Annotated in this window: 105 protein-coding genes, 1 tRNA gene, 3 pseudogenes and 1 riboswitch (2 of these 110 only partly in view); of the genes and pseudogenes, 56 read left to right on the top strand and 53 right to left on the bottom strand. The window is 70.9% G+C overall.

The annotated features are described in order from the left end of the window. A protein-coding gene (locus ABZ893_RS15875; RefSeq protein ID WP_361402916.1) for a DUF3027 domain-containing protein crosses the window boundary here: on the bottom strand, positions 1-254 show its beginning. Its footprint begins 670 nt before the window's first position; only the first 254 of its 924 coding nucleotides appear in the window; its start codon is at positions 252-254; its stop codon lies off the left edge, out of view. A 347-nt stretch (positions 255-601) separates the two neighbouring features. Between ABZ893_RS15875 and ABZ893_RS15870 the strand changes: the two genes are divergently transcribed. The 4 genes from ABZ893_RS15870 (at position 602) to ABZ893_RS15855 (ending at position 4162) form a co-directional block, all read left to right on the top strand. After that, complete coding sequence (locus ABZ893_RS15870; RefSeq protein WP_361402913.1) at positions 602-2056, top strand: MFS transporter; 1455 nt, start codon at positions 602-604, stop codon at positions 2054-2056. A 92-nt stretch (positions 2057-2148) separates the two neighbouring features. Then, entirely contained in the window at positions 2149-2631 is a 483-nt protein-coding gene (locus ABZ893_RS15865) for a DUF2771 domain-containing protein (RefSeq protein ID WP_361402911.1), read from the top strand. Further along, on the top strand, positions 2598-3308 hold the full coding sequence (locus ABZ893_RS15860; RefSeq protein WP_361402908.1) for a futalosine hydrolase: 711 nt from the start codon (positions 2598-2600) through the stop codon (positions 3306-3308). Before ABZ893_RS15865 ends, ABZ893_RS15860 begins: the two co-directional genes overlap by 34 nt. Next, positions 3305-4162, top strand: coding sequence for a 1,4-dihydroxy-6-naphthoate synthase (locus ABZ893_RS15855; protein ID WP_361402905.1), 858 nt, complete (start codon positions 3305-3307; stop codon positions 4160-4162). The genes ABZ893_RS15860 and ABZ893_RS15855 overlap by 4 nt, the downstream gene beginning before the upstream one ends. Positions 4163-4202: 40 nt before the next feature. Here the strand turns inward: ABZ893_RS15855 and ABZ893_RS15850 are convergent, their stop codons facing one another. Continuing rightward, positions 4203-4586, bottom strand: coding sequence for a cold-shock protein (locus ABZ893_RS15850; RefSeq protein WP_361402902.1), 384 nt, complete (start codon positions 4584-4586; stop codon positions 4203-4205). 195 nt (positions 4587-4781) lie between these two features. On the opposite strand from ABZ893_RS15850, the gene ABZ893_RS15845 reads away from it, so the two are divergent. Next, a complete protein-coding gene (locus ABZ893_RS15845; protein WP_361402899.1) occupies positions 4782-5030 on the top strand; it encodes a hypothetical protein in 249 nt (82 codons plus the stop codon). 156 nt (positions 5031-5186) lie between these two features. Here ABZ893_RS15845 and ABZ893_RS15840 read toward each other — a convergent pair whose 3' ends face one another. Beyond that, positions 5187-5852 (bottom strand): haloacid dehalogenase-like hydrolase, encoded by a 666-nt coding sequence (locus tag ABZ893_RS15840; protein WP_361403549.1) that lies wholly within the window; start codon positions 5850-5852, stop codon positions 5187-5189. Between the two features lie 99 nt (positions 5853-5951). Here ABZ893_RS15840 and ABZ893_RS15835 point away from each other — a divergent pair, with 99 nt between their 5' ends. From ABZ893_RS15835 to ABZ893_RS15820, 4 genes are all read left to right on the top strand, one after another. Beyond that, positions 5952-6947 carry an iron ABC transporter permease gene (locus tag ABZ893_RS15835; protein ID WP_361402896.1) on the top strand — a complete coding sequence of 332 codons (996 nt, stop codon included), beginning with the start codon at positions 5952-5954 and terminating at the stop codon, positions 6945-6947. Between the two features lie 361 nt (positions 6948-7308). Then, positions 7309-8415, top strand: a complete 1107-nt coding sequence (locus tag ABZ893_RS15830; protein ID WP_361402893.1) for an iron chelate uptake ABC transporter family permease subunit — start codon at positions 7309-7311, stop codon at positions 8413-8415. After that, entirely contained in the window at positions 8412-9263 is an 852-nt protein-coding gene (locus tag ABZ893_RS15825) for an ABC transporter ATP-binding protein (protein WP_361402891.1), read from the top strand. The genes ABZ893_RS15830 and ABZ893_RS15825 overlap by 4 nt, the downstream gene beginning before the upstream one ends. Beyond that, positions 9260-10228 carry an iron-siderophore ABC transporter substrate-binding protein gene (locus tag ABZ893_RS15820; protein ID WP_361402888.1) on the top strand — a complete coding sequence of 323 codons (969 nt, stop codon included), beginning with the start codon at positions 9260-9262 and terminating at the stop codon, positions 10226-10228. Before ABZ893_RS15825 ends, ABZ893_RS15820 begins: the two co-directional genes overlap by 4 nt. A 72-nt stretch (positions 10229-10300) precedes the next feature. Here the strand turns inward: ABZ893_RS15820 and ABZ893_RS15815 are convergent, their stop codons facing one another. Beyond that, positions 10301-11293, bottom strand: a complete 993-nt coding sequence (locus ABZ893_RS15815; RefSeq protein WP_361402885.1) for a hypothetical protein — start codon at positions 11291-11293, stop codon at positions 10301-10303. A gap of 188 nt (positions 11294-11481) precedes the next feature. On the opposite strand from ABZ893_RS15815, the gene ABZ893_RS15810 reads away from it, so the two are divergent. Both ABZ893_RS15810 and ABZ893_RS15805 read left to right on the top strand, forming a co-directional pair. Beyond that, positions 11482-14010 carry a helicase-associated domain-containing protein gene (locus ABZ893_RS15810; RefSeq protein WP_361402882.1) on the top strand — a complete coding sequence of 843 codons (2529 nt, stop codon included), beginning with the start codon at positions 11482-11484 and terminating at the stop codon, positions 14008-14010. Positions 14011-14117: 107 nt separating this feature from the next. Next, positions 14118-15767: a DNA repair helicase XPB gene (locus ABZ893_RS15805; protein ID WP_361402879.1), complete on the top strand. Its 1650-nt coding sequence runs from the start codon at positions 14118-14120 to the stop codon at positions 15765-15767. A gap of 53 nt (positions 15768-15820) precedes the next feature. Here ABZ893_RS15805 and ABZ893_RS15800 read toward each other — a convergent pair whose 3' ends face one another. After that, positions 15821-18091 (bottom strand): heavy metal translocating P-type ATPase, encoded by a 2271-nt coding sequence (locus ABZ893_RS15800; RefSeq protein WP_361402876.1) that lies wholly within the window; start codon positions 18089-18091, stop codon positions 15821-15823. Positions 18092-18216: 125 nt separating this feature from the next. Between ABZ893_RS15800 and ABZ893_RS15795 the strand changes: the two genes are divergently transcribed. Beyond that, the gene (locus tag ABZ893_RS15795) at positions 18217-19125 is read left to right on the top strand and encodes a hypothetical protein (RefSeq protein WP_361402873.1); all 909 of its coding nucleotides are present in this window, start codon (positions 18217-18219) and stop codon (positions 19123-19125) included. Positions 19126-19233: 108 nt separating this feature from the next. Next, the gene (locus tag ABZ893_RS15790; protein ID WP_361402870.1) at positions 19234-19923 is read left to right on the top strand and encodes a copper homeostasis protein CutC; all 690 of its coding nucleotides are present in this window, start codon (positions 19234-19236) and stop codon (positions 19921-19923) included. 33 nt (positions 19924-19956) lie between these two features. Here ABZ893_RS15790 and ABZ893_RS15785 read toward each other — a convergent pair whose 3' ends face one another. Beyond that, positions 19957-22005, bottom strand: coding sequence for an ATP-binding domain-containing protein (locus ABZ893_RS15785; RefSeq protein WP_361402867.1), 2049 nt, complete (start codon positions 22003-22005; stop codon positions 19957-19959). Positions 22006-22332: 327 nt separating this feature from the next. On the opposite strand from ABZ893_RS15785, the gene ABZ893_RS15780 reads away from it, so the two are divergent. From ABZ893_RS15780 to ABZ893_RS15770, 3 genes are read left to right on the top strand one after another with little or no spacing between them, the layout of a single operon-like run. After that, positions 22333-22575 (top strand): hypothetical protein, encoded by a 243-nt coding sequence (locus ABZ893_RS15780; RefSeq protein ID WP_361403613.1) that lies wholly within the window; start codon positions 22333-22335, stop codon positions 22573-22575. Between the two features lie 9 nt (positions 22576-22584). Beyond that, on the top strand, positions 22585-23250 hold the full coding sequence (locus ABZ893_RS15775; protein ID WP_361402864.1) for a hypothetical protein: 666 nt from the start codon (positions 22585-22587) through the stop codon (positions 23248-23250). 4 nt (positions 23251-23254) lie between these two features. Next, complete coding sequence (locus ABZ893_RS15770; protein ID WP_361402862.1) at positions 23255-23791, top strand: GNAT family N-acetyltransferase; 537 nt, start codon at positions 23255-23257, stop codon at positions 23789-23791. A 65-nt stretch (positions 23792-23856) separates the two neighbouring features. Here ABZ893_RS15770 and ABZ893_RS15765 read toward each other — a convergent pair whose 3' ends face one another. Both ABZ893_RS15765 and ABZ893_RS15760 read right to left on the bottom strand, forming a co-directional pair. Beyond that, positions 23857-24129, bottom strand: coding sequence for a DUF4031 domain-containing protein (locus ABZ893_RS15765; protein WP_361402859.1), 273 nt, complete (start codon positions 24127-24129; stop codon positions 23857-23859). Continuing rightward, a complete protein-coding gene (locus ABZ893_RS15760; protein ID WP_361402857.1) occupies positions 24126-24494 on the bottom strand; it encodes a hypothetical protein in 369 nt (122 codons plus the stop codon). Before ABZ893_RS15760 ends, ABZ893_RS15765 begins: the two co-directional genes overlap by 4 nt. Before the next feature lie 70 nt (positions 24495-24564). Between ABZ893_RS15760 and ABZ893_RS15755 the strand changes: the two genes are divergently transcribed. Both ABZ893_RS15755 and murQ read left to right on the top strand, forming a co-directional pair. Next, entirely contained in the window at positions 24565-25473 is a 909-nt protein-coding gene (locus ABZ893_RS15755) for a MurR/RpiR family transcriptional regulator (RefSeq protein WP_361402854.1), read from the top strand. Between the two features lie 534 nt (positions 25474-26007). Continuing rightward, positions 26008-26940: an N-acetylmuramic acid 6-phosphate etherase gene (gene murQ / locus ABZ893_RS15750; protein WP_361402851.1), complete on the top strand. Its 933-nt coding sequence runs from the start codon at positions 26008-26010 to the stop codon at positions 26938-26940. Between the two features lie 227 nt (positions 26941-27167). Here murQ and ABZ893_RS15745 read toward each other — a convergent pair whose 3' ends face one another. Continuing rightward, a complete protein-coding gene (locus ABZ893_RS15745; protein ID WP_361402848.1) occupies positions 27168-27386 on the bottom strand; it encodes a hypothetical protein in 219 nt (72 codons plus the stop codon). Here ABZ893_RS15745 and ABZ893_RS15740 point away from each other — a divergent pair. The 6 genes from ABZ893_RS15740 to ABZ893_RS15715 all read left to right on the top strand — a co-directional run bounded on the left by ABZ893_RS15740 (position 27385) and on the right by ABZ893_RS15715 (position 31910). After that, the gene (locus tag ABZ893_RS15740; protein ID WP_361402846.1) at positions 27385-28353 is read left to right on the top strand and encodes a helix-turn-helix transcriptional regulator; all 969 of its coding nucleotides are present in this window, start codon (positions 27385-27387) and stop codon (positions 28351-28353) included. The two genes, ABZ893_RS15745 and ABZ893_RS15740, sit on opposite strands and share 2 nt — an antisense overlap. Further along, positions 28328-28537 (top strand): DUF397 domain-containing protein, encoded by a 210-nt coding sequence (locus ABZ893_RS15735; protein ID WP_361402844.1) that lies wholly within the window; start codon positions 28328-28330, stop codon positions 28535-28537. Before ABZ893_RS15740 ends, ABZ893_RS15735 begins: the two co-directional genes overlap by 26 nt. A gap of 223 nt (positions 28538-28760) precedes the next feature. Further along, positions 28761-29606, top strand: coding sequence for a hypothetical protein (locus tag ABZ893_RS15730; RefSeq protein ID WP_361402842.1), 846 nt, complete (start codon positions 28761-28763; stop codon positions 29604-29606). Beyond that, positions 29603-31081, top strand: a complete 1479-nt coding sequence (locus ABZ893_RS15725; protein WP_361402839.1) for an AAA family ATPase — start codon at positions 29603-29605, stop codon at positions 31079-31081. Before ABZ893_RS15730 ends, ABZ893_RS15725 begins: the two co-directional genes overlap by 4 nt. Further along, on the top strand, positions 31078-31593 hold the full coding sequence (locus ABZ893_RS15720) for a hypothetical protein (RefSeq protein WP_361402837.1): 516 nt from the start codon (positions 31078-31080) through the stop codon (positions 31591-31593). The genes ABZ893_RS15725 and ABZ893_RS15720 overlap by 4 nt, the downstream gene beginning before the upstream one ends. Before the next feature lie 26 nt (positions 31594-31619). Then, a complete protein-coding gene (locus ABZ893_RS15715; protein ID WP_361402834.1) occupies positions 31620-31910 on the top strand; it encodes a hypothetical protein in 291 nt (96 codons plus the stop codon). A 212-nt stretch (positions 31911-32122) separates the two neighbouring features. On the opposite strand, the gene groL is transcribed toward ABZ893_RS15715, so the two are convergent. The 4 genes from groL to thrC all read right to left on the bottom strand — a co-directional run bounded on the left by groL (position 32123) and on the right by thrC (position 36370). Then, entirely contained in the window at positions 32123-33745 is a 1623-nt protein-coding gene (gene groL / locus ABZ893_RS15710; protein ID WP_361402832.1) for a chaperonin GroEL, read from the bottom strand. A gap of 336 nt (positions 33746-34081) precedes the next feature. Then, entirely contained in the window at positions 34082-34288 is a 207-nt protein-coding gene (locus ABZ893_RS15705; protein WP_003967346.1) for a cold-shock protein, read from the bottom strand. Between the two features lie 415 nt (positions 34289-34703). After that, on the bottom strand, positions 34704-34979 hold the full coding sequence (locus tag ABZ893_RS15700; protein ID WP_361402829.1) for a MoaD/ThiS family protein: 276 nt from the start codon (positions 34977-34979) through the stop codon (positions 34704-34706). Between the two features lie 95 nt (positions 34980-35074). Further along, positions 35075-36370 (bottom strand): threonine synthase, encoded by a 1296-nt coding sequence (gene thrC, locus ABZ893_RS15695; protein ID WP_361402826.1) that lies wholly within the window; start codon positions 36368-36370, stop codon positions 35075-35077. 17 nt (positions 36371-36387) lie between these two features. Then, a riboswitch (SAM riboswitch) is annotated at positions 36388-36518 on the bottom strand. Between the two features lie 159 nt (positions 36519-36677). Between thrC and ABZ893_RS15690 the strand changes: the two genes are divergently transcribed. Both ABZ893_RS15690 and ABZ893_RS15685 read left to right on the top strand, forming a co-directional pair. Beyond that, positions 36678-37625 (top strand): glucosyl-3-phosphoglycerate synthase, encoded by a 948-nt coding sequence (locus tag ABZ893_RS15690; RefSeq protein WP_361402823.1) that lies wholly within the window; start codon positions 36678-36680, stop codon positions 37623-37625. 326 nt (positions 37626-37951) lie between these two features. Then, positions 37952-39349: a trehalose-6-phosphate synthase gene (locus ABZ893_RS15685; RefSeq protein WP_361402820.1), complete on the top strand. Its 1398-nt coding sequence runs from the start codon at positions 37952-37954 to the stop codon at positions 39347-39349. Between the two features lie 22 nt (positions 39350-39371). Here the strand turns inward: ABZ893_RS15685 and otsB are convergent, their stop codons facing one another. The 3 genes from otsB to ABZ893_RS15670 are packed head-to-tail and all read right to left on the bottom strand — an operon-like array spanning position 39372 to position 41862. Next, a complete protein-coding gene (gene otsB, locus ABZ893_RS15680; protein WP_361402817.1) occupies positions 39372-40229 on the bottom strand; it encodes a trehalose-phosphatase in 858 nt (285 codons plus the stop codon). Positions 40230-40262: 33 nt separating this feature from the next. Beyond that, positions 40263-40577, bottom strand: a complete 315-nt coding sequence (locus tag ABZ893_RS15675; RefSeq protein WP_361403546.1) for a DUF3263 domain-containing protein — start codon at positions 40575-40577, stop codon at positions 40263-40265. Positions 40578-40611: 34 nt separating this feature from the next. Continuing rightward, complete coding sequence (locus ABZ893_RS15670; RefSeq protein WP_361402815.1) at positions 40612-41862, bottom strand: extracellular solute-binding protein; 1251 nt, start codon at positions 41860-41862, stop codon at positions 40612-40614. A gap of 205 nt (positions 41863-42067) precedes the next feature. On the opposite strand from ABZ893_RS15670, the gene ABZ893_RS15665 reads away from it, so the two are divergent. The 3 genes from ABZ893_RS15665 to ABZ893_RS15655 all read left to right on the top strand — a co-directional run bounded on the left by ABZ893_RS15665 (position 42068) and on the right by ABZ893_RS15655 (position 45237). Further along, a complete protein-coding gene (locus ABZ893_RS15665; protein ID WP_361402812.1) occupies positions 42068-43075 on the top strand; it encodes an ROK family protein in 1008 nt (335 codons plus the stop codon). Further along, entirely contained in the window at positions 43075-44220 is a 1146-nt protein-coding gene (gene nagA / locus ABZ893_RS15660) for an N-acetylglucosamine-6-phosphate deacetylase (RefSeq protein WP_361402809.1), read from the top strand. The genes ABZ893_RS15665 and nagA overlap by 1 nt, the downstream gene beginning before the upstream one ends. An 84-nt stretch (positions 44221-44304) precedes the next feature. Continuing rightward, on the top strand, positions 44305-45237 hold the full coding sequence (locus tag ABZ893_RS15655; protein WP_361402806.1) for a 1-phosphofructokinase family hexose kinase: 933 nt from the start codon (positions 44305-44307) through the stop codon (positions 45235-45237). Between the two features lie 41 nt (positions 45238-45278). On the opposite strand, the gene ABZ893_RS15650 is transcribed toward ABZ893_RS15655, so the two are convergent. Together ABZ893_RS15650 and cdgB are read right to left on the bottom strand one after the other, a co-directional pair. After that, positions 45279-46265 (bottom strand): carbohydrate-binding protein, encoded by a 987-nt coding sequence (locus ABZ893_RS15650; RefSeq protein WP_361402804.1) that lies wholly within the window; start codon positions 46263-46265, stop codon positions 45279-45281. A gap of 99 nt (positions 46266-46364) precedes the next feature. Beyond that, the gene (gene cdgB / locus ABZ893_RS15645) at positions 46365-48047 is read right to left on the bottom strand and encodes a diguanylate cyclase CdgB (RefSeq protein ID WP_361402801.1); all 1683 of its coding nucleotides are present in this window, start codon (positions 48045-48047) and stop codon (positions 46365-46367) included. A 366-nt stretch (positions 48048-48413) separates the two neighbouring features. On the opposite strand from cdgB, the gene ABZ893_RS15640 reads away from it, so the two are divergent. Further along, positions 48414-48968, top strand: coding sequence for a flavin reductase family protein (locus tag ABZ893_RS15640; RefSeq protein ID WP_361403543.1), 555 nt, complete (start codon positions 48414-48416; stop codon positions 48966-48968). An 88-nt stretch (positions 48969-49056) separates the two neighbouring features. On the opposite strand, the gene arfB is transcribed toward ABZ893_RS15640, so the two are convergent. Next, entirely contained in the window at positions 49057-49494 is a 438-nt protein-coding gene (arfB, locus tag ABZ893_RS15635) for an alternative ribosome rescue aminoacyl-tRNA hydrolase ArfB (protein WP_361402799.1), read from the bottom strand. Positions 49495-49660: 166 nt separating this feature from the next. Between arfB and ABZ893_RS15630 the strand changes: the two genes are divergently transcribed. After that, positions 49661-50236, top strand: a complete 576-nt coding sequence (locus tag ABZ893_RS15630) for a TerD family protein (RefSeq protein WP_361402796.1) — start codon at positions 49661-49663, stop codon at positions 50234-50236. A gap of 355 nt (positions 50237-50591) precedes the next feature. Then, positions 50592-52148, top strand: coding sequence for a M4 family metallopeptidase (locus tag ABZ893_RS15625; protein ID WP_361403541.1), 1557 nt, complete (start codon positions 50592-50594; stop codon positions 52146-52148). 40 nt (positions 52149-52188) lie between these two features. On the opposite strand, the gene ABZ893_RS15620 is transcribed toward ABZ893_RS15625, so the two are convergent. From ABZ893_RS15620 to ABZ893_RS15605, 4 genes are all read right to left on the bottom strand, one after another. Beyond that, positions 52189-53568 (bottom strand): M1 family metallopeptidase, encoded by a 1380-nt coding sequence (locus tag ABZ893_RS15620; protein ID WP_361402793.1) that lies wholly within the window; start codon positions 53566-53568, stop codon positions 52189-52191. 158 nt (positions 53569-53726) lie between these two features. Further along, positions 53727-54278 (bottom strand): heme-binding protein, encoded by a 552-nt coding sequence (locus ABZ893_RS15615; RefSeq protein WP_361402790.1) that lies wholly within the window; start codon positions 54276-54278, stop codon positions 53727-53729. A gap of 373 nt (positions 54279-54651) precedes the next feature. Next, positions 54652-55248 (bottom strand): ankyrin repeat domain-containing protein, encoded by a 597-nt coding sequence (locus ABZ893_RS15610; RefSeq protein WP_361402788.1) that lies wholly within the window; start codon positions 55246-55248, stop codon positions 54652-54654. Between the two features lie 287 nt (positions 55249-55535). Then, entirely contained in the window at positions 55536-56087 is a 552-nt protein-coding gene (locus tag ABZ893_RS15605) for a heme-binding protein (RefSeq protein ID WP_361402785.1), read from the bottom strand. A 508-nt stretch (positions 56088-56595) separates the two neighbouring features. On the opposite strand from ABZ893_RS15605, the gene ABZ893_RS15600 reads away from it, so the two are divergent. The 3 genes from ABZ893_RS15600 to ABZ893_RS15590 all read left to right on the top strand — a co-directional run bounded on the left by ABZ893_RS15600 (position 56596) and on the right by ABZ893_RS15590 (position 59168). Beyond that, positions 56596-57777 (top strand): sensor histidine kinase, encoded by a 1182-nt coding sequence (locus ABZ893_RS15600; protein WP_361403538.1) that lies wholly within the window; start codon positions 56596-56598, stop codon positions 57775-57777. Further along, complete coding sequence (locus tag ABZ893_RS15595) at positions 57774-58418, top strand: response regulator transcription factor (RefSeq protein WP_361402782.1); 645 nt, start codon at positions 57774-57776, stop codon at positions 58416-58418. The genes ABZ893_RS15600 and ABZ893_RS15595 overlap by 4 nt, the downstream gene beginning before the upstream one ends. A gap of 240 nt (positions 58419-58658) precedes the next feature. Then, positions 58659-59168, top strand: coding sequence for a hypothetical protein (locus ABZ893_RS15590; RefSeq protein ID WP_361402779.1), 510 nt, complete (start codon positions 58659-58661; stop codon positions 59166-59168). A gap of 136 nt (positions 59169-59304) precedes the next feature. On the opposite strand, the gene ABZ893_RS15585 is transcribed toward ABZ893_RS15590, so the two are convergent. Then, on the bottom strand, positions 59305-60000 hold the full coding sequence (locus ABZ893_RS15585) for a pentapeptide repeat-containing protein (protein ID WP_361402776.1): 696 nt from the start codon (positions 59998-60000) through the stop codon (positions 59305-59307). 112 nt (positions 60001-60112) lie between these two features. Here ABZ893_RS15585 and ABZ893_RS15580 point away from each other — a divergent pair, with 112 nt between their 5' ends. Then, complete coding sequence (locus ABZ893_RS15580) at positions 60113-61288, top strand: NAD(P)-binding protein (protein WP_361402773.1); 1176 nt, start codon at positions 60113-60115, stop codon at positions 61286-61288. An 85-nt stretch (positions 61289-61373) separates the two neighbouring features. Then, positions 61374-61484: pseudogene (locus ABZ893_RS15575) on the top strand (oxidoreductase); the annotation flags it as partial. A 19-nt stretch (positions 61485-61503) separates the two neighbouring features. Here ABZ893_RS15575 and ABZ893_RS15570 read toward each other — a convergent pair. Then, the gene (locus ABZ893_RS15570; RefSeq protein ID WP_361402770.1) at positions 61504-61995 is read right to left on the bottom strand and encodes a GNAT family N-acetyltransferase; all 492 of its coding nucleotides are present in this window, start codon (positions 61993-61995) and stop codon (positions 61504-61506) included. Between the two features lie 182 nt (positions 61996-62177). On the opposite strand from ABZ893_RS15570, the gene ABZ893_RS15565 reads away from it, so the two are divergent. Continuing rightward, the gene (locus ABZ893_RS15565; RefSeq protein WP_361402767.1) at positions 62178-62864 is read left to right on the top strand and encodes a rhomboid-like protein; all 687 of its coding nucleotides are present in this window, start codon (positions 62178-62180) and stop codon (positions 62862-62864) included. Between the two features lie 11 nt (positions 62865-62875). Then, positions 62876-64297, top strand: a complete 1422-nt coding sequence (locus tag ABZ893_RS15560) for an FAD-dependent oxidoreductase (RefSeq protein WP_361402764.1) — start codon at positions 62876-62878, stop codon at positions 64295-64297. A gap of 117 nt (positions 64298-64414) precedes the next feature. Here ABZ893_RS15560 and ABZ893_RS15555 read toward each other — a convergent pair whose 3' ends face one another. Both ABZ893_RS15555 and ABZ893_RS15550 read right to left on the bottom strand, forming a co-directional pair. Next, the gene (locus ABZ893_RS15555) at positions 64415-65941 is read right to left on the bottom strand and encodes an FAD-binding oxidoreductase (protein ID WP_361402761.1); all 1527 of its coding nucleotides are present in this window, start codon (positions 65939-65941) and stop codon (positions 64415-64417) included. Positions 65942-66263: 322 nt separating this feature from the next. Next, positions 66264-66443: pseudogene (locus tag ABZ893_RS15550) on the bottom strand (GNAT family N-acetyltransferase); the annotation flags it as partial. 504 nt (positions 66444-66947) lie between these two features. Here ABZ893_RS15550 and ABZ893_RS15545 point away from each other — a divergent pair. From ABZ893_RS15545 to ABZ893_RS15535, 3 genes are read left to right on the top strand one after another with little or no spacing between them, the layout of a single operon-like run. Then, positions 66948-67175, top strand: coding sequence for a ferredoxin (locus ABZ893_RS15545; protein WP_361402758.1), 228 nt, complete (start codon positions 66948-66950; stop codon positions 67173-67175). Further along, entirely contained in the window at positions 67172-68566 is a 1395-nt protein-coding gene (locus ABZ893_RS15540; RefSeq protein ID WP_361402755.1) for an FAD/NAD(P)-binding oxidoreductase, read from the top strand. Before ABZ893_RS15545 ends, ABZ893_RS15540 begins: the two co-directional genes overlap by 4 nt. An 8-nt stretch (positions 68567-68574) precedes the next feature. Beyond that, positions 68575-69795: a cytochrome P450 gene (locus tag ABZ893_RS15535; protein WP_361402752.1), complete on the top strand. Its 1221-nt coding sequence runs from the start codon at positions 68575-68577 to the stop codon at positions 69793-69795. A gap of 300 nt (positions 69796-70095) precedes the next feature. Here the strand turns inward: ABZ893_RS15535 and ABZ893_RS15530 are convergent. Further along, positions 70096-70173, bottom strand: a tRNA-Thr gene (locus ABZ893_RS15530). A gap of 219 nt (positions 70174-70392) precedes the next feature. Here ABZ893_RS15530 and ugpC point away from each other — a divergent pair. From ugpC to ABZ893_RS15515, 3 genes are all read left to right on the top strand, one after another. Beyond that, complete coding sequence (gene ugpC / locus ABZ893_RS15525) at positions 70393-71532, top strand: sn-glycerol-3-phosphate ABC transporter ATP-binding protein UgpC (protein WP_361402750.1); 1140 nt, start codon at positions 70393-70395, stop codon at positions 71530-71532. 244 nt (positions 71533-71776) lie between these two features. Continuing rightward, positions 71777-72232, top strand: coding sequence for a hypothetical protein (locus tag ABZ893_RS15520; RefSeq protein WP_361402747.1), 456 nt, complete (start codon positions 71777-71779; stop codon positions 72230-72232). 55 nt (positions 72233-72287) lie between these two features. Beyond that, a complete protein-coding gene (locus tag ABZ893_RS15515; protein WP_361402744.1) occupies positions 72288-73052 on the top strand; it encodes a nucleotidyltransferase family protein in 765 nt (254 codons plus the stop codon). A gap of 64 nt (positions 73053-73116) precedes the next feature. Here ABZ893_RS15515 and ABZ893_RS15510 read toward each other — a convergent pair whose 3' ends face one another. From ABZ893_RS15510 to ABZ893_RS15485, 6 genes are all read right to left on the bottom strand, one after another. After that, on the bottom strand, positions 73117-74745 hold the full coding sequence (locus ABZ893_RS15510; protein ID WP_361403535.1) for a DoxX family membrane protein: 1629 nt from the start codon (positions 74743-74745) through the stop codon (positions 73117-73119). Between the two features lie 92 nt (positions 74746-74837). Further along, positions 74838-75782 (bottom strand): 23S rRNA (guanosine(2251)-2'-O)-methyltransferase RlmB, encoded by a 945-nt coding sequence (gene rlmB, locus ABZ893_RS15505; RefSeq protein WP_361402741.1) that lies wholly within the window; start codon positions 75780-75782, stop codon positions 74838-74840. An 86-nt stretch (positions 75783-75868) separates the two neighbouring features. Beyond that, the gene (cysS, locus tag ABZ893_RS15500) at positions 75869-77269 is read right to left on the bottom strand and encodes a cysteine--tRNA ligase (protein WP_361402739.1); all 1401 of its coding nucleotides are present in this window, start codon (positions 77267-77269) and stop codon (positions 75869-75871) included. Positions 77270-77429: 160 nt separating this feature from the next. Further along, positions 77430-77927: a 2-C-methyl-D-erythritol 2,4-cyclodiphosphate synthase gene (ispF, locus tag ABZ893_RS15495; RefSeq protein ID WP_361402736.1), complete on the bottom strand. Its 498-nt coding sequence runs from the start codon at positions 77925-77927 to the stop codon at positions 77430-77432. Further along, the gene (gene ispD / locus ABZ893_RS15490) at positions 77917-78660 is read right to left on the bottom strand and encodes a 2-C-methyl-D-erythritol 4-phosphate cytidylyltransferase (RefSeq protein ID WP_361402733.1); all 744 of its coding nucleotides are present in this window, start codon (positions 78658-78660) and stop codon (positions 77917-77919) included. Before ispD ends, ispF begins: the two co-directional genes overlap by 11 nt. A 281-nt stretch (positions 78661-78941) precedes the next feature. Next, the gene (locus tag ABZ893_RS15485; RefSeq protein ID WP_003953493.1) at positions 78942-79424 is read right to left on the bottom strand and encodes a CarD family transcriptional regulator; all 483 of its coding nucleotides are present in this window, start codon (positions 79422-79424) and stop codon (positions 78942-78944) included. Positions 79425-80078: 654 nt separating this feature from the next. Between ABZ893_RS15485 and ABZ893_RS15480 the strand changes: the two genes are divergently transcribed. Then, complete coding sequence (locus ABZ893_RS15480; RefSeq protein WP_361402730.1) at positions 80079-80729, top strand: DUF461 domain-containing protein; 651 nt, start codon at positions 80079-80081, stop codon at positions 80727-80729. A gap of 99 nt (positions 80730-80828) precedes the next feature. Here the strand turns inward: ABZ893_RS15480 and ABZ893_RS15475 are convergent. From ABZ893_RS15475 to ABZ893_RS15465, 3 genes and pseudogenes are all read right to left on the bottom strand, one after another. Then, a pseudogene (locus ABZ893_RS15475) lies at positions 80829-80900 on the bottom strand (DNA-binding response regulator); the annotation flags it as partial. A 105-nt stretch (positions 80901-81005) separates the two neighbouring features. Beyond that, positions 81006-81686 (bottom strand): response regulator transcription factor, encoded by a 681-nt coding sequence (locus ABZ893_RS15470; protein ID WP_111665435.1) that lies wholly within the window; start codon positions 81684-81686, stop codon positions 81006-81008. Then, a complete protein-coding gene (locus tag ABZ893_RS15465) occupies positions 81683-82960 on the bottom strand; it encodes an ATP-binding protein (protein ID WP_361402727.1) in 1278 nt (425 codons plus the stop codon). Before ABZ893_RS15465 ends, ABZ893_RS15470 begins: the two co-directional genes overlap by 4 nt. Before the next feature lie 188 nt (positions 82961-83148). Between ABZ893_RS15465 and phoU the strand changes: the two genes are divergently transcribed. Further along, a complete protein-coding gene (phoU, locus tag ABZ893_RS15460; protein ID WP_361402724.1) occupies positions 83149-83832 on the top strand; it encodes a phosphate signaling complex protein PhoU in 684 nt (227 codons plus the stop codon). A gap of 90 nt (positions 83833-83922) precedes the next feature. On the opposite strand, the gene ABZ893_RS15455 is transcribed toward phoU, so the two are convergent. The 5 genes from ABZ893_RS15455 to ABZ893_RS15435 form a co-directional block, all read right to left on the bottom strand. After that, positions 83923-84081: a hypothetical protein gene (locus ABZ893_RS15455; protein ID WP_361402721.1), complete on the bottom strand. Its 159-nt coding sequence runs from the start codon at positions 84079-84081 to the stop codon at positions 83923-83925. Between the two features lie 63 nt (positions 84082-84144). Continuing rightward, the gene (locus ABZ893_RS15450) at positions 84145-85683 is read right to left on the bottom strand and encodes an APC family permease (protein WP_361402718.1); all 1539 of its coding nucleotides are present in this window, start codon (positions 85681-85683) and stop codon (positions 84145-84147) included. Between the two features lie 169 nt (positions 85684-85852). Beyond that, complete coding sequence (locus ABZ893_RS15445) at positions 85853-87202, bottom strand: aspartate aminotransferase family protein (protein WP_361402715.1); 1350 nt, start codon at positions 87200-87202, stop codon at positions 85853-85855. Between the two features lie 13 nt (positions 87203-87215). Continuing rightward, entirely contained in the window at positions 87216-88574 is a 1359-nt protein-coding gene (locus ABZ893_RS15440; protein ID WP_361402713.1) for an ArgE/DapE family deacylase, read from the bottom strand. After that, a complete protein-coding gene (locus ABZ893_RS15435) occupies positions 88571-90034 on the bottom strand; it encodes an aldehyde dehydrogenase (RefSeq protein ID WP_361402710.1) in 1464 nt (487 codons plus the stop codon). Before ABZ893_RS15435 ends, ABZ893_RS15440 begins: the two co-directional genes overlap by 4 nt. A 200-nt stretch (positions 90035-90234) precedes the next feature. Here ABZ893_RS15435 and ABZ893_RS15430 point away from each other — a divergent pair, with 200 nt between their 5' ends. After that, positions 90235-90849 carry a TetR family transcriptional regulator gene (locus ABZ893_RS15430; RefSeq protein ID WP_361402707.1) on the top strand — a complete coding sequence of 205 codons (615 nt, stop codon included), beginning with the start codon at positions 90235-90237 and terminating at the stop codon, positions 90847-90849. 256 nt (positions 90850-91105) lie between these two features. Here ABZ893_RS15430 and ABZ893_RS15425 read toward each other — a convergent pair whose 3' ends face one another. Next, positions 91106-92014, bottom strand: coding sequence for a LysR family transcriptional regulator (locus ABZ893_RS15425; protein WP_361402704.1), 909 nt, complete (start codon positions 92012-92014; stop codon positions 91106-91108). A 278-nt stretch (positions 92015-92292) separates the two neighbouring features. Here ABZ893_RS15425 and ABZ893_RS15420 point away from each other — a divergent pair, with 278 nt between their 5' ends. The 4 genes from ABZ893_RS15420 (at position 92293) to ABZ893_RS15405 (ending at position 96666) form a co-directional block, all read left to right on the top strand. Then, positions 92293-93732, top strand: a complete 1440-nt coding sequence (locus tag ABZ893_RS15420; protein WP_361402701.1) for a cytosine permease — start codon at positions 92293-92295, stop codon at positions 93730-93732. 228 nt (positions 93733-93960) lie between these two features. After that, entirely contained in the window at positions 93961-95220 is a 1260-nt protein-coding gene (locus tag ABZ893_RS15415; protein WP_361402698.1) for a serine hydrolase domain-containing protein, read from the top strand. A 135-nt stretch (positions 95221-95355) separates the two neighbouring features. Beyond that, a complete protein-coding gene (locus ABZ893_RS15410; RefSeq protein WP_361403532.1) occupies positions 95356-95565 on the top strand; it encodes a hypothetical protein in 210 nt (69 codons plus the stop codon). Positions 95566-95811: 246 nt separating this feature from the next. Beyond that, positions 95812-96666, top strand: coding sequence for a hypothetical protein (locus ABZ893_RS15405; protein WP_361402695.1), 855 nt, complete (start codon positions 95812-95814; stop codon positions 96664-96666). A gap of 98 nt (positions 96667-96764) precedes the next feature. On the opposite strand, the gene ABZ893_RS15400 is transcribed toward ABZ893_RS15405, so the two are convergent. Beyond that, entirely contained in the window at positions 96765-97526 is a 762-nt protein-coding gene (locus ABZ893_RS15400; RefSeq protein ID WP_361402692.1) for a phosphoglyceromutase, read from the bottom strand. A gap of 271 nt (positions 97527-97797) precedes the next feature. Between ABZ893_RS15400 and ABZ893_RS15395 the strand changes: the two genes are divergently transcribed. Further along, complete coding sequence (locus ABZ893_RS15395; RefSeq protein ID WP_361402689.1) at positions 97798-99090, top strand: MFS transporter; 1293 nt, start codon at positions 97798-97800, stop codon at positions 99088-99090. 12 nt (positions 99091-99102) lie between these two features. Here the strand turns inward: ABZ893_RS15395 and ABZ893_RS15390 are convergent, their stop codons facing one another. Both ABZ893_RS15390 and mshA read right to left on the bottom strand, forming a co-directional pair. Beyond that, complete coding sequence (locus ABZ893_RS15390; RefSeq protein ID WP_361403529.1) at positions 99103-99597, bottom strand: YbjN domain-containing protein; 495 nt, start codon at positions 99595-99597, stop codon at positions 99103-99105. Positions 99598-99604: 7 nt separating this feature from the next. Continuing rightward, positions 99605-100954, bottom strand: coding sequence for a D-inositol-3-phosphate glycosyltransferase (mshA, locus tag ABZ893_RS15385; RefSeq protein ID WP_361402686.1), 1350 nt, complete (start codon positions 100952-100954; stop codon positions 99605-99607). Positions 100955-101186: 232 nt separating this feature from the next. On the opposite strand from mshA, the gene ABZ893_RS15380 reads away from it, so the two are divergent. The 3 genes from ABZ893_RS15380 (at position 101187) to ABZ893_RS15370 (ending at position 105000) form a co-directional block, all read left to right on the top strand. After that, positions 101187-101981, top strand: coding sequence for a class I SAM-dependent methyltransferase (locus tag ABZ893_RS15380; RefSeq protein ID WP_361402683.1), 795 nt, complete (start codon positions 101187-101189; stop codon positions 101979-101981). 237 nt (positions 101982-102218) lie between these two features. After that, positions 102219-103280 carry an NlpC/P60 family protein gene (locus ABZ893_RS15375; protein ID WP_361402680.1) on the top strand — a complete coding sequence of 354 codons (1062 nt, stop codon included), beginning with the start codon at positions 102219-102221 and terminating at the stop codon, positions 103278-103280. A 421-nt stretch (positions 103281-103701) separates the two neighbouring features. Then, a complete protein-coding gene (locus ABZ893_RS15370; RefSeq protein WP_361402677.1) occupies positions 103702-105000 on the top strand; it encodes a SpoIIE family protein phosphatase in 1299 nt (432 codons plus the stop codon). A 59-nt stretch (positions 105001-105059) separates the two neighbouring features. Here ABZ893_RS15370 and ABZ893_RS15365 read toward each other — a convergent pair whose 3' ends face one another. From ABZ893_RS15365 to ABZ893_RS15335, 7 genes are all read right to left on the bottom strand, one after another. Further along, a complete protein-coding gene (locus tag ABZ893_RS15365; RefSeq protein ID WP_361403526.1) occupies positions 105060-105416 on the bottom strand; it encodes a DUF2516 family protein in 357 nt (118 codons plus the stop codon). A gap of 146 nt (positions 105417-105562) precedes the next feature. Beyond that, the gene (locus ABZ893_RS15360) at positions 105563-106144 is read right to left on the bottom strand and encodes a hypothetical protein (RefSeq protein WP_361402674.1); all 582 of its coding nucleotides are present in this window, start codon (positions 106142-106144) and stop codon (positions 105563-105565) included. Between the two features lie 28 nt (positions 106145-106172). After that, a complete protein-coding gene (locus ABZ893_RS15355) occupies positions 106173-106619 on the bottom strand; it encodes a helix-turn-helix transcriptional regulator (protein WP_361402671.1) in 447 nt (148 codons plus the stop codon). Between the two features lie 148 nt (positions 106620-106767). After that, a complete protein-coding gene (locus ABZ893_RS15350; RefSeq protein ID WP_361402668.1) occupies positions 106768-107178 on the bottom strand; it encodes a helix-turn-helix transcriptional regulator in 411 nt (136 codons plus the stop codon). 101 nt (positions 107179-107279) lie between these two features. Next, complete coding sequence (locus ABZ893_RS15345) at positions 107280-109373, bottom strand: AAA family ATPase (protein ID WP_361402665.1); 2094 nt, start codon at positions 109371-109373, stop codon at positions 107280-107282. A 101-nt stretch (positions 109374-109474) separates the two neighbouring features. Further along, positions 109475-110086, bottom strand: coding sequence for a TetR/AcrR family transcriptional regulator (locus ABZ893_RS15340; protein ID WP_361402661.1), 612 nt, complete (start codon positions 110084-110086; stop codon positions 109475-109477). Between the two features lie 42 nt (positions 110087-110128). Then, positions 110129-112096, bottom strand: partial view of an aminoglycoside phosphotransferase family protein gene (locus ABZ893_RS15335; RefSeq protein WP_361402658.1) — the 3' portion only. 249 nt of this gene lie beyond the right edge of the window; 1968 of the gene's 2217 nt are visible here — the last part of the coding sequence; the start codon falls outside the window, past its right edge — the gene reads right to left on this strand; the stop codon is at positions 110129-110131.

The following is a 112096-nucleotide window of genomic DNA, read 5'->3' as shown; positions in this document are numbered from 1 at the left end:
AGGACCGTCTCCTCGAGGGTGACGGCCTTGGCGCGGGAGGCGCGGGCCACGGTCACGGCCCACCGCCAGCCGCGGTAGCCGAAGTCCTCGCATTCGAAGAGGTGCGTGACGACCCGGTCGCCCTCGACGACCACGTCGACGTGCTCGCCCACGACTCCTGGCGCGGCGGCCTCCTCGGCCGCGGCCCGCGCGAGACCGACGGCCTCGGCGCACAGGCGGTCAGGGGTGCGGCTTCGCGTTGTCGCTGCGCTCACAGGTATCGCTTCTCTCCTACGCCAGTCTCTCGAGTGCGCCACCCTTGCGCGGGGGTACGGACGGAGCGGACCAGGGGGCCGCGTCGACGTCCGCGCCCGAACGTGTCCGGGCGCACCTACGTCACCCATTCTGCGGGATGACCGAGAGGCGCGCGGCCGACCACAGCTGCCGCAGGCGCGTTACGCACGCTACCTTCTCCCGGCCCGTGCGCCCACACCGACGTACAAGTAGTTGTGTCCTGCAACACTCTGCGGGCACTCTCGGTGAGGCTTTCCGGGGGCCGTCCCGGCGACCCGCTCCGGCGATATCGGCACTAGTCACCACGTTCCGGGGGCACTATGGCTGGGTGACCTCTTCAAGGTCGTCGGCGCGCGCGGCGGACGGATCGGGCCCCGTAAGACGGGCTGCCCGTGCCGTGGGGCGTGCCCTGCACTTCCCCTTCACCGGCACCGCACGCGGTATCCGCAAGGCCACGCACGCGCACGGCGCGGGCGAGTCGGGCCTCGGGAAACTGATCGAACTCCACGGAGTGAACGGCGCCGGCGACGTCATGATCACCGTGGCGCTCGCCTCGACCGTGTTCTTCTCGGTGCCGACGGGCCAGGCGCGCGGGCGCGTCGCCCTCTATCTCGCGATCACGATGCTGCCGTTCACGCTCCTCGCGCCCGTCATCGGACCGCTCCTCGACCGGCTGCCGCACGGCCGCCGCGCCGCGATGGCCGGCTCGATGCTGGCGCGGGCGCTGCTCGCGGTCGTCCTGGCCGGGGCCGTGTCCGGCGGCGCCCTGGAGCTGTATCCGGCGGCGCTCGGCGTCCTGGTCGCGTCGAAGGCGTACGGAGTGGTGCGCAGCGCCGTCGTGCCCCGACTGCTGCCACCGAGATTTTCCCTGGTCAAAGCCAATTCCAGAGTGACCCTGGGTGGTCTCCTGGCCACCGGTGTGGCCGCTCCCATCGGTGCCGGGCTGCACATGATCGGGCCGCGCTGGCCGCTCTACGGCGCGTTCGTGATCTTCATGATCGGGATGATTCTGTGCTTCCAGCTCCCGCACAAGGTGGACTCCGCGAAGGGTGAGTCGAAGGCGCTCCTCGCGGCCGACGCGGAGCATGTGCACCACGCCCCGCACCTGCACCACAGAAATGTGAGGACGGCCGAGCAGACCGCCACTGAGGACGCCGCCAAAGAAGCCAAGAAGGAGAAGCGCCTCGGCCTGCGCACCGTCGGCCCCGCCGTGACCCACGCGCTCGTCGTGAACGCCACGCAGCGCTGCCTCTCCGGCTTCCTGATCTTCTTCCTGGCGTTCCTGCTCCGCGACCACCCGCTGCCGGGCCAGACCGCCGCCGTGTCGCTGGGCATCGTCGGCGTCTCGGCGGGCGCGGGCAACGCGCTCGGCACGGCGGTCGGGGCGTGGCTGAAGTCGCGGGCCCCCGAGATCATCATCGTGACCGTGGTGGCGTTCGTCGTGGCCGTGGCGGTCCTGTCCTCGCTGTTCTTCAGCGCGTTCCTCACGGCGTGCCTGGCGGCCGTCGCCGGGTTCGCGCAGGCCCTGTCGAAACTGTCCCTGGACGCCCTGATCCAGCGTGACGTCCCCGAGAAGGTGCGTACGTCCGCGTTCGCCCGCTCCGAGACGACGCTGCAGATGGCGTGGGTCGTGGGCGGCGGCATCGGCATCGCCCTCCCCCTGGACGGAGCACTGGGCCTCGGCGTCGGAGCCGCGATCGTCGGGATCGGCTGGGCGACGACCATGAAGGGGCTGCTCGCCGCCGCGCGCCACGGCGGACAGGCCCGCAGCCGCGTCGTCTGAGGCGCCGCGCGGCGCCTGACCGGACGGCGTGACCGCGCGGCACGCCGCACCCGCGTGGCGAGGGAGTGCGGGGCGCCAGATAGCCTGCCCGCATGACCTCCCTGCGTTTCACTGTGCGCCACCGCCGCACCGTGGCTGCCACCGGCGCCATCGCGGCCGGGCTGCTGCTCCTCTCGGCCTGCGACAAGCCGACGCCGCTGGCGACCATCACGGTCGGCAGTTCCACGGTGACGTCGGAAGCCGCCTGCTACAACGACGGCAAGGCCCTCATGGCGTCCGACCTCAAGGACTGCCTCCAGAACACGAAGGACGTCAAGTCCATCAGCGTCGACCCCGACGCGACGGTCCGCTTCGGTGTCGACCCGAAGATCGCGGACAAGGGCTGGACGATCCTGATGAACGGTCAGCCGCTGACCGACTCCAGCAAGAAGACGTACCGCACCGTCCCGGGCAGCGTGTTCTTCAACCAGCAGTACGGCGCCACGGGCAACTCCACGAAGGTCAGCATCGTCGAGGGCAGCGGCTCGAACGCGACCGGCCTGTGGTCGTTCAACCTCAAGAAGGACACCAACTGACCGACACCGGCCGGGTCCTGATCGCCACCGCCGTACCCGCCGAGCGGGACGCGGTGGCCAGGGGCCTGTCCGGGGCGGGCGCCGCGTCTCCTGCCGTCGATGTCGTCGCGGTGGGCGTCGGGCCCGCCGCCGCGGCGGCCGGTACCGCCACCGCGCTCACCACGGCCGCCCTGTCGGGCCGGCCGTACACCCTGGTCGTCTCCGCCGGCATCGGCGGCGGTTTCCAGCCGGACGCGCCCGTCGGCTCCGTGATCGTGGCCGACGCCCTCACCGCGGCCGACCTGGGGGCCGAGACGCCCGACGGTTTCCTGCCGGTCACCGAACTCGGCTTCGGCACCGTCACGCACCGCCCGCCGCCCTCCCTCGTGGAAGGCGTCGCGGCGGCCACCGGCGCGCGTACGGGCACGGTCCTCACCGTGTCCACCGTGACCGGCACCGCGGCCCGCGCCGCCGAGCTGAGCGGCCGTCACCCGGGCGCCCTCGCCGAGGCGATGGAAGGCTTCGGCGTCGCCGAGGCGGCCGCCGCGCACGGCGTGCCCGTCCTGGAGATCCGCGCGGTCTCCAACGCCGTCGGCCCCCGCGACCGCGCGGCCTGGCGCATCGGCGACGCGCTCACGGCGCTCACCGAGGCGTTCGGGAAGTCCGCGCCCGTACTGGAGAGTTGGAACCGCACATGACGCACCCCGCCGAGCTCAGGATCGCGTACTCGCCCTGCCCGAACGACACGTTCGTCTTCGACGCGTGGGCCCACGGCCGCGTCCCGGGGGCGCCCGCCCTCGACGTGACGTTCGCCGACATCGACATCACGAACGGGGTCGCGGAGCGCCGCTCCCCCGACTTCGACGTCCTGAAGGTGTCGTACGCCGTCCTGCCGTACGTCCTCGACGACTACGTGCTCCTGCCCTGCGGCGGCGCGCTCGGCCGGGGCTGCGGGCCGCTGGTGCTGACGCGTGAGCCCGGCGCCGACCTGACCGGCAAGACGGTCGCCGTCCCCAGCGAGCGGTCGACGGCGTACCTGCTGTTCCGGCTCTGGACCGCGGACGTGGTGCCCGGCGGCGTCGGCGAGATCGTCGTCATGCCGTTCGACGAGATCATGCCCGCCGTGCGGGACGGCAAGGTCGACGCGGGCCTCGTCATCCACGAGGCCCGCTTCACGTACCAGGAATACGGGCTGCACTGCCTCGCCGACATGGGCGAGCACTGGGAGTCGACGACGGGCCTGCCGATCCCGCTCGGCGCGATCATCGCCCGCCGCTCGCTGGGCACGGAACGCCTCCAGGAACTCGCCGACGCGGTCCGCACGTCGGTCCGCATGGCCTGGGACGACCCGATGGCCTCCCGCCCCTACGTCCTGGAACACGCCCAGGAAATGAACCCGAAGGTCGCGGACCAGCACATCGGCCTCTACGTCAACGAATTCACGGCGAACCTGGGCGAGGACGGCTACGCCGCGATCCGCGGGCTGCTGACACGAGCGGCGGCGGAGGGCCTGGTACCGGCCCTCGCCCCGGGCGCGCTGTCGTTCCCGTAAGAGCGCGCCCTCTTCCCCATGAGCGTCCCCCCGGCGGCCGCTATACGTCCAGCTGGTCCGCCACCGCGCGGAGTAGGCCCGCGATCTTCGCGCCCGAGGCCTTGTCCGGGTAGCGGCCCTTTTCCAGCATCGGCGTGATGTTTTCCAGGAGCGTCGTCAAGTCCTGGACGATCGAGGCCAGTTCGTCCGGCTTGCGGCGCTGGGCCGCGGCCACGGACGGGGTCGGGTCCAGGATCGCCACCGACAGCGCCTGGTCGCCGCGCTGTCCCGCGACGACGCCGAACTCGACACGCTGACCCGGCTTCAGCGCGTCCACGCCGGCCGGGAGTACGGAGGAATGCACGAAGACGTCGCCGCCGTCGTCGCGGGAGAGAAAGCCGAAACCTTTCTCAGGGTTGAACCACTTGACCTTGCCGGTAGGCACCTGAAGTCCTCGTCCTCGTACTCGTCGTGCCGTTTCGCGCGAGTGACGCCGAAACGACGCTCGAAACGGCTCTGGTCAGAACCGCGGCGGGCCACCCGACCCCCGTCGGCACCAGGCTAATGGTCCGGGGTCCGGAGACAAGACGGTCCGAGGATCCCGGATCGTTCCCCCCGCGCTGGGAACTACCCTGGTCGGGTGCGAGACAAAACCCAAGCGAATTCCCCCGGGCCGGGCGACGGTCTCGTCAGGGCCGGCGGGATCATCTTCATCGTCGGAGCCGTGGCCACCCTGGTCACGATCGCCCCGCTGTTCCTGCGGACCCACCCGTTCCCGCCCGTGGCCTACGCGGTGTGCATGTTGATGGGCGTCGGCTTCGTCGTCGCGGCGGCCGGTGTGCTGCGCGGCATCGCCGCACAGCGGCGTCAGGCCCGTTCGGCCACCTAGCCTCCGGCCACTCGGCCCCCGGCCACTCGGCTTTCCGGCCACTCGGCTTCCGGCCGGATGGCCCCAGCGCCACGCCGCCCTACGCCACGTCGGTCCCGCGCCACGCCGCCCTCGGCCAAGTCGGTCCCGCGCCGCGTCGTCCTACGCCACGTCGTCCTACGCCGCGTCGCCCTCGGCGACGTGGCTCCGCAGCCACGCCGGGAAGTCCGTCAGGTCCGGCAGGACCACGTCGGCGCCCGCCGCGCGCAGCTCGGCCGCGTCGCACGGCCCCGTCGCCACCGCCACGGACAGCGCCCCGGCGGTCCGCGCGCCGCGCACGTCGCCCGTGTGGTCGCCGACGTACACCGACGCGCCGTGCTCGCGCAGCGCCGTGCCCTTGGCCTCCGCCCACAGCCAGCCGATGACCTCGTCGGGCTCGATGCCCAGGTGGGCCAGGTGCAGCTTCGCGTTGGGCTCGTGCTTGGCGGTGACGACGATCGCCCGCCCGCCGAGCGCCCGTACCGCGTCGACGGCCTCGCGGGCTCCGGGCATCGCGAGGGTCGGCTCGATGGCGTACTCCGGGTAGATCTCGCGGTAGCGGTCCCCGGCCGCCTGGATGCGGTCCTCGGGGAACCAGCGCGCCAGCTCCTCCTCCAGCGGCGGCCCGAGCCGCGTGACCGCCGCGTCGGCGTCGATCGCGACGCCCGTCTCGGCGGAGAGCGCACGGTACGTGGCGTGGATCCCGGGCCGTGAGTCGATCAGCGTCATGTCGAGGTCGAAGCCGACCGTGGGGCCGGGGCCGGTGCCGGTTCCGGTTCCGGTCCGGAGTTCGTGAGGAGCCATGAGAGCCATGAGAGCCATTGTGCCTGGGCGTACGATGACGCCTGGCCCGAGTACTTAGCTTAGGCTTACCAACCTTCCGATGTCGGAGTGAGCCCGTACATGCCAGCCAGACGCCGCGTCGTCGCGATGGTGGCGGCGGCCGTGGCGCTGCTGCTCGCGGCGCTGCTCAGCCTCGCGATCGGGGCGCGCCCGATCGCCCCGTCCGCCGTCCTCGACGCCCTTCTGTACGGCGGGCACGGTGACGACGCCGACGTGGTGCGGGGCCTGCGGGTGCCGCGTACGGCGATCGGCCTGATGGTGGGCGCGGCGCTCGCGCTGGCCGGGACGGTCCTCCAGGGCATCACGCGGAACCCGATCGCCGACCCCGGCATCCTCGGCGTCAGCCAAGGCGCGTCGGTCGGCGTCGTCCTCGCGATCGCGGTCGGCGGCGTGCACGCGCTGACGGGCTACGTCTGGTTCGCGTTCGCGGGCGCGGCCATCGCCTCGGTCGCCGTGTACGCCATCGCCTCGCGCGGGCGCGGCGGCGCGACGCCGGTGAAGCTCGCGCTGGGCGGCGCCGCGATCAACGCGCTCCTCGTGTCCGTGACGACGGCCGTACTCACGACGAAGGCGTCCGCCCTGGACGAGTTCCGGTTCTGGCAGGTCGGTTCGCTGAGCGGCCGGGACGCGCAGCTCGTGGGCCAGGTCTGGCCGTTCCTTGTCGTCGGGGTGCTCCTCGTACTGTCCGTGGCGCGCGGCCTGGACGCGCTCGCGCTCGGCGAGGATGTCGCGAAGGGCCTGGGCCAGCGGGTCGCGACGGTACGGATCGTGGGCGGGCTGGGCGCGACGGTCCTCACCGGCGTCGGGGTCGCGGCCGCCGGTCCGATCGCGTTCATCGGCCTGGCCGTCCCGCACCTCGCCCGAGCGATCGTGGGCGGCGACCACCGCTGGGTCCTGCCGATGGCGGCGCTCATCGGCCCGGTCATGCTGCTGGTCTCGGACACGGCGGGCCGCGTGATCTTCCCCCCGGGCGAGGTCCCGGCGGGAGTGATGACGGCCCTGATCGGCGTCCCGTTCCTGGTCACGCTGGTACGACGAAAGGCGGTCCCGGCGTGAGCGTCACGCGACCAGGCCCGGCGCAGGGCGACCCCCGCATGACCGCGACCCGACCTGCCCCGGCACAGCGCGGCCCCCGCATGACCGCCACCCGGCCAAGCCCGGCGCAAGGCAGTCCCCGTACGACCGCCACCCAACCCACCCCGCCCCAAGACGGTCCCGCCACGACCGCGGCCACCTTCCTGCACGCCACCCGACCTGCCCCGGCACAAGGCGATCCCCGCACGGCCGCGACCCGACCTGCCCTCGCGCAAGGCGACCCCCACACGCCCCCCACCCAACCCGCCCCCGCGCAGCCCTGTCCCGCCACGACCGCGGCCGCCCTCCAGACCACCCCGGCCCAACGCAAGGCGGTCCCCGCATGAGTACGGCCACCGGACCCCGCGCCGGCCAGACGACCGCGCCCCGCACCGGCAAGACCGCCCCCCGCGTCCGCCCCGCCGGCTACTCCGTACTCCGCGCCGGCCGCGCCACCTTCCTCCTGCACCGCCGGGCCACCGTGGTCGCCGGAGCCCTGCTCATCGCCCTCGCCGTCGCCTGTCTCGCCTACCTCTGCGTAGGCGAGTCGTTCATCGCCCCCGCCGACGTGCTCAAGGTCGTCACCGGCCGCCCGTCCCCCGACGAGCTGGTCGTCGGCACGCTGCGTGCCCCGCGCATGGTCGTCGGCCTCCTCGTGGGGGCCGCGTTCGGCGTCGCCGGCGCCCTCATCCAGACCGTCGCCCGCAACCCGCTGGCCTCCCCCGACATCATCGGCGTCAGCCAGGGCGCGAGCGCGGTGACGGTGGGCGCGATGACGTTCGGCGTCACGTCGTACGCGGTGCTGCCCTACCTGTCCGTGCTCGGCGGCCTCCTCGCCGCGCTCCTCGTGTACGCGTTCGCGTGGCGCGGCGGCCTGCACGCGACGCGCTTCGTGCTCATCGGCATCGGCTTCGCCATCGCGCTCCGCTCGGTGACCACCCTCTTCATGACGAAGGGCGACTACCTGGTCGCCCAGCAGGCGCAGATCTGGATGACGGGCTCCCTCAACGGCCGCGGCTGGCCCGAGGCCGCACCCCTCGGCCTGACCCTGCTCGCCCTCGTCCCCGCCGTCGCGTGGGCGGCCCGCGCGCAGCGCACCGTCTCCATGGACGACGACACGGCGACCGCGCTCGGCGTCCGCCTGGGCCGCGTACGCCTCGGTCTCGTGCTGCTCGGCGTCGTCCTCGCCTCCGTCGCGACCGGCGCCGCGGGCCCCGTCGACTTCGTGGCGCTGCTCGCCCCGCAGATCGCCCGCCGTATGACCCGCACCGCCCAGATCCCGCTGGTGTGCTCGGCGTTGCTCGGCGCGTTCATCGTCGTCGTGGCGGACCTGCTCGCCCGGCGCCTGTTCTCCCCCACCGAGCTTCCGGTGGGCGTCCTCACGGCGGCCGTCGGCGCGCCGTATCTGATCTGGCTCATCGTCCGCAGCCGTACGGGAGGAAACCGGTGACCCGGCTCAGCACCAGCGCGCTCACCCTCGCCTACGAGGACCGCACGGTCGTCCACGACCTCGAACTGGCGGTCCCCGACGGCCGCGTGACAGTGATCGTCGGCCCGAACGCGTGCGGTAAGTCCACAACCCTGCGCGCCCTCGGCCGGCTGCTCAAGCCGAAGAGCGGCGCGGTGCTGCTCGACGGCGAGGCGCTGAGCAAGCTCAACACCAGGAAGATCGCCCAACAGATCGGGTTGTTGCCCCAGACTCCCGTGGCGCCGGAGGCGATCACCGTCGCCGACCTCGTGGCGCGCGGCCGTCAGCCGCACCAGAGCTGGTGGCAGCAGTGGTCCGACGCCGACGAGCGCGCCGTCACCGAGGCCATGGAACGCACCGACGTCGCCGCCCTCGCCGACCGCCCCGTGGACGAGCTCTCCGGCGGCCAGCGCCAGCGCGTCTGGATCGCCATGGCCCTCGCCCAGGAGACCGAACTGCTCCTCCTCGACGAGCCGACGACGTACCTCGACATTTCACACCAGGTCGAAGTCCTGGACCTCGTACGGCAGTTGAACCACGACAAGGACCGCACCGTCGTCCTCGTCCTGCACGACCTCAACCAGGCGGCGCGCTACGCCGACCACCTCGTCGCCATGAAGTCCGGCCGCGTCGTCGCCGAGGGCCCGCCGTCCGAGGTCGTCACGGCGGACCTCGTACGGGAGGTGTTCGGCCTGGACTGCGTGGTCGTGCCCGACCCGGTGACGGGTTCCCCGCTGATCGTGCCGGGGGCACCCTGGCAGCCGGGGGCGCGTACGGGCACGCTGTCCGAGGCCCCGTCAGACGCCCTCGCCCGAAAGGCAGCCACATGACCCGTAGCCGCGCCCTGACCGCCGGACTGCTCGCCGGACTGCTCGCCCTGACCGGCACGCTGGCCCTGACCGCCTGCGGCACGTCGGGCGACGGCGTCTCCCCTTCCTCGTCCACGAGGACACACTCCGTCGAGACCGCGATGGGCGACGTGGAGGTGCCCGTACACCCCCGGCGCGTGGTCGTCCTCGACACGGGCGAGCTGGACTCCGCGCTCACCCTCGGCGTGAAGCCGGTCGGCGCGACGCGCGCGGCGACGGAGGACGGCTTCCCGTCGTACCTCGCCGAGGACGACGTACGGGGCATCAAGCCGGTCGGCGAGATCGCCGACCCGGACCTGGAGGCCGTGGCCGCCCTCGAACCGGACCTCATCCTGACCAGCAAGATCCGCGACGGCCGGCGCTACGAGCAGCTCAGCGCGATCGCCCCGACCGTGATGACGGAGACCACCGGCACCACCTGGAAGATGAACTTCCAGGTCCACGCGGCAGCGCTCGGCCGTAAGGAGGCGGCGAAGAAGGTCCTCTCCGAGTACGACGCGCACATCGCGAAGGTGACCACCGCGATGGGCGGCAAGGAGAAGGCCGCCGCGACGGACATCAGCTTCGTCCGCTTCGTCGAGGGCTCCGACATCCGCATCTACGGCAGGCAGAACTACATCGGCACGATCTTCAGCGACCTGGGCGTGGGCCGCCCCCCGATCGCCGACAAGGCGAGGGACGGCTTCTCGTACGACGTGAGCCCCGAGAAGGTCGACCTCGCGGACGCGGACGTCGTGTTCACGTCGACGTACGGCGACCCGGCGAAGGCCAGGGCGACGCGGACGATGAACAGCGGCCTGTGGAAGGGCCTCAAGGCGTACCGGGACGGCAGGATCTTCGAGGTCGACGACAACCTGTGGATCGCGGGCATCGGCTACACGGCCGCGCACCAGATCCTGGACGAGTTCCAGCGGGACCTCACCTGAGAATTCCTAGGGCCTGTCGTCAAATTCCCGTCGTCCGCCCGGAGCCCGGCAGGCGGGAATTGACGACAGGCCCTACCCCCGCCGCCGCTGCGACCTCCACACCACGAACGCCGCGGAGGCGACGGCCGCTCCCCGTACGACCCACGGCCACGTCTCGCTGATCGCGCCGCTCATCTGGTGCGCCGTTATCGGCTCGCCCCAGCGCCCGGTGTTCCGGCCCCACAGCCACACCAGTCCGGACGTGACCGCGAGCGCCGGGAGCCACAGGACGGCCCACTTGGACTCGGCTTCGCTGAGCCGCCGCGACCCGTACGCGATGATCCAGCCGAGGCCCAGGGCGAACCAGTTGCCCATGATCGCGCCGGCCACGAGGAGGGCGGCGGCGAGCAGGAGGAGCGGGTTGGACCAGCCGGACAGGGGCAGGGAGGGCAGCCGGCGCCGCCGGCTCTTGGGCTCGGCCTCCTCGGCGGCCTCGTCCTCCGAGGGCTCCTCGTCCTCCTCCTCGGCCGCCGGCTTCGGGGCGTCCTTGACGGGCGGTTTGAGTATTTCCGGGATCTCTACGCCGCCCACGAACCCGGGCACGTCGTCACCGGCTCCCACGCCGAACGGGCTGCCGTCGACGCGCCACCAGTCCGGCTCGGACCCCGGCGTCCCCAGCTCGGCCGTCCCCGCGAGGTGCGGCGGCGAGGGGGCGTCCGCGGCGCCCCAGGGTTCCGGTTCGGTGGCCGGTGCCGTGTCCTCGCGCGGCCCCGGCACGATCCGCCGCAGCCCGCGGGAGCGCGGCTCCTTGGTGCGCTGCACGGGTACGGCGACGCGCGGCTCCTCGGGTTCGGCGGGGCCGCCGCTCGCGCCCGACACGACGGCGTCGGGCGTGCCGAGCCGGTCGAGGATGCGCCGAACGGTCGCCGGGCTGTCGCCGTTGGCGCTCGCGCGGCGCGCCTCGATCTCGTTGCGCAGCTCGGACACCAGGCGCATCCGGGCGCCGGAGGGCAGCTGACGCTGCTGGGCCAGGTCCCCGACACGGCTCAGATAGTCGAAGACGAGCTGGTCGCTCTCGATCCCCACGAAGTCCCCTCCGGGGCGGCAGTATTGACGGTTCCTTCACCCGCCCGACGACGGTACCGCGCGCGCCCACACCCCGGGCAACCCACACGTGCCGCACGCGAGGGGGTGTCCGGGGGCACGCCCCTTGAGGAAGGCAGGCGGTGTCTGACAGTCACTCCCCGCGCCGGGCAGGCGCTAACGTGGGCCGGATGAGCACCCACGAGCCGGACCCCGCCGCCGAGGACGGGAGCGCGGCGGGCGCCACCGCCCCCCGGTCCCTGGCCGAGGCGCTGCGCGCCCGCGACGACGCCTCCCTCGGCGCACTGCTGCGCGCCCGTCCCGATCTGCTCAACCCCGTCCCGAACGACCTCACGCAGCTCGCCACGCGCGCCGGCACCCGCGCCTCCGTGATCCGCGCCCTCGAACACCTGGACCGGTTCACGCTCCAGACGGCGGAGGCGCTGGCGGTCGCCCCGGACCCCACGACGTACGACACGCTCCTCGCGCTGCTCGCCGGGGACGAAGACGGGGACGAGGAAGGCAACGCCCGTACCGTCGCCGCCGCCCTCCCGCGCGCCGTGGACACCCTGCGCGAACAGGCCCTCCTCTGGGGCCCCGACGACCGGCTCCGCCTCGTCCGCACCGCGCGCGAACTGCTCGCGCCCGCGCCCGGGCGGCCCTCCCCCACCGGCCTCGGCCCGACCGTCGCGGAGGCCACCTCGGGCATGTCGCCCGGCCGGATCCAGGACATCGTCGCGGCGGCCGGACTGCCGTCCACGCACGACCCGGTCTCCGCCGTCGCCTCGCTGACCGCCCTGTTCACCGACCGCACCCGCATGTCGGCGCTCCTCGACGAGGCGCCCGCCGACGCCGTCGAGGTCCTGTCCCGGCTCGTGTGGGGCCCGCCGTACGGCCAGGTGACCGCCGAACCGGCCGCCCACCTGCGCTGGCTCCTCGACCGCGGCCTGCTCCTGCCCACCGCCCCCGGCACCGTCGTCCTGCCCCGCGAGGCCGCGCTGCACCTGCGCGGCGGACGCGCCCACCGGGCCCTGGAGCCGCTGCCCCCGGCCGTGGAAGCGACGGCCACGCACCGCGCCACCGTGGTGAACGCGACCGCCGCCGGCCAGGCGTACACCGCGCTCGCCACGGTCGAGGAACTCCTCAAGGACTGGGACGAGGGCGGCCCGGCCGTCCTGCGCGCGGGCGGCCTCAGCGTCCGCGACCTCAAGCGCACCGCCACCGCGCTCGACACGACGGAGGCGCTGGCCGCGTTCTGGGTCGAACTCGCCTACGCCGCCGGTCTCGTCGCCTCCGACGGCGAGGCGGACGAGCAGTACGCGGCGACGCCCGCGTACGACGACTGGCTGGAGCAGCCCGCCGCCGAGCGCTGGGCGCGGCTCGTGTCGGCGTGGCTCCCCGCGACGCGCGCGGCCGGTCTGGTCGGCGGACGCGACGGCGCCGCCGCCGTCTCCCCGGCCGGACGTACGCTCTCCGCGCTCGGCCCGCACCTGGACCGCTCGGCCGCCCCCGAGGTACGCCGCCGGGTGCTCACGCTCCTCTCCGAGCTGCCGGAAGGCGCGTCCCCCGACCCCGAGACCCTGCTCGCCCGCCTCCGCTGGGAGCGCCCCCTGCGCGGCGCGGCCCCCGACGACAGCGGCGACGCCGAGGACCTGCGCACCCGCCTCGCCCGCTGGACGCTGACGGAGGCGGAACTCCTCGGCATGACCGGACGCGGGGCGCTCGCGGAGCACGGCCAGGCACTGCTCACCCAGGACGCGCACGCGACCCCCGTCGAGCAGGCCGCCGCCGAGCGGGCGGCCATCGACCTGCTCACCCCGCTCCTCCCCGAACCCCTGGACCACGTACTCCTCCAGGCCGACCTCACGGCGGTGGCGCCCGGACCGCTGGAGCGACCGCTCGCGGAGGCGCTGTCGGTGCTCGCCGACGTGGAGTCCAAGGGCGGGGCGACGGTGTACCGGTTCACGCCGGGGTCGGTGCGGCGGGCGCTCGACTCGGGGCAGGCCGCGTCCGACCTGCACGACTTCCTGACCACCCACTCCCGTACGCCGGTGCCTCAGCCGCTCGCGTACCTGATCGACGACGTCGCCCGTAAGCACGGCCACCTGCGGATCGGCGCGGCCTCCGCGTACGTGCGCTGCGACGACGACGTGCTGCTGGGCGAGATCCTGGCCGACAAGCGCTCGGCGGGCCTGCGGCTGCGGCGGCTCGCGCCGACCGTGCTCGCCGCGCAGGCCGACCCGGCGACGCTCCTGGAGGGCCTGCGCCAGATGGGCTTCGCGCCCGCCGCCGAGTCCCCCGAGGGCGACGTCCTGATCACCCGCGCCCACGCCCGCCGCACCCCGCCGCGCACCGCCCCCGAGCCCGTCCCCGAGGGCCCGCCGCTCCCCGACGCCACGCTCCTGACGGCGGCGGTGCGCGCGATCCGCGCGGGCGACCTCGCGTCGACGACGCCGCGCAAACACGCGCCGGGCGAGCAGACCGGCGCGCTCCCCCGCACGAGCGCGGCGGACACGCTGGCCACGATGCAGGCGGCCGTCATGACGGGCGACGCGGTGTGGATCGGCTACGTGAACGCGGAGGGCACCGCCAGCCAGCGCGTCATCGCCCCGATCCGCGTGGAGGGCGGCTTCGTCACGGCGTACGACCACACGGCCGACGAGGTCCGCACGTATCCGCTGCACCGGGTGACGGGAGTGGCGGAGCTGGAGGCGGGCTGATCACCGCGCGCCCATGGGTAGTCGCCGCCCCCGCATCACGTACCGAGGATGCGGCACACTGGACGTTTGGCCCCGCGCTCCCGCGGAGCGCGGTGGAAGGGATAGCTGTGAACGGACCGCTCATCGTCCAGAGTGACAAGACGCTGCTCCTGGAAGTCGACCACGACAGGGCAGACGCCTGCCGGCGCGCCATCGCGCCGTTCGCCGAGCTGGAGCGCGCGCCCGAGCACATCCACACGTACCGGCTGACGCCGCTCGGACTGTGGAACGCGCGGGCCGCGGGCCACGACGCCGAGCAGGTCGTGGACGCGCTCGTCGAGTACAGCCGCTACCCCGTCCCGCACGCGCTCCTCGTCGACATCGCCGAGACGATGGACCGGTACGGGCGTCTCACGCTGTCCAAGCACCCGGCGCACGGTCTCGTCCTGACCAGCACGGACCGGCCCGTCCTGGAGGAGGTGCTGCGCTTCAAGCGCGTGACGCCCCTGGTCGGCGCCCGCATCGACGCGGACACCGTCGCCGTGCACCCCTCGGAGCGCGGCCAGATCAAGCAGACGCTCCTCAAGCTCGGCTGGCCCGCCGAGGACCTCGCGGGTTACGTGGACGGCGAGGCGCACCCGATCGAGCTCGCGCAGGACGGGTGGGCGCTGCGCCCGTACCAGAAGCAGGCCGTGGAAGGCTTCTGGCACGGCGGCTCCGGCGTCGTGGTCCTGCCCTGTGGCGCGGGAAAGACGCTGGTCGGAGCCGGTGCGATGGCCGAGGCCAAGGCCACCACGCTCATCCTCGTCACGAACACGGTCTCGGCCCGCCAGTGGAAGCACGAGCTGGTGAAGCGGACGAGCCTGACCGAGGACGAGATCGGCGAGTACAGCGGTACGCGCAAGGAGATCCGGCCCGTCACGATCGCCACGTACCAGGTCCTCACGACGAAGCGGAAGGGTGTGTACCCGCACCTGGAGCTCTTCGACTCCCGTGACTGGGGCCTGGTCATCTACGACGAGGTGCATCTGCTGCCCGCGCCCGTCTTCAAGTTCACCGCCGACCTCCAGGCCCGCCGCCGCCTCGGCCTGACCGCGACCCTTGTCCGCGAGGACGGCCGCGAGTCGGACGTGTTCTCGCTCATCGGCCCCAAGCGCTTCGACGCTCCGTGGAAGGAGATCGAGGCGCAGGGCTACATCGCGCCGGCGGACTGTGTCGAGGTCCGCGTGAACCTGACGGACAGCGAGCGCCTCGCGTACGCGACCGCCGAGGCGGAGGAGAAGTACCGCTTCTGCGCCACGACGGCGACGAAGCGGAAGGTGACGGAGGCGCTGGTGAAGAAGTTCGCCGGTCAGCAGATCCTCGTCATCGGCCAGTACATCGACCAGCTCGACGAGCTCGGCGCCCACCTCGACGCCCCCGTCATCAAGGGCGAGACGACGAACAAGGAACGTGAACGTCTCTTCGACGCGTTCCGCAACGGCGAGATCAGCGTCCTCGTCGTCTCCAAGGTCGCGAACTTCTCGATCGACCTCCCCGAGGCGACGGTCGCGATCCAGGTCTCCGGAACGTTCGGCTCCCGCCAGGAAGAGGCCCAGCGCCTCGGCCGAGTCCTCCGCCCGAAGGCGGACGGCCACCAGGCCCACTTCTACTCGGTAGTGGCCCGAGACACCATCGACCAGGACTTCGCAGCGCACCGCCAGCGCTTCCTGGCGGAACAGGGTTACGCGTACCGGATCGTGGACGCGGACGAGCTGCTGGCGGGCGACCAGGGCTGACATACGGGTGAGGGCCCGTCCGCGTCGACGGACGGGCCCTCACCCATATGTGCTCAAGCCTGGGGCTTGAAGTTCCTGAGCCGGAGGCTGTTGCCCACCACGAACACCGACGAGAACGCCATTGCCGCGCCCGCGATCATCGGGTTCAGGAGGCCCGCCGCGGCCAGCGGCAGCGCCGCGACGTTGTAGGCGAACGCCCAGAACAGGTTCGAGCGGATCGTGCGCAGGGTGCGGCGGGAGAGGCGGATCGCGTCGGCCGCCGCGCGCAGGTCGCCGCGGACCAGCGTCAGGTCGCCCGCCTCGATCGCCGCGTCCGTGCCCGTACCCATCGCGAGCCCCAGGTCGGCCTGCGCCAGAGCCGCCGCGTCGTTCACCCCGTCGCCGACCATGGCGACCGAACGCCCTTCCGCCTGAAGCTTCTTGACGACGTCGACCTTGTCCTGGGGGAGGACTTCGGCGATTACGTCATCGATCCCCACTTCGGCCGCGACCGCGCGCGCCACCGCCTCGTTGTCCCCGGTCAGCAGGACCGGGCGCAAGCCCAGCTCACGGAACCTGCGGATGGCCTCGGCACTCGTGTCCTTCACCGCGTCCGCGACCTCAAGCACCGCACGCGCCTCCCCGTCCCAGGCCACGGCGATCGCCGTACGACCGCTCGCCTCCGCCTCCGCCTTGGCGCGCTCCAGTTCCACCGGCAGCCGGATCTCCCACTCCCCGAGCAGCTTCTCGCGGCCGACGAGTACGGCGTGCCCGTCGACAACACCCTGCACCCCGAGCCCGGGAACGTTCGCGAAGTCCTCCACGGCCCCCAGCTCGCCCACCTTCTCCCGCGCACCGTCGGCCACGGCCCGAGCGATCGGATGCTCCGACGAGTGCTCCAACGCCCCTGCCAGACGCAGGACTTCAGCCTCAGCGACACCCTCCGCCACATGCGTGGCCAGCAGCGTCATCCGCCCCGTCGTGACCGTTCCCGTCTTGTCGAGGACGATCGTGTCGACGGCACGCGTGGTCTCCAGCACCTCCGGCCCCTTGATGAGGATGCCGAGCTGCGCGCCGCGCCCCGTACCGACCATCAGCGCGGTAGGCGTGGCAAGCCCCAGGGCGCACGGGCAGGCGATGATCAGCACGGCGACGGCAGCGGTGAACGCGGCCGTGATGCCCGCCCCGTTCCCGAGCCAGAACCCGAGCGTGGCCAGCGCGAGCCCGATGACCACCGGCACGAACACGGCGGAGATCCGGTCCGCGAGCCGCTGCGCCGCCGCCTTGCCGTTCTGCGCGTCCTCCACGAGCCGTGCCATACGGGCGAGTTGGGTGTCGGCGCCGACGCGGGTGGCCTCGACGACGAGGCGTCCGCCGACGTTCAGGGTCGCGCCGGTGACGGAGTCCCCGACGGCGACCTCGACCGGCACAGACTCGCCGGTGAGCATCGACGCGTCGACGGCGGAGGCACCCTCGGCCACGGTCCCGTCGGTGGCGATCTTCTCGCCGGGCCGCACGAGGAACCGGTCCCCGACCTTCAACTCACTTACCGGGACGACCTGTTCGCGGCCCCCGTCACGCAGAACGGTGACATCCTTCGCCCCCAGTTCGAGCAACGCCTTGAGCACGGCGCCGGCCTTCCGCTTGGACCGGGCCTCGAAGTAACGCCCGGCGAGGATGAACGCGGTGACCCCGGCGGCGGCCTCCAGATAGATGTTCCCGGCACCGTCACTGCGGGCGATCGTCAGCTCGAAGGGGTGCGTCATGCCGGGCATCCCGGCGGTCCCGAAGAACAGGGCCCACAGCGACCACAGGAACGCGGCGGACGTCCCGACGGAGATCAGCGTGTCCATCGTCGCGGCACCATGCCGCGCGTTCGTGAACGCGGCCTTGTGGAAGGGCCACGCGGCGTACGTGACGACGGGCGCCGTCAGCGTGAGCGACAGCCACTGCCAGTACTCGAACTGCAACGCCGGGACCATCGACATCGCGATGACGGGCACGGCGAGCACGACTGCGGTGACGAGGCGCTGACGGAGCGGGGCGAGAGCGTCGGGCTCCGCGTCACTGACCTCCGGTTCGCCCACGACAGGGGCGGCCGGCTCCTCGGCCGTATACCCGGTGGCCTCGACCGTGGCGATCAGGTCGGCGACGCCGACACCTCCCCCGAACGTGACCTTCGCCTTCTCGGTCGCGTAGTTGACGGTCGCCTCGACGCCGTCCATCCGGTTGAGCTTCTTCTCGATCCGGGCGGCGCAGGACGCGCAGGTCATGCCGCCGATGGCCAGTTCCACCTCTGCCGCCGGGGCGGCGGAGGGCTCGGTGGCGGCTGGTTGCGCCGTCATGATGCCTCCTCGGTCTACGGGTCAGCTGCACTGCTCCAACAAGACCCAGTTATACCCCCAGGGGGTATCCAACGCAAGAAATTCTCTCGCTTGACTTCATACCCCCTGGGGGTATCTTCGAACTCATGAAGACCGGACTGAAGATCACCGCCTTCGCCGCCGCCGTAGCGGCAACATTCGGCACCGCCTACGGAGTGGGCGCAGGCGTCACGCCCCTCAGCAAGGGCGACCGAGCCACAAGCGACCCGCACGGAGCGCACGACGAGATGTCCACGCAGCCCCCCACCCCCGGCGGCCTGCAGATCTCCGAACGCGGCTACACCCTCGCCCTCCAGACCCCCCGCATCGCCGCCCCCGGCGAGCCCACCGAACTCCGCTTCGCCATCACCCGGGACGACACCGGCCGCAAGGTCACCGCCTACCGCACCGAACACGGCAAGCAGCTCCACCTGATCGTCGCCTCACGCGACCTGACCACGTACCGCCACCTCCACCCCACCCGCGCGGCGGACGGCACCTGGACGACCCCCGTCGAACTCCCGAAGGCAGGCGCGTACCGCGTCTTCGCCGACTTCACCCCGCAGCCCGAGAAGGAGGGCCTGACGCTGGGCGCGGACCTCTCGGTAGCCGGGACGTACGCGCCCCAGGACCTCCCCGCCCCCGCCACCACCGCAAAGGCCGGCGACGGCTACGAGGTCCAGCTCGCCGGAAAGCCAAAGGCAGGCTCCCCGGCCGAACTCACCCTCGCCGTCCGCCGCAACGGCAAGCCGGTCACCGACCTCCAGCCCTACCTCGGTTCTTACGGGCACCTGGTCGCCCTGCGCGCCGGCGACCTCGCCTACCTGCACGTCCACCCGAACGAGGGCGGCCCCGGCCCCAATGTCTCGTTCACGGCGACGGCGCCCAGCACGGGCACGTACCGCCTGTTCCTGGACTTCAAGCACGACGGCGAGGTGCGGACGGCGGCATTCACGGTGCGAGCCGGACAGAGCGGGAGTGCGCATCCCGAAGCGGCCGAGGGCCACGACCACTGATCACCTGTCGGCGGGCGCACTCTGCGCGTAGGCTGACCTATTGGACTAGACCTCTATGGCCTGGCCGGTACGAAATGTCTTCCGCACCCGCAACCGACAAGGGGTCCCATGAGCAAGCGTGCAGTCCTGGAGGTGATCGCCCTCGACGCCGAGGACGCCGTCGCGGCCGAGGCCGGCGGGGCCGACCGGCTCGAACTGGTCACCGACATGGCGGCGGACGGGCTGACGCCCTCGCGCGAGACGTTCGGCCGGATCCGGGCGGCGGTGGGCATCTCGCTGCGGGTGATGATCCGGCTGGCGGACGGGTTCGCGGCGGGGGACGTGGACGCGCTGGTGGCGGCGGCGCGCGGGCTGCGCGCGGAGGGGGCGGACGAGTTCGTGCTCGGGTTCCTGGACGCGGAGGGCGGCCCGGACCTGGCGGCGGTGGACCGGATCACGGCGGAGCTGTCCGGCTGCCGCTGGACGTTCCACAGGGCGATCGACCGGGCGGCGGACCGGGACGCTCTGCGTAAGCGACTGGCCGACGCCCCCGGCCTGGACACGTATCTCACGGCGGGCTCACCGGCCGGCGTCGACTCCGGCCTCGACGTCCTGGCGGCGGAGGCGAAGCGGACCGGCGAACCGGGTTACGCCCAGCAGATCCTCGTGGGCGGCGGCCTCCGCCTGGACCACCTCCCCCACCTGAAGACGGCGGGCCTGACCGCCTTCCACATCGGCGGCGCGGCCCGCCCCCACGGCTGGACGGGCCCGGTCTCGGCGAACGCGGTCAGAGAGTGGCGGACGGCGGTCGACGCGTAGCCACAAAAGAACTCCGCCCTACGCCCCCAAGCCCTACGCCTCCCCGAGCTGCTCCGGCAGCGCGGCGCCATGCACCACCACAAGACCCGACACCGCACGCGTCAGCGCCACGTACAGCCGTCGCAGCCCCGTCCGCTCGTCCGGCTCGCCGTCGACCACGGCGGCGGGCTCGTCGAGGACCACGTAGTCGTACTCAAGGCCCTTCGCGAGCGAGGCCGGGACGAGGGTCAGACGGGTCTCGGCCGTGGTCTCCTCGCCGGGCGCCAGGAAGGTGAGCCCGGCGTCCGTCAGGGCCGTGGCCAGTTCCGGAACGCGCGCGTCGGCCGCGATGAGCCCCACCGACCCCTCCCGCTCCAACGCCTCGACACAAGCCGCGACCACCTGCCCCGCACCCTCCCCGGCCTCCCGCACCTCGAAGGCCCCCGGGTTCTCACGCACCGACGACACCGGCGCGAGACCAGGCGCGATGTGCGGCAGCAGCCGTGACGCGTACGCGATGACATCCCGCGGCACACGGAAACCGACCGTCAGCTCCTCCACCACCGCGTCGTCCTTGCCCAGGTGCCGCAGCGCCTCCGCCCAACTCCGCGTCGCCCAAGGCGTCGTCCCCTGCGCGAGGTCACCGAGCACGGTCGCCGACCCCGTCGTACAGCGCCGCCCGACCGCCCGGTACTGCATCGGCGAAAGATCCTGCGCCTCGTCGAGCACCACATGCCCGAGCGAGTGCGTACGGGCGACAAGATCCGTCACCTCATCGATCAACACGGCGTCAGCAGCAGACCACTTGGCCGACCGCACACTCCGCGCCGGCTTCTCCCACAGCACGCACTTCTGCTCCTCGTCACTGAGCACGCCCTCCGCGTGCTCGGCGAGGAAGTCCGCGTCGGACAGCAGCCGAAGCACGAGCTTCGCCGGTTCGACGACGGGCCAGAGGACCTTCACCGCCGCTTTCACGGCCGCGTTCCGGGCCACCGCGTCCTGCACCCGATCGTCGGGCGCCTCGCCCGACCGTTCCATCTGCACGAGGACGGCGTGCGCGATGCGCTGCGGAAGAGCCTCGCGGGCGGCGCCGTACCGCATGTCGCGGGACATCAACTCCCGCACGATCTCCTCCAGTTCGTACGCGGGAACCCGCCACCGCCGGGACCCGCGCACGACCACGACGGACTCCGTCGGCAGCGTGATGTGCGAGCGCACGGCCCGCCGCAACACGTCAGCCATCCGCGCATCACCCTTGATGACGGCGGCATCGGCCGGATCGACCCCCTTCACCTCCACGTGGGCGACGAGGTCGTCAACCGTCGCCTGCTTGACCTCCAGCTCGCCGAGCGCGGGCAGCACCTGCTCGATGTAGTGCAGGAAGGACCGGTTCGGCCCGATGACGAGCGTCCCGGTCCGGGCGAGCCGCTCGCGATGGGCGTAGAGGAGATAGGCGACACGGTGCAGACCGACAGCGGTCTTCCCCGTCCCCGGCCCACCCTGGACGCAGACAGAACCCCCCAGCCCGCTCCTCACGATCTCGTCCTGCTCGGGCTGGATCGTGGCGACGATGTCACGCATGGGGCCGACGCGGGGCCGTTCGATCTCGGCCTGGAGCAGCGCGCTCACGACCTCGGCCTCGGCGGGGTCGGACAGCCGCTCGTCCTCGTACGCGGTGAGCTCACCGCCCGTGTACCCGAAGCGCCGCCGCAGCCCGACGTCCATCGGGTCCTTCTTCGAGGCGCGGTAGAAGGGCTGCGAGACGGGCGCGCGCCAGTCGATGACCATCGGGTCGCCCTCGGCGTCGTGCACGTGCCGCCGCCCGATGTAGAACCGCTCCCCCTCGGCACCTTCCGCCTGGTCGGCGCCGGGCGCGTGCAGGTAGTCGAGCCGGCCGAAGAAGAGGGGCGTGTGCGACAGGTCGGCGAGGGCTTTGATCCGGTCGTCGATCTGGCGCTGGAGGACGGCGGCGTTGACCCAGTTCGCGGTGACGTCGGCGATATCGAGGGACTCGACGTCCTCACGCATGGCACGCAGGGCGGCACGGGACGACGTGAGATGGGCGCGCTCACGGGAGAGCGGGTCATCGAGGGACACGGGCACTGCCTCCGGCTCCGGGGGTTCGCTTACACAGGGCAGCCGACCGGTTTCCGTCCGGCAGGCGGCACTCCACGGAGGGAGGCGGGGGAAGTCGGACACCTTACTCCGCCCACGGGGCGGCGGCGAACGGTTTTCGGGCCGCCCCGGGCCGCCCCAAGATCAGGGATTGGCAGTTTCGGGCGCTCACGGGCGCGCCTCGGTGGCCGAACCCCGCCAATCCCCGCCTTACGCGGCCCGGGGGACCCCGTACGTCCCAGGTCTCACGGTCGCCGCGCGAACCTACACCCACGGACCGATGTGTCAGGAATCCGCCCATTCCACACTGGACGCATGACGACCATCACGACACTCACCTTCACCCACGGCGCCACCGCCGCCACCGACTCCGAGCACCCGCATCGCCTCGGGAACGCCCTGCGTGCCGCCAAGGTCATGCTGGAGAGCGCCCTGCGCGTGGTGCTTCTCGGGGAGTACGACGAGGAGGCCGGGGTGAGCCGCCGGCCACCCGGACCCCGTACGACGGACAAGCCACCCGGTACGCCGACCAAGACCCGACCAGGACCTGACCGCTAGGGTCGCCCCATGCGGGACGACCTGAGGAATGCCTGGATCCGGACACTGCGCGCGGCCCAAAACGCAGCCCCAGACCAAGCCGCCACGCCCACCCCCACCCCCCTCCCCGGGGCCTACGCCGACGACCTGCTCGCCCGGTGGGCGGAGCCCCAGCGCCGGTACCACACCACCGCCCACCTCAAGGCCGTCCTCGACCACGTCGACGCCCTCGCGGATCACGCAGAAGACCCCGACCTGGTCCGCCTCGCCGCCTGGTTCCACGACGCCGTCTACCTCCCCGAGCGCTCCACCAACGAAGAACGCTCCGCCCGCCTCGCGGAACGCGCCCTGCGAGAAGCCGGCCTCGCCGAAAATCAGGTGCGGGAAGTCGTCCGGCTCGTCCTGCTCACCGTCACGCACGCCCCCGCCCCCGGCGACACGAACGGCCAGGTCCTCTGCGACGCGGACCTGGCGATTCTCGCCGCCGCCCCCGACGCGTACGCCGCCTACACCGCCCAGGTCCGCGAGGAATACGGCTTCGTGCCCGACGACGCGTTCCGCGAGGGCCGCGGAGCCGTCCTGCGCCAACTCCTCGCCCTGCCAAGGCTGTTCCACACCCCGTACGGGAGCGCCCACTGGGAAGGACCCGCCCGCGAAAATCTGGCGGCGGAGCTGGACCGGCTGCTGACACCATGAGCGCATGACGTCACTCCTCACCATCCCCGCCCACCGCGTACGCCTGCACGAGCTGTCCCTGGAGTCGGCCACCGATCTGCACGCCGGCGGCGGAGGCGGAGGCTTCCTCTGGGTCGGCGGCGACGCGCCCGGCGGTACGCGGATCGGTTCCGGGATCACGGTGAAGGCGTTCGCGGCGGGGACGTACCGCTCGGGCTGGGGTACGTACGTGATCGTGCGGGCCGGGGACGAGCGTGCGGTGGGCGGGATCGGCTTCCACAGCCCGCCCGGCGGCGACGGCCGCGTGGAGATCGGTTACGACCTGGCGGAGGGCGCGCGCGGCCGGGGTTACATGACGGAGGCGGTGACCGCGATCGCCGCGTGGGCGCTGTCCCAGCCGGGCGTCACGGCGGTGACGGCGAAGACGGACCCGGGCAACACCGCCTCGCAGAGCGTGCTGCGGCGCGCGGGCTTCATCAGGATCCCGGCGTCGGACGATGCGCACGCCTTCGAACTCCCCCGCCCCGCCGAAGCCGCCACGCCGCCGCCGACCACCCCTTAGATCCCCGAAGCCGTCACCCAAGCCGTCACTCCGCCGCCGGCCGCCCCCATAGATCCCCGGAGCCGTCACTCCGCCGCCGGTCGCCCCTTGGGCCGCCGCAGCCCCGCCTCCGTGAGCCTGCGCACGAGTTCTTTCGACCCGACGGCCACCGCACCCGCCGCCACCGCGTCCTCGTAGCGATGCGACGGCAGGTCGTAGTGATCACGCTCGAAGGCCCGGGGAGGCACACCGATCCGCTCCGCGAACGCGTGCAGCTCGTCGAACGAGACGTCGCTGACCAGGTGGGACCACATACGCCCGTGTCCCGGCCAGGTCGGCGGGTCGATGTAGACGGTCATCGCGTGACGGTACCGAGGGATCCGACGGGGGCCACGACGACGCCGGCCTCGCTGCACACCCAGTGCGGGTCGGGGCCCAACTCCGGTTCCACGTCGAGCGCGTGGGGCTCACCGGCGCCGCACACCGGGCACAGCGGCCAGCGTCCGTACCGTTCGAGGAGGCCGTCCTGTACGTCCTGGGCGACGAGCCCGGCGACGTACTCGACGCCCTCCGGCCACTGTTCGACCCACCAGCGGCGCTGCACTATGGACTCCTCGACGAGCGAGACGACGTCGGCGTGGGCGACCTCGCCCGAGCCGAGGTCGGCGAGCACGAGGGCGCGGGCCGCGTGCAGGGCCTGTTCGAGGGGGCTGATCTGCTGCATGGAGCCATTGTGCGCCCTCGGCCAGGACGCCACTCTTGACGCCGCAACCCCCTGAAAATATCTTTCAGATGTGACCAGCCACGTGAAGGAAATTTTCGCGGGTGACGCGCCGCCCGCCCCGGCCGCGCTCGCGGCCAAGGTCCGCACCCTCGCCCCCTCGATGACCCGCTCCATGCAGCGCGTCGCCGAGGCCGTCGCCGGGGACCCGGCCGGCTGCGCGGCCCTCACGGTCACCGGCCTGGCCGAACTGACCGGCACCAGTGAGGCGACCGTCGTCCGGACGGCCCGCCTCCTCGGCTACCCCGGCTACCGCGACCTGCGCCTCGCCCTCGCCGGCCTCGCCGCCCAGCAGCAGTCGGGCCGCGCGCCCGCCGTGACGGCCGACATAGCGGTGGACGACCCGATCGCCGACGTCGTCGCGAAACTGGCGTACGACGAGCAGCAGACCCTCGCCGACACGGCGGCCGGACTCGATACGGCGCAGCTCGGCGCGGCGGTGAACGCGCTGGCGACGGCGCGCCGGGTCGACGTGTACGGGGTCGGGGCGTCGGGGCTTGTCGCCCAGGACCTGACGCAGAAGCTGCTCCGCATCGGCCATGTGGCGCACGCCCACTCGGACCCGCACCTGGCGATCACCAACGCGGTGACGCTCCGCTCGGGGGACGTGGCGATCGCGATCACGCATTCCGGGGCGACGGGTGACGTGATCGAGCCGTTGCGGGTGGCGTTCGAGCACGGGGCGACGACGATCGCGATCACGGGCCGCCCGGGCGGCCCGGTCTCGCAGTACGCGGACCATGTCCTGACGACGTCGATCGCGCGGGAGAGTGAGCTCCGGCCTGCGGCGATGTCCTCTCGGACCAGCCAACTCCTGGTAGTGGACTGCCTGTTCGTAGGAGTCGCACAACGCACGTACGAGACGGCGGCGCCGGCGCTTTCCGCGTCCTACGAGGCCTTGGCCCACCGGCACCGGTCGTAGGGCGCGCCCTGGTGGGAGCCGTTCGCGCAGTTCCCCGCGCCCCTGTATACCCAGCGTGCGGGTCAGTGGGGGCTGGTGTTTGCGCAGTTCCCCGCGCCCCTCTTCACCCAGGCTGCGGCCCGGTGGGGGCCGTTCGCGCAGTTCCCCGCGCCCCTGAAATGCGCGCTGCGCGCGGCATTTCCCCGATGGGGGAAGGCGCGGCGAAGCCGCAAGCCTTCAGGGGCGCGGGGAACTGCGCGAACAACCCCCACCAACCCGCACACACTCCCAAGGGGCGCGGGGAACTGCGCAACACCAGCCCCACCGACCCGCACTCTGGAGATGGGAGATGGCGCGGCGAAGCCGCAAGCCTTCAGGGGCGCGGGGAACTGCGCGAACAACCCCCACCGACCCGCACGCACTCCTAAGGGGCGCGGGGAACTGCGCAGCACCAGCCCCACCGACCCGCACACACTCCCAAGGGGCGCGGGGAACTGCGCGACCAGCCACAACGAACCCGCACCCAAAACCCACACCCCAGAGAGGCACCCCCTCATGACCCGCCCCGAAGACCTCCGCACCCAATTGGACACGCTCACGACGGAGGCGTTCCGGCAGGACCTCGCCGAGATCGACCAACTCCCCACCCTGGAAATCGCCAAGCTCATGAACGGCGAAGACACCACCGTCCCCCAAGCCATCACCGCCCAACTCCCCCAGATCGCCCGAGCAATCGACGAAATCGCCGCCCGCATGGGCAACGGCGGACGCCTCATCTACGCAGGCGCCGGCACAGCCGGCAGGCTAGGCGTGCTGGACGCCTCCGAATGCCCGCCCACCTTCAACACCTGGGACGGCCAGGTGATCGGCCTCATCGCCGGCGGCCCCGCCGCCATGCTCACGGCAGTGGAAGGCGCCGAGGACTCCAAGGACCTGGCAACCGCAGACCTGGAAGGCATCAAGCTGACCCCCGACGACACCGTCGTCGGCATCTCCGCCTCCGGCCGCACCCCCTACGCGATCGGCGCCGTCGAATACGCCCGCGCCCGAGGCGCACTCACCGTAGGCCTCTCCTGCAACGCAGGCAGCGCCCTCGCCGCCGCCGCCGACCACGGCATCGAGGTCGTCACCGGCCCGGAACTCCTCACCGGATCAACCCGGTTGAAGGCAGGCACATCCCAGAAGCTCGTCCTGAACATGCTGTCGACGATCACGATGATCCGCCTCGGCAAGACCTACGGAAACCTCATGGTCGACGTCCGAGCCTCGAACGAGAAGCTGCGCGCCCGCTCCCGCCGCATCGTCGCCCTCGCGACCGGCGCGGACGACGCCGAGATCGAGGCCGCACTCACCGCGACCGACGGCGAGGTCAAGAACGCGATCCTGGTGATCCTCGGCGGGGTCGACGGCCCGACGGCGGCCCGACTCCTGACCGAGGGCAAGGGCAACCTGCGCACCGCACTCCAGGAGGCGCCCACCGGCGCATGAACCAAGGCCCCACGGACACTCAGCCGTGGGGCCCGAAAAAAAATCCGCTCACCGACGCCTGGCGGGCACCCACGTCGGCCGTTCAACCGGCACGGGCACGACCGCCTCGGGCGGGCAGTCCCACTCGACGCCCCCGCCGGGCGGCCGCAACTGCACGTATCCGCCCTCGCGGCCCATCAACTGTCCGACGCGCCCGCTCCTGACGTCGATGACGTACTCACCCACCCTCATCGCGCCGCCCTTCCATGCAGTACGGCTACCAGCCGCATCGCCGTATCCAGGTTCACGCACCCCAACTGCACGAGCGGATACGCCGTCTCGCCCGCCGCCGACACCGCGTCCACCCGCAGCGAGGGGAACAGCAGACCCGACACGCCCAGCTCGGCCTTGAGCTCCGCGATGACCTCCTCCACGACCCTGACTCGCTCCGCGTCCCGCACGACCATGTCGACCAGCACCTTTCACACCGAGTGTTTCCCTTGCCTCACCCAGCGTGACGCGATCCCGGTACGGTTGACAGGGGCGCAGGCCCAACAACAAGCACTGTTGGACCGGGAGTTGATATTCATGTCGGTTCCGAAGGACTTCGATCCGGCTTCACGTCGTGTGATGATCGGCGAGGAGTTGCGCCACGCGCGCGAGCGGGTCGACCTGACGCAACAGGCCCTGGGCGAGCAGCTCTTCGTGAGCGGTTCGTACGTGGGCCAGATGGAAGCGGGTACGCGGCGGATCCTGCCGGACATGGCGAAGCGGCTGGACGAGGCCCTCGACATGGGCTCTTTCTTCGTTCGCCACTGCGGCAAGGCGAACGAGTCGAATCACCCCGTGCAGTTCGCCGAAACCGCCGAAGCGGAGACCCAGGCGGCCACGATCATGGAGTACGGGGCGATGCTGATCCCCGGCCTGCTCCAGACCCCCGACTACGCCCGCGCGGTCTTCCTCGACTTTCAGCCCACCGCACCTGACGAAGTCATCGAGAAACTACTGACCGCCCGTGTCGCGCGCGCCCGTCTACTCGAAAATCCAACAAAGCCCTTGTTGTGGGTCGTCCTGGACGAGGCAGCGCTCCGCCGACCAGTCGGCGGGCCTGCCGTGATGGCCGAGAACCTGCGCCACATCAAGAACCTGATGCTCAAGCGTCGGGCCGTCGTCCAAGTGCTCCCGTTCGAAGCAGGCGGCCACGCCTCCCTGCACGGCCCGGTCAAGCTCATGCACTTCGCCGACGCACCGCCGCTCACCTACATCGAGGCCCCTGCGGTGGGCTGGCTACTGGACGATCCAGCCACCGTGGCTCGTCATCAACTGTCCTACGATCTGCTCAGGGCCAACGCGCTCACCCCGAGACAGTCTCTGGCCCTGATCTCATCATTGGCAGAGGAATACGCACATGACGATCTTGAACACCGGGCTTGACCTGGCCTCGGCCACGTGGCGCAAGTCCTCGTACAGTGCGGGCGATGGCGGAAACTGCCTCGAAGTCACCAACGACTTCCCGGGAACCGTTCCCGTCCGCGACAGCAAAACCCCCTCCGGCCCGAAGCTCGTGTTCCGGGCCGAGGCCTGGTCCGTGTTCGTCGCCGACCAGGCACGACACTGACCCGAAGCTCAAGCCGCGAGATTCGAGCGGTGCTTGTGAGGATTGGGAGGTGGGTCTCAACCCACCCACCCTCCCTGCGAGTTGACGTATCGGCGACTTTCCGGGACCGACTTGCCACGGAGGGTGACGACGCTCTAGCGTGACGGCAAAACTTAACGACCCCCGTCGGTGCTACCAACACCGGCCGGGGGTCTGGCCACACAATCGAGAGTGATTCGACCCCATGGCTCACGCCAACTTTAATGCTGCCCATCCGCAGGCGAAACCCGGGTACGGCAAGCGTTCCGCACCCTCCCAGAAGCCGCGCACGGCACAGGACTTCACGCATCTGCCGCCCCGCGAAGCGGCGATCGCCGCGTACATCGACCGGTTGCCCGAGGGCGCCGACATCTCGGTGAAGACGCTGGCGAAACACCTCCCGTACGGGCAGTGCGCGCTGCGCACGGCGCTCAACCGCCTCCAGACGGCAGGCCACCTGAGGCGGGGCCGGGAACACGTACTCGGCTCGGGCTCGCAGCACTGGATCACCAGGACCTGGTTCACGCGGACGGCGCGGGCCGACGACTGGTGGGCAGCGTTCGTACGCGGAGACGCCGCCCCACACCAGGACGAGGAGCCCGAACGCCCCACCCGCAGCCGGGAGTTCACGCTGCTGGCGGCGTTGGGCCGCGAAACCCCGGCGCTGTCCCTGTCGGGAGCGGACTGCACGGCACTGGTGCCGCAGGTGGCGGAATGGTTCGAGCGAGGGGCGACGGAGGACCAGATCAAACGGGCCCTGACCGCGGGCCTCCCGCCGGTGATCCACAGCCCGGCGGCCCTGATCCGCACCCGCCTGACGACAAAACTCCCACCCGAACCGGCCGCACCGCCCGCACGGGACGTGCTCCGCATCATGGAATGCGCCAAATGCCGCGCCCCCGGCCGCCCAGAAGCCCTCCCCGGCGGCCACTGCCGCACCTGCCGCGAGGGCGGAACCAGGCCCCCACGCCCGGCCGACGGCCTCCCCACCACGGCCCAGGTCCAGGCCCACGCGGCGGCGGCCCGCATGGCGATGCGGGCCGGGGCATGACCGGATTCATCGGGCGGCAGGCCGAGCTGGCTCTGCTCGGCAAACGGCTCGCTCACGTCACAGCGAGCGGTGAGGGGCGAGCTGTGGCTCTGCGCGGGCGCTGGCAGGCCGGCAAGTCCCGACTGGTGCAGGAGGTCTGCGACCGGTCCGGAGTGCCATACCTGTACGTCACCGCCGTCAAAGGAGCCTCTCCCGCCCAGGCGGTCGACGACTTCCTGCGCGAGCTGCGCTCCTCCAGCCTGCCGGACAAGCCTGAGCTGGTACCGGCGCACGGCGGTGGCGACTGGGGCGAGGCCCTGCGGGCGCTGGCCGCCGCGCTCCCCTCGCGGCCGTCCATCGTCGTACTCGACGAACTGCCGTGGCTGTCCGAGCAGGACAAGTCGTTCGACGGCGCACTGCAGACCGCCTGGGACCGGCTGTTGTCGCGGCGCCCGGTGCTGCTCCTGCTGCTCGGCAGCGATCTGCACATGATGGAGCGGCTCACCGCCTACGACCGGCCGTTCTTCGGACGCGCGGACAACCTCGTGCTCGGGCCGCTGAACCCGGCCGAGGTCGGCGGCGCGCTCGGGCTCGACGACGCCGACGCGCTGGACGCGCACCTGGTCACCGGCGGGCTGCCGGGCATCGTCCGCGCCTGGCCGCACGGCACACCCGCGCCGGGCTTCCTGCACGCCGAGTGCGCGGACCCGGCCTCGCCCGTGTTCTCCGTACCGGAATCGTCGCTGGCCTCCGAGTTCCCGGCACCGGACCAGTCGCGCCGGGTACTGGAGGCGGTCGGATCCGGCGACCGTACGCACGCGAACATCGCGGCGAGCGCGGGAGGCCACGACAGTCCGCTGCCCTCGGGTGCGCTCTCGCCGATACTGCGCCGGCTCACCCACGACAAGCGCGTCCTCACCATGACCGAACCGCTCTCGGTCAAGCCCGGCAAGCCCGCTCTGTACCACGTGGCCGACTCCAATCTGCGGCTCTACCTGGCGATGACGCGCGCCGCCCAGGAGCAGGCACGGCGCGGACGGGAGGACGCGGCCCGGCGGCTGGTCGAACGGCGCTGGAGCAGCTGGCGCGGCCGGGCCGTCGAACCGCTGATCCGCGAATCGCTGCTCCTCGCCGCACTCGACGGCAAGCTCCCTGACGATACGTACGGTGACGTGGAAGCGGTCGGCGGCTGGTGGAACCGGCGATTCGACCCCGAGCTGGACCTGGTCGGCGCCGATCGCGCGCCCGTCGCCCGACGCATCGCCTTCGTAGGCTCCGTGAAGTGGCACGACACCCCGGCCACCCGCGCCCACGCCGAGGAACTGGCGGCAGCCGCCCCACAGGTCCCCGGTTTCCAGCCCGGCCGAACCGGCCTCGTCCTCGCGACCCGACAGGGCACGGCGGGCGACGTCTCGGCGAGCGGCGTCTCCCTCGTATGGCAGCCGCACGACGTGGTCGGCGCCTGGCGCGACTCCCGTACCAGAATGGGCGCATGAGCGATGATCGCGTCTTCGTGCGCAGCAAATGGGGCACCAGCCGGTACGTCTACAACGCCGACAACCCCATAGGCATGGCCCTGATCATCGGCTCACTGCTGTTCGCCGCCGCGGGCATGTACTGGCTCTACCACCCGGACCTCTTCGAGAGTGGCTGGAAGGGCGACGACCTGCGCAAGGGCGTATCCGGTGCGACCGCCGAACTGTCGGCGGAGAAACGGTCCGGCCCCGGCGGCGACAGCTACCTCTTCGCGGACATCCTGAAGCAGGACATCGTCGAGCACGGCCAGGGCCCCGCAGACGCCCTGAAGGTCACTCTTGCGTCCGAACCCGCGCAGTGGGACGTCTTGAAGGGCGGCCTTCAAAAAGCCTCGTACTCGGTCTCCGCGCGCGGCACCGACACGGCGTTCTGCCTGCACGTCTCCGCCATGGCGAAGGCGAAGTCCATCGACTACGACTACGTGAACTTCACGATCGGCAACGGCGCCTGCCCCTCCACCGACATGCAGTAGCCCGACGCCTGACCCATCCTGGATCCATGGCTGAAAGCACCTTGTCGAAGATTTCCTGGACGGAGTTCCGACCCGACCAGGGACGCCTGGCCACCGGTGCCGCGCTGACCGGCCTGGGAATGCTGATCGCGGCCGCCGGCGTCGGCGTACTGGTCTACGAACTCGCCCGAGCCGGCCGCAGCTGGACGGGCACCTGGGACGCCCCGCCGTCCAAAATCGCCACCCACGCCCTCCACCAGGCCCAAGCAGCAGCCCAAAGCGCCACGAGGGCCGGCAAACAAGCCTGGATGACCTACGAGGAGTCGGATACTCCGTGAGGGTCTAGGGCTGAGGCTCTGGCGCTCCGTACCTCGCGTGGCGACTGCGCGTGGCTACTTCGCGTTGCGCTCCCGCAGGCAAGCGCCCCGTCAGGGGCGCGGGGAACTGCGCGAACAACCCCCACCGGCCCGCGCCCGAAAACGCCCAAGGGCGGCCCCCCTCGCAGAGGGGAACCGCCCAAGGAACAGACAACCTAAGCCAATTACTCGGCTCAGAAGTCCATGTCACCGCCGGGCATACCGCCACCGGCCGGCGCAGCCGACTTCTCCGGCTTGTCAGCGATAACAGCCTCGGTGGTGAGGAAGAGCGCAGCGATGGACGCCGCGTTCTGCAGCGCGGAACGCGTCACCTTCGCCGGGTCGAGAATGCCCTCGGCGATCATGTCGACGTACTCACCCGTCGCGGCGTTGAGGCCGTGACCGATCGGAAGGTTGCGAACCTTCTCCACGACGACGCCACCCTCAAGACCACCGTTGACGGCGATCTGCTTGAGCGGGGCCTCCAGGGCGAGCTTCACGGCGTTCGCGCCGGTCGCCTCGTCACCCTCGAGCTCCAGCTTGTCGAAGACCGCGGAGGCCTGCAGCAGGGCCACGCCACCACCGGCGACGATGCCCTCCTCGACGGCCGCCTTCGCGTTGCGAACGGCGTCCTCGATGCGGTGCTTGCGCTCCTTGAGCTCGACCTCGGTCGCGGCACCGGCCTTGATGACCGCAACACCGCCGGCGAGCTTCGCCAGGCGCTCCTGCAGCTTCTCGCGGTCGTAGTCGCTGTCCGAGTTCTCGATCTCGGCACGGATCTGGTTGACGCGACCCTGGACCTGGTCGCTGTCACCGGCGCCGTCGACGATCGTCGTCTCGTCCTTGGTGATGACGACCTTGCGGGCGCGGCCGAGCAGGTCGAGACCGGCGTTCTCCAGCTTGAGGCCGACCTCCTCGGAGATGACGGTGCCACCGGTGAGGATGGCGATGTCGCCGAGCATGGCCTTGCGGCGGTCACCGAAGCCCGGGGCCTTGACGGCGACGGACTTGAAGGTGCCACGGATCTTGTTGACGACCAGGGTCGACAGGGCCTCGCCCTCGACGTCCTCGGCGATGATCAGCAGCGGCTTGCCGGACTGCATGACCTTCTCGAGCAGCGGAAGGAGGTCCTTCACGTTGCCGATCTTCGAGTTGACGATGAGGATGTACGGGTCGTCGAGCGACGACTCCATACGCTCCATGTCGGTGGCGAAGTACGCCGAGATGTAGCCCTTGTCGAAGCGCATACCCTCGGTGAGCTCAAGCTCCAGACCGAAGGTCTGGGACTCCTCGACGGTGATGACGCCTTCCTTGCCGACCTTGTCCATGGCCTCGGCGATGAGCTCGCCGATCTGGGTGTCGGCGGCCGAGATGGAGGCCGTAGAAGCGATCTGCTCCTTGGTCTCGACATCCTTGGCCTGCTCGAGGAGAGCGGCGGAGACGGCCTCGACGGCCTTCTCGATACCGCGCTTCAGAGCCATCGGGTTGGCACCGGCGGCCACGTTGCGCAGACCCTCGCGCACCAGGGCCTGGGCCAGGACGGTCGCGGTCGTCGTGCCGTCACCGGCGACGTCGTCCGTCTTCTTCGCGACCTCCTTGACCAGCTCGGCGCCGATCTTCTCGTACGGGTCCTCGAGCTCGATCTCCTTGGCGATGGAAACACCATCGTTGGTGATCGTGGGGGCACCCCACTTCTTCTCGAGGACGACGTTGCGACCCTTGGGGCCCAGGGTCACCTTGACGGCGTCGGCGAGCTGGTTCATGCCGCGCTCGAGGCCGCGCCGTGCCTCCTCGTCGAACGCGATGATCTTGGCCATGTGAAGTGGTCCTCCCGGACGGGGTGGAAAAGCAAGCAAACGGACCGTGCTGGTGCCCGCGACGGACGGCCTGCGCACCTTGTGGTTCCTTGCCCCACCCGGCGTGCGAGCCTCACCGACCCGATCCAAGTTCTGTCACTCTCACCTTCAGAGTGCTAACGCCAATGATTAGCACTCGCCCTAGGAGAGTGCAAGCGCCTACGGGGTTCTCGGCCAGCCCTTGAGACGGCCCGGGAGCGCGTCCGGACGCCTGTCCGGGAACGCACGAGAGGCCTGTACCCCGTTGGGGGCACAGGCCTCTCGGCGTGAGTGCGTCGGTGGCCGATCGCGTCGTACTCAGCCGACGGCGAGCTTGACCATGTCCGCCTGCGGACCCTTCTGGCCCTGCGAGATCTCGAATTCGACTCGCTGACCCTCTTCAAGGGTGCGGTAGCCGTCCATCTGGATGGCGCTGTAGTGGACGAAAACATCCGCACCACCGTCGACCGCGATGAAGCCGTACCCCTTCTCCGCGTTGAACCACTTGACGGTGCCCTGAGCCATGCCTAACTCCCCTATTACTGGCCCTTGCGCGAGGCCGCACTTCGCGGACCCGGGTCAGACCTCACGCCCCAAAGGGTTGGGGGTGTGCGCCGGAACGCGTCGACCGCGGCTGAATGTACTTGCCCAACTGCCCTCTGCAACAGGGCAATCGGGCGCGAATTCTGGGCCAGGCAGAGCGGTTATAAGCGGCGGATTTACGGGAATCCGGGGCAACTCGGGCCCGACAAATGCCACGAACACCCAATAAGGTAGGGGCAGTTTGGCTGCTTCTTGTCGGCCGACGGCCGACTTCATATATGCACTGGGCACAAGCCGCGAGCGCTGTTCCCACACTCTACCGCGCTCAACCATGCAGAATTGCCCCCTCCGTTTCTCTCCGGGAGGGGGCAATTCCGTTAACTCTTCGTGCTGTTGATCAGCCGCCGGCGACGGCGGGGATGATCGACACACTCGCGCCGTCCGCGGTGGCCGTCTCCAGGCCCTGCTCGAAGCGGACGTCGTCGTCGTTGACGTAGACGTTCACGAAGCGGCGGAGCTTGCCCTGGTCGTCCAGGACGCGCGCGGCGATGCCCGCGTGGTTCTTCTCCAGGTCGGCGATGACCTCGGAGAGATTCCCACCCTCAGCAGCCACCTCGGCCTGACCACCGGTGTAGGTACGCAGGATGGTGGGGATCCGGACGTTCACGCTCATGAGTTCACCTCAGCTATTCAGCCCCTCCGGCGTTTGAGGAGCGGGGGTCTGGGGGCAGAGCCCCCAGTCTCGGGAAGGGGCGGGTTGGGGGAGACTTACTCGGCGAGCCCAGCGGCGCGGAACGCCTCAAGGCTGGGCCGAATCGTGGCCGTAGCCTGAGAGCTCTCAGCCACCGCGTCCAGCGTCTTCAGCCCGTCACCCGTGTTCAGCACAACGGTGGTCAGCGACGGGTCAATAAGCCCGGCCTCGATCAGCTTCTTGGTCACGCCGAGCGTCACACCACCGGCGGTCTCCGCAAAGATGCCCTCAGTCCGAGCCAGCAGCTTGATCGCGTCGACAACCTGCTCGTCGTTCACATCCTCCACCGCACCACCGGTGCGACGAGCGATGTCCAGCACGTAGGGACCGTCGGCCGGGTTACCGATCGCGAGCGACTTGGCGATCGTGTTCGGCTTCTGCGGCCGCACCACGTCGTGGCCGTTCTTGAACGCGACCGACACCGGCGAGCAGCCCTCGGCCTGCGCACCGAACAGCTTGTACGGCTTGTCCTCGACGAGCCCGAGCTTGATCAGCTCCTGCAGACCCTTGTCGATCTTCGTGAACTGCGAACCGGACGCGATCGGGATGACCAGCTGGTCCGGCAGCTGCCAGCCGAGCTGCTCGCAGATCTCGTACGCGAGGGTCTTGGAGCCCTCGCCGTAGTACGGCCGCAGGTTGACGTTGACGAAGCCCCAGCCCTCGCCCAGCGGGTCGCCGATGAGCTCGGAGCAGAAACGGTTCACGTCGTCGTAGTTGCCCTCGATGGCGACGAGGTCACCGCCGTAGACACCGGCCATGACGACCTTGCCCTGCTCCAGGTCGTGCGGGATGAACACGCAGGACCGGAAGCCGGCGCGGGCCGCGGCGGCGCCGACGGCGCCGGCGAGGTTGCCGGTGGAGGAGCAGGACAGCGTGGTGAAGCCGAAGGCACGCGCGGCCTCGATGGCCTGCGCGACGACGCGGTCCTTGAAGGAGTGGGTCGGGTTGCCGGAGTCGTCCTTGACGAACAACTTGCCCTGCTCGACGCCGAGTTCACGCGCGAGGTTGTCGGCCTTGACGAGGTGCGTCCAGCCGGGGGCCAGGTTCGGCTTCTCGGCGACGTCGGCCGGGACCGGCAGCAGGGGGGCGTAACGCCAGACGTTGGCGGGGCCGGCCTCGATCTGCTTGCGCAGCGACTCGGGGTCACCGACCGGCAGGTCGTAGGCGACTTCGAGGGGACCGAAACACTCTTCACAGGCGAAGATCGGCCCGAGCGGGAACACCGTGCCGCACTCGCGGCAGGAGAGCGAAGAGGCGGGACCGAGGTCGACGGCGTCAACGGAAGAGGTGGTGGCGACAGTCTGCGCAGCCATGATGGCGAGGCCCTTTCTCCTCATCTTCCTCGCGGCGCATCTCGCCACGAGACGGAATTGGCACCTTCCCCACCTGGACCTCGCAAGGTCGGCGGGAGGGTTGCCGGGACTTCAACGGGCCGTATCCCTCTGTCCCTCTGGATGAGCGCTATTCGGTTGTTCTGCTTGTGGCGGCGACCCCGACGTGCGGTGGTCACCGGCGTTGTTCAAGACTGTAACCGAAGGGTCGGACCCTTGAGATAGTCGTCCGAACCGCGAGATGGATCACAGTTTGTGATCGACGGTGAACAGTGAGGAGCCGCGCGCCGTGCTGGAAGAAGTTGAGCGCTGGCTGAGCAGGCGTTCCTGGTCGGTCGGTGACCGCCCGCTGCCGGAGCTGGTCGCCGCCAAGCGCGCCGCGGGCACCACGGTGAGTGTCGTCCTGCCCGCGCTGAACGAGGAGGAGACGGTCGGCGAGATCGTCGCCGAGATCCGCCGCGCGCTCATGACGGAGCGCGTCCCGCTCGTCGACGAGCTGGTGGTGATCGACTCCGGTTCGACCGACCGCACCGCCGAGGTCGCGCGGGCCGCCGGGGCGCGGGTCGTGCACCGGGACACGATCCTGCCGAGGATCCCGGCCGTGCCCGGCAAGGGCGAGGTGCTGTGGCGCTCGCTGCTCGTCACCGGCGGCGACATCGTGTGCTTCGTCGACGCGGACCTGAAGGAGTTCTCCGCGGACTTCGTCTCGGGGATCGTCGGCCCGCTGCTCACGGATCCCGGCGTGGACTTCGTGAAGGCGATGTACGACCGCCCGCTCGGGACCGCCGCGGGCCAGGGCGGCCGGGTCACAGAACTCGTCGCGCGCCCGCTCCTCAATCTCCACTGGCCGCTCCTCGCCGGGTTCGTCCAGCCGCTCGGCGGCGAGTACGCGGCCCGCAGGTCGCTCCTCGAACGGCTGCCGTTCCCGGTCGGGTACGGCGTGGAGCTGGGCCTGCTCGTGGACGCGCTGCACACGGTCGGCCTGGACGCTCTCGCACAGGTCGACGTCGGCGTCCGCAAGCACCGCCACCAGGACGGGCAGGCGCTCGGGCGGATGGCGGCGGCGATCTACCGCACGGCCCAGCTGCGGCTGGCTCGCGGTCACCTCGTACGTCCCGTGCTCACCCAGTTCGAGCGCGGCGAGCAGGGCTTCGAGCCGCGCACGCACGACGTGGACACGGAGGAGCGGCCGCCGATGACGGAGATAACGGAGTACGTGGAGCGGCGGGTGGCGTAGCGGGGCGCCCTGCCGTGCGGGCGGGGCTGTGCGGCGCGTGGCGTAGGCGGCGCGCCCTGCCGTGTGGCCAGGAGTGGGCGGTGCGTGGCGTAGCCGGGGGCGGTGGTCCGGTTTGCCTACATTGCCCCTTATGTTGCTCAGATACGGCGGTCTCGCGGCCGCCCTGTGGTGGCTCGGCGCCATGGCCGTCGCGGCGATACGCAGCCGGCGGCGCTGCCCGGCACAGACGCGTGCCGGTCGGCGAATGGCTCATCCCGTACGGCCGGTCCCCTGGGGGTCCCGGTCGTCACGTTTGAGTGCCGACGGGCCTGGCTACGTGTGCCCGTATGGCTTCCACGCACGGTGCACAGATCCTTGTCGCCTCCAACCGCGGCCCGGTCTCGTACGAGCTCGGGGCCGAGGGGACGCTCGGCGCGCGGCGGGGCGGGGGCGGGCTCGTCTCGGGTCTCTCCGCGATCGGCCAGGACCCTGACGGGGCGAGCGCGGTGTGGGTGTGCGCGGCCCTCGGCGACGGGGACCGCGAGGCCGTGCGGCGGGGCGTCGGTGAGCCCGGGGTGCGGATGCTCGACATCGACGCGCGCGTGCACGCCGACGCGTACAACGGGATCGCGAACTCGGTCCTCTGGTTCGTCCACCACATGCTGTACCAAACTCCGCTCGAGCCGGTGTTCGGCCCGGAGTTCCGTGCCCAGTGGGCGTCGTACGAGGCGTACAACCGGGCGTTCGCCCAGGCGCTGGCGGCGGAGGCGGGCCAGGGGGCGGCGGTCCTCGTGCAGGATTACCACCTGGCGCTCGTGCCGGGGATGCTGCGGGAACTGCGCTCCGACCTGCGGATCGGGCACTTCTCGCACACCCCGTGGGCGCCCGTCGACTACTTCCGGATGCTGCCCGACGACATCTCACGGCAGCTGCTGCGCGGGATGCTGGGCGCGGACCGGCTCGGCTTCCTGACGCGGCGCTGGGCGGACACGTTCACCGCGTGCTGCGAGGCCCTGGTGGGCGGCACGTCGGGGACCGAGATCGGGGTGCACGGGCTCGGCGCCGACGCGGACTTCCTGCGGGAGCGCTCCCGGCGCCCGGACGTGGAGGAACGCCTCGCGGCCCTGCGGGAGCAGATCGGCGGCACGGACCGCAGGGTCATCGTCCGCGTCGACCGCACGGAACTCTCGAAGAACATCGTGCGCGGCCTGCACGCGTACGAACTGCTGCTCACGGAGCGCCCCGAGTGGCGCGAGCGGGTCGTGCACGTCGCGTTCGCGTACCCGTCCCGGCACGACCTGGCGGTGTACCGGGACTATACGACCGAGGTGTCCCGGGTGGCCGGCGGCATCAACTACCGCTTCGGCACAGCGAATTGGACCCCTGTCATCCTTCATGTGAAGGACGACTTCGCCCGCTCCCTCGCCGCGTACCGCCTCGCCGACGTGGCCCTCGTCAACCCGATCCGCGACGGCATGAACCTCGTCGCCAAGGAGGTCCCGGTCGTCTCCGACGCGGGCTGCGCGCTGGTCCTGTCGAGGGAGGCGGGGGCGTACGAGGAACTGGGCGAGGACGCGCTCGTCGTGAACCCGTACGACGTGTCGGCGACGGCGGACGCGCTGCACGCGGGCCTGCTCATGGGCACGGGTGAGCGCGCCGAGCGGACGAAGCGGCTCGCCGCCGCGGCTACCGCGCTGCCGCCGGCGCAGTGGTTCCTGGACCAGCTGAACGCGCTGCGGGGTTAGCTTTCGGGGTCAGCTTTGGGCGTCAGCTTTGGCGGGCGATGGCTGCGGCCAGTGACGACAGCAGCCCCACCACTCCCTCCGGCCCGTCCACCACCACGTCCGCGCGTTCCGCGAGTTCCGTGACCTCCGTGCTGCCGCTGCACACGAGCAGGCCCGGCACCCCGTCCGAGCGGAGCTTGTCGATCGCGGCGAACGCGGGGAGGTCGCCCAGGTCGTCGCCCGCGTAGAGGACGGAACCGGCGCCGGCTTCACCGACGTACGCGGTGAGGGCCGCGCCCTTGTCCATGCCGGGGGGCCTCAGTTCGAGGACGAGGCGGCCCGGTTCGACGATCAGTCTGTGTTGGGCCGCGAGGTGGGAGAGCGGGGTACTCAGCGCCTCGAACGCCGCCTGCGGGTCGGCCGCGCGCCGGGTGTGGACGGCGACGGCGCGGCCCTTGTCCTCCACCCAGACGCCGGGGCCGGCGCCCGCCGACTCCAGCACGGCGGGGAGTTCGGCGCGTACGGCCTCGATGCCGGGGTGCGGGGGCGGGGCGTGGACGGTGCCGGTGACGGCGTCCCAGCGCTCGGCGCCGTAATGGCCGAGGACCACGAGGTGTTCGAGGCCGGGGACTCCGGCGAAGCCGCCGTGGCGGACGGCGACCTCGGCGGGGCGGCCGGTGATCACGGCGACGGAGGCCACGTACGGGGCGAGGCCCGCGAGGGCGTGGACCGCGTCGGGGTGGGCGCGGGCCTGTTCGGGGTCGGGCACGATCGGCGCGAGCGTGCCGTCGAAGTCGAGTGCGATCACGGCCCGTCCGGGGTCCGCGAGAAGTGCGTCGAGGCCGTCACGCCCGGCGTCGGTCACCGGCGTCGGCAGGTGGTGCTGCGGTGAGCTGCCCATGGGCCGAGCCTATCCACGGGGAGTGGATTCGACTCAGCGCTCCGCCCGTCGTGCCTCCCGTACGCGGCGCAGACGGTTGACGGTGACCGGGTCGTGGGCGAGCGCCCTCGGGTCGTCGAGCAGGGCGTTCAGGAGCTGGTAGTAGCGGACCGGGGCGATGCCCAGCTCCTCGCGTACGGCCCGCTCCTTGACGCCGACGGAGGGCCAGTTGCGCCGCTCCAGGGCGAGAACGCCGAGCTCACGGACGGACAGCTCGCGGGAGCCGGGCTCGGGCTCAGGGTCGGACTGGGGTTCCGGCTCGGGCTCGGGGGGCGGCGGCGCGGTTTCGTCGGGCGATGACTCACCCACGGGCTCACTCACGGACTCACTCACAGGGGCGACGCTACTCCGCGTTCTCCGCGCGGGCGGCGGCGCGCTGGAGCTGGCCGAGGGTGGAGGCCGGGCTGCCGTTCGGGCCGACGGCGGAGCCTATGTCGCGCTTGATGCCCGCGCTGACCTCGGCCCAGGACGTCTTCCCGGCCGGGTAGAGCTGCGCGTTCGGCAGTTCTTCGAGGAACTGCCACAGCTTCTGGTCGCGCTTGTCGTCGGCCATCGTGTCGGACGCGGAGTGCGTGACCGGCAGGAGGTCGTACTCGCGCGAGAAGTCGAGGACGTTCTTCTCGCTGTAGACGAAGTCGAGGAACTTGCCGACCTGCTCCTTGTGACCGCCCTTCCGGAAAGCGGTCATCCAGTCGGTGACGCCCATGGTCGAGGGGGCCTTGCCGTCGACGCCGGGCATCGGCACCATGCCGTAGTCGACGCCCTGCTTGTCGGCCATCTGCATCAGCGTCGGGTGGCCGTTGAGCATCCCGACCTCGCCGCGCGTGAACGCCGCGAAGGCGTCCTTGCGGTCCAGCTGACCCGGCGGCGTCGGACCGGTCAGCCCCTCGCCGACCAGGTCGTTCTTCAGCCAGTCGAAGGTCCGTACGTTCTTCGCGGAGTCGAGGTCGTAGGTGCCGACGTCGTCCGTGTACCCGTCGCCGCCGCTCAGCAGCCACATCATGGTCTCGGCCTGCGCCTCCTCCTTGCCGAGCGGCAGCGCGTACGGGGTCTTCACGCCGTGCGCCTTGAGGGCCTCGGCGTCGGACTTGAGCTGGTCCCACGTCTGCGGCGGGGTCAGGCCGGCCTTGGCGAACAGCGTCTTGTTGTAGAAGAGCAGCCGCGTGGACGCCGCGAAGGGCATCCCGTACTGGACGCGGGCGACCTCACCGGCGTCCGCGAGCTGCGGCAGGAAGTCGGACTGCACGGGGATCGAGAGCAGGTCGTCCGCGCTGTAGAGCTTGCCGCTCGCGGCGTAGTCGGCGTACGCGCCGATCTGCGCCATGTCGGGCGCGTGGCCGCTGTCGACCAGCTCGCGGACCTTGGCGTCGACGTCGTCCCAGGAGTAGACGCTGACGTCGACCTTGATGCCGGGGTTCTTCTTCTCGAACTCCGCGGCGAGCCCGTCCCAGTACTTCTGTGAGCTGTTCGCCGGGGAGTCGCCGTAGTCGGCAGCCACCAGCTTCAAGGTCACGTCACCGGATCCCGGTCCCCCGCAGCCGGCCAGCGTCGCCGCCATGCCGAGCGCGGCCACCGCCGCCGTCAGACCTGTCATGCGCCGCCGCTGCACGCCGGTTCCCCCTCGTGTTGCCTCACTGCTTCACTGCTCTGTGGTCTAGACACAAGGTCTACACCACTCACCCATGTGGCCCGCAACGGGTCTTCGTCGCAGAACCCGCACACGCGTGATCCGTACACATCGACGCAAGATCCATGCAAGTGGACTAGACCTGTTGGGGCGGAGGCGGGACACTGTTTCCGTGAGACACGTCATCGCCCTCGATGTGGGCGGCACCGGAATGAAGGCCGCGCTGGTCGGGGCCGACGGCACCCTGCTCCACCAGGCGCGGCGCGCCACCGGGCGGGAGCGGGGCCCGGACGCGGTCGTCGAGACCATCCTCGGCTTCGCCGCCGACCTGCGCGCGTACGGCGAGGAGCACCTCGGCGAGCCCGCCGCCGCGGCCGGTGTCGCGGTGCCCGGCATCGTCGACGACGAGCACGGCATCGCCCTGTACGCGTCGAACCTCGGCTGGCGCGACGTCCCCATGCGCCGCCTGCTCAGCGAACGCCTCGGCGGCATCCCCGTCGCCCTCGGCCACGACGTGCGCACCGGCGGCCTCGGCGAGGGGCGGCTCGGCGCGGGCCAGGGCGCGGACCGCTTCCTGTTCGTACCGCTCGGCACGGGCATCGCGGGCGCGATCGGCATCGCCGGACACATCGAACCCGGCGCGCACGGCTCCGCCGGGGAGATCGGCCACATCGTCGTACGGCCCGGCGGCATCGACTGCGGCTGCGGGCAGCGCGGCTGCCTGGAGCGTTACGCGTCCGCGTCGGCGGTCTCGCTGGCGTGGGCCGAGGCGAGCGGCGACCCGGACGCCGACGCCGCGGACTGCGCGAAGGCCGTCGAGTCGGGCGACGCGACCGCCCGGCGGGTCTGGCTCGACGCGGTCGCCGCGCTCGCGGACGGCCTGGTCACCGCGCTCACCCTGCTGGACCCGCGCACGCTGATCATCGGTGGCGGACTCGCGGAGGCCGGGGAAACCTTGTTCACACCCCTGCGGGCCGCCGTCGAGGAACGCGTGACGTTCCAGAAGCTGCCCACGATCGTCCCGGCGGCCCTGGGGGACACCGCCGGCTGCCTGGGCGCGGGGCTGCTCGCGTGGGACCTGCTGGAAGGGTCCGCCGACGACGCGTCATCCGAGTCTCCGGCCACCGAGGGCAACTCGACCCAAGCACCGTCCACCGACTCCACGGAGGTAACCGCCTGATGGCCGCTCTGAATGTCCTCTCCGGCGCCCGCGTCGTCCTGCCGGCCGGCGTCGTCGAGGACGGACGCGTGATCGTGGACGGCACGAAGATCGCCGGCACCGCACCGGCCGGCGCCCCCTCCACCGATCTCACCGGCCACTGGGTCGTCCCCGGCTTCGTCGACATGCACAACCACGGCGGCGGCGGGGCCTCCTTCACCTCCGGGTCGATCGACGACATCCTCAAGGGCGTCCGCACGCACCGCCGGCACGGCACCACGACGACCGTCGCGTCCTTCGTCACCGGCGAGACGGACTTCCTCGTACAGCGCGCGGGCCTGCTGTCCGAGCTGGCCGAGCAGGGCGAGATCGCCGGCATCCACTTCGAGGGCCCGTTCATCTCCCCCTGCCGCAAGGGCGCCCACGACGAGACGCTGCTGCGCGACCCCGAACCCGCCGAGGTCCGCAAGCTGGTCGACGCGGCGCGCGGCCAGGCCCGCATGGTCACCCTCGCCCCCGAACTCCCGGGCGGCACCGACTCCGTACGCCTCCTTGCCGAGCACGGCGTGATCGCGGCGATCGGGCACACGGACGCGACGTACGAGCAGACCGTGGCCGCCATCGACGCGGGCGCGACCGTCGCCACGCACCTCTTCAACGCGATGCCGGGCCTCGGCCACCGCGCGCCCGGCCCGATCGCGGCGCTCCTGGAGGACGAGCGGGTCACCGTCGAGCTCATCAACGACGGCACGCATCTGCACCCGGCCGCCCTGGAGCTGGCGTTCCGTCATGTGGGCGGCGGACGCGTCGCGTTCATCACGGACGCGATGGACGCGGCGGGCTTCGGTGACGGCCGGTACATGCTCGGCACCCTTGAGGTCGAGGTGAAGGACAGCGTGGCGCGGCTCGTCGAGGGCGACTCGATCGCCGGGTCGACGCTCACCCTGGACCGCGCGTTCAAGCGGGCCGCCACGATCGACAAGGTCCCGGTCGAGGACATCGTCCGGGCGATCTCCGCCAACCCCGCCCGCCTCCTCGGCGTGGACGACCGGGTCGGCTCGCTGGAGCCCGGCAAGGACGCCGATCTCGTCGTCCTGGACGGGGACTTCGAGCTCAAGGGCGTGATGCGCAAGGGCGAGTGGGTCGTCGAACCCCGGCTCGTATGAGGTCTGTGCGTGCCGCCAGGTCTTTGGCATGATCAGGCCGCGTCACTCAACGTAGTCCCGAACTGAGGGGTGGGCTGGGGTCTCGTGATCCTCACGGTCACACTGAACGCCGCGCTGGACATCACGTACGACGTGCCGGCACTGCGCCCGCACGCGTCGCACCGGGTCGGCGCGGTCACCGAACGCCCCGGCGGCAAGGGCCTCAACGTCGCCCGTGTGCTGGCCGCGCTCGGCCACGACGTGACGGTCACCGGCTTCGCGGGCGGCGGCACGGGACGCGAACTGCGGGAACAGCTCAGGGACGTCGCGCGCGTCCGGGACGCCCTCGTCCCGGTCGCCGGCTCCACCCGCCGCACCATCGCCGTCGTCGACGCCGCGTCAGGCGACACGACCCAGCTCAACGAGCCGGGCCCCCTCATCACCCCGGCCGAATGGTCCGCGTTCACCGAGGCCTACGAAGGACTGCTGACGGAGGCGTCCGCCGTCGCCCTGTGCGGCAGCCTCCCGCCCGGCGTCCCGGTCGGCGCCTACGCCCAGCTGGTCCGCACCGCACGCGCCGCCGGCGTCCCCGTACTCCTGGACTCCTCCGGCGAGCCCCTCCGCCGAGGCCTCGCCGCCCGGCCCGACATCATCAAGCCGAACGCCGACGAACTCGCCGAGCTCACCGGCTCTCACGAACCCCTGCGCGCCACCCGCGACGCCCGCCGCCGCGGCGCCCACGCCGTCGTCGCCTCACTCGGCGCGGACGGCCTCCTCGCGGTCACCCCCGACGGCACCTGGCGCGCCCCCGCCCCCGACCGCGTCAAGGGCAACCCGACGGGCGCCGGCGACTCGGCGGTGGCGGGCCTGCTCTCCGCCTCCGTGGAAGGCCTGCCCTGGCCGGACCGCCTGGTCCGAGCGGTGGCCCTGTCCGCGGCGACGGTCCTCGCCCCGGTCGCGGGCGAGTTCGACCGGGCGGCGTACGAGGCACTGCTCGGCAAGGTCGAAGTGGCCCGACAGACGACGACAGCGGCCTAGGGCTCTCGCCCCGGCCGCTGTCGGTCATGCCTTGGTACGGGTCAGCCGTTGCCGCCCTTGACCAGCCACATCTGGTCGAAGTTGGCGTCGCACTGGTTGCCGTCCGCGCACGAGATCGTGATCGCGTTCGTGCCCTTGCTGAGCTGGACGGCGGCCCAGGTGTTGGTCCACCCCTTCTCCCAGTCGCCTTCCTTGGCGTTGGCCCAGTTCTTCATGTTCAGCGGCCGGGTCTGTTCCTTGCCGTTGACCGTGATGAGCGCGCTCGCGTCCTTGCCGGGCACGCCGTAGTTCACCCGCAGGCTGTACGTGCCGTCCTTGGGGATGCCGTTGACCGTCCAGGTCAGCGTGGCGCCGACCTGGTTGAAGCCCTGTACGTAGACACCGCCGTCGGCCTTCGCGCCGGGGACGGTCGTCGCGGTCGACGTGCCGCCGTCCAGCTTCAGCGCCTTGGCGTCGGTCTTCGGCAGGTCGACCGGCTCGTCCGCCTTCTTGGCCGGCTTCTGGCTCGGCTGCGCGGGCTGGGAGTCGGACGAGGGGGTGGCGCCGGCATTGGCGGCCGCGGCGTCGCCCTTGTTGTCGCCGCCGAGGACGGCGACACCGATGCCTATGACGACGGCCGCCACGACCGCGAGCGCGCCGATCAGCAGGCCCTTGTGGTTGGGCCCGCGGCCCCGGCCGCCACCGTTACCGCCCTGCTGGGGCGTGACCGTGGTGGTCGCGCCGCCGGGCAGCGTCTCGGGCGCGCTGTAGTGCGCGTTCGGCTGCCCGTAGCCCTGGGCCTGCTGGCCGTACGCCTGCGCCTGCTGCCCGGGCACCTGCCCGTACGCGGCTGTCGGCGCGGCCTGTTGCTGCCCGTACTGGCGCTCGCCGACCGGTCTCACCTGGTGGTAGGACGACCGGGGACCCGGGTAGCCGTAGCCGCCGCCCCCGCTGGGCGGTGTCGCCCCGGCCGCCTGCCCGTCGGCGTACAGATAGCCGAACGGGTCGTCGTCCTCAGGCGTGCTCGCGCCGTTGTCAGCGGGCGCCATCCCTGATCACTCCCTACGAATCGCTTACCCGGGCGAGCGTACCCGCTGAGAGTGGTCCGAAGGGGTGGCGTTGACCTCACCGATACCCGCGGAACGAAATCATCCGGCCCGTCGGTGCTGCTTGGCACGGGACCTTTTCTCGATGTACATCCGCTGGTCAGCGGATTTCAGCACCTCGTCAGCCGTCATGCCGCAGTGGGCCCAGCCGATGCCGAAACTCGCACCCACACGAACTGCTCTTCCGTCGACCCGGATCGGCGGGATGATCGCGTTCCGCAAACGCACCGCGAGGTCCTCGGCGTCGGCCCGGCCGAGCCCGTCGGCGAGGACGACGAACTCGTCACCGCCGAGCCGCGCCACAGTGTCACCGTCACGGACTCCGCTGGTCAGACGGCGTGCGACCTCGATCAGGACGGCGTCACCGGTGTGGTGCCCGAACCGGTCGTTGATCGACTTGAAGCCGTCCAGGTCGCAGAAGAGGACCGCGAGCCCCTTCGTCCCGTCGTCGCCCGAGTCCTCGGGCGCGACGATGTGCACGTGGTGGTCGAAGCCGTAGTCGTCGTAGATCCCGCCGGACCGGCCGCCCGGACCGCCGTGGCCGCTCGCCGCGGCGGCAGCGGCGGCCCCCGCGAAGTCGAAACCGTGCCCGTACGCGGCGTCGACGGAGTCCGCCGTGGCCTGCTCGGGCACCTGTGGGCGACGGCACAGCCGGGCGGACAGGCGCGAGCGCAGCTCCGCCGAGTTCGGCAGTCCGGTGAGGGAGTCGTGGGACGCGCGGTGCGCGAGGTGCAGCTCGCGGCGCTTGCGCTCCTCTATGTCCTCGACGTGCGTGAGCAGGAAACGCGGCCCGTCGGCGGCGTCGGCGACCACGCTGTTGCGCAGCGACACCCATACGTACGTGCCGTCGCGCCGCGCGAGCCGCAGCTCGGCCCGCCCGCCCTCGGCCGAGGTGCGCAGCAGCGTGCCGATGTCCTCGGGGTGGACGAGGTCGGAGAACGAGTAGCGGCGCATGGCGGAGGCGGGGCGGTTGAGCAGCCGGCACAGGGCGTCGTTCGTGCGCAGGATGCGGCCGTGCTGGTCGCCGCCCATCTCGGCGATGGCCATGCCGCTGGGCGCGTACTCGAAGGCCTGCCGGAACGACTCCTCGCTGGCGCGCAGGGCCTGCTGCTCGCGCTCCAGGCGGACGAGGGCGCGCTGCGTGTTGGCGCGCAGGCGGGCGTTCGTGATGGCGATGGCGGCCTGGAAGGCGTACATCTGCAGGGCCTCGCGGCCCCAGGCGCCGGGGCGCCTGCCGTTGCGCGGGCGGTCCACGGAGATCACGCCGAGCAGCTCGCCGCCGTGGGCGCCGCCCGCCGCGTACATGGGCGCGAAGAGGCGGTCGGCCGGGTGCCACTCGTCCTCGAAGCGGGGCGGCGGACCGGCGGTGTACCACTGCGGAACGTCGTCGTCGTCGAGGACCCAGCCCTCGGTGTGCGGGATGAACCGCAGGTCACCCCAGGCCTCGCCCATCGTGAGGCGGCGGTCCCAGGAGGCGCGGGAGCCGACGCGTCCGGTGATGAGGGCTTCGGCGGAGGCGTTCCCGGAGAAGGCGGCGACGACCAGGTCACCGTCGGGGCCGACGAGATTGACGCAGGCCAGCTCGTATCCCAGGCCGGTCACGGCACCGTCGGAGACGGTCTGCAGGGTGTCGGCCAGGCTGCGGGCGGTGTTCATGTCCGCCATGACCTGGTGAAGCTGCCGCAGGGTCGCAAGACGGACGTACGGCTCCGACTCGGTCTCCATGCTCAGCTCTCCCCGAGACCTCGACAGCACTCCAGAATTCTGATCGCCGATTCCGCACATGTTCGGTCACGTGCGGATGCACGCTCTTGTTGCAGTGTCTCCGCCACTGAATCACAGCGAGCTGTGCACCCGGTACACAGGGTCAACAAAATATGGCCCCTGTGAGTCAAGTCACAAGAGAACACCTGAACGGATCCCCCGGAGGTCCTAGGACCCGTCTCGGGCGAAGGGCCGATGTGGGGGTCGCCAGGGCGCGGCTAGCGTTGACGTGTGCTGAACACTTCTCCACCCCTGAACACCTCCCCGCTCGCCCCCGGCTCCTCTGCCAACGCTTTCGCCGCCGCGTTCGTTCCCGAGCCGTCCCCCGTGCCCGCCCCCGCCTCGGCCGGGCATCCTGAGGGGGTGAGCAACGACGAGTTCCGCGCGGCCATGTCCCGACTGGCGGCGGGCGTGGTCCTGGTGACCGCGCGTGAGATGCCGCTCGACCCGGACGACCCGTCGTCGCCCCAGGGCGAGGAAGCCGGCATGACGGCGACCGCGTTCCTGTCGGTCTCGCTCGACCCGCCGCTCGTCCTGGTCAGCCTCCGCAACGGCTCCCGCATGGACGACCTGCTCGACGAGCAGCCCCTGTGGGCGGTGTCCGTGCTCGCCGAGAACCAGCGCCAGATCGCGGGCCGCTTCGCGATGAAGGGCCGCATCAGCGACCGCCTGCTCTTCGAGTCCGTCCCGCACGTACGCGGCGAGATCTCCGGCGCCCCCCTGATCACGGGCGCGCTGGCGACCCTTGAGTGCCGCACGGAACGGCGGGTGACGGCGGGCGACCACACACTGGTGATCGGACGCGTACTCGCGGCCGAACTCCCCACCACGGACGGCGAACCGCTGACGTACTTCAAGGGGAAGTACCGGCAGCTGGGCTGAGGCGCGCTCTTGGGGTGCCGCCGACGCAGCCTGGGTGGCGTGACCTGCCGCCCTCAGCCCCGGCCCCGCCCCGAGCGCCTATGGACCCTCAGTCCCAGCCGCGCCCCGACCGCCCCCGCTTCGTGTCCGAGCGTGCCTTCTTGTTGCGCAGGCGGCGCTCGTTGATGCCCCGGGGAATCTTGGTCGCGCGGCGGGGCTTGGGCGGCGGGGCGGTCGCCTCGGCGAGGAGGGCCGCGAGGCGTACGGCGGCGGTCTCGCGGTTGCGCCACTGGGACCGGTGCTCGGAGGAACGTACGGAGACGACCCCGTCGACGAGGCGGGAGGCGAGCCGCTCCAGGGCGCGCGCCTTCCACACCTCGGGCAGCGCCTCGGTGTTCGCGAGGTCGAAGCGCAGCTCGACCTGGGAGTCGCTGGTGTTCACGTGCTGGCCGCCGGGCCCGGACGACCGCGAGAATCGCCACTGGAGCTCGGCCTCCGGCAGGAAGACCGAGCCGCGGATCTGATGGGGACCGGACATGCGTTCCATGGTCGCTCCTGACCGGGGATCACGTCATCCCTTTTAAATCAGGTAAAGAAAGTAAAGACACCTGGAACCCTGGATCCCCTCCCCGGCGTTCATAGGGGTACGAGTAGCTTCGTCCACGAAGCACACCGCAGCACCGCATCACCACTTAACGAGGGAAGGACTCCCCATGGCTGTAAGCCTGTCCAAGGGTGGCAACGTCTCGCTCACCAAGGAGGCACCGGGCCTGACCGCCGTCACCGTGGGCCTCGGCTGGGACGTCCGCACCACCACCGGCACCGACTTCGACCTCGACGCCTCGGCGATCGCGGTGAACACGCAGGGCAAGGTCTACTCGGACGGCCACTTCGTCTTCTTCAACAACAAGCAGACGCCGGATCAGACCATCGTCCACACCGGCGACAACCGCACGGGCGAGGGCGCCGGCGACGACGAGGCGATCAACGTCAACCTCGCGGGCCTCCCCGCCGACGTCGACAAGATCGTCTTCCCGGTCTCCATCTACGACGCCGAGACCCGCAGCCAGAACTTCGGCCAGGTGCGCAACGCGTACATCCGGATCGTGAACCAGGCGGGCGGCTCCGAGATCGCGCGCTACGACCTCTCCGAGGACGCGGCCACCGAGACCGCCATGGTCTTCGGCGAGCTCTACCGCAACGGCGCGGAGTGGAAGTTCCGCGCGGTCGGCCAGGGCTACGCCTCGGGCCTCGTCGGCATCGCCCAGGACTTCGGCGTGAACGTCTGATCCGACGTATTGAAGACCCCCGGCCGGAGGACATCCGGTCGGGGGTCTTTCGCGTGGGCCCGGAAGACATCCTTCCGCACCCCGGACCCCGGACGCAGGCCGACGCTTCGCCGTCAAGCAGCAAATAACGGACAGTCACCCCCCGCATTCGGACATGAACCAGTAAACTTTTGACGGATCACTGTCAAAGGCTGCGCAGCCGATGTCACTCTCTCCCCGCGCCCCCACCCGACGGGTCACCTCCCACGGGTCGTTGGACACAGAAGGAGTCCGAGTGACACACCAGTCCCCTGCTCCCCGCACCGCCGGCCGCCGCACCGCAGCCCGCGCCACCGCGCTCGCCGCCTCGGCCGCGATGGTCGTCCTGGCACTGCAGAGCGGCACCGCGGCCACCGCCGCCGAACGCACCGCAGGCGCCACCGCCCTTCCGCTCAGCGCCTCGCAGCGCGCCACCGCCCTCCACGACGCGCAGACCGACGCCCCCGCGGCCGCGCGCGAACTCGGGCTCGGCAGCGGGGAGAAGCTCGTCGCCCGCGATGTCATCAAGGACGCGAACGGCACGACCCACACCCGCTACGAGCGCACCTACGACGGCCTGCCCGTGCTCGGCGGCGACCTCGTCACCCACGTCGCCAAGAACGGCGACCTCAAGGGCGTCTCCAAGGCGCACAAGGGCGCGATATCCGTGGCGTCGACCGACGCCGCCGTCGCCCCGGCCACCGCCGAGAAGTCCGCCGTCGCCACCTCGGACGCCAGGAAGGCCGCCGCCAAGAACGTCCGCAAGGTCGTCTGGGCCGCCGCCGGCAAGCCCGTCCTCGCCTACGAGACCGTCGTCACCGGCAAGCAGGCCGACGGCACCCCGAGCGAACTGCACGTCATCACCGACGCCGCCACCGGCAAGAAGCTGTACTCGTACGAAGGCATCGAGAACGGCACCGGCACCAGCGAGTACAGCGGCACCGTCACCATCGGCACCACCGCCTCTGCCGGCGGCGGCTACGACCTGACCGACGGCGGGCGCGGCGGCCACAAGACGTACGACCTGAACGGCGGGACGACCGGTACCGGCACGCTCTTCCACAACGCCACCGACGTGTGGGGCGACGGCACGGTGGCGAACCGTCAGACCGCCGCCGTCGACGCCGCGTACGGCGCCGCCGAGACCTGGGACTTCTACAAGGCCGCGTTCAACCGGAACGGCATCGCGGGCGACGGCAGAGCCGCGTACTCCCGCGTCCACTACGGGAACGCCTACGTCAACGCCTTCTGGTCCGACGCCTGCTTCTGCATGACGTACGGAGACGGAACCGGCAACGCCAAGCCGCTCACCGCGCTCGACGTCGCGGGCCACGAGATGAGCCACGGCCTGACCGCGTCCACCGCGGGCCTCAACTACAGCCGCGAGTCCGGCGGTCTGAACGAGGCGACCTCCGACATCTTCGGTACGTCGGTCGAGTTCTTCGCCAACAACTCCAGCGACGTCGGCGACTACCTCATCGGCGAGAAGATCGACATCCGCGGCAACGGCACCCCGCTGCGCTACATGGACCAGCCCAGCAAGGACGGCGCCTCCGCCGACTACTGGTCCAAGAAGGTCGGCAGCCTCGACGTGCACTACTCGTCGGGCGTCGCCAACCACTTCTTCTACCTGCTGAGCGAGGGCAGCGGCAGCAAGACCATCAACGGCGTCACCTACAACTCGCCGACCGCCAACAACGCCACCCTCACCGGCATCGGCCGGGACAAGGCCGACCAGATCTGGTACAAGGCCCTGTCCACGTACATGACGTCCACGACGGACTACGCGGCCGCGCGCACCGCCACCCTCCAGGCGGCGAGCGACCTGTACGGAGCGAACAGCCCCGAGCAGCAGGCCGTCGCGGCCACCTGGACCGCCGTGAACGTGAAGTAGCCCTGTAGATAAGCGAGTTCGGGAGCCGGTCCGCCCACGACTACGGGTGGGCCGGCTTTCCCTTGCCGTACAGCCAGACGTCCCACACCGGCTTCAGGTTCTTGTCCGGGTTCTGCTGCTCGACGTACTTGGTGAAGTCGGCGGTGTCCGCGTTGCCGTAACGGTGCGAGGCCGGCCAGCTCTTGAGCAGCGCGAAGAACTTGGCGTCGCCGATCGTCTTGCGGATCTCGTGCAGCACCATCGCCCCGCGCTGGTAGACCGGCGCGTCCGAGATGTGATCGGCGCCCGACGGCTTCCCCGGCGGGAACGACCACACCGCGTCGTCGGCCGGCTTCGCGTACTGCCGGTCGAAGACCGCCTGCACGCTGTCGCCGCCGTGGTCGGCGCCCCACAGCCACCCGGCGTAGGTGGCGAAGCCCTCGTTCAGCCACATGTCGCGCCACGACTTCGGCGTCACGGAGTCGCCGTACCACTCGTGCGACATCTCGTGGACGAGCGAGCCGATGCTCGGGCTGCCGGGGAACACCGGCCGGTTCTGCGTCTCGAGCGCGTACCCGGAGGCGCCGTTCTTGTCGACGACGGCGCCGGTGGACGAGAACGGGAACGGGCCGAACATCTTCGTCTCCCACGCCATCACGTCCGGGAGCTGCGCCAGGACGTCCTTGCTCGCGTCCGCCTGGGAGGGGTCCACCGCCGTGTAGACGGGCAGCCCGTCGGGCGTCTTGTACTGCTTGATGTCGTACTTGCCGATCGCCAGCATCGCCACGTAACTCGCCATCGGCTGCGCCGTGTGCCAGTTGAACGTGGTGCGCCCGCCCGCCGTGGAACGCTTCGTCAGCTCCCCGTTCGACACGGCCTCCAGCCCGTCGGGGACGGAGACGCGGACGTCGTACGAGGCCTTGTCGGACGGGGTGTGGTTGCCGGGGAACCAGGCCATGGACCCGGTGGGCTCGCCGAGCGCGAGGGCGCCGTCGTCCGTCGGGAGCCACCCCTCCTCGGATTCGTCCGGGTCGGTGATCTTCTCGGGCTTGCCGGAGTACGACACGACCGTGTGGAACGTGGTGCCCTCTTCGAGCGTGACGTTCGGACGGACCGTCAGTTCCTGCCCGTCGCGCTTGAACCCTGCCTTGTGCCCGTCGACCGTGACCTCATGGACCGTCATGCCCAGCAGGTCGAAGCTGAACGCGCTGAGGTCCTTGGTGGCCGTCGCGGTGATGTCCGCTCTGCCCGTAAGGGGCTGCCCGCCGAGGTTGTAGTCCAGGTCGAGCGAGTAGTGCTTCGCGTCGTAGCCGCCGTTCCCTATTTTCGGGAAGTACTCGTCGCCCACCCCCTTGCCGCCGGGCGTACCGGAACTCGAACAGGCCGCCAGCGCCACGACGAGCGGAACGGCCAGTGCTGCGGACAACCGAGAGCTGCGCATCCGTTGATCGTAGGCCGGGTTCGCGCCGATGCGCCTTCTCAAACGTCGCCGCGCCCGGACGTGGCGAAGGCGCCCACCGAACGGTGGGCGCCTTCAGGCACTGCAGGGGGAGCTGCAGGCCAGGTATTTCAGGTGTGCCGCAGATACTTCAGGGTGGGTCAGCCGTTCAGCGCGGCCACGCCGGCCTGCGCGAACTTCTCGTCCAGGTCGCCCGAGGGGGCACCCGCGACGCCGACACCGGCGATCGGAGCGTTCTTGGCGTCGACCGGAGCGCCACCGCCCAGGAACAGGGTGCCCGGGATGTCCTTCAGGTTCGGGGTGGTCTCGAGGCGCTTGGCGAGCTCGGAGGTCGGGGCGTTCCAGGAGACGGCGGTGTACGCCTTCTTCACGGCCGACTCGTAGGACTGCGGGCCGGCACCGTCGCCGCGGAGCGTGACGATGGTGTTGCCGTTGCGGTCGACGACCGCCACGGAGACACGCTGGTTCTCCTTCTTCGCGGCGTCGAGCGCGGCCTGCGCGGCCTTGGTGGCGGCCTCGACGGTCAGGTGCGTCGACGTCGTGAGGTTGGCGTCCGAAGCGGCCGAGGTCGCGGCGGCGGGGGCGGCGGCCGGGGCGGCGTTCGCGGAGACCGCGCCGAAGGTACCGGCGACAACGGCGGCGAGGACGGCGCCACCGGTCAGAACACGGGCGCGCTTCGAGATCTTGTTCATGACGAGTGCTCCTGGTGTGGTCGAGTCGCGGTCGATGAGAAACCTGCGAGCCAGTACGGGATCCGGTCCGGTGTTTCCCGGTCCGTCCCGGTGTCTTGCTCTGGTATCGATCCTCCCGCCGGACCCCCCTCGTGCCGTCGGCGTACCGGCTGGGACCGGCGAGCGGCTCGGCTGACACCGGGGTCAACCGATCGGTTGACCCCACGGCGGCGAGGGTCAGGTAGGCGGATACGCGTGTGGCGCGCGGGACGGCCGGTGATCCGGTCGTCCCGCGCGCCACTGATCGACGTGCGTGTGTGTCTTGGCGTGCGTCTGCGTCTTGACGTGCCTCTGCGTCTCGACGTGTGTCTACGTCAAGACCTGCGTATGCGTCTTAGTCGGCGGCCCGCAGCAGCCCGGCGATCTCCGTGAAGCCGCGCCGCTCGGCGTGCTCCAGGGAGGTCACGCCGTCGCCGTCGGGCAGGCCGGGGTCGGCCCCGGCGGCGAGGAGCAGCTCCACGATCTCCTGGTGGGCGCGGCCGCCGTCACCGAGGATCACGGCCTCCAGAAGCGCCGTCCAGCCGAGCCGGTTGACGTGGTCGACGTCGATGTCGGTCTCGCGCAGCAGGGCGCGTACGTACTCGACATGGCCGCGTTCGGCGGCCGGGATGATCGAGATGCCGCCGAAGCGGTTGGTCAGCTTGAGGTCGGGCTTCGCGGGGAGCAGGGCGCGCATCATGCGGACGCTGCCGGTGACTCCGGTGGCCAGCCAGGCGCTGTCGTCGCGGTCGTCCTGGGCGTTCGGGTCGGCGCCGGCGGCGACGAGCGCCTCGGCGGCGGCCACGTGGTCGCCGAGCGAGGCGAGCAGCAGCGGGGTACGGCGGTGCCGGTCGTGGGTCTCGACGTTGGCACCGGCGGTGATGGCGGCCCGTACGGCGTCGGCGTCGCCTCGTTCGGCGGCACCGAGCAGGTCACGGTCGTTGGGGGTCATGGCGGCTCTCCTCTTCACGGCGGTTCTCCCCGTCGCTGAGATCATGGCCGACGCGATCCTCCCGGCGGAGAGCCGGGCGGCGGCGAACCTGGTGACGGGGTTCCGTGCGGGGATCGGCAGCAACATGACCGTGCTCCTTCCGGGGGCTTCGGGCCGGGGAGACTGCGGGACGGGAGCTCTCGCCGGGTGGTACGAGACCGGCGGTACCCGGCACGGGGGGAGCCGGATACCGCCGGGGTCCAGGGGGGGCAGGACGCGTACGCCCTGCCCCTCATGGGGGGGGTGGATCAGTTGAGGGCGGCCACGCCGGCCTGGGCGAACTTCTCGTCCAGGTCGCCCGAGGGAGCACCCGCGACGCCGACACCGGCGATCGGAGCGTTCTTGGCGTCGACCGGAGCGCCACCACCGAGGAACAGCGTGCCCGGGATGTCCTTCAGGTTCGGGGTCTGCTGCAGACGCTTGGCCAGCTCGGAGGTCGGGGCGTTCCAGGAGACGGCGGTGTACGCCTTCTTCACGGCCGACTCGTACGCCTGCGGGCCGGCACCGTCGCCGCGGAGGGTCACGATGGTGTTGCCGTTGCGGTCGACGACGGCGACGGAGACGCGCTGGTTCTCCTTCTTCGCGGCGTCGAGGGCGGCCTGCGCGGCCTTGGTGGCGGCCTCGACGGTCAGGTGCGTCGACGTCGTGGTGGTGTTCCCCTTCACGTTCGCCATGGGGGCGGCGGCCGGGGTGGCGGCGCTCGCGGACATCGTGCCGAAGGTGCCGGCGGCCACGGCCGCGAGGACGACGCCGCCGGTGGCGATACGGGCACGCTTGGAGAACTCGGAGATCTTCTTCATGGTCGGCAACTCCTGAGAATCGTGTGGCGGCGCCGTGTGACCGACGTCCGTCGCGGGTGTCCGGCGTTCCGGGCTACGGGTGCCGGGTCCGGTGGGGGCGGACCCAACTTCCGGGTCCCGTCGACCGGTCCGGCTTTCGTTCTCGTCGCCGTCCCGCTCTGGTATCCATCTTGGGGCGGGGACAGGGGCCGGACCGTCGGCGTACCGGCTGGGACCGGCGAGCGGCTCGGCCGACGCCCTGGTCAACCGATCGGTTGACCCCTCTACCGGCCGAGCAGTGCACCATGGGAGTGTTTGGCCAGCTCAGGCGCGGTGCCTGGCCGGCTCCGGCGGCATCTGTCCGACGGGGTCGGGCAGCGCGGGCGGTACGGGTTCGACCGGTTCGAGCACCCCGCCCGACCAGTTCAGGCAGCACCTGCTCGACCGGTTCGGGCAGCGGGAGAGAGGTACGCGCGTGGCACAAGAGACGCCGGATTCGGACCGGGACGTCCGCCGGCTCGCCGCGGTGATGCACACCGCGTTCTTCCTGCTCCTCGGCGGAGCCCTCGCCCGCTTCCTGCTGCGCCACCCCGGCGAGGCCCGCACCCCCTGGATCATCGGCCTCTCCGTGATCCTGACCGCCCTGTACGTACTCGGCCCCACCCTCGGCGGCGCCGGCCGCGGCGGCTGCGGGGACCACGCGGCCGTACCGGAGCACCCCACCCCGCGCCGCCTCACCTGGCTGACCCTGGTCGTCGTCGTATGGATGGTCCTTGTCATCCTGGCGCCCAGCTTCGCGTGGTGCGCCGTGCCGCTCTTCTACACGGGCCTGCGCACCCTGTCCGCCCGCGCCGCGGTCGTCCTCATCGGCGTACTCACGGTGTTCGTCGTCGCGGCGCAGCTGCGCCTCGCCGGGACCTTCGACCCGAACCTGCTGCTCGCGCCGCCCGCCGTGGCCGCCGTCGCGACCGCCGTCTTCGTCCACATGGAGCGCCAGGCCCAGCGCCAGCGCGCCCTCATCGACGACCTGGTGCGCACCCGCAGGGAACTCGCCGCGACCGAACGCCGCGAAGGCACGCTCGCCGAGCGCCAGCGCCTGTCCATGGAGATCCACGACACCCTCGCCCAGGGCCTGTCCAGCCAGCAGATGCTGCTCCAGGCCGCGGAACGGCTGTGGGCCTCCGACCCGGACAAGGCCCGCTCCCACGTCAGGACCGCCGAGTCCATCGCGGAGCACAACCTCACCGAGGCGCGCCGCTTCGTGCACGACCTCGCGCCGGCCGACCTCGCCGCCGGCGGCGGACTCGGCGAGGCCCTGCACGCGCTGGCCGCCCGCGAGTCCGGCGACCGCCTCACCGTGCGGGTCCACGTGGACGACGGCGGCCGCAGCCCCCGCCTGCCCGACCGCGTCCAGTCCGCCCTGCTCCGCATCGCGCAGGGCGCGCTCGCCAACGTCCGCGAGCACTCCGACGCCACGACCGCCGCGCTCACCCTCACGCTCCTCGAAGACCAGGTCGTCCTGGACGTCGCCGACAACGGCCAGGGCTTCGACCCGTCCGTCCTGCCCGGCACCGCGGTCGGCGTCCGCGGACACGGATTGCCCGCGATGCGTGCACGTGTGGGCCAGCTCGGCGGCACACTGACCATCGAGTCGGTACCCGGCGAGGGTGCCGTCCTGTCCGCCGCGATCCCCCTGGAGACGCCACTATGACCGGCCCCGCCTCCCGCCCCGTCCGCATCCTGGTCTGCGACGACCACGTCGTCGTACGGGCCGGCCTGCTCGCCCTGCTCGGCAGCGCCCCGGACATCGAGGTCGTGGGCGAGGCGGGCACCGGCGAGGAGGCCCTCGCCCTGGCCCAGAAACTCTCCCCCGACGTCGTCCTGATGGACCTCCAGCTGGGCGAGGGCATCGACGGCGTGGAGACCACGCGCCGCCTCACCGCGGGCCCCGGCGACTCCCCCCACGTCCTCGTCCTCACCACGTACGACACCGACGCCGACATCACCCGGGCCATCGAGGCCGGCGCCACCGGCTACCTCCTCAAGGCCGAGCGCCCGGAGGAACTGTTCGCCGCGATCCAGGCCGCCGCCCAAGGCCGTACGACGCTGTCCGCGCCGGTCGCGAGCCGCGTCATGGCCCGGATGCGCAGCCCCCGCCCGTCCCTGACGGACCGCGAGCGCGACATCCTGGCCCAGCTCGCCCAGGGCCTCGGCAACCGGGACATCGCCCGCGCCCTGTTCATCAGCGAGGCCACGGTGAAGACCCACCTGGGCCGCATCTACGACAAGCTCGGCGTGGACACGCGCGCGGGCGCGGTGGCGGTGGCGAAGGAGCAGCGACTGCTGGGCTGACCCTCCGGGGGGGCCGGTCGATGGGTGGCCGGTCGATGGGTGGCCGGTCGATGGGTGGCCTGTCGATGGGTGGCCGGTGACGCCGGGTGCGGGGAGTCGCCCCGCACCCGGCCCCCGTCCGCCCCCCTGCCCGCACCCGGCCCCCGTCCGACCCCCTGCCCGCACCCGGCCCCTGCCCGGCCCCCGTCCCGCACCCGGCCCCTGCCCGGCCTCCGTCCCGCCCGTGACACCATCGGCTACGTGCTCGACATCGGCTACGCCCTCTCCCGCCGCTTCCCGGACCCCGCCCAGCTGGACTACCGCCGCGCGGACGTCCGTATGCTGCGCCACGACCTCTTCTGCGGCGACGTCTACCTCGCCGACACCAAGGCCGACCGGGAACTGTCCACGGCCTGGGGATGGGTACCCGTGCTCGACTTCGCGTGGGCGCTGTGCGACATCGTCGAGCAGCTCGACCGTGACCCGCGCGGCAGCCGCGCGTCGAAACCCCAGTACGCGGAGATCGACTTCACGGAGTCGACGGACCGGATGCTCTTCGAGCGCCGCTTCGGGTGGGTCGACATCGAGGCCGACTGGATGGAGGCCGACGAGCCGGCCCTGACGTTCTCCCACAACGAACTGCGCCGCGAGGCCCGCGACTTCCTGCACGACCTGATCGCCGACCTCACCGACCTGCACGAGGACCTCGCGGACAACCCGGCGATCTGGGACCTCCAGGCCCGCTTCCCCCGGATCCCGAACGAACGCTAGGGACTCCGTCCGGAACGGGCGGGGCCACAGGGCCCAGGCACCTTCGCCGAGCCCGACGCCCGCAGAGCCCGGAGCCTCCGAAAAGCCCGCCGCCCCCGACCGGCCCACCACAACGCCCCGCCCTTGCAGCCCGCCCCTACTCCACCCGCACCCCAATCTCCGCCGCGAACGCCGGTGCCAGATCAAACAGCTGCGCCGGGCTGATCACCGCCCCCGCCAGCCGGTCCACCCCCCGCGCGATACCCAGCTCAGAAACGCCCCGCAGATCCACGTCCGCCATCACCGCCCCGGTGAAGTCCGCCCCCCGCACGACGCACCCCGGGAACTCGACCCGGTCGAGCCGCGCGCCCCCGAAGTCCGGCTCCACCAGCACACACCCGTCGAACACGACATCCTTCAGGCGCGCCTTGCGCAGGTTCAGGTACTCGATCTTGCCGCCGCGCACGACGACCCGCTCCAGCACGCTCCCGTGCAGCTGCACCCCGCCCAGCCGGGCGTCCACGACCTCCACGTCCCGCAGCGTCGCCTCCGCGAGATCCGTGCCCACCCCTCTGATCCCCGCCAGTCTGGAGTCGAGGATCCTGGCCCGCGTCAGCCGCACCTCGTCCAACGCGCACCCCTCGAGCGCGCAGTCCATGAACCGCGCCCCGCCCCCGTCCTGCCCGGTGAAGTCCGCCGCCGTGAACTCCACCCCGTCGTAATCCCCGTCCGGCTCCAGCTCACCGCCCGGCCAGGGCGCCAACGGGGGCAGCCGCACCTCTGGCCGCCGCGCCTTCTTCACCGCCGCCGGCTTCTTCGCCGACGCCGACCTCACCACTCGCTTCTCCGCCATCCCCCCATGCTGCCCGCCCCCACTGACAACCGGCTCCGCCGCCCTCCGCATGTCACATTCCGGCGCCCCACGACGTCGTAAAGGGAAACGGCAACCCGAAGGGGAGAGCGGAATGGCCAGGACCACCACCGACCTCACCGTCATCGGCGGCGGATTCGCCGGCCTCACCGCGGCGATCACCGCCGCCGAGGCCGGCGCACGGGTCACCCTCCACGAGTCGCACCACACCCTCGGTGGCCGCGCCCGCACCGCCGAAGGCCCGTACGCCACGAACGAAGGCCCGCACGCCCTCTACAGCGGCGGCCCGCACTGGACCTGGCTCAAGCAGCGCGACCTGACCGGCCCGCTCGCCCCGCTCCCGCCGCTGGAAGCCGCCCGCCTGCGCTTCCACCACCGCGGAACCCTCCGCCGCACCCCGCCCCTCGCGCTCCTGCGCCTGCTCCGCCACCGCTCCGAAAAGGTGCCGGTCGACCAGGACTTCCTGACGTGGGCGACGCACCAGGTCGGCGAGGAAGGCGCCCGCGCCGCCGCCCACTTCACCTCCGTGTCCCTGTTCCACCACGACCCCGGCTCCCTCTCCGCCGCCTTCGTCCAGGAGCGCCTGCGCCGTACGGCGAAGATCCCGCCGGAGGCGCACTACCCGCGCGGCGGCTGGGCCACCGTCATCGACCGCATGGCGGCCCGCGCCTGGAACCTGGGCGTCCGCATGGAGGTCCTGTCCCGCGTCGACACCGTCCCCACGGACCGGAGCCCGGTGATCGTGGCGACATCCCTCGACTCGGCCCGCCGCCTCCTCGGCGACCCGTCCCTGACCTGGGACAGCGGCCGTACGGCACTCATCGACGTGGCGCTCCGCACCCGCCGCGGCGACGCCTTCGCCGTGTCAGGCCTCGACTTCCCGGCCTGGCTGGAACGCTTCACGGCCCAGGACCGGACCCTCGCGCCGCACGGACAGCAGCTCGTCCAGGGCCAGGTCCCCATCGCCCCGAACGAGTCCCGCGCAGCCGGCACGGCCCGCGCCGAACACCTGCTTGACCTGGGCTTCCCCGACTGGCGCGACCGCCTCGAATGGCGCGCCGACGCACTCGCCCAGGGCCGCACGGGAGCAGTGGACCGCCCCGGCACAACCTGGCGCGACCGCCCCGCGATCGACCGCGGCAACGACGTCTACCTCGCCGGCGACCAGGTAGCGGCCCCCGGCATCCTCTCCGAGGTCTCCTTCAACAGCGCCGTCGAAGCCACCACCCTCGCCCTCACGGCAAGCCGCCCAGGACTCCGGACCGCCTGACCCACTTGACCCGCTTGACCTCAAGCAAGCCTGAGGTTGAAGGCTGGTCGGCGTACGCACGGAGCCCACGCGACGAGGAGCCCCCATGCACGCCGCCCGCCTGCACGCCTTCGGCCCCGCCGAGAACGTCACGTACGAAAAGACCGACGACCCGCTGCCCGGCCCCGGCCAGGTCCGTGTAGCCGTGGCCGTTGCGCAGTCCCTGAGTCCCTGAGTCAGGCCGTGGCCGAGGCGCCGCCCCCGAGCTTCGCCAGCGCCTCGTCCGTCAGCCGGTACACCGTCCACTCGTCCTGCGGAGCCGCACCCAGCGCCTTGTAGAAGTTGATCGACGGCTCGTTCCAGTTGAGGACCGACCACTCCAGACGCTCGTAACCCCGCTCGACACAGATCCGCGCCAACTCGCGGAGCAGCGCCTTCCCGTGACCGCCGCCGCGCGCCTCGGGACGCACGTACAGGTCCTCCAGGTAGATCCCGTGCACCCCGCGCCACGTCGAGAAGTTCAGGAACCAGATGCAGAACCCGACGGGCTCGCCGGTCACATCGTCCTCGGCGATATTGGCGAACGCGGCGGGCCGCTCCCCGAACAGCGCCTCACGCAACTGCTCCTCGGTGGCCCGCGCCTCATGCAGCGCCTTCTCATAGTCGGCCAGCTCACGGATCATGGCGTGAATGACGGGAACGTCGGCGGGGACAGCGGTACGAATCATGACGGCAGGCTAACGACCGCCACCGGCGGGCTGACGCCGGTCCCCCTGCCCGACGCGGGGAGGCCGCTGCCCGCACCTGCCCGACGCCGAGAGGCCCCCCGCGTACGCGTACCGCGACTCGATCACGCCCACCGGAATGTCAATCACCCGAACGACCCCACGCACGTGCCTGAATTCCGTACATGCGCAGACTCCTCCGTGCCGTGTGGAGCTACATCCGCCACGCCCCCGGCACCTACATCTGGCTCGCCCTCCTGTTCCTCACGACGGTCGCACTGCACCACATGAGCCCGCACTTCGAGCAGGAGTTCCTTCGGCAGCGCTCCACCAACCTGCACGAGCTGTCCCGTAACCCGGTCCGGGTGCTCATCACCTCCGCGTTCTGGATCGACGGCAACCACTGGTGGCCGTACGCCGTGATGTACACGGTGTTCCACGCGCAAGCGGAACGCTGGCTCGACACCTGGCGCTGGCTCGCCGTCGTCGCGCTCTCGCACGTCCTCGCCACCTTCATCAGCGAGGGCGCGCTCCTGTGGGCGATCCGCCACCACCACGCACCCACGTCCTCCGTCAACACCCTGGACGTAGGCGTGAGTTACGCACTCGCAGGCGTCGTCGGCGTCCTCACCTACCGCCTCGCCCCACCCTGGCGCTACGCCTACCTGATCGTCGTCCTCGTCATCTACGGCAGCCCCCTCATCACCGGCCTCACCTTCACCGACCTCGGCCACTTCACCGCCTTCCTCATCGGCCTCGCCTGCTACCCCCTCGCACGCGACCGGGGCGCCCCCATCAACCCCGTCACGCTCCTGCGCAAACCGAAAGGCCCCCCGGACAAGGACTCCCCGAACCCCCCTGCGGAGCGCTAACGTCCGAGCCCATGAGCAGCGAGAACGGCACCCACGGCCACCGGGCCACCGTCAACGGCGGCATATCGTTCTGGTACGCGGACGACGGCCTCCCCACCGCCCGCGAACCCCTGCCGGGCGACGCGTCCGCCGACGTCGTCATCGTCGGCGGCGGCTACACGGGCCTGTGGACCGCGTACTACCTGAAGAAGGCCGCACCCTTCCTCCGCATCACCGTCCTTGAACAGAAGTTCTGCGGCTACGGCGCCTCCGGGCGCAACGGCGGCTGGCTCTACAACGGCATCGCGGGCCGCGACCGCTACGCGAAACTGCACGGCCACGACGCGGCCGTCCGCCTCCAGGAAGCCATGAACGACACGGTCTCCGAGGTCATCCGCGTAGCCGCCGAGGAAGACATCCACGCCGACATCCACAAAGGCGGCGTCCTCGAAATCGCCTACACCCCGGCCCAGTTGGCCCGCCTCAAAGCCTTCCACGAGGCCGAGGTCGCGTACGGCGAGAAGGACCGCACCCTGCACGGCGCCCGCGAGACCGCCGAACGCGTCCGCGTCTTCGGCGCCGTCGGCTCCACCTGGACCCCGCACGGCGCCCGCCTGCACCCCGTGAAACTCCTCAAGGGCCTGGCCGCCGCCGTCGAGGCACTCGGCGTCACGATCCACGAGTCGACCCCCGTCACCGAGATCAAGCCGAAGCACGCCGTGACCCCCTACGGCACCGTCCGCGCCCCCTACATCCTGCGCTGCACGGAAGGCTTCACCGCCTCCCTCAAGGGCCAGCGCCGCACCTGGCTCCCCATGAACTCCTCCATGATCGCCACGGAACCCCTGACCGACGCCCAATGGGAATCCATCGGCTGGGAAGGCCGCGAAACCCTCGGCGACATGGCCCACGCCTACATGTACGCCCAGCGCACCGCCGACGGCCGCATCGCCCTCGGCGGCCGAGGCGTCCCGTACCGCTACGGCTCCCGCACGGACAACGACGGCCGCACCCAGCCCGCCACCATCGAGTCCCTCACCGCGCTCCTGACCCGCTTCTTCCCCCAGCTGGCGGGCATCGCCGTCACCCACGCCTGGTCCGGCGTCCTCGGCGTCCCCCGCGACTGGTGCGCCACGGTCACCCTGGACCGCGCGACGGGCCTCGGCTGGGCGGGCGGCTACGTCGGCTCAGGCGTAGCCACCACCAACCTCGCCGCCCGCACCCTCCGCGACCTGGTCCAACAGGACTCGGGCCAGTCCGGCCCCACCGACCTCACAACCCTCCCCTGGGTCAACCACAAGGTCCGCAAGTGGGAACCAGAACCCTTCCGCTGGCTGGGAGTCCACGGCATGTACGCCACCTACAACGCAGCAGACCACCGAGAACGCACCACCCACACGACAACAGACTCCCGCCTGGCCCAAGCCGCGAACCGAATAGCGGGCCGCAACTGACAAACGACAAAGGCCCAGGTCACAATGCGTGTGACCTGGGCCTTCACCTTCACGGAGCCCCTTCTGCGTGAAAGGCCGAGCCTGACCGGGGCGGGGCCCCCGACGGCGAACTGTCGATCAGCGTGACGCGGGCGGGATGCTCTGCTCGTACTGGAAGACGTTGCAGGGGTCGTACTTCTCCTTGATCTTGCGCAGCCGCTCGAAGTGGCGCCTCCCCCAGTAGGCGGTCTCCCACTCCTGCATGCCGACGTTCGGCACGTTGACGTAGGCGCCGTCCACGAAGCTGCGCATCGCCTGGCTGAATTCGGCGGTCCAGGCCTGGCACTTCGAGGTGAGCGGGTCGCAGACGCCTGGTGTCGTTGAAGGAGTCCCCCAGGCTGCGCCGATCTCGCCGTAGAAGATCGCGTCGCGGTGCACGAACGCGGTGCCGCCCCGGGGCTCCTTCTTGATCGCCCCGCCGAAGGCATCGATGAAGTAGTTGCTGTCCTCCGTGGGAGCGTTTCGCATGTAGTAGCCGATGACGTCGATCGCCTTCTTCGGGAACAGCTTCTTGGCGAACTGTGAGAAGAACTTCACGTTGGCGGGCTCCTGCGAGCGCGGGACCTGGGCTCCGGCAAAGATGGGGCCCCAGTTACCGACCTGCACCTTCACATCGGGCTTGCCGATCGACAGGATCGGGGCCAGCATCTTCCGGGCCTCTGCCTCCGTGCCCTCCGCGAGCCACGCGAACAGCAGGATCTGGGACTTGTGGATCTCGACTTCGGATCCGAGGCGGTTGTCGGCGAACGGGACCGTACGCTGCCATGCATCGAAGATCCCATGCAGGTCCGTAAGGCCGTCCCAGGTCGCCTGCACATAGGCGATGCGCTTGAGCGGGTGCACCTTGTAGGTGAGTTGCGTGACGATTCCGAAGTTGCCGTTTCCCGCCCCACGGAGCGCCCAGAGCAGGTCTGAGTGGTCCTTCATGTCGGCATGGATCACCTCGGCGCACTCGCGACCCGACGGGACGACGACCTCGGTCCCGATCAGGCTGTCACAGGCCATGCCGAGGTAGCGGTTGAGGGGGCCAAGGCCGCCGCCGACCGTCGCACCGACCAAGCCGACGCTGCCCTCGCTTCCGGTCGTGACCGCGAGGTTCTGCTTGGCGAGCGCCGTCACCGCTTCCAACTGGGTCAGGCCGGCGCCGACCCTCGCGATACCGGCGTCGGCGTCGATGTGGACCGACTTGAGCTGGCTGACGTCGATCACGATGCCGTTGTCGATGTTCGACCAGCCCTCCAGGGCGTGGCGGCCGCTGCGTACCCGCAGTGCGACGTTGTGCTGCCGCGCCCAGGTGAGGGCGTTCACCACGTCCTGGGTCTTCTGGGCGAAGACGATGACCAGCGGGTAGTGAGAGAACAGCTGGTCGTAGTCGATGCGGTCATCGGTGTACGAGGCGTCACCGGGGCGGACGATGTGACCGGTCAGCTTCGCCGGCGGACATCCCGACGACCCTTTGGTCGGGTCGCTCGCGGCCAGAAGGCCCGAGGTGCTCGCGGCCGCGATGTCAGGCGCGCCTGCGGCCGTGAGGCCCGGGACGACGACCGCCCCGACGCCGGCGGCCGCTGACGCCCTGAGCAGGTAGCGGCGGGAAAAATCGCTCAAGGTCCAGATCCTCTCGATCGGGATACGCCGCTATGTGGCTGAGGGAGCCATTACCCGCCAGCCGCCGGGCGGTCCTTTGTGGTCGATCCCCGCACCGTAACGAGGCGACCAAGCGGTGTTTCCCGACACGCCAATTGAGGACGATGGCGACAGCCTGAAGGAGTAACTCATCATGATCCGTAGGCGGGTGCGCCGTCTCGCCAGATCATCAGGACGCCAGGATCGGCAGGTGGTGAGAGCGCTCCAGGCAGGGAGCACTGTCCGTGATTGCGCGCCGTTGTACGCCACTGTTGATGTCACCTGTTGATGTCACCTGCTGATGTCAGTCAGCCCGGTCGGGAGCTGCGGTTTCGTCCGTGAATCCGTGCTCTGCAGGGTGGGCTGCTCGCTGCGCGAGCCAACCTGACACTCTTGGCCCGCCGTTCACCGCCACGCCCTGGCCAACGGTGCGCACGTACTCGAACCCGTGGCGAAGGTAGTACGTCTGCAAGTCCGTATTGGTCGCAGTGTCATCGGTCCGCTGAACAAAGAAACCCCAGGTCACGGACTACGTGACCTGGGGTTTCAAGTGGAGCCCCCTGTCGGATTCGAACCGACGACCTACGCAGTACAAGTCGTCCGATCTTCGTCCGGGGGAATCGCCGGACGTCGGGTCACGCCACCTCTGGAGAATCGACGAAAGCGCACGGTCTCGCCGTACGGGTGCGCCGCGCGCGAGTGAACGGCGCTCACCGCTGCCCTGGTCTCCTGGGTGCGGGTGATGCGCGTGCGGGATAGGCTTTTGAGAACAAGGTCAGGTTCTCCAAACGGTGTTGCAGACGCCGTCGGTCGCCTCGTCGCGACAATCAATTCTTCCTGTGGAGACCCGACGAGCACGGTGTGCGCCCCTCGCACTTCGAGGGTGGGCAGCAGCCAGAATCCTTCTCTCCCAGCCTGTCTCGCGTCTTGCGCGCCGGAGTGGCACCAGCTTCAGGGTCCCCAGCTCACAGTCCCTGTGGAGGTCGGGATGAGAGTTGTCGTTGATCTTTCCCAATGTCAGGGGTATGCGCAGTGCGCCTTCCTGGCTCCGGACGCGTTCCGGATGCACGGCGAGGAAGCGCTGATGTACGACCCGGGCCCCGACGACACCCTGCGCGAGCAGGTGCTGCGCGCCGCGGCGGCCTGCCCGGTCCAGGCGATCCTGGTCGACCAGTTGGAGGTGCGGGAGGCACCGGTGGAGGCGTCGCCGTCATGACCAACGCCGACACCCTGCGAGCGTTCAAGCGCGACGGCCGCATCGTGGTCGTCGGAGCCTCTCTGGCGGGGCTGCGGGCCGCGGAGGCTCTGCGCGCCGAGGGCTTCACCGGCTCACTGACCATGATCGGTGACGAGTTGGGCGAGCCCTACGACCGGCCTCCCCTGTCCAAGCAGGTACTGACCGGATGGGTGCCGGCCGACGGCACCGCGCTGCCGCGACGCCGTGACATCAATGCGGAGTGGCTCCTGGGCGTACCCGCCAGCGGCCTGGACATGGCAAGCAACGTCGTACGACTCGCCGACGGACGCGAGGTTCCCTTCGACCGCGTGCTGATCTCCACGGGGGTACGGGCCCGGCCGTGGTTCGTCGAGACCGAGGCGGCCCTGGACGGAGTGTTCGTCGTGCGTACGCGCGAGCACGCCGAGGGTCTGCAGCGAGCCCTCGCCGCCGGACCCTCCCGCGTCCTGGTCATCGGCGCCGGATTCACCGGCTCCGAGATCGCCTCCATCTGCCGCGAGCGCGACATCCCGGTGACCGTCGCCGAACTCGCGCCGGCTCCGCTGGTCGGGGCGCTCGGCGCCATGATCGGTGAGGTCGCGGCGGACATGCAGCGCGCTCACGGCGTCGACCTGCGCTGCGGCGTCAAGGTGACCCGGCTGGAGGGCGACGCACAGGGGCACCTTCGCCGCGCCCACTTCGACGACGGCGGCACGATCGACGCCGATGTCGCGGTGGTGGCACTCGGGGGCATCCGCAACACCGATTGGCTCCGGGACTCGGGACTGGCGGCGGGTGTCTGGGGAATCGCGTGCGACACGGGCTGCCGCGCCCTCGACATCAACGGCCTGATCACCGACAACGTCTTCGTCGCCGGAGACGTGGCACGCTGCCCGAACCCGATCTACGAGTACCGGCTGATCTCGCTGGAGCACTGGGCCAACGCCGTGGAGCAGGCCGAGGTCGCGGCGCACAACATGGTCAGCGCCCAGGCGGACCGCTGGCCCCACCTGTCCATCCCGTTGTTCTGGTCGATCCAGTTCGGCGCCAACATCAAGTCCGTCGGCGTACCGACCTTCGCCGACGAGGTCGTCGTCACCCAGGGGTCGGTGTCCGACCGCCGCTTCGTCGCCGCGTACGGCTACCAGGGCCGCGTCACCGCGGCGGTGAGCTTCAACAACGCGAAGTGGCTGGACCACTACCGGCAGCTGATCGAGACGGCCGCGCCCTTCCCGCCTCCCTGTCCCACACCCGACCAGCCCGTCGACTCCAAACCGGTGCCCGTCGACTTCCCCGGCCCCGCCCTGATCGCCCAGGGAGCCACGGTGGTAGTCACCGGCAACGCCCCGAGTGAGCGGCGCGTCACGTCGCTGCAGCAGCACCATCGGTAGGAGGGAAGATGACCAGGACCCAGATGCCCGACACGCTGCGCCGGATCCTCGACTACTCCTCCCGCGCCGACCCGTACCCGCTGTACGCCGAGCTGCGCAGGACGCCGGTGGCCCGGCAGGAGGACGGCAGCTACGTCGTCAGCACCTACCGCGAGCTCACCGAGCTTCTGCACGATCCGCACCTGAGCTCCGACGTCCGCAATCTGGCGCATCCGATGCCCTCGCACGAGGGGGAGACCACGCCGCCGTTCATCAACCTCGATCCGCCCGAGCACGACCGCCTGCGGCGTATGGCCATGCGCCACTTCGGTCCCCCGCACACCCCGGGGCTGGTGACCGGCATGGACGGTGATCTGACCGCCGTCGTGAGCCGTCTGATCGACGGCTTCGCGGGCAAGGAGCAGATCGACATCGTCGACGACTTCGCCTACCCGTTCCCCGTCACGGTGATCTGCCACCTGCTCGGCGTGCCACGTGAGGACGAACCGAAGTTCCATGTGTGGGTGGACGCCCTCGTCAACTCGATCGACTACAACCCCAAGACCGATCCGAAGGAAAAACTGGAGAAGGGGCTGCAGGCCCGCAAGGACCTGCGCCAGTACCTCGGCGGACTGCTGGAGCAACGCCACGGCCGGGTGGGCGACGACCTGTTGTCGCGGCTCGCCAACGACGACGGGCCGGACGGGCGGATGACCGACGAGGAGATCGTCGCCACCGCCAACCTGCTGCTGATCGCCGGCCACGAGACCACCGTCAACCTCATCACCAACGGCATGCTGACGCTGCTGCGCCACCCGGAGGTGCTGCAGCGTCTGCGGGACGACCCGGACCTCGTCGTCCCGCTGGTCGAGGAACTCCTGCGCTACGAGCCTCCCGTGCACATCATTCCCTGGCGGGCGGCGTACAACGACATCACCGTCGCCGACACCGTCATCCCCAAGGGTTCGCAGATCATGCTCATGCTGGCCTCGGGCAGCCGCGATCCGGACCGCTTCCACGATCCCGACCGCTTCATCCCCGACCGGCGGGACAACCAGCATCTCGGCTTCGGCAGCGGTATCCATCTGTGCTTCGGCGGCCCGTTGGCCCGGCGGGAGACCCAGATCGCGCTGGCCGAGCTGGTACGCCGCCTCGACCGGCCCAGGCTGGTCGTTGACCCGCCGCCCTACCGGCGCAGCCCCGTTCTGCGTGGGCCGATCCACCTGCACATCGAGCAAGGTGCCGGCTGACGCGACAACAGAGGTCACAGGCTGCCGCGGTTGAGAGGCTCCCCAGCACCGGACTCGCAAGCACGCGCCGGACCATGAAGTCAGACCCGACGCTCCGTGAAGGGCAGATCACATCTGTCGAAGGACGCGATGCGTCGCATGGGCGAGTTCTTCGGCCCCGCTCCCTCGGACCCCGTTCCGGGCCCCACGGAGACCGAAACTGAGACCGTCGACAGCCGCGCGGCTCGCTCTCGACGTCGCCGCCGCGTCCACCGAACCAAGAAACCCCAGCTCAGACGATGTCTGGGCTGGGGTTTCGGGTGGAGCCCCCTGTCGGATTCGAACCGACGACCTACGCATTACAAGTGCGTTGCTCTGGCCGGACTGAGCTAAGGAGGCAGCAGCCCGAGCAGTGTAACCAACGACGGGCCCGGACCCCGTCGGAAATTTCCCCGAAGCCGGTGGCCCCCGCCTACTGACAGACCCGACACCCGCCGGGTACGGTCCACAGCAGTTCATCCATGTGGACTAAACCACTGCGGCGCAGCCCGTCGTGGGTCACCACCTTTACAACGGATCGTCCGGCACGTTCCTGCCGGTGAAGGGGGCTTCACAGCCATGGCTACTGTTTCGTTCGACAAGGCGACCCGGATCTACCCGGGGTCCACCAAGCCCGCCGTCGACGGCCTGGAGATCGAGATCGAGGACGGCGAGTTCCTCGTCCTCGTCGGTCCCTCCGGCTGCGGCAAGTCGACCTCCCTGCGGATGCTCGCCGGTCTCGAGGACGTGAACGGCGGAGCGATCCGCATCGGCGACCGGGACGTGACCCACCTGCCGCCCAAGGACCGGGACATCGCCATGGTGTTCCAGAACTACGCGCTCTACCCGCACATGTCCGTCGCCGACAACATGGGCTTCGCGCTCAAGATCGCCGGCGTGAACAAGGCGGAGATCCGGCAGAAGGTCGAGGAGGCCGCCAAGATCCTCGACCTCACCGAGTACCTGGACCGCAAGCCGAAGGCCCTCTCCGGCGGTCAGCGCCAGCGTGTCGCGATGGGGCGCGCCATCGTCCGCGAGCCGCAGGTGTTCCTCATGGACGAGCCGCTGTCGAACCTCGACGCCAAGCTCCGCGTCTCGACGCGTACGCAGATCGCCTCGCTCCAGCGCCGCCTCGGCATCACCACCGTCTACGTCACCCACGACCAGGTCGAGGCCATGACGATGGGCGACCGTGTGGCCGTACTGAAGGACGGTCTGCTCCAGCAGGTCGACTCGCCGCGCAACATGTACGACCGTCCGGCCAACCTCTTCGTCGCCGGCTTCATCGGCTCCCCCGCGATGAACCTCGTCGAGGTCCCGATCACCGACGGCGGCGTGAAGTTCGGCAACTCGGTCGTCCCGGTGAACCGCGAGGCCCTCAAGGCCGCGTCCGACAACGGCGACCGCACCGTCACCGTCGGCGTCCGCCCCGAGCACTTCGACATCGTCGAACACGGCGGCGGCGAAGCCTCGAAGTCCCTGACGAAGGACACCTCGGACGCCCCGGCCGGCCTCGCCGTCTCGGTGAACGTCGTCGAGGAACTCGGCGCCGACGGCTACGTCTACGGCACCGCGCAGGTCGGTGGCGAGGCCAAGGACCTCGTCGTCCGGGTCAACGGCCGCCAGGTCCCCGAGAAGGGCACCCAGCTGCACGTCGTGCCGCGCCCGGGCGAGACCCACGTCTTCTCCTCGTCGACCGGCGAGCGCCTCGCCGACTGACGCCCCGCCAGCCGCCGTTACGGGCCCCGCACTTCGGTGCGGGGCCCCACGCGTTCCCGGCCCACCACATCCCACCCCACCCCCAAGCACAGCTACGTTGTCGACAAATACCCCGGCAGACCCGTCATTTCGAGCCCCGTTCGACCCCGCCACGTCAACACACATGAAACAAAACCGGATTGCCCGTCCCTCGACCGAGTGACTAAATGTCGCCAAATCATCACCTAGCGCTACGCTCACTCGCGTGACGCACTCCGCCAACTACACCCAGAAGCCGCGACGAGGCCGGGGCCCCGCCCGCCACGTCGGCCGCACTCTCGCTTTCGTCCTGCCGGTGATGCTGGTGCTCTCCGGCACTCTCGCGGTCACCCGAGTGAACTGGTCCGGCAGTTCCTCGGACTCGATCCTCACCGCTTCCTCGCAGAACGTCTCGGCGCGCGCCAAGTCCCGCGCCCCCCAGGACATCCTGCGCGACAAGCTGCTCCTCGAACTCCAGGAGAAGGACCCGGGCATCGCGCTCACCCACCTCCAGCAGGAGATGCACGAGCGGCCGTCCCTCGCCAAGCACTGCGTCTCCCTCGCGCGCGCCCTCGGCCGCGCCGCCGTGCAGGCCTACGGACCGTCCCGCGCCCAGTCGTTCTCCCGCCCCGTCTGCGACACGGCGTTCGCCTCGGGCGTCGCCACGGCAGCGCGCGGCTGAGGCCCTTCAGGGCCCTTCAGGGCCGGCCGGGAAGGGGCCGACGTACAGTGCGGGCATGACGAGCGCCCAGGCCCCCGACCAGGCCCCTGAACCGCACGCGCACAGCCCGCACCACCCCACACAGGCCGTCGTCCTCGCCGGCGGCCAGGGTTCGCGCCTGCGGCCCTACACCGACGACCGGCCCAAGCCGATGGTCGAGATCCCCGGCACCGGGACCCCGATCATCGGCCATCAGCTTTCCTGGCTCGCGCGTGAAGGCGTGACCGACGCCGTCGTCTCCTGCGGGCATCTCGCCGAGGTGCTCCAGGAATGGCTCGACAGCGCCGAACTCCCCCTGCGGGTCACCACGGTCGTCGAGAAGGAACCCCTCGGCCGTGGCGGCGGTCTCAAGTTCGCCGCCGCGCACCTGCCGCACGCAGGCCGGCCCTGGTACGCGACGAACGGCGACATCTGGACCCGCTTCTCGCTGCGGGAGATGGCCGATTTCCACGCCGAGCGCGACGCCACCGCCACTCTCGCCCTGGCCCGCCCCCGCATCCCGTGGGGCGCCGTCCAGACGGACACGTTCGGCCACATCACGGACTTCGTCGAGGCCCCGCCGTCCCCGTACCTGATCAACGCGGGTGTCTACGTCTTCTCCCCCGCGTTCACGGACCTGCTCCCGGACCGCGGCGACCACGAGCGCACCACGTTCCCGCGCCTCGCCCGCGCCAAGCGCCTCGCCGGTTTCCCCATCCCGCAGGGCGCGTACTGGAGGGCCATCGACACGGCGAAGGACCTCAGCGAGGCCGCGAAGGAGCTGGCCGCACAGGCACGTTGAGCAGCCGCTCGGTACGTGAAAGGGGCCCGCACACATGGTGTGCGGGCCCCTTCACTTACGGGTGTCAGCCGCCGAGGACTCCGCCGAGAAGACCCGGCTTCTTGTCGCCGGAGCCGCCGCTGCTGGGCGACGAGCTGCCGGTGCCGCCGGCGCCCGTGCCGCCCGTGGAGGTCGGGCCGCTGCTGGTCGACGGGGCCTGCTGCTGGGACGGCGGGACGGACTTCGCGGGCGCCTGGCCTGCGGTGCCCTGCGTCTGGCTCGGCTGGCCCGCGCCGCTCGTCGTCGGGGAGGCCCCGGGCGAGCCGGCCGTGTCGGACGGCTTGGCCGAAGTGGCGCCCTGCGTCGGCGTGTTGGGCGCCGCGGGGTGCGTCGGGGTGTGCTGCCTGTGGCTGGGCTCCGACGGGAGCGGGGAGCCGGGCAGCTCGTTGCGCGGAGCCTCACCCGGGCCGGGGGCGGTGACGCGGCCCGCGTCCCGTACGGCGCCGCCGAGCAGCGAGCCGACGAGCAGGGTCAGACCGACGACGACGGCCGTGATGACTGCGCCGCGGCGGAGCACGTACCGGCGCAGGTCCCACAGTTCGGCGCGCGGGCCGAGGCGGCGCCAGGCGCTGCCCGCGAGGCGGCCGTCGACCGAGTAGACGGGCGCGCCCGCGATGATCAGCGGGGACCAGGCGGCCAGGTAGATGATGTCGGGCGCGTCGTAGGCGGGCACCGTCTTCCAGCTGACGGTGACGATGAGCGCGGCCGAGAGCAGTACGCCGAAGACGGCCGCGACGCGCTGCCAGAGGCCTAGCACGGTGAGCACGCCGACGACGACCTGGAGGAAGGCGATGCTCAGTCCGGCGCCGACGGGGTGCTGGAGGGCGAAGTCGCGCAGCGGTTCGGCGAGGGCCCACGGGTGCAGCGAGTTGAGCCACTTGACCATGGAGCCGCGGTCGCCGCCGTCGAAGTACACGGGGTCGCAGAGCTTGCCCATGCCGGCGTAGATGGAGATAAAGCCGAGGAAGACGCGGAGCGGGAGAAGGACGACGCCGAGGTTCATCCGGCGGCCGGGGTAGTAGGCGTGCCGGACCGGGTCCGAGCCGTTCCTCCGGACGGTGCTCTGGTCGCCGCCGTCGAACCCGTCGTCGGTCAACCCGCCGTCGCCGTAGGCCTGTTCGGCGTATCCGGCCTCTTCGAAGGCGCTGCCGGCCTGGCGCATCTGCTGCGGGAGGAGCCGGTCGGTGACGGGGGGCAGCTCGCCGGTGGCGTCGTCCGCGAGGTCGGCGTCGAGGTCGATACGCGGGATGACCTGGGTGGCGCCGCCGTCGCCCGACTCGAAGCCGTGGCGGTCCAGCGTGCTCTCGCCGGCGCGGCGGGCGGCCTGGAGGAGTCCGGTGGCCCCCGGGTCGCCGGGCGCGGACCGGCCGCTCCAGACGACGGGGGCGCGCCGGCGTGCGGCCGCGGCGCCGACGACGGGGATACGAGCGGTCTGGTCGAGGGAGCCCAAGTGCCGTGCGATACGCGGGGACTGCGTCTGCTGCGTCCTCGGGAGCTGCACGCGGAAACTCGCGTGGTTCACGACGACCTGCGCGGGATCGCACGGCACCTTCACCATGCTCAGCGCGGGACCGTCGTCGAATCCGGAATCGAATCCGGGGCCGAATCCGGGCGAGCGGTCCCCCGTAGGTGTGCGGGGTGTTCTGGTGTCCACACTCATCTAACCGAGTGATGTGTGTTTAGGACACTGCTTTGACCGCCGGCAAATGTCCGGACCGCGTCAAGATCGCGGCCCGGACCGCTTGCTCAGGCCCTGCGGCGCGCCGCCTCGTACAGCACGACGCCCGCCGCGACACCCGCGTTCAGGGACTCGGTGCCGCCCGGCATCGGGATCCGGACGCGGTAGTCGCAGGTCTCGCCGACGAGGCGGGACAGGCCCTTGCCCTCGCTGCCGACGACGATGACGACGGGCCCGCCGAGGGCTTCGAGGTCACCGACGGTGTGCTCGCCGTCCGCCGCGAGGCCGACGACGACGACGCCCGCCTTCTTGTAGCCCTCGAGCGCGCGCGTCAGGTTGGTGGCGCGGGCGACGGGCGTACGGGCGGCGGCGCCCGCGGACGTCTTCCAGGCACCGGCGGTCATGCCGGCGGCGCGGCGCTCGGGGACGACGACACCGTGACCGCCGAACGCGGAGACGGAGCGGACGACGGCGCCGAGGTTGCGCGGGTCGGTGACACCGTCGAGCGCGACGATGAGCGGGTCCTCGCCCTGGTCGTACGCGGCCGCGGCGAGGTCCTCCGGGTGCGCGTACTCGTACGGCGGGACCTGGAGGACGAGGCCCTGGTGGTTCAGGCCGTTCGTCATGCGGTCGAGCTCGGGGCGGGGGGCCTCCATGAGGTGGATGCCGCCGCGCTCACCGGCGAGCTGGAGCGCCTCGCGCACCCGCTCGTCGTTGTCGATGAACTGCTGGACGTAGAGCGTCGACGCGGGCACGCCCTCGCGCAGCGCCTCGACGACCGAGTTACGGCCGACGACCATCTCGGAGGTGCCCTTGCCGCCGCGGCCCTTCAGCGTGGCGGGGCGGCGGGCGGCCTGCTTGGCCTTGGCGTTCGCGATGCGGTTCTTCTTGTGCTTCTTGCGCATCTCGGCGGGCGGCGTGGGGCCCTTGCCTTCGAGACCCTTGCGTCGCTGGCCGCCACTGCCGACCTGCGCGCCCTTCTTGCCGGACATGCGGCGGTTGTTCGCGGCCATGATCTACCTGTCTGTGTGTGCTGCGTCTGTGTGCGTCTGAGCAAGTGTGCCGCCCCGGGGCCGGGGCGGCACATTCGCGCAGGTCGTCAACGGGGGCCGAGCGTCCAGCGCGGCCCGGTCGGGCTGTCCTCGATGACGAGCCCGGACTGGCCGAGCTGATCGCGGATGGCGTCTGCGGTGGCCCAGTCCTTGCGGGCGCGAGCGGACTCGCGCTGCTCCAGGACGAGCCGTACGAGGGTGTCGACGGCGCCGTGCAGATCCTCGCCGCGGTCGCTGTCGCCGGCCCAGTGCGGGTCGAGCGGGTCCAGACCGAGGACGCCGAGCATGGCGCGTACCTCGGAGAGGCGGGCGATCGCCGCGTCCTTGTCGTCGGACGCGAGGGCGCTGTTGCCCTGCCGGACCGTCGTGTGGACGATCGCGAGGGCCTGCGGCACCCCGAGGTCGTCGTCCATGGCCTCGGCGAAGGCGGGCGGCACCTCGTCGGCGGGGTGGACCGTCTTCCCGGCCATCTCGGTGACCCGCTGCACGAAGCCCTCGATCCGCGCGAACGCGGACTCGGCCTCGCGCAGGGCCTCCTCGCTGTACTCGATGGTCGAGCGGTAGTGCGGGGTGCCGAGGTAGTACCGGAGCACGATGGGGCGCCAGGCCTTGACCATCTCGGACACGAGGACCGAGTTGCCGAGCGACTTCGACATCTTCTCGCCGCTCATGGTGACCCACGAGTTGTGCACCCAGTACTTCGCGAACTCGTCGCCGTAGGCCTTGGCCTGGGCGATCTCGTTCTCGTGGTGCGGGAAGATCAGGTCGATGCCGCCGCCGTGGATGTCGAAGGCGGTGCCGAGGTACTTGTGGGCCATGGCCGAGCACTCCAGGTGCCAGCCGGGCCGGCCGCGTCCCCACGGGGTCTCCCAGCTGGGCTCGCCGGGCTTCACGGCCTTCCACATGGCGAAGTCACGCGGGTCCCGCTTGCCGGTCTCGCCCTCGCCCGCGGGCTGGAGCAGGTTGTCCAGCTCCTGGTTCGACAGCTCCAGGTAGCCCGGGAAGGACCGCACGTCGAAGTAGACGTTCCCGTCCGACTCGTAGGCGTGGCCGCGCTCGATGAGGCCGCGCATCATCTCGACCATCTCGGTCACATGCCCGGTCGCCCGCGGCTCGTACGTGGGCGGCAGGCAGCCGAGCGCCTTGTAGCCGTCGTTGAACGCGCGCTCGTTCTCGTACCCGATGGACCACCAGGGCCGGTTCTGCTCGCCGGCCTTCTTGATGATCTTGTCGTCGATGTCCGTCACGTTCCGCACGAACGTCACTTCGTAGCCGCGGTACGTGAACCAGCGGCGCATGATGTCGAAGTTGAGGCCGGAGCGGATGTGCCCGATGTGCGGGGCGGCCTGCACGGTCGCGCCACAGAGGTAGATCGAGACACAGCCCGGTGTCAGCGGGACGAAGTCACGGATCTTCCGGGCGCGGGTGTCGTGCAGGCGAAGAGTCACCCCTCCAGGGTAGTGGGCGCCAAGGGGTGCCGGTTCACTTCGGGTGCGGGTTCGGTGGGGGTTGGTCGCGCCCCGCGGCGGAGCCGCTGATGACACAGCCCCGCGCCCCTGAAATGCAGGCGCTGCGCGCCGCATTTCCCCCACCAGCCCCGTACCCGACCTACGCGCGCACCACCAGCGCCGTCGCCACCGCCATCAGGCCCTCGTCCCGGCCCGGAAAGCCGAGGCCGTCCGTCGTCGCGCCCGACACAGAAACGGGGGCACCCGCAGCGTCCGAAAGGACCTTCTGGGCCTCGCCCCGCCGCTTACCGATCTTCGGCCGAGGGCCCACCACCTGCACCGCCACATTGCCGATGACAAAACCCGCGTCGCGCACGATGCGCGCCGCCTCCGCGAGCAGCGTCAGTCCGGACGCGCCGGACCACTCGGGCCGCCCCGTACCGAAGTGGGCGCCCAGGTCGCCGAGACCCGCCGCGGAGAACAGCGCGTTGCACGCCGCGTGGGCGACGACATCCGCGTCGGAGTGACCGGCGAGTCCGGGACCCTCGCCCTCCCACTTGAGGCCCGCGCACCACAGCTCTCGGCCCTCTTCGAAGGCGTGGATGTCGGTGCCGATACCGACCTGCGGCAGCACGACGGAGGGCACGTCAGAACCCATCGTTGGCCCTCCTGCGGGCGAGTACGGCCTCGGCGAGCACGAGGTCGAGGGGGCGGGTCACCTTGAACGCCTCTTCGTGGCCGGGCACGACGACGACGGGCAGGCCGAGCTGCTCGACCATGCTGGCGTCGTCGGTGACGTCGTCCGTGACGGTCTCGTGGGCGCGCTGGAGCGTCGCGCGGTCGAAGCCCTGCGGGGTCTGCACGGCGCGCAGCCGGGCCCGCTCGGGCGTCGCGACGACCAGTTCGGGGCCGCCGTCGGTGCGCGGGTCGACCCGCTTGACGGTGTCCGCGAGCGGCAGCGCCGGGACGACGGCGGGGGCCCCTTCGCGTACGGCTTCGATGACGCCGTCGACCGTGTCGACGGGCACCAGGGGGCGGGCCGCGTCGTGGACGAGGACGACGTCGATGCCGGACGGCAAGGCGTCGATGCCGGCTTTCACCGACTCCTGGCGGCTCTCGCCACCAGGCACGACGACGAAGTCGGTCCTCTCGGGCAGCGCGTGGTCGGCGAGGAGGGTCTTCACCTCGGCGACCGACGCCTCGTCGGGCGGGGCGACCACCACGACGAGGGAGACGGACCGCGAGGCGGCCATCGCCCGGACCGCGTGGATGAGCATGGGAGTGCCGTTGAGTGTGCGGAGCGCCTTGGGGGCGCCTGGGCCGAGGCGTACGCCCCGGCCGGCCGCCGGAATCACGGCCGCGGTGCGCGGGGGCCGCGTTTCGTCAGACATCGCATCCGTTCAGGTTTGTGTGCTCGACCGAGGTGGGTATGGCAGACACCAGTGCCGGGCGCGACACCTCGACCGGACCCTTCCGTGACATCTGGTCGAGCCAGTGCCCGGGGCCGGCACACCAAGGAATACGCGCCACGCGTGGGCACGGAGTGCGGGTACGAACATGCCGCAGCGCCCGGCGACACCATGAAGGGTCAGCGGGCACCGCGGCATTATTCATGCGCCCGGGCGTTTCACCCGGGACTTGGCTGCGCGGCCGCGTGCCGGTCAGGCACGCGTCAGGACGCGAGAACCTCGTCGAGCAGGGCCTCGGCCTTGTCCTCGTTCGTGTTCTCCGCGAGCGCGAGCTCGCTCACCAGGATCTGCCGTGCCTTGGCGAGCATTCGCTTCTCACCTGCGGACAGTCCGCGCTCACGCTCCCGACGCCACAGGTCACGGACTACTTCCGCGACCTTGATGACATCGCCGGAGGCGAGCTTCTCGAGATTTGCCTTGTAGCGGCGCGACCAGTTCGTGGGCTCTTCGGCGTACGGCGCGCGAAGCACCTCGAAGACCCGGTCGAGACCGTCCTGACCGACCACATCACGTACGCCGACGAACTCCGCATTGTCCGCTGGCACACGTACCGTCAGGTCACCCTGCGCGACCTTCAGCACCAAGTAGGTCTTGTCCACGCCTTTGATCTGACGAGTTTCGATAGCCTCGATCAGCGCGGCCCCGTGATGGGGATAGACCACGGTGTCGCCAACCTTGAACGTCATGTGACAGGTACCCCTTCCGTGGCTATCCAGGGTAACACGGAAACTGCGGGTTCTGAATGGCGTTTTCGCAGGTCAGGGCACATCTCGGGGCTTGACAACAACAACCGGAACGTGCTGCGGAGGCCTCACGGAAGGCGGTATTCGCAGGTCGGAGCGGCTCTTCGGCGAAGATGAAACGCGCACCGTACACCTACCCGGAGGCCCCTGCAGGAGGTTGAACGTCCTGGTTTGAGTGGTTCAAGTCACTCGACTTCCGCTACTCCGTTCGGCGACACGGAGGCGCGTGCGACCCGAATCCGGAATTGATCACCGCGGCGGGTGATCAATTCCCCGCACCGTCATGCATTCCTTACGGGAAATCCTCGGGGGCGCCCACCAGGCACTTTTGCGAAAGGTGAACGGGAGGCCAATGTGACCGGTCACGTTTGGTGAGGTGAGAGGGGCTGGAGAGGGCCCGAGGGGTTTGTGGTGAGGGGCGGGCGGGGCGGTCATGAGGTGCGCCGAGATCCATCCGGAACCCTCTAGGGGCGGGTCGGGTGCGGCGGCGCGGGAACGGCTCGGTAGCCTAAGCCCGCTGACAGACCCTTAGGGCGGCTTTACACCCCGCCCGAACGCCTGACCCGTACCGCCTACGTTCAAGGAGATGCCGCCGCCGTGAGCAGCAGCCTTCGACGCGGCGCCCTCGCCGCCGCCGCCCTCGCGTTCTCGATCGCCTCGCTCGCCGCTTGCGGCGCCGGCACCGACGCACAGACCAGCCAGATCAAGCCGGACAACGCCGAGACCTCGGTCGGCGACATCCGGATCCAGAACGCCAACGTGATCACGCAGCCCGACCTGAAGTCCAAGGGTCCGGCCGTCGTCACCGCGACGCTCTTCAACAACGGCGACAAGGACCAGAACCTCGACTCGATCGTGGTCACCGGTGTCGGCAAGGCCGCCGCGCTGTCCGCCGCCGACGGCAGCAAGACCGTGCGGATCCCGGCCCACGGCTCCCTCGTCCTCGGGGGCAAGGGCAACGCGTCCGCGACGCTGCCCAACAGCCGCACCGCGGTCCTCGACGGCAACGCGCAGAACATCACCTTCGGGTTCAGCCGCGCGGGCGCCGTCAAGATCACGGCGTTCGTCGTGCCGGCCGAGAGCTACTTCCAGCAGTGGGGCCCGAGCGTGATGCCGACCGCGCCGACCGCGTCGCCGACGCAGACGGCCTCCGGCACCGCCAAGCCGACCGGCTCCGCCACCCCGACGGGCGCCGCCTCCGGCACCCCGGCCTCCGGCGCCCCGGCGACGCACAGCGCCAAGCCCTGAGCGCGTAACGCACGCACACACATGACGTGAAGGGCGGGACCCCACCGGTGGGGTCCCGCCCTTCACGTCATCTACGGCTGCTCTGTCCACGGCTGCTGTTCACGGCTCGAACTTGTAGCCCAGGCCGCGCACCGTCACCAGGTAGCGCGGGGCTCCGGGGTCGGGTTCGAGCCCCATCCCGCGTGCGCCCCTCGCACCGCTCGGCCCCGGAGGGCCTCCCGGGCTTCGGGACGCTGTGCCGGACTCCGTCCGGCTGCCATGGCCGCAGGCTGCTGTTTACGGCTCGAACTTGTAGCCCAGGCCGCGCACCGTCACCAGGTAGCGCGGGGCGCCCGGGTCCGGTTCGATCTTTGCGCGGAGGCGCTTCACGTGGACGTCGAGGGTCTTCGTGTCGCCCACGTAGTCGGCGCCCCAGACGCGGTCGATGAGCTGCATACGGGTCAGGACGCGGCCCGCGTTGCGCAGGAGCATCTCCAGGAGGTCGAACTCCTTGAGGGGCAGGTCGACCTTGGAGCCGGAGACCGTGACGACGTGGCGGTCCACGTCCATGCGGACCGGGCCGGCCTCCAGGGCCTGCGGAGTGACCTCCTCCGGCTCGCCCCTGCGGCGCAGCACCGCGCGGATGCGGGCGACCAGCTCACGGGACGAGAAGGGCTTCGTGACGTAGTCGTCGGCCCCTATCTCCAGGCCCACCACCTTGTCGATCTCGCTGTCCTTGGCGGTCACCATGATGACCGGGACGTTCGAGCGGCCGCGCAGCTGGCGGCAGACCTCGGTGCCGGGCAGGCCCGGCAGCATCAGGTCGAGCAGGACGAGGTCGGCGCCGTTGCGCTCGAACTCGTCGAGTCCGTCGGGTCCGGTGGCCGCTATCGCGACCTCGAAACCCTCCTTGCGGAGCATGTACGACAGGGCGTCGGAGAACGACTCTTCGTCCTCCACGACAAGCACTCGGGTCACGGAAGGACCTCCGGGGCGGCAGGAATGGGGTCGTATGCGGTTGTCTCGTCGGGCCCGGCGGCGTCGTTGCCGTCGTGGTGTCCGTATGCGTCGCCGCCTACGTGTCCTGGGCCGCGGTCGCGGGTCGCGCCTGCCTCGGGCAGCCGCAGGGTGAACGTGGAGCCCTGGCCTTCGGTGCTCCATACGGTGACTTCCCCGCCGTGCGAGGCAGCCACATGCTTGACGATGGCGAGGCCGAGGCCGGTGCCGCCGGTGGCCCGGGAGCGGGCCGGGTCGACGCGGTAGAAGCGCTCGAAGATGCGCTCCTTGTCCTTGTCGGAGATGCCGAGGCCCTGGTCGGTGACCGCCACCTCTATGAGGTCTCCGCCGGGCGCGGTGACGCGGCGGGCGGCGATGCCCACGCGGGTCCGGGCCGGGCTGTAGTTGACGGCGTTCTCGACGAGGTTGCCGAGGGCGGCGGCGAGCTGGCCGCGGTTGCCCCAGATCTGAAGGTCGGCGGTGCCGCCCGCGGCCATGGTGATCTGTTTCGTGCCGGCCTGGTGGCGGCAGCGGTCGATCGCCTCGGCGACGAGTTCGTCGACGCGGACGGGCTCGGCGTCCTCCAGCGGGTCGTCGTTCTGGACCCGGGAGAGGTCGATGAGTTCCTGGACCAGGTTGGTCAGGCGGGTCGCCTCGATCTGCATCCGGCCGGCGAAGCGCTCGACCGCCTCCGGGTCGTCGGACGCGTCCATGACCGCCTCGGAGAGGAGGCTGAGCGCGCCGACCGGGGTCTTGAGTTCGTGGCTGACGTTGGCGACGAAGTCGCGCCGTACCGCTTCGATGCGGCGGGCCTCGGTGAGGTCCTCCACGAGGAGCAGGACCAGGCGGGAGCCGAGGGGGGCCACGCGGGCGGAGACGGCGAGCGCGTCGCCGCGGCCGGTGCCGCGGCGCGGCAGGTCCAGCTCGACCTGCCTTATCTCGCCGTCCCTGCGGGTGTCCCTGGCCATGAGGAGCATCGGCTCGACGGCCAGCTTGCCGCCCCGGACGAGGCCGAGGGCGTACGCCGCCGAGCTGGCCTTGACCACGCTGTCCGCCTCGTCGAGGACGACGGCGGAGGAGCGCAGTACGGAGAGGACCGTGTCGACGCCGGGCGGAAGGACGGCTTCTGTGTGCAGGGAGGTGCGGGTGGGGCGGTTCTGGTCGCGTTCACTCCAGCGGAACGCCAGCATGGCGATGACACCGGTGCACACCCCGGCGATCGCTGCTGCTGCGGCGACCGCCGCGTTCACGTCCATGCATTCAGGTTATGCGCGTCGTGAGCAGTGCCGTCAGCCGTCCATGGGCCGTCTCGAACACTCGTCGCCCAGAGTTCACCTTGGGTACGGGGGTGATTCATTTGGGGTGACGGAAACGGACGCGTAGTAGGCCGAACGTGGGAGCGTGGGGCACAACAGCCCCGTTTGTGAGTGAGAGGGACAGTTGTATGCGTGACGCGTACCACGAGGAACTTGACTCGATCGGCGAGGGCCTGGTCGAGATGGCCCGCCTTGTCGGGTCGGCGATCGGGCGCGCCACCACGGCCATGCTCGACGCCGATCTGAAGCTGGCCGAGAGTGTCATCGCGGCGGACCAGAAGGTCGACGACCTGCAGCACGACCTGGAGGCGCGGGCGATCGCCCTGCTCGCGCGCCAGCAGCCGGTGGCCACCGATCTGCGGATCGTCGTGACCTCGCTGCGCATGAGCGCGGACCTGGAGCGCAGCGGTGACCTCGCGCAGCACGTCGCCAAGCTGGCGCGCCTCAGGTTCCCGGACAAGGCCGTGCCGCACGACCTGCACGCGACGGTCCTGGAGATGGGTCAGCTCGCGCAGCGGCTCATGGCGAAGGCCGCCGAGGTCATCATCACCAAGGACGTCGACCTCGCGCTCCAGCTGGAGCAGGACGACGACGAGATGGACCAGCTGCACCGGACCCTGTTCCAGCACCTGATGGACGACCGGTGGAAGCACGGCATCGAGACCGCCGTGGACGTGACGCTCCTCGGGCGTTACTACGAGCGGTTCGCCGACCACGCGGTGTCCGTGGCCAAGCGCGTCGTGTACCTGGTGACCGGCGAGCACGCCGACGAGCTCCAGCCGGCCCAGCCGCAGCCGGTCGACGGCAGCTGAGCCCGCCCCCTCCGTTACGCGACGTGGGCCCCGCACCTGGCACACAGGTGCGGGGCCCACGTCATGCCCGTAAGAAATACCCGTAGGAACTCAGCCGCAGCAGCCGCCGCACTGGCAGGGTGCGCCCGACTGGCAGCCGCAGCCGCAGCCCGAGCCGCAGCCACAGGCGCCTAGCAGGACGAGCTCAGGGAGCCGGGCGACTTCCGTGGGCTGCCCTTCGACGGCTTCGGGGGTGGGGGACTCGGCCATGGGGTTCCCTCCTCAGGGGGCGAACTGCCTGACTCTCAGTTCATGCCCAGCCCCGCGGGCGCGTCAACGGCGCACATGCGCGCGGGAGTTCAGCGCCTTGGCCACTGTGTGGCCGATGGTGCCGAGGAGAAGCAGGGCGACGACCGTGCCCAGAGTGAATGCCTCGAACGTCATCCGCGACACGCCCCACGTGCCGTGGAAGTCGTACTTGATGCCGAGCACGGCCTCAAGCGTGCCGGGGAACAGGGCCGCCCACGAGCCGATCAGGATCCATGCGTACACCAGGACGGTGCAGGTCATGAAGCCCTTGGTGCCGAACGGGACCTGGTAGGGGCGCGGGACGTCCTTGTGGCGCAGGCGCAGGACCGCGAGGGCCGGGATCACCGTCAGGTAGGACAGCAGCAGCGTCGTCACGGCGACGGTCAGGACGACGGAGAACACGGCCGCAGCGTCACCGTTCGCCAGGCGCATCGCCGCCACCATGAAGATCGTGGCGATCGCGCCCGACAGCAGGTTGGTGCGCACCGGGGTGCCGAGCGTCGGGTGGAACGCGCCGAGCTTGCGGCTGAAGAAGCCGCCGTCCGCCGCGGCCATCGCCTGCATCCGGTCGCTGACGATCATCCACGCGCTGCCCTGGGTGACGAGCGCGAACACGAACAGGAGCGCGGTCGCCTTCAGGAGTGCGCCGGACGCGCCCCCGTAGATCGTGAAGATGGTCGCGGCGCCGTCCATGAAGCCGCCGATGCCGGTCACCTTGCCGGCCGGGACCACGGAGAGGATCGCGAGAACCGGCAGCAGGTAGCAGGCCGCCGCGATCGCCGCGGAGCGGCCGAGGGCCGCGGGGACGTCGCGCTGCGGGTTGTGCATCTCCTCGCCCGCCGCATTGGGGGCCTCGAAGCCGACGTACGCGAAGAGGAGGACCGGGACGAGGGCGAGGAAGCCGGCCGTGGTCGGGCTGAACGTCGCCGCGTGCGCGCCGTGCGGGCCCGTGCCGGTGATGCCCTGGAAGCCGTGCGCCAGGCCGTACGCGACCGCGGTCAGCGTGAAGACGGTGAGCGCGAGGACCTTCGCCGCCGCGCCCGCCGTGGTGATCCACTTGCCCTTGCGCAGTGAGACGACCGCCGTGAGGATCGCGATCCAGATGAACAGGATCTTGAACGTGTAGTCGGCGAACGTGCCCTGGCCGAGCTTGAACACGAAGCCGTCCCAGGTCTGCGCCGCGATGAACACGAGCGAGCCGCCGAGCCAGATCGGGTTCGTCACCCAGTAGAAGAGGGTCGTGATCGCGGCCGTGAGCCGGCCGAAGGCGAGCTTGACCCACACATAGGGGCCGCCCTCCTGGGGGAAGGCCGCGCCCGTCTCCGCGAAGAGCAGCGCGTACGGGATGAGGAAGGCGACGGCGATGACCGCAGTCCAGGTCACCGCCTCGCCGCCGCCCGTCGCGATCTGGCCGACCGTGTCGAAGGAGATGACCGCGGCCACGGCCATCGCCGTGATGTCGAAGCGGCGCAGGCTCCGGTGCAGGTTGGGGGTGGAGTCGGGGGTGGGTGCGGGCGTTTCCGGGTGCGTGTTCTGGTCCGTGGCGGTGGGTGTGTTGGGCACGGCGGTCGGTCCTCGGGGCTGCGGAGGGGTGGGACGGTGCGGATGCCCGTATGGGGGCGCGGCCGGGCAGGGCGTGCGCGTGGCCTCGCCGGCCTCGCACACCCCTCCCCCGCCGCGCCCCCTCCGGGGACTGCTTGGTGAACCCGTACGTGCTTCGGTGAACCCGTACTTACGCGATCTCGCCCGTCGGGGACGTGCGCTCCAGGACCGAGCGGATCGCCGTGGCGACCTCCTTGGCCTCGCCCTCCGTCATGATCAGCGGCGGGGACAGGACCAGGCTGTGGGCCGAGTCGCGGACGATGACGCCGGTCTCCTGGCGGATCACGTCGTGCGGCATACGCTCCGGCTTCAGCGGGAGCGGCGTACGGGACTCGCGGTCGGTGACCAGCTCGATGGCGAGCATCATGCCCACCGAGCGGATCTCGCCGACGATCGGCAGGTGGCCCAGCTCGGCCTCCAGCTGGCTGTGCAGGTGCGCGCCCATCGTGACCGCGCGGCCGAGCAGGCCCTCGCGCTCGATGATGTCGAGGTTGGCGAGCGCGACGGCCGCCGCCACCGGGTGGCCGTTGTACGTGTAGCCCATCGGGAAGCCGTGGTCCTGGAGCATGACCTCGGCGACGTCGTCCGAGACGAGCAGCGCGCCGAGCGGGATGTAGCCCGAGGTGATGCCCTTGGCCGTGACGATGATGTCGGGCTGGATGCCGAAGTGCTGGGCGGCGAACCACTCGCCGACGCGGCCGTACGCGGTGACGACCTCGTCGAAGATGAGGAGGATGCCGTGGCTGTCGAGGACCTCCTTGACGCGCGGCCAGTAGTCGGCCGGCGGGACGAGCATTCCGCCGACGCCCATGATGGGCTCGCCGATCATGGCCGCGATGTTGCTCGCGCCGATGTCCGCGATGCGCGCCTCGAGCTCGGCGATCAGGAAGTCCGTCGGGTCCTGGTCGCCGAACAGCTCCGAGCGGTAGGGCCACGGCGGGGTCAGGTGGCTGACGTGCGGCATCATCGGGGCGAAGCCCTCGTGGTAGACCGGGAAGCCGGTGGCCGAGCCGCCGCCGTAACCGATGCCGTGGTACGCCTTGTTGCGGGCCAGGATCCAGGTGCGGGAGCCCTCGCCGCGGCGGTGGTGGTAGTAGCGGGCCATCTTGATGGCCGCCTCGTTGCCCTCGGAGCCGCCCGACGTGAAGTACACGTGGTTCAGGTTCTCGGGGGCCAGGCTCGCCAGGCGCTCCGCCAGCTTGATCGCCGGCTCGTTCGAGAACTCCCAGAAGCTGGTGAAGTACTCGAGCTGCTTCATCTGGGCGTGGGCGACGTCCGCGAGCTCCTCGCGGCCGTGGCCGAGCTGCGCCAGCCAGAGGCCACCCGTCGCGTCCAGGTAGCTGTTGCCCTCCGCGTCGGTGAGGCGGCAGCCCTGGCCCTCCGTCATGATGACGCGCTCTTCGGCCGTGCCGGGCAGGTAGGGGTGGATGATGTGGGCGCGGTCCGTGGCAGCGAGCTGCTGCGCGGGGGTGAGGGTCATGATTGCGTGCCTTTCAGGATGCGGCGGGTGCTGGTGCCGTCATGGCCAGCGCGGTGAGTGCCAGCGTCTTCGCGGTGGCCACCAGGTCGCTGATCTCGATGTATTCGTCGATGGTGTGGAGGGTCGGGGAACCGTCGGGGCGGGTCGCCGTCGGGCCGAGGCAGACGGCGGGGGTGTCCGCGAGGCGGGTCAGGGTCGCGGCGTCCGTCCAGGACGGTTCGCCGAGGATCCGCGGGCTGCGGCCGAGGCGCGTCGCCGTGTCCAGGAGGAACCCGACGAGCGGGTGGCCCTGGTCGACCTCCGCCGGCGGGAGTTCGACGTCCCACGCGAAGGCCGGCGGGTGCGCGGCCAGCCACGGGTCGGCCGACACCGCCTTCGCCACGGCCGTCTCGATGTCCGTACGGACCCGGCTCGCCCAGCCGCCCGCGTCCGCCTGGACGGGCAGATACGTGACGTCGAGCGCGACCTCGCAGGAGGCGGGGTACGTCACCCACCACTCGCCGCCCTTGATCACCGTCGGGACGATGGACGGGGCCGGGAGCAGCGGGTGCGCGTGGGCCTTGTCGGCGGCCCAGCCCTCCCGCACACCCTGGAGCGCGGCGAGGACGGGCAGCATCTTCTCGATCGCGTTGACCGCGCCGCCGGTGCGCCAGTCGCCCGGCGGGTACTCGGCGTGGCCCGGCACTCCGGCGACCGTGACCGAGCCGCCGAGGATGCCGCGCTGGGCGGTCACGACGTCGAGGTCGGTGGGCTCCGGCACGATCGCGGCGTCCGCCCGGACGCCGTAGCCGACGGACGCGAGCGTGCCCGCGCCGTTCCACTCCTCGTCGGTCGCCGTGTTGATGAGCAGGTCACCGGGGAGGCGGATGCCGAGCGCGGCCAGGGTCTCGGCCGCGATGACCGCCGCCGCGATCCCGCCCTTCATGTCGCAGGTGCCCCGGCCGTAGAGCCGGCCGTCGCGGACGTCGGCCACGAACGGGTTCGACGTCCATTCGTTGCGCGGCTCCGCCGACACGACGTCGATGTGCCCGTTGAACAGCAGGCTGCGTCCGCCGCCCGTGCCCGCGAAGCGCGCGATGAGCTGCGGGCGGCCGTCGAAGCCGAGGCCCGGCGGGGTCTGCGGCGAGGCCGGCAGGTCGCCCGGCTTCGGGGTGAAGACGTCCGCCGTCGCACCGGCCGCGCGAAGGCGGGCCGCCAGGTACTCCTGGAGGTCGGCCTCGTCGCGGGCCTTCTCACAGGCGTCGCCACGGACCGTCGTGTCGAACCCGACCAGGTCGCTGGTGAGCGCGATCAGGTCGTCGGTCCGGCTCTCGATCGCCGCGAGGACCGCCTCGGTGTCCACGGACGCGGACGCGCCGTTCACGCCGCTCACGAGTACGAGATCCACGTCGTCTTGAGGCCCGTGTACTTGTCGAACGAGTGGATCGACAGGTCACGGCCGTGGCCGGACTGCTTGAAGCCGCCGAACGGGGTCATCGGGCTCAGGGCGTCGACCGTGTTCACGGAGACGGTGCCGGCGTGCAGCGCGTCCGAGACCCGGTGCGCGCGGCCCAGGTCGCGCGTCCACAGCGAGGCCGCGAGGCCGTACGGCGAGTCGTTCGCCGTGGCGATCGCCTCGGCCTCCGAGTTGAAGGGGTGCACGGTGAGGACCGGGCCGAAGTGCTCCTCGCGGGCGAGGGGCGCGTCGGGCGCGAGACCGGTGACGACCGTCGGCGTCAGGTACGCGCCGTCACGCGTACCGCCCGTGACGACCGTGCCGCCCGACGCCTCGACGGCCTGCTGTACGCGGATGGCCTGGGCCTCGTCCACGAGCGGGCCGAGGTTCGTGGCCGGGTCCAGCGTGTCGCCCGGTACGAAGCGTGCCGCGTGCTCGGCGACCTTGGCCGTGAACTCCTCGGCGATCGAACTCTCCACCAGCAGACGGGTGTTGGCCGAGCAGACCTGGCCCGCGTTGTAGCTGAATCCCCAGGCCGCGCGCTCCGCCGCCGCCTCCAGGTCCGCGTCCGCGAAGACGACGTTCGGGCTCTTGCCGCCGGCCTCGGGCCAGACCTGCTTCATGTTCGACTGGGCCGCGTAAGAGAGGAACAGCTTCGCGACGGCCGTCGAGCCGGTGAAGACGAGGGTGTCGACGTCCTGGTGCAGGCCCAGTGCGCGGCCCGCCGTGTCGCCCATGCCGGGGACCACGTTCAGGACGCCGTCGGGCAGGCCCGCCTCGGCGGCGAGCTCGGCCAGGCGCAGCGCCGACAGCGGCGACTGCTCGGCCGGCTTGAGGACGACGCTGTTGCCCGCCGCGAGGGCCGGCGCCAGCTTCCAGCTCGCGAGGTCGAGGGGGAAGTTCCACGGGACGACCGCGCCCACGACGCCGAGAGGCGCGCGGCGGATCGTCGCCAGGTTGCCCGGGGGCGTCGGCGCGACCTCGTCGTACAGCTTGTCGGCGGCCTCCGCGTACCAGGAGAAGACACCGGCCGCGCCGGGCACGTCCACGCCGTAGGACTCGGCGATCGGCTTGCCCATGTCGAGGGTGTCGAGGAGGGCCAGCTCCTCGGCGTTCGCCGTGATCAGGTCGGCGAGCTTGAGCAGGACGCGCTTGCGGGCCGACGGGTCGGTGCGGGACCAGCGGCCGTCCTCGAACGACTCGCGGGCGGCGCGCACGGCCAGGTCGATCTCGTGCTCCTCGCCCCGGGTGACCTGGGCGGTGACCTTGCCGGTGGCCGGGTTGACCGTGTCGAACGTGGCCCCCGACCTCGCCTGCACCCATGCGCCGTTGATGAACGCCTGGGTGCGCGGGGTCAGGTCGGCTGCTCGGCGCTGCCAGTCTGCGTGCGTGTTCATGCGACGACTACTCCTTGGGTGCGGGTGGTGCGGGTGTGCCCGTGAGGCTTGCGGCGCCCGGCCGTTGGCCTCTCGTTGGCTGCCTCGCCGACTCCCGTCGACTTCTTTGAGACGAGATTCAAACAATGGATGAGCGAGTCGTCAATGCCCCACGTGTCAATAACTTGATTTCTTTGAATCGCGTGACAGAGAATCAGCCCATGGGGAACAAGCCTGGGAGACCGAAGAACCAGACCGCCCGGCGCGAGGCGCTCGTCGACGCCGCCGGGCGCGCCATCGCCGAGCGGGGGCTCGACGGGCTGCGCATCAAGGACATCGCCGCGGAGGCGGGCGTGTCGGCGGGCTCGGTCCTCTACTACTACCCGGAGATGGACGAACTCGTCCTCGAAGTGCACCGGGGCGCGGTCGAGCGCTACCTCGCCGCCCGCCAGGGCGCGGCCGACGGCGCGAGCGGGGCGGCGGCGCGGCTGCGCGCCCTCCTCACGAGCGGCCTCCCCGGCGGCTCGGGCGACGCCGTGCACGGACTCCTCTTCGAACTCCACCGCCGCGCCGACCGCAGCTCCGGCCACGCGACCCTGATGGCCTCACTCTTCGCGCGCGAGGTCGCCCTGTACTCGACAATCCTCGAAGTCGGCGTGGCCATAGGGGAGTTCAAGCTGACGGAACCGGTCACGGACGTGGCGCGCAACCTCGTAGCCCTTGAGGACGGCTACGGCCTGCACATCGTGAGCCGTAATGCGGAGCTGACGCCGGATGTGGCGCGGCGGCTTCTGCTGGGGTATGCGCGGACGGTTACGGGGTGTGCGGGGCTTTGAGGGTTACGGGTATGGGGTGCCCGGGGCTCTGAGGGTTACTGGGATCGCGGGGCTTTGAGGGTTACGGGTATGGGGTGCCCGGAACCTTGAGGTGGCCGTGGGAGCGGCGGAGCGGGGGTTTCCGTTCCGCCGCCCTCACGGGTTGTCCTGCCACCAACCACTATGGGCGGGCGCAACCGCATCCGTACACCAGATCTTTTCGACCTAAAGCTTCTGTTCTTGAGATGAACATGGCCGGGCCACGCGGTACGAACTCTCAGGCCCGCAGCGCCTCCCGGCACGCGGCGGCGAACGCCTGCGCACGGCCCGTGAGCCGCACCCCGCGCAGCTTCGCGAGGACCACGGGCAGCGCGGGCAGCGTGTCGGTGAGCGGCAGCGCGACGACGGTCGACCCGTCGTACGTACGGTCGTGCGCGGGCCGCTGATTGAGCAGCGACCAGCCATAACCGGCCGCTACCAGCGCACGTACCGTCTCGTAGCTGCGGGTGCGGTGGCTGATGCGGGGCTCGACGCCGGCCTTGGCGGCGACCGAGCGGAAGTAGTCACGGCTGGCAGGCAGGTCGAGCAGGATCATCGGCTCGTCCGCGAGGTCCGCGAGCCGGGCCCGGTCCCGGTCCGCCAGCCGGTGCCCCTCGGGGACCAGGGCGTACGGCGGCGACATCGCCAGGACCTCGCACTCGATGTCGGGGTCGAGATCCATCTCGTAGAGCAGCGCCAGCTCGCACACACCGGTGCGCAGGCTGTCCTGCACCCCCGGGATGTCGCCCTCGACGACCTCGACGCGTACGGCGGGCTGGCGCTCGCCGAATTCACGCAGCAGGCGGGGCAGATAGAAAGGGGCCAGTGTCTGAAAACAGCCCACGCTCAGCTCGCCGACCAGCTCCGCGCCCAGGCTCCTCGCAGACTCGGCCAGCTCGTCGGCGTGGGTGAGGAAGCCGCGCAGCTCGTGCAGGAACCGCTCCCCCGCGGCCGTGAGGGCCAGGCCCTTCGCGTGCCGGCGGATCAGCAGCTGAACGCCCAGCTCGCGCTCCAGGTGGTGCACGGCCGTGGACACCGCGGACTGCGACACGTTGATGCGCTGCGCGGCGGCGGTCATGCTGCCGAGCTCGGCGGCGGCGAGGAAATACCGCAGCTGCACGAGGGTGAAGTTCGCATCCTTGGCCATGGCTGGATTGTGCCCCCGGGCACCCCGAGCTGTCTGCATCTGGAAAACAGATGTAACCCAAGGGAAATCAATGTTTGACCGGGGATTGCGCGGGCGGCGAGACTCCCTCACCAAGACGGCTTATGTCCCGCTTACACCGCCGCCCCACCAGGGCGCTCGCAGTCCCGCCCCACCAGGGCGCCCGCTCACCCCGCTCGCCCCCGTTCCTCCGGGCCTCCCCAGGCCCAGCCAGGTCCGCCCCCGGACCTTTCAGGACACAGGACAACGGAGTCCCCGCAATGCCAGACACCCCCGCCGCTCCCGCGACGGCCGGCGCACCGGCCGTCGAGCAGCACACCATCGACCACGTCCCCGAGACCGAGCGTCACGGCCGCGTCCGTGACCTGTTCACCATGTGGTTCGGCACGAACATCGCGCCGCTGCCGCTGGTCACCGGCGCCATGGGCGTCCAGGTCTTCCACCAGTCGTTCTGGTCGAGCGTCGTCGCGATCCTGGTGGGCCAGCTCGTCGGCGGCATCTTCATGGCGCTGCACTCGGCGCAGGGCCCGCAGCTCGGCGTCCCGCAGATGATCCAGAGCCGGGCGCAGTTCGGCAGCGTGGGGGCGCTGCTCATCGTGGTCGTGGCCGCGGCGATGTACGTGGGCTTCTTCGCCTCGAACATCATCCTCGCCGGCAAGTCCCTGCACGGCCTCGCACCGGCGGTGCCGGTCGACGCGGGCATCGTGCTCGGCGCGCTGGGCTCCGCCCTGATCTGCTGGATCGGCTACCGCCTGATCCACACGCTGAACAAGATCGCGACGTGGGTGCTCGGCATCGGCATCGTGGTCGGCCTCGCGGTCGTCGTCTCGCGCGGTCTGCCGGACAACTTCTTCTCCGCGGGCTCCTTCACGTTCGCGGGCTGGCTGGCGACGGTGTCGCTGAGCGCCCTGTGGCAGCTCGCCTTCGCGCCGTACGTCTCCGACTACTCGCGCTACCTGCCGCGCGACGTCCGCACGGCGTCGACGTTCTGGGCCACGTACTGGGGTTCCTGCCTCGGCTCCACGCTGCCGTTCCTCGCGGGTACGGTGATCGGCCTGGCGGCGCCCGGCACGGACGACACGGTCGCGGGCTTCCACAGCGCGGCGGGCGGGTTCGGCCCGGTCGTCCTGCTCCTCTTCCTCTTCTCGGTGATCAACCACAACGCGCTGAACCTCTACGGCGCGGTGCTGTCCCTGATCACCGTCGTCCAGACGTTCCGCCCCTCGTGGACCCCGCGCCAGACGGCCCGCGGCATCGTCTCGGCCCTGGTCCTGATCGGCGCGCTCGTCATCGCGACGGCCCTGTCCAGCGACTTCGTCTCCAGCTTCGTGAACCTCGTACTGGTCCTGCTCGTCGTCCTCGTCCCGTGGACGGCGATCAACCTGATCGACTTCTACCTGGTGCACCGCGGCAACTACGCGCTGGCCGACCTCTTCGCCCCGAACGGCGGCCGCTACGGCCGCTTCAACCCGGTGGCCCTGACCTCGTACGCCCTCGGCATCGTGGTCCAGCTCCCCTTCGTCGCCACGTCCCTCTACACGGGGCCCCTGGTAGCCCCCCTCGGCGGCGCCGACCTCTCCTGGCTCGTCGGCCTCGTGGTAACGGCCCCGGTCTACTACGTCTGGGCCCGCAAGGCCGCGTCCCACGCGACACCGGAGCCGACGGAGACCCTCGCGTCGGAGCCGACGCCGGCGGCGTAAGCACCGAACCGGCCCACTCGCAACACAGCGGCCTCATCGTCCGGGACAGCTCGGGACGATGGGGCCGCTGCCCTTTTCTACGGCCAACGGGGCACAGGGGAAGGCGGGTTCCTACCACACCCCACCCCGTCCCGCCCGACGAGAACGGGCAGGTAGTGCCGCTTACGATGAGGCGGTGGGGGGCTTCTTCTTCGGGTCTCGGGGCTTCCTCTTGGACGGAGTCAGCCCATGGCTCATTCGACGGAACGACTGCGCAGGGGAGCCGTGGCCGCCGCGGCGGCCGGGATGCTGGTGGTGCCGGCCGCGGGCGGGGTCGCCGCGTCAGCCTCAGCCGACACCACGGTCACCTCCCCCACCCCGCCCTCCCCCACCGACACCGCTACCGCGTCGCCCGGTCAGTTCCAGACGCTCACGCCCGCCGTGGAGAACGAACTCGACGCCGCCGTGCAGCAGGTCATGCGCGAGGCCCACGTGCCGGGCGTGACGGTCGGCCTGTGGACGCCCGACAAGGGCCAGTACGTGCGGACGTTCGGCGTCGCAGACCTCAGCACCAAGCAGCCCATGGCGACCGACCTGTACATGCGTATCGGCAGCGAGACCAAGACGTTCACGGTGACGGCGCTGCTGCAACTCGTGGACCAGGGCAAGGTCGGCCTGGACGACCCCATCGGCAAGTACATCGGCGGCGTGCCCAACGGCGACAAGATCACCATCCGGCAGCTCGCCGAGATGCGCAGCGGACTGTTCAACTACTCCGAGGATCCCGGCTTCTTCAAGGCGCTGACCTCGAACCCGCAGGCCCCGTTCACCCCGCAGCAGCTCCTCGCGTACTCGTTCAAGCACCCGGTGATGTTCGCGCCGGGCACGCAGTTCTTCTATTCCAACACCAACCTCATCCTGCTCGGACTGGTCGTCGAGAAGGAGAGCGGGCAGCCGCTCGGCACGTACATCAAGAACAACATCCTGACCCCGGCCGGCATGAACCAGACGCTGTTCCCGACGGGCAACGAGTTCCCGCAGCCGCACGCGCAGGGCTACACGAACCAGACCGCCACCGGAAAGATCGAGGACACCGCGAGCTGGAACCCGTCCTGGGCCTGGGCGGCCGGCGCGATGATCTCCACCCTGAACGACCTGCGCACCTGGGCGCCCACGGTCGCCACCGGCACGTTCCCGAACGGCACCCGCATGATCAGCGCCGCCACGCAGGCGCAGCGCCTGACCACCCCGCCGTCGACCTTCCCCGGCGCGGGCTACGGCCTCGGCATCTTCGACGTCCAGGGCTGGATCGGCCACAACGGCTCCCTGCCGGGCTACGAGTCCCTGACGATCTACCTGCCGTCGGCGAAGGCGACGCTCGTGGTGCTCCTCAACACGGACATCACCCACGCGGGCTCCGAACCCAGCACGCTCTTCGGCGAGGCGATCACCAAGATCGTCACCCCGAACAACGTCTTCGCCCTCCCGGCCCAGCACGCGGGCAGGTGACGGACCCGTACGGACCCGTTCCGGCCGCGGATGAACGGTTTGCCGCCAACGAGCCGTCAACTCCGTGATGCCACAGGCACGTTCGGGCAGGAGCCAGGGCACGATCCGCTGCCGGACGGAAGGCCCGCTCCCATGATGCTGACGATCGATGTGGCGTTACTGCTGGCCGTCGTGATCCTCATCCGACTCCGCCGCCGCACAGAGGCCCGTAGCCGCAAGGATGAGAAGACGACCGTGCTCATCGTCCTCGTCTTCGGAATCCTCATAGCCCCCACCGCCTTCGGCCGAAGCGTCGTCGACATCGTGGGCCAACTGGCGCAGGGGGTAACGCGATCGGCCCCATGACAAGGAGACGGCGGACCGGTGACGCGGGCACAACCCCCGTGGTCCTACTGATCACTTGAGTGGCGGACGCCCCCTGTCGGCCGTCGGACGGAAACGGCTCCACCGTCCGAGCGGCCCCCTCCGGGGCGCCCTCGGCCGCCGGCGCCCCGGCGAGGCAACCTCTGAGCACTCCCCGAGGTGCGGCGCCATGCCTTCGGTGCCGGGAGCACCCTGCGGACCCGCGAATTCCGAAGGAGCCACGCAGCCATGTTCACGCGTAAAACCTCGGTGCTCGTCGCTCAGGCGATGTGTGCCGGCGCCCTCGCGACCGTCGTCACCACCGCCACCCCCGCGTCGTCGGCACCGGCGACCCTCGTCCCGTGCAGCGAGAGCGCCCTGTCCACCGCCATCTCCGACGCCAACACCGCAGGGGGCGGCACCCTGACGCTGTCACCGGGCTGCACGTACGGGCTCACCAAGGCGCTGCCCGAGATCCAGACCCGGATCACCATCAGCGCCCTGAACAGCACCCTCACCCGCACCGCCACGGACAGCTTCAGCATTCTGTCCGTCACCTCCAGCGGCAACCTCACGCTCACGAGCGCGACGCTCACCAACGGCGACGCGCAGGACTTCGGCGGCGGCATCGCGAACCGCGGCAAGCTGTCCGTGACCGGCAGCACCATCCGCAACAACCACGGCAACTTCGCGGGCGGAATCGGGGGCGGCTCCGGGTCCGTCACCCAGATCACCAACACCACCATCACGCAGAACTCCGCCACCGTGAACGGCGGCGGCGTCGACAACAGCGGAAACATGACCATCGTCAACAGCCACCTCACCGGCAACACGGCCGGCGGCTGGGGAGGCGGCGCGTCCAACTCCGGCACCCTCGAGGTCGTCGCCAGTAGCGTCAACGGGAACATCGCCGCACGGGCCGGCGGCATCTACAACTTCAGCGGCGGCACGACGACGCTCGCGTCCAGCAACGTCAACAACAACGCGGCCGACACCGCCCCCGGCGGCGTCCTCAACGAAAGCGGCACCGTCACCCCGATCGCGTCCCGGATCAACGGCAACACCCCCACCAACTGCTCCGGCGTCCCGGGCTGCACCACCTGACGCAGCCGCGGCCACCACACCCGCCCCGGTAGGCACCGGCGCATGAAAACGCCTCCCACCCGTGCCATTCGCGCAGGTGGGAGGCGTGATCGTAAGAACTACTTCTTCTTGCCCTGGTTCTTGACCGCCTCGATCGCCGCCGCGGCCGCGTCCGGGTCGAGGTACGTGCCGCCCGGGTTCAGCGGCTTGAAGTCGGCGTCGAGCTCGTAGGAGAGCGGGATGCCCGTCGGGATGTTCAGGCCCGCGATGTCGGCGTCGGAGATGCCGTCGAGGTGCTTGACGAGGGCGCGCAGGCTGTTGCCGTGGGCCGCGACCAGGACCGTCTTACCGGTCAGCAGGTCCGGGACGATCGCGTCGAACCAGTACGGGAGCATACGGACGACGACGTCCTTCAGGCACTCCGTCTGCGGGCGCTCCTCCGGCGGCAGGGCCGCGTAGCGCGCGTCCTCGAACTGCGAGAACTTGTCGTCACGGTCCAGGGCCGGCGGCGGGGTGTCGTACGAGCGGCGCCACAGCATGAACTGCTCCTCGCCGAACTCGGCGAGCGTCTGCGCCTTGTCCTTGCCCTGGAGCGCACCGTAGTGGCGCTCGTTCAGGCGCCACGACCGGTGGACGGGGATCCAGTGGCGGTCCGCGGCCTCCAGCGACAGCTGGGCCGTGCGGATCGCGCGCTTCTGGAGCGAGGTGTGTACGACGTCGGGGAGCAGGCCTGCGTCCTTGAGCAGCTCACCGCCGCGGACTGCCTCCTTCTCACCCTTCTCGGTCAGGTTGACGTCCACCCAACCGGTGAACAGGTTCTTCGCGTTCCATTCGCTCTCGCCGTGGCGGAGGAGGATCAGCTTGTACGGTGCGTCGGCCATGCCGTTGAGCCTAATCCAAGCCATCGACGCCTCGCGCGCCCGGTCACAGGCCGGACGGTACGGGGCCGGACGGTACGAAACCCCCACCCGGAACCACCGCCTCCGCCCGCCCAGAATCAGCGCCTCCGCCCGCCCGGAACCACCGCCTCCATTTGACGCCCGCGATCAATTCGGTGGCTCCCCGCACCCCACCCCTCGTAAGTTACGGAAGTCACCGGCGCCGCTTACAAGGCGAAGGCGCCGGCACCGCACCACCAGGGGGTAACCGTCCATGTCCGTCACCGCTCTCAGACGGGCCGCGCGCGACAGCGTGTCCGGCCTGCCACGCCAGTTCTGGTGGCTGTGGACCAGCACCCTGATCAACCGCCTCGGCGCCTTCGTCCTCACCTTCATGGCGCTCTACCTCACCACCGAGCGCCACTTCTCCGCCTCGTACGCGGGCCTCGTCGCCGCCCTCATCGGGCTCGGCGGCATGATCGCGTCGCTGCTCGGCGGAGTGCTCGCGGACCGGCTCGGGCGGCGCCCCACCCTCCTCGTCGCCCAGGTCGCGACCGCCGCGACCGTCGCCGCCCTCGGCTTCGTGCGCGACCCGGCCGGAATCGCCGTGACCGGCTTCCTGATGGGCGTCGCCTCGAACGCGTCCCGGCCCGCCGTGCAGGCGATGATGGCGGACATCGTGCCGCCGAAGGACCGCGTGCGGGCCTTCTCCCTCAACTACTGGGCCATCAACCTCGGCTTCGCCGTCTCCTCCGTCTACGCAGGCTTCCTGGTCGCCACCAGCTACACCGCCGGCTTCCTCGTCGAGGCCACGATGACCCTGGCCTGCGCGGTCCTGGTGTGGCTGAAGGTCCCCGAGTCCCGGCCCGAGCGGCCGGACCTCAAGCCGGACGAGCCCGGCGCCGCGCCCCCCGTCGCCGACGTGACCATGCTGACCGTCCTGCGCGACGGCCGGTACATGCTGATGGTCGGCCTCTCGTTCCTCATCTCTGTCGTCTTCACGCAGGCCACCTCCGGCCTGCCCATCGTCATGGGCCAGGCGGGGCTGCGCAGTTCGGACGTCGGACTCGTCGCCGCCGTGAACGGCTTCGTCATCGTGGCGTTCCAGATCCCGCTGACCCGCCTCATCGAACGCCGCGACGCGGGCCGCCTGCTGACCGTGTCCTCGCTCCTCATCGGCTACGGCTTCGCGCTCACCGCGTTCGCCGGGTCGATGGCCGCGTACGCCGTGACCGTCGTCGTGTGGACGCTCGGCGAGATGGTCAACGCGCCCACCCAGTCCGGCCTGGTCGCACGGCTCGCCCCGGCCCACGGACGCGGCCGCTACCAGGGCATGTACTCGATGTCGTGGTCGGTCGCGGCCCTGGTCGCGCCGCTCCTGTCGGGCGTGACGATCGACCGGTACGGCGCCGGCTGGCTGTGGGCGGGCTGCGCGGCACTCGGCACGGTCGCCGCGATCGGGTACTGGCTGCTGATGCGGGGGCTGCCGACGGAGGAAGCCCTCAAGGAGACGGAGGAGACGGCGGCTACGTCCTCTGCGGTCACGGACGCCGAACTCACGGCGTAACCCAGGAACCCGTTACTTGGCCGCCGGCTGCGTCAGATGCGCGAACGCGTCCAGGTTCCGCGTCGACTCCCCGCGCGACACCCGCCACGCGTACTCCCGGCGGATCGCGCTCGCGAAGCCGAGTTCGAGAAGCGTGTTGAACGCTCCGTCGGCGGCCTCAAGGACCGAGCCGAGGATCCGGTCGACCTCGTCGGGGGTGACGGCGGCGAGCGGCAGCTTGGCCGTGAGGTAGATGTCGCCGAGCCGGTCGACCGCGTAACTCACTCCGTACAGACGGAGGTTGCGCTCAAGGAGCCAGCGGTGGACGCCCGCCTCGTTCTCGTCCGGGTGGCGGATCACGAACGCGTTGAGCGAGAGCGAGTGCTTGCCGACGATCAGCGAGAGCGTCGTCCACAGCTTGCGCGTACCCGGCAGCTTCACGACGTACGACGAGCCGGGCTCGGGGCTCTCCCATTCGAGTTCGGCCTCGGTGAGGACCTGCTCGATGACCGCCGCCGCCCCGGCCATGGTGCTGTCAGCCATGCAGCGAGGGTACGTGACGCGGGTGCCGGTGCTCGTACATGGCTGCCGTGTACACGTCGGCCGTGGCGGAGGCCGCCGTGTCCCAGCCGAAGCCCTGCGCGTGCCGGGCCGCCGCGTCGCCCATGCTGTCCACAAGGTGTGGACGGTCGGCGAACTCACGCAGCACGCGCGCGTAGGCAGCCGGATCGTGACCCTGCACCAGGAAGCCCGTCGTGTTGTCGCGTACGGCGACGGGGAGCCCGCCGACCGCGGCCGCGATCACCGGCGTACCGGCCGCCTGCGCCTCGATGGCGACGAGCCCGAAGGACTCGCTGTACGACGGCATGACCAGCACGGAAGCGGCGCGGAACCAGTCCGCGAGCTGGTCCTGGCCGACCGGCGGGCGGAAGCGCACGACGTCCGCGATGCCGAGCGTGGCCGCGAGCTTCTGCAAGCCCTCGGGTTTGGCGAGACCGCTGCCGCTGGGACCGCCGACCACCGGCACGACCATGCGTGAGCGCAGTTCGGGCCGCTCGTCGAGCAGCGCGGCGACGGCCTTGAGGAGGATGTCGGGGGCCTTGAGCGGCTGTATGCGGCCCGCGAAGAGCGGTATCAGCGCGTCCTGCGGAAGGCCGAGACGCTGCCGGGCCGCGGCGCGCCCGTCGCCCGGACGGAAGCGCTCCAGGTTCACCCCGGGGTGGACGACGGCGACCTTGCCCGGGTCGGACTCGTAGTGCCGTACGAGCTCGTCGGCCTCCTCCGCGGTGTTCGCGATGAGGCGGTCGGCGGCGCGCACGATCTGGGTCTCGCCGATGACGCGCGCGGCGGGCTCGGGGGTGTCACCCAGGGCGAGCGAGGCGTTCTTGACCTTGGCCATCGTGTGCATGGCGTGCACGAGGGGGACGCCCCAGCGCTCGGCGGCCAGCCAGCCGACGTGCCCGGACAGCCAGTAGTGCGAGTGGACGAGGTCGTAGTGACCCGGCCGGTGGCCCGCCCACGCCTGCATCACGCCGTGCGTGAACGCGCACAGCTGGGCCGGCAGCTCTTCCTTGGCCAGACCCTCGTACGGGCCCGCGTCCACGTGCCGCACCAGGACACCGGGCGCCAGCTCGACGGACGGGGGCAGCGCGCCGGTCGTGGCGCGCGTGAAGATCTCGACCTCGATGTTGATCGCGGCGAGGCGCTTGGCCAGCTCGACGATGTAGACGTTCATGCCGCCGGCGTCGCCCGTGCCGGGCTGGTGGAGCGGCGAGGTGTGCACGCTCAGCATGGCGACACGACGCGGTCCGCGGTGCGCGCCGGGGAACCTGAGCCGCGGGGACGACGCCCCGGTACGGCGGAGCCTGGACACGTACTGGCTCACGTGGCGGTCCTCCTAGCTACGGGCACGGCTCATGCGGCGGGCTCGGACCCGCGGGCGCGGGGCGATGGGTGTGAGCCCTCCATCAAGGCCTCCAACACCAGGATTCCCCACCCCATTTCCGTTTTGCCTAATCATTGCCTTCAGGAAGGCAACCGGAAGCGGACCGTCGGGGACCGCCCGGCCCGGCCCCGAACCTGCCTGACCACCGCATACCCCCGATACCCTCGTCCCCATGAGCTCCCGCACCCCGTCCCGCCCTGTGGGCACGGTCACACGCGGGACGACCAATCCCAACCGCCTGCGCCGCATGGACCGCTGGATCGCGGCCACCCACGGCGCGGCCCTGCGCCACGCCCCGCACCCCGTCGCCGTCGACCTCGGCTACGGCGCCGCGCCCTGGACCGCCGTCGAACTGCTCCACCGCCTGCGCACCGTCGCGCCCCGCACGAGCGTCGTCGGCATCGAGATCGAACCGGCGCGCGTCGCCGCCGCCCGCCCGTACGAGCGGGACGGCCTCACCTTCCGGCACGGCGGCTTCGAGGTGCCACTCCCCCACGACCCGCTCCTGATCAGGGCGGCGAACGTGCTGCGCCAGTACGACGAGGACCAGGTGGCCGAGGTCTGGGCGCGGCTCACGGCGCGGCTCGCGCCCGGCGGGCTGCTCGTCGAGGGGACGTGCGACGAGATCGGCCGCCGCCATGTGTGGGTGGCGCTCGGGCCCGAGGGCCCGCGCACGGTCACGTTCGCGACCCGCCTCGGCTCCCTGGACCGCCCGTCCGACCTGGCCGAACGCCTCCCCAAGGCGCTCATCCACCGCAATGTGCCGGGCGAGCCGGTCCACGCGTTCCTGCGCGACTTCGACCGCGCGTGGGCGGCGGCGGCGCCTTACGCGTCGTACGGGGCGCGGCAGCGGTGGATCAGGACGGCGCGGGCGCTGAGCGCGGACTGGCCGGTGACGGACCGCCCGACGCGGTGGCGGCAGGGGGAAGTGACGGTGGCTTGGGGGGCGTTGGCGCCGCGTTCCTGAGCGCGATGACCGACGTGGCGGGCTGGGGGCGGCCGGGTTCACGGCGTGGCGGGAACGATCTCCCGGGGTCGTACGTCAGACGTGCGGGGGCTGGGGCCAGGGGGAACCGGGGGGCCGGCCGGGCGTGGATACGCAGTTGTTGCCCGGCTCTGTCGCATTCGACGTCCGCATGGCACCATCCCTGCACATCCGTAAGTTACTGACGGTAAATCAGGTTGGCTTGGGGGCGGAGCTGCGATGAGCAAGCGGACCACGACGGTCATGGCGGCCGTGGCACTGGTGTGCGCGATGGGCATCCTGACGCCCGGCGCCTCGTACGCCGCGCCCGCGAAGCCGGAGCCGCCGACCACGGCCGCCGGCAAGGGCCCGGACCTCGAACAGGTCCGCGCGCAGCTCGACCTGCTCTACCACGACGCGGCCCTCGCCACCGAGGAGTACAACGCCGCCGAGGAGAAAGCCCAGAAGCAGTCCGCGCAGATCGTCGAGCTGGCCAAGGACATCGTGAAGGGCCAGCAGAAGCTGGAGCGCCTGAAGGCCCGCGCGGGCGCCGCCGCCCGCCAGCAGTACCGGAGCGGCGGGATACCCGCCGAGGCGCAGCTGGTGCTCTCGGACGACCCGACCCAGTTCCTCGACGGCGCGAGCCGCCTGCGGCAGGGCCAGCGCGCCACCAAGGGGCTCATCGGCGAGCTGACGCGGACGCAGGAGGACCTGCAGACGTACGCCCAGGACGCGGCCTCCGGCTGGGAGAAGCTCGAGGCCGGCCGCAAGGAGAAGGCGCGGGCGAAGAAGAAGATCAAGAGCAAGATCGCCGCTGCCGAGAAGCTCGAGTCACGGCTCGAGAAGAAGGAGCGGGAGCGCCTCAAGGAGCTGGAACAGCAGGCCGAGTACAAGCAGCAGACGGCCTGGCTCAGCTCCGGCGTCCTGAAGGACATCCACGGCAAGTCGTCGTCGCGCGGCCAGGAGGCGGTCGCGTTCGCCACGGCGCAGATCGGCAAGCCGTACGTGTGGGGCGCCGTGGGCCCCGGCTCGTACGACTGCTCGGGCCTGACCTCACAGGCCTGGGCAGCGGCCGGCCACGCCATCCCGCGCACCTCGCAGGAACAGTGGCGCCGGCTCAAGCACATCGCCGTCAAGGACATGCGCCCCGGCGACCTGATCATCTACTTCGACGACGCCAGCCACGTCGGGATGTACATCGGCGACGGCGCGATCGTCCACGCCCCGCGTCCGGGCCGGAACGTGACGATCGCGGGAGCGGGCTCGATGTCGATATTGGGGGTCGTACGGCCGGACGCGTAGCAGGCACCCGAGGACCGCGAACCCCTCACCGCCCCACCCGGCGCAGACCACCCGCCACCGCCCTCCGCTTCCACCCCGCCCCGCCACTCACCCCACCCATCCCCCGCCAATCCCGCCCCGCCGCCACCCCGCTCCCACCTCGTCCGATCCGTCCCAACTCGTCCCGCCGGCCCGTGACCTGCGCCACGTGACCCACGGCACTCCGGCGGCTCCGGTTGCGGTCCGGCGACGTGACGTTCATCATCCTCCGGAACCCCCTCCAGGGCTCTGGCGTGCCCAATTCCGTTCGGAGACGCGGCATATGACCGCGAAGGTTCGCCTCTCGGCATTCCGTTGCGGCCCGGCCTACCGCTAAGGTCCACCGTCGGTGGTGCGAAGTTCGCCCCACCATGCCCTCGGGGGGAGGGAAGGAAACCGAGCGATGCCCGTACCCGTACCGCGGCAGAGAGCGATCCCGGCCGCGGAAGCTGGTCAGGCTCCGGCTCTGCCGTCGCCACCTGTCGCGCTGCCCACGCAGCCCGCGGCCTCCGGCGCCAAGAGCGCCGGAGCAGGCCCTCTGACGCTCCTCGTGATCGAGGACGATCCGACGGCCTCCCTCAGCGTGCCCGAGCTGACCGACTCCGCGGGCAAGCCGATCCGCGTCCGTACCGCCCGTAACCTCACCGAGGCCGAGCGGCTGCTGACCGACGACGTGCACTGCATCCTGCTCGACCTCGCCCTGCCCGCACCCGGCGCCGCCGGCGCGGACGACGACGAGCTGGCGACGCTGCGGCACGTCCTGCGCATCGCGCCGCGGCACGCCGTCCTCGCCCTCACCGCCTCCGGCGACGCCGAGCGCGGCGCCGAGGCCGTACGCGTCGGCGCCCAGGACTACCTGTTCCGCGACGAGCTGGACGGCCGCCTCCTCGGCCGCGCCGTCCGCTACGCGGTAGAACGCCGCCGCGCCGACGTCGCCCAGCGCAAGCTCGCCGAGTCCCGGCTGCGCGCCCAGGAGAACGCCCGCCTGGAGCGCGGCCTGCTCCCGACGCCGCTCCTGGACGGCTCCCCGCTGCGCTTCGCGGCCCGCTACCGCCCCGGCCGCTCCCGCGCGCTGCTCGGCGGCGACTTCTACGACGCCGTCCGCACGCCCGACGGCACGGTGCACGCCATGATCGGCGACGTCTGCGGCCACGGCCCGGACGAGGCGGCGCTCGGCGTCGAACTCCGCATCGCCTGGCGCGCGTTGACCTTCGCCGGCCTGTGCGGGGACGAACTGCTCTCGACGCTCCAGCAGGTACTCGAGCACGAGCGCGCGGACGACGAGATCTTCGCGACGCTGTGCACGGTCGACATCGCACCCGACGGCCGCAGCGCGGGCCTGTGCCTGGCCGGCCACCCGTCCCCGCTGATCTCCCGCCCGGGCCGCCTCGCGGAGCTGCTTCCGTACGAGGACAACGGCCCGGCGCTCGGGCTGCTGCCGCGCGCCCGCTGGCCGCGCCGGCAGGTGGAGCTGGGCCCGAAGTGGAGCCTGATGCTCTACACGGACGGCCTCATCGAGGGACGCGTCCCCGACGCGAAGTACCGCCTGGGCCAGGACGGCATGGTGGAGATGGTGCGCCGCCGCCTCGTGGAGGGCCTGCGCGGCGAGGAACTCATCGACGCGGCCGTGAACGAGGCCCGCGACCTCAACGGCGGCGACCTCACGGACGACGTGGCCGTGGTCATCCTCGACCGAGGCTGAGCAAACGGAAACGGCCCCCCTTCGAAGCCGAAGGGGGGCCGAACTGTCACGTGCGGAACTCAGCGCCCGCCGTTGTAAGGCCCATAAGGACCGTCACTGCTCGACCCGCCGCCACGACGGCCCCGGCCTCGGCCCCGGCCGCCACCGCCCGACACCTGCTGGAGCGCGGGCCGCACGTCCACGAAGAAGACGATCGTCGCGACGAGCCCCGCGAGCTGCAGGAACAGCATGGGCACGAACAGATTCACCGCGACCGCGATCCCGAGGATGATCAGCCAGAACATCTTGTTCTGCTTGTCCGCCGCGCGAAACGCGTCCTCACGCGAGAACGCGGCCATCACCAGAGCGACCACCGCGAGCACGAGCATGGCCGTGTAGATCAGCCACATCAAGCCGCCGAAAGCCGTCATCAGCACAACGTCCACCACCCGTCAGGTCAGTCCTACGCGGTCACCGTACCCGGACAACGGACCGAGCACCCGGTAAGTGCCCGGCCCGCCCGTCGATGCGTCCCGTACGCCCGGCGAACCGCTGCGCCGACCCCTTGTCTCCAGTTTTACCGCTACTTCGCGCCAGGCGTGGTCTTCTTCGTGACCGTCGTCTTCCGCGGCGCCGGAGCCTTCTTCGCGACCGGCTTCTTGGCGGCCGGCTCGTCGGCGACCACGACCGGCCGCGGGGCAGCCGGCTCCGCGTCGGGCTCGACGGCCTCGGCGACGTCGAGGATCTCGTCGGCGGCCTCACCGCGCCACGCCCGCACGGTCTCCTCGCCGTGCTCGGCGACCTTCTCGTACGTCTCCCGCGCCTTCACGGCGTACTCGGCGGCGACGCCGACCCCGCGCAGCGCGAAGTCCTGAGCACTCTCGCCGAACTTCTTCAGGTCGGTGTCGAGGTTGCCCAGCACCTCGTTGACCTTGGCCTGGATGGCGGCCTGGGCCTCCTTGGCGCGGCCGGCCGCCTTCTCCTGGACTTCCTTGCGATCGGTGTTGCGCACGGCCTCGAACCGGGCCGGGGCCTCGGCACGCAACTGCTCCACGATGCCGGGCACCTTCTTCGCCTGCTGGTACGCCAGCTCGGCGGTACCGGCGGCGAAGTACAGGGGGGTCGGGTTGCTGAGGGTCTTGCGCAGGTCGTCGGTGATGGCCATGGCGTGTTCCTCCCGGATCACATCGGCGTCAGCTTGGGGGTTCGGCACCGCCCGCGCCGGCCGCGTGGGGGCCGTCGTCGGGGTGCCCGTTCTCGTCTTCGTCTTCGTCGGCGCCGCGCTGAACGTCGGTCCCGTTCTCTTTCCTGAAGGACTCGTAGATCTGCAACAGCACTTGTTTCTGGCGCTCGTTGAGCGAGGGGTCGGCGAGGATGACGGCACGCGTCTCCACCTCGTCCCGCTCCCGCTCCGCATCGAGGATCCCGGCCCTCACGTACAGCGTCTCCGCGGAGATCCGCAGCGCTTTCGCGACCTGCTGGAGGACCTCCGCGCTCGGCTTGCGAAGCCCGCGCTCGATCTGGCTCAGATACGGATTGGACACCCCGGCGGCATCGGCGAGCTGCCGTAGCGAGAGCTGCGCGCTACGGCGCTGCTCGCGCAGGTACTCACCGAGATTGCCGACGTTGAGCGTTGCCATGCTTCGATACTGCCCCGACTCCGCTAACTATTGCAAGCGCCTGCTTGCAAAAGTGCGCCACGCCACCCGAAAGGGCCGCGATCCCGCCCACCGTACGACCGCCGGCCCCGCTCCCCGAGCACCTCACCACCCGAGTCGCGCCCGCGCCTCACGCCTGCGGCGCTTCCCGATTCCTGACCGGCCGCGTATGGATCTTCGAAACGCAGGCCGGAATGACCGCACCGTCGTCATGAGGCCGGGCCCGGTACGCACTGGGGGTCTCCCCCACAAGCTCGGTGAACCGCGAACTGAACGACCCGAGCGACGTACACCCGACCGCGAAACAGACCTCGGTCACACTCAGATCCCCCCGCCGCAGGAGCGCTTTCGCCCGCTCGACGCGCCGCGTCATGAGATAGCTGTACGGCGTCTCCCCGAAGGCAGCGCGAAAGCTGCGCGAGAAGTGCCCGGGAGACATATGCGCACCCCGAGCAAGCGCCGCGACGTCAAGAGGCTCCGCGTAATCCCGGTCCATCGTGTCCCGAGCCCGCCGCAGCCGAACGAGATCCTCAAGCATCACCTTGCCAGCGTACGGGCCCCCGGACCGGGGCGGACAGATTGGCAGAACCGGGCGCCGGCCGGCCCCGCCCACCCGCCCAAAACCGCCAATCGCCGCCAGGCCTACGGCGCGAACGGGAGCGGGCGGCTGTGGACGATGTCGAGGCGGGAGACCGCGCGGGTCAGGACTACGTACAGCCGGTGCAGGCCGCGGCGCTCGGCCTCGGCGACTGCGGCCGGTTCGACGGCGACGACGTGGTCATATTCGAGCCCCTTGGCGACGGAGGCGCCGAGCACGGTGACCCGCGCCGCCGGATCATCCGGGCCGCCAGCCTCAATTCCCGCACCTGCCAAGGCAGTTCGCAGCGCGGTCACCGTCTCCCCGTCCGCCGCGACGACGCCCACCGACCCCTCGTGCGCGAGCGCCTCGCGCACGGCGTCGACGGTCTCCGCGATCACGTCCTCGGCCGGGCGGATCCTCAGCTCGCCGTCCTGGCGCAGGGAACGGGCCGGCGGCACGTCCACGTCGAGGAGGTCAAGGAGCCGGTTGGTGAGCGCGACGACCGTGCCGGGGACGCGGAACCCGGTGGTCAGAGGCGCGATCAAGGCGTCGGGTTTGCCCAGGTGGCCGAGCAGTTCGCCCCACGTGCGGGCCGCCCACGGGGTGGTGCCCTGCGCGAGGTCGCCGAGTACGGTCAGCGACCCGAACGCGGCGCGCCGGGCGATCGAACGGGCCTGCATCGGAGAGAGATCCTGGGCCTCGTCGACGACGATGTGCCCGTAGCCGGCAGGGTGTTCGAGGAGCCCGGCGACCTCGTCGAGAAGGACCAGGTCGGCCGCCGACCACGCGGCCGAACGGTAGGAGCGCGGCGGCTTCGCCCACAGGATCGCCCGCTGCTCGTCGGCGTCGAGGAACCCGTCCGCCGCGGCGGCGAGGGCGTCCGCGTCCCCGAGGAGCGCGGCCACGACCTCTTCGGGCCGCGCCTTCGGCCACACCGCGTCGAGGAACGCGCCCATCGGCCGGGACCTTCCGGTCCTGTGCAGCCAGAGGCTGGTGACCGGCCCTGACCTCCGCTCGGCCTGCTCCTGAAGGTGCCGCACGACCCGGCTCCGCACCCGCTCCCGCCCGGTCGCGTACGGCGGCTCCTCCTCCCGTACGCGCTCCACGATCCGTGTGAGCACGGCGGCCGGCACCCGCCGGCGGTACGAACCGTCGGGTACGGCGAAGGAGTCGGGGGCGGCGTCGGGCCGCACGCGCGCATAGAGGGCGCGACGCAGAACGGCGGCCATACGGACGTCGTGCTTCACCTCGGCCGCGGCCTCGCCGTCCAAGTACGTCCGGGCCCTGGCGACCGCGGTTCCGCACTCCTCCGTGAGGATCTCCTCGACGGTGGACTGGCGCACACCGCTCTCGCCGAGCGCGGGCAGCACCTCGGAGATGTAGCGGAGGAAGGTGCGGTTGGGCCCGAGGATGAGGAGCCCGCCGAGCTGGACGCGCTGGGGGTGGGTGTAGAGGAGGTACGCGGCCCGGTGCAGGCCGACCGCTGTCTTGCCGGTGCCGGGGGCGCCCTGCACACAGACGGAGGTGGCGAGACCGGCGCGGACGAGGTCGTCCTGTTCGGGCTGGATGGTGGCGGCGATGTCCCGCATGGGGCCGACGCGCGGCCGCTCGATCTCACGGGCGACGATCCGGCTCTCACCTGCGAAGACGCCACTCGTGAGCCACTCGTCCTCCAGGCCGGTCAGATCGGCGGAGTCGCCCTTGCTGCCGGGGGCCCAGCCGAAGCGCCGCCGGACCGCGACGCCCTGCGGATCCTGGGGTCCGGCCTGATAGAAGGCGCGCGAGACGGGCGCGCGCCAGTCGACGACGAGCGGCGGGGAGGCCGGGTGCTCGCTGATGCGGCGCCGTCCGACGTGGTAGCTCTGTCCGGCGTGATCGCCGGCGCCGTCCCCGTCCGCGAAGTCGAGGCGCCCGAAGAAGAGCGGGACCTCGGGCAGCTCATGAAGTTCCTTGGCCTTGCTGCGCAGCTGGTAACCGAGCACTTCGGCGTCGGCTCCGGAGGCGGAGACGTCCTCACCGACGACGACCTGTTCGTCGGCCCCCTCGATCATCGCGGCGAGGGCTGCGCGGCACAGGTCGTGGTGGTCGCGTTCCTGGACGAGGGTGCGGAGGCCGGGATCGAGGTCGGGATCGAGGTCGACGGCATCGGTGGTCACCTCGCCAAGATAACGTAACCGGGTAACATTTTTTACTTACTCTCATAATCCCGGCGGCCGCGCACGTGCCCGCCGACAGCCCCGCCTCGGTCCCCCGCCAGCTACCCGATCCCCCGCTCCAACTGCCGAAACCCCAGCTCAGCGGCCTCCGCGGCGTCCGGTGCCACCGCGTCGGCGCTCTCCCCGGCGGCGATCCGCCGCCAGTTCTCCATCGCGAGAATCCGCTGTACGGCCACGATCTGCCCGGCCGAGACGCGCGCCGCGACCCCCTCGCCGAGCGCTTCCGCCAGCGCCGCCTCGGACCGCTGCTGGAACCCGTACATCCCCGCGACCAGCGAAGGCGTGCCGTAGAGCAGCCGGTGGAAGGCGAGCACCGCCGGGTGGTCGTTCAGGCCGGTCACCGGGTCGCGCCGGGCGAGGCCGTCGAAGAAGTGCGCCCGCAGCGCCGCGAGCGGGGTCACCCCGTCGTCCCGCCCGGATACGACCCGGGCGGCCTCGTCCTCGTGATCGGCGAACCGGTGCAGGACGAGGTCTTCCTTGGTCGGGAAGTACCGGAAGAGGGTCGGCTTGGAGATCTCGGCAGCGGCCGCGACCTCGGCGACCGACACGTTCTCGAACCCCTTCTCGAGAAACAGCCCGATCGCCGCCTCGGAGATCGCCTCATACATCCGCCGCTTCTTACGCTCGCGGAGACCCACTTCGCCGGTGCTCATACGGAGGAAGGGTACGGGCCTGCGGCGGCCTCGCCCGGGGGCTCACACTCCGCCGACCGCCCCCGCACTCTCCGCCCGCCCGTACTCCCCACTGGGCAACGCCCGCGCCAGATACGGATTCGTCCGCCCCGCCGGCATCCCCAGCCACGCCAGCGCCTTGTGAAGCGTGATCGCGTACGTGTCCACTGCCCTCAGGACGTTGGGGGCGTCGAGGCTGGTACCCGTGGCGAGGCGGTCGAGGTCCACGTAGGCGGAGCGGACGATCTCGATGGAGCGGTAGACGTGCCGGTCGGCCCTCCAGCCTGTGGTGAAACGTTCGGGCAGACCCTTGGTCCAGCGCGCGAACATGCGGCGGCGGATCTCGGCGTTCGTCGGGGTCAGGTGCATGTGCCGGACCAGGTCGTACAGCGGATCCCCGATGACCGCCATCTCCCAGTCGATGAGCGTCAGGCCGCCGTCCTCGCGGCGCACCATGTTCCACGGGTTGAGGTCACCGTGCAGGAGGAAGCGGCCGCGCCACGACACCTGGTGGCGGCCCAGGCTCCATTCGAGCCAGCGGGCGCCGGGGAGCCCCAGTTTGATCGCCAGCTTGCGGGACTCCTTGGGGAGGCCGTCGACGAGCTGTACCAGTTCCTGACTCAGCCAGCCGTAGAAGTCGTGGCTCCCCTTGGCCGTGTCGAGCTCTCTCGTGTCCACCTTGGTCAAGGCGCACAACTGGTCGACGAGATCGTCCGCCTCGTGCGGCCGCAGACCGTGAACGGGGTGTTCGGGCGGGCGGAAACCATGGGACGAACCCTCGTAGGAGTGGATCGAGAACTGATCCCCCAGATTGCTCACCCCCAGGGCGAACACCCGCGGCGCCCTGACCCCGACCCGCGCCTCCTCGATGGCCCGCAGGACCGCGTGCTCCGGGAGGTACCGCGGCTCCCGGTGACTCACCGAGCCCGCCTTACGCCGCACCATCACCGGAAAACCGGCCCCCGGAACCCGGACCACCGTGCTGAGGTGCGCCGTCCCCTTGAAGACCTGGTCAGCGGTGGCACCGCCTTCCGCGAGCAGCGCCCGCACCACGAACTGCCCGGGGAAGTCCGGGTGTTCGGGCACCCGCGCGTCCCTCGTCCAGGAGATGCCCGGCACGGCCGGCTTCCGGGCCCCCTTCTGGGCCTCACGCCAGCGGAAGAGGATCGGCCCGATCTTGGTCACGTCCGGCACGTGCTTGAGGAGCAGGGGTTTCGCCGCCCGCCGCAGCGCCCGGTGCACGGACTGGGCCGCGACGTCCAGCTCCCGCTGCGCGAACGCGTCACCGAGTGACATGGCGGCCCGGATGACGTCCGGATACACCGACTGCGCGTACTCGAAGTCGACGTAGTGCCGGAGGTCGGAGTCGAGCCCGTGCGTCGCCTCGGGACGCGTACGCCCCATCGCCCGGCGCCACTCCGCGATCACCTCGTCCCACTGGTCGGACGGATAGTCCATCCGTACGAGATGCGTGGCGAGGTCGTGCAGCGGATCGCCGTAACTCGCCAGCTCCCAGTCGACGCAGATCAGCGGCGGATCGTCGTGGTACGGGACGATGACGTTGCCCCGGTGCAGATCTCCGTGCAGCAGGCTGAACGGCCGCTTCGTGAGGGCGGGAACCCGCTCGGCGAACCGGAGCAGGGCGTCGTCGGCGATCCCGAGCGCCGCGAACAGCCCACCGAAAGCAGTCCAATTGGGCGTACGGATCTGGTCTTCCGCCGCCGTGACCAGGGCCCGGAGGAAGGCCCTGCTGTCCTTTCCCTTCCGGGGCCAGAACCGCGGCAACGGTGGCAGGCGACGAGCCGGCACCCGCGTCATGTCGGCGAGCAGTCCGGCCAGAGCCGAGATCAGACGCGAGTCGACCGGCTTGCCGTTCGGGCAGACCATGGCGAGCGACACGCCCTCGACATAGCTGTGGATCACCATGTCGTCCCGCTTGAACAGACACCGCGGAACGTGCGGCAGCACTCCGACGACGGCATCCAGGATGCC

The organism is Streptomyces sp. NPDC046821, assembly GCF_040645335.1.
Taxonomy (GTDB): Bacteria; Actinomycetota; Actinomycetes; order Streptomycetales; family Streptomycetaceae; genus Streptomyces.
This window is presented reverse-complemented; position numbering and strand designations above follow the sequence as displayed.

Coding starts and splice junctions, on each gene's coding strand:
- ABZ893_RS15855 (WP_361402905.1), top strand. CDS start 3,305: ATGACGCACCCCGCCGAGCTCAGGATCGCGTACTCGCCCTGCCCGAAC.
- ABZ893_RS15775 (WP_361402864.1), top strand. CDS start 22,585: ATGCGGGACGACCTGAGGAATGCCTGGATCCGGACACTGCGCGCGGCC.
- ABZ893_RS15410 (WP_361403532.1), top strand. CDS start 95,356: ATGCTGACGATCGATGTGGCGTTACTGCTGGCCGTCGTGATCCTCATC.
- ABZ893_RS15625 (WP_361403541.1), top strand. CDS start 50,592: ATGGTCGTCCTGGCACTGCAGAGCGGCACCGCGGCCACCGCCGCCGAA.
- ABZ893_RS15700 (WP_361402829.1), bottom strand. CDS start 34,979: ATGAGCGTGAACGTCCGGATCCCCACCATCCTGCGTACCTACACCGGT.
- nagA (WP_361402809.1), top strand. CDS start 43,075: ATGGCCGCTCTGAATGTCCTCTCCGGCGCCCGCGTCGTCCTGCCGGCC.
- ABZ893_RS15835 (WP_361402896.1), top strand. CDS start 5,952: ATGCCAGCCAGACGCCGCGTCGTCGCGATGGTGGCGGCGGCCGTGGCG.
- ABZ893_RS15580 (WP_361402773.1), top strand. CDS start 60,113: ATGGCCAGGACCACCACCGACCTCACCGTCATCGGCGGCGGATTCGCC.
- ABZ893_RS15715 (WP_361402834.1), top strand. CDS start 31,620: ATGGCTGAAAGCACCTTGTCGAAGATTTCCTGGACGGAGTTCCGACCC.
- ABZ893_RS15395 (WP_361402689.1), top strand. CDS start 97,798: ATGTCCGTCACCGCTCTCAGACGGGCCGCGCGCGACAGCGTGTCCGGC.
- ABZ893_RS15770 (WP_361402862.1), top strand. CDS start 23,255: ATGACGTCACTCCTCACCATCCCCGCCCACCGCGTACGCCTGCACGAG.
- ABZ893_RS15650 (WP_361402804.1), bottom strand. CDS start 46,265: ATGGCGCCCGCTGACAACGGCGCGAGCACGCCTGAGGACGACGACCCG.
- rlmB (WP_361402741.1), bottom strand. CDS start 75,782: ATGGCCGCGAACAACCGCCGCATGTCCGGCAAGAAGGGCGCGCAGGTC.
- ABZ893_RS15810 (WP_361402882.1), top strand. CDS start 11,482: ATGAGCACCCACGAGCCGGACCCCGCCGCCGAGGACGGGAGCGCGGCG.
- ABZ893_RS15515 (WP_361402744.1), top strand. CDS start 72,288: ATGACGAGCGCCCAGGCCCCCGACCAGGCCCCTGAACCGCACGCGCAC.
- arfB (WP_361402799.1), bottom strand. CDS start 49,494: ATGGAACGCATGTCCGGTCCCCATCAGATCCGCGGCTCGGTCTTCCTG.
- ABZ893_RS15730 (WP_361402842.1), top strand. CDS start 28,761: ATGGCTCACGCCAACTTTAATGCTGCCCATCCGCAGGCGAAACCCGGG.
- ispF (WP_361402736.1), bottom strand. CDS start 77,927: ATGGGTTCTGACGTGCCCTCCGTCGTGCTGCCGCAGGTCGGTATCGGC.
- ABZ893_RS15435 (WP_361402710.1), bottom strand. CDS start 90,034: ATGAACACGCACGCAGACTGGCAGCGCCGAGCAGCCGACCTGACCCCG.
- ABZ893_RS15630 (WP_361402796.1), top strand. CDS start 49,661: ATGGCTGTAAGCCTGTCCAAGGGTGGCAACGTCTCGCTCACCAAGGAG.
- ABZ893_RS15400 (WP_361402692.1), bottom strand. CDS start 97,526: ATGGCCGACGCACCGTACAAGCTGATCCTCCTCCGCCACGGCGAGAGC.
- ABZ893_RS15820 (WP_361402888.1), top strand. CDS start 9,260: ATGACCCGTAGCCGCGCCCTGACCGCCGGACTGCTCGCCGGACTGCTC.
- ABZ893_RS15705 (WP_003967346.1), bottom strand. CDS start 34,288: ATGGCTCAGGGCACCGTCAAGTGGTTCAACGCGGAGAAGGGGTACGGC.
- ABZ893_RS15760 (WP_361402857.1), bottom strand. CDS start 24,494: ATGCAGCAGATCAGCCCCCTCGAACAGGCCCTGCACGCGGCCCGCGCC.
- ABZ893_RS15425 (WP_361402704.1), bottom strand. CDS start 92,014: ATGGCCAAGGATGCGAACTTCACCCTCGTGCAGCTGCGGTATTTCCTC.
- ABZ893_RS15610 (WP_361402788.1), bottom strand. CDS start 55,248: ATGACCCCCAACGACCGTGACCTGCTCGGTGCCGCCGAACGAGGCGAC.
- ABZ893_RS15790 (WP_361402870.1), top strand. CDS start 19,234: ATGAGCAAGCGTGCAGTCCTGGAGGTGATCGCCCTCGACGCCGAGGAC.
- ABZ893_RS15375 (WP_361402680.1), top strand. CDS start 102,219: ATGAGCAAGCGGACCACGACGGTCATGGCGGCCGTGGCACTGGTGTGC.
- ABZ893_RS15720 (WP_361402837.1), top strand. CDS start 31,078: ATGAGCGATGATCGCGTCTTCGTGCGCAGCAAATGGGGCACCAGCCGG.
- ABZ893_RS15540 (WP_361402755.1), top strand. CDS start 67,172: ATGACCAACGCCGACACCCTGCGAGCGTTCAAGCGCGACGGCCGCATC.
- ABZ893_RS15560 (WP_361402764.1), top strand. CDS start 62,876: ATGAGCAGCGAGAACGGCACCCACGGCCACCGGGCCACCGTCAACGGC.
- groL (WP_361402832.1), bottom strand. CDS start 33,745: ATGGCCAAGATCATCGCGTTCGACGAGGAGGCACGGCGCGGCCTCGAG.
- ABZ893_RS15445 (WP_361402715.1), bottom strand. CDS start 87,202: ATGACCCTCACCCCCGCGCAGCAGCTCGCTGCCACGGACCGCGCCCAC.
- cdgB (WP_361402801.1), bottom strand. CDS start 48,047: ATGGAGACCGAGTCGGAGCCGTACGTCCGTCTTGCGACCCTGCGGCAG.
- ABZ893_RS15420 (WP_361402701.1), top strand. CDS start 92,293: ATGCCAGACACCCCCGCCGCTCCCGCGACGGCCGGCGCACCGGCCGTC.
- ABZ893_RS15745 (WP_361402848.1), bottom strand. CDS start 27,386: ATGGTCGTGCGGGACGCGGAGCGAGTCAGGGTCGTGGAGGAGGTCATC.
- ABZ893_RS15360 (WP_361402674.1), bottom strand. CDS start 106,144: ATGGCCATCACCGACGACCTGCGCAAGACCCTCAGCAACCCGACCCCC.
- ABZ893_RS15585 (WP_361402776.1), bottom strand. CDS start 60,000: ATGGCGGAGAAGCGAGTGGTGAGGTCGGCGTCGGCGAAGAAGCCGGCG.
- ABZ893_RS15670 (WP_361402815.1), bottom strand. CDS start 41,862: ATGACAGGTCTGACGGCGGCGGTGGCCGCGCTCGGCATGGCGGCGACG.
- ABZ893_RS15415 (WP_361402698.1), top strand. CDS start 93,961: ATGGCTCATTCGACGGAACGACTGCGCAGGGGAGCCGTGGCCGCCGCG.
- ABZ893_RS15430 (WP_361402707.1), top strand. CDS start 90,235: ATGGGGAACAAGCCTGGGAGACCGAAGAACCAGACCGCCCGGCGCGAG.
- ABZ893_RS15380 (WP_361402683.1), top strand. CDS start 101,187: ATGAGCTCCCGCACCCCGTCCCGCCCTGTGGGCACGGTCACACGCGGG.
- ugpC (WP_361402750.1), top strand. CDS start 70,393: ATGGCTACTGTTTCGTTCGACAAGGCGACCCGGATCTACCCGGGGTCC.
- phoU (WP_361402724.1), top strand. CDS start 83,149: ATGCGTGACGCGTACCACGAGGAACTTGACTCGATCGGCGAGGGCCTG.
- murQ (WP_361402851.1), top strand. CDS start 26,008: ATGACCCGCCCCGAAGACCTCCGCACCCAATTGGACACGCTCACGACG.
- ABZ893_RS15370 (WP_361402677.1), top strand. CDS start 103,702: ATGCCCGTACCCGTACCGCGGCAGAGAGCGATCCCGGCCGCGGAAGCT.
- ABZ893_RS15485 (WP_003953493.1), bottom strand. CDS start 79,424: ATGACGTTCAAGGTTGGCGACACCGTGGTCTATCCCCATCACGGGGCC.
- ABZ893_RS15390 (WP_361403529.1), bottom strand. CDS start 99,597: ATGGCCGGGGCGGCGGCGGTCATCGAGCAGGTCCTCACCGAGGCCGAA.
- ABZ893_RS15725 (WP_361402839.1), top strand. CDS start 29,603: ATGACCGGATTCATCGGGCGGCAGGCCGAGCTGGCTCTGCTCGGCAAA.
- ABZ893_RS15830 (WP_361402893.1), top strand. CDS start 7,309: ATGAGTACGGCCACCGGACCCCGCGCCGGCCAGACGACCGCGCCCCGC.
- ABZ893_RS15615 (WP_361402790.1), bottom strand. CDS start 54,278: ATGAACAAGATCTCGAAGCGCGCCCGTGTTCTGACCGGTGGCGCCGTC.
- ABZ893_RS15355 (WP_361402671.1), bottom strand. CDS start 106,619: ATGGCAACGCTCAACGTCGGCAATCTCGGTGAGTACCTGCGCGAGCAG.
- ABZ893_RS15465 (WP_361402727.1), bottom strand. CDS start 82,960: ATGGACGTGAACGCGGCGGTCGCCGCAGCAGCAGCGATCGCCGGGGTG.
- ABZ893_RS15735 (WP_361402844.1), top strand. CDS start 28,328: ATGACGATCTTGAACACCGGGCTTGACCTGGCCTCGGCCACGTGGCGC.
- ABZ893_RS15795 (WP_361402873.1), top strand. CDS start 18,217: ATGAAGACCGGACTGAAGATCACCGCCTTCGCCGCCGCCGTAGCGGCA.
- ABZ893_RS15455 (WP_361402721.1), bottom strand. CDS start 84,081: ATGGCCGAGTCCCCCACCCCCGAAGCCGTCGAAGGGCAGCCCACGGAA.
- ABZ893_RS15620 (WP_361402793.1), bottom strand. CDS start 53,568: ATGCGCAGCTCTCGGTTGTCCGCAGCACTGGCCGTTCCGCTCGTCGTG.
- ABZ893_RS15865 (WP_361402911.1), top strand. CDS start 2,149: ATGACCTCCCTGCGTTTCACTGTGCGCCACCGCCGCACCGTGGCTGCC.
- thrC (WP_361402826.1), bottom strand. CDS start 36,370: ATGGCTGCGCAGACTGTCGCCACCACCTCTTCCGTTGACGCCGTCGAC.
- ABZ893_RS15545 (WP_361402758.1), top strand. CDS start 66,948: ATGAGAGTTGTCGTTGATCTTTCCCAATGTCAGGGGTATGCGCAGTGC.
- ABZ893_RS15340 (WP_361402661.1), bottom strand. CDS start 110,086: ATGAGCACCGGCGAAGTGGGTCTCCGCGAGCGTAAGAAGCGGCGGATG.
- otsB (WP_361402817.1), bottom strand. CDS start 40,229: ATGGGCAGCTCACCGCAGCACCACCTGCCGACGCCGGTGACCGACGCC.
- ABZ893_RS15765 (WP_361402859.1), bottom strand. CDS start 24,129: ATGACCGTCTACATCGACCCGCCGACCTGGCCGGGACACGGGCGTATG.
- ABZ893_RS15535 (WP_361402752.1), top strand. CDS start 68,575: ATGACCAGGACCCAGATGCCCGACACGCTGCGCCGGATCCTCGACTAC.
- ABZ893_RS15685 (WP_361402820.1), top strand. CDS start 37,952: ATGGCTTCCACGCACGGTGCACAGATCCTTGTCGCCTCCAACCGCGGC.
- ispD (WP_361402733.1), bottom strand. CDS start 78,660: ATGTCTGACGAAACGCGGCCCCCGCGCACCGCGGCCGTGATTCCGGCG.
- ABZ893_RS15595 (WP_361402782.1), top strand. CDS start 57,774: ATGACCGGCCCCGCCTCCCGCCCCGTCCGCATCCTGGTCTGCGACGAC.
- ABZ893_RS15405 (WP_361402695.1), top strand. CDS start 95,812: ATGTTCACGCGTAAAACCTCGGTGCTCGTCGCTCAGGCGATGTGTGCC.
- ABZ893_RS15780 (WP_361403613.1), top strand. CDS start 22,333: ATGACGACCATCACGACACTCACCTTCACCCACGGCGCCACCGCCGCC.
- ABZ893_RS15600 (WP_361403538.1), top strand. CDS start 56,596: ATGCACACCGCGTTCTTCCTGCTCCTCGGCGGAGCCCTCGCCCGCTTC.
- ABZ893_RS15840 (WP_361403549.1), bottom strand. CDS start 5,852: ATGGCTCCTCACGAACTCCGGACCGGAACCGGAACCGGCACCGGCCCC.
- ABZ893_RS15800 (WP_361402876.1), bottom strand. CDS start 18,091: ATGACGGCGCAACCAGCCGCCACCGAGCCCTCCGCCGCCCCGGCGGCA.
- ABZ893_RS15570 (WP_361402770.1), bottom strand. CDS start 61,995: ATGATTCGTACCGCTGTCCCCGCCGACGTTCCCGTCATTCACGCCATG.
- ABZ893_RS15565 (WP_361402767.1), top strand. CDS start 62,178: ATGCGCAGACTCCTCCGTGCCGTGTGGAGCTACATCCGCCACGCCCCC.
- ABZ893_RS15605 (WP_361402785.1), bottom strand. CDS start 56,087: ATGAAGAAGATCTCCGAGTTCTCCAAGCGTGCCCGTATCGCCACCGGC.
- ABZ893_RS15740 (WP_361402846.1), top strand. CDS start 27,385: ATGTCGACCAGCACCTTTCACACCGAGTGTTTCCCTTGCCTCACCCAG.